The organism is Enterobacter cloacae complex sp. SHL018 (genome assembly GCF_049237905.1).
In the GTDB taxonomy this organism is placed as follows: Bacteria; Pseudomonadota; Gammaproteobacteria; order Enterobacterales; family Enterobacteriaceae; genus Enterobacter; species Enterobacter hormaechei_C.
Map to the genome: position 1 here is coordinate 1,878,121 of NZ_JBMKJE010000001.1, position 115,343 is coordinate 1,993,463.

103 protein-coding genes, 4 tRNA genes, 1 pseudogene and 1 other annotated feature (2 of these 109 only partly in view) are annotated in these 115,343 nt (G+C 54.0%); of the genes and pseudogenes, 52 read left to right on the plus strand and 56 right to left on the minus strand.

All coding sequences use genetic code 11. The features are described 5' to 3' along the window. The 10 genes and pseudogenes from fliJ to rcsA form a co-directional block, all read left to right on the plus strand. Positions 1-100: the final stretch of a flagellar export protein FliJ gene (gene fliJ, locus ACOTY5_RS09120; protein ID WP_017383343.1), read on the plus strand. It extends 344 nt beyond the left edge of the window; only the last 100 of its 444 coding nucleotides appear in the window; its start codon lies beyond the left edge, outside the window; its stop codon occupies positions 98-100. Then, positions 97-1,311: a flagellar hook length control protein FliK gene (gene fliK, locus ACOTY5_RS09125; protein ID WP_045142279.1), complete on the plus strand. Its 1,215-nt coding sequence runs from the start codon at positions 97-99 to the stop codon at positions 1,309-1,311. The genes fliJ and fliK overlap by 4 nt, the downstream gene beginning before the upstream one ends. Positions 1,312-1,417: 106 nt before the next feature. Continuing rightward, positions 1,418-1,888 (plus strand): flagellar basal body-associated protein FliL, encoded by a 471-nt coding sequence (gene fliL / locus ACOTY5_RS09130; RefSeq protein ID WP_003859598.1) that lies wholly within the window; start codon positions 1,418-1,420, stop codon positions 1,886-1,888. A gap of 4 nt (positions 1,889-1,892) precedes the next feature. Beyond that, on the plus strand, positions 1,893-2,897 hold the full coding sequence (gene fliM / locus ACOTY5_RS09135; protein ID WP_003859594.1) for a flagellar motor switch protein FliM: 1,005 nt from the start codon (positions 1,893-1,895) through the stop codon (positions 2,895-2,897). Then, positions 2,894-3,307, plus strand: a complete 414-nt coding sequence (gene fliN, locus ACOTY5_RS09140; protein WP_003859592.1) for a flagellar motor switch protein FliN — start codon at positions 2,894-2,896, stop codon at positions 3,305-3,307. The genes fliM and fliN overlap by 4 nt, the downstream gene beginning before the upstream one ends. Before the next feature lie 2 nt (positions 3,308-3,309). Then, positions 3,310-3,684 (plus strand): flagellar biosynthetic protein FliO, encoded by a 375-nt coding sequence (fliO, locus tag ACOTY5_RS09145; protein ID WP_015572438.1) that lies wholly within the window; start codon positions 3,310-3,312, stop codon positions 3,682-3,684. Continuing rightward, positions 3,684-4,421: a flagellar type III secretion system pore protein FliP gene (gene fliP / locus ACOTY5_RS09150; RefSeq protein ID WP_015572437.1), complete on the plus strand. Its 738-nt coding sequence runs from the start codon at positions 3,684-3,686 to the stop codon at positions 4,419-4,421. The genes fliO and fliP overlap by 1 nt, the downstream gene beginning before the upstream one ends. Before the next feature lie 10 nt (positions 4,422-4,431). Then, on the plus strand, positions 4,432-4,701 hold the full coding sequence (gene fliQ / locus ACOTY5_RS09155) for a flagellar biosynthesis protein FliQ (RefSeq protein WP_003859587.1): 270 nt from the start codon (positions 4,432-4,434) through the stop codon (positions 4,699-4,701). A gap of 6 nt (positions 4,702-4,707) precedes the next feature. After that, a pseudogene (gene fliR / locus ACOTY5_RS09160) lies at positions 4,708-5,500 on the plus strand (flagellar biosynthetic protein FliR); the annotation flags it as partial. 290 nt (positions 5,501-5,790) lie between these two features. Continuing rightward, complete coding sequence (rcsA, locus tag ACOTY5_RS09165; protein WP_017383340.1) at positions 5,791-6,414, plus strand: transcriptional regulator RcsA; 624 nt, start codon at positions 5,791-5,793, stop codon at positions 6,412-6,414. Positions 6,415-6,512: 98 nt separating this feature from the next. Here the strand turns inward: rcsA and dsrB are convergent, their stop codons facing one another. Then, positions 6,513-6,701, minus strand: coding sequence for a protein DsrB (gene dsrB, locus ACOTY5_RS09170; protein WP_003859583.1), 189 nt, complete (start codon positions 6,699-6,701; stop codon positions 6,513-6,515). A gap of 128 nt (positions 6,702-6,829) precedes the next feature. Between dsrB and yodD the strand changes: the two genes are divergently transcribed. Together yodD and ACOTY5_RS09180 are read left to right on the plus strand one after the other, a co-directional pair. After that, complete coding sequence (gene yodD / locus ACOTY5_RS09175) at positions 6,830-7,057, plus strand: YodD family peroxide/acid resistance protein (RefSeq protein WP_017383339.1); 228 nt, start codon at positions 6,830-6,832, stop codon at positions 7,055-7,057. A 294-nt stretch (positions 7,058-7,351) separates the two neighbouring features. After that, positions 7,352-8,152, plus strand: coding sequence for a mannosyl-3-phosphoglycerate phosphatase-related protein (locus tag ACOTY5_RS09180; protein ID WP_062934153.1), 801 nt, complete (start codon positions 7,352-7,354; stop codon positions 8,150-8,152). On the opposite strand, the gene dgcQ is transcribed toward ACOTY5_RS09180, so the two are convergent. The 3 genes from dgcQ to ACOTY5_RS09195 form a co-directional block, all read right to left on the minus strand. After that, complete coding sequence (gene dgcQ / locus ACOTY5_RS09185) at positions 8,137-9,837, minus strand: cellulose biosynthesis regulator diguanylate cyclase DgcQ (RefSeq protein WP_032103818.1); 1,701 nt, start codon at positions 9,835-9,837, stop codon at positions 8,137-8,139. The genes ACOTY5_RS09180 and dgcQ overlap by 16 nt on opposite strands. Before the next feature lie 84 nt (positions 9,838-9,921). After that, positions 9,922-10,104 carry a YodC family protein gene (locus ACOTY5_RS09190; protein WP_003859574.1) on the minus strand — a complete coding sequence of 61 codons (183 nt, stop codon included), beginning with the start codon at positions 10,102-10,104 and terminating at the stop codon, positions 9,922-9,924. Between the two features lie 77 nt (positions 10,105-10,181). Next, positions 10,182-11,093: a DUF808 domain-containing protein gene (locus tag ACOTY5_RS09195; protein WP_017383336.1), complete on the minus strand. Its 912-nt coding sequence runs from the start codon at positions 11,091-11,093 to the stop codon at positions 10,182-10,184. Positions 11,094-11,271: 178 nt separating this feature from the next. On the opposite strand from ACOTY5_RS09195, the gene yedA reads away from it, so the two are divergent. Beyond that, positions 11,272-12,186 carry a drug/metabolite exporter YedA gene (gene yedA / locus ACOTY5_RS09200; protein ID WP_045142276.1) on the plus strand — a complete coding sequence of 305 codons (915 nt, stop codon included), beginning with the start codon at positions 11,272-11,274 and terminating at the stop codon, positions 12,184-12,186. Here the strand turns inward: yedA and ACOTY5_RS09205 are convergent. The 3 genes from ACOTY5_RS09205 to ACOTY5_RS09215 are packed head-to-tail and all read right to left on the minus strand — an operon-like array spanning position 12,158 to position 14,808. After that, entirely contained in the window at positions 12,158-12,649 is a 492-nt protein-coding gene (locus ACOTY5_RS09205; RefSeq protein ID WP_017383335.1) for a very short patch repair endonuclease, read from the minus strand. The genes yedA and ACOTY5_RS09205 overlap by 29 nt on opposite strands. Further along, positions 12,630-14,063: a DNA cytosine methyltransferase gene (locus ACOTY5_RS09210; RefSeq protein WP_108720743.1), complete on the minus strand. Its 1,434-nt coding sequence runs from the start codon at positions 14,061-14,063 to the stop codon at positions 12,630-12,632. Before ACOTY5_RS09210 ends, ACOTY5_RS09205 begins: the two co-directional genes overlap by 20 nt. A 43-nt stretch (positions 14,064-14,106) precedes the next feature. Further along, on the minus strand, positions 14,107-14,808 hold the full coding sequence (locus ACOTY5_RS09215) for a phosphohydrolase (RefSeq protein ID WP_045142274.1): 702 nt from the start codon (positions 14,806-14,808) through the stop codon (positions 14,107-14,109). 284 nt (positions 14,809-15,092) lie between these two features. On the opposite strand from ACOTY5_RS09215, the gene ompC reads away from it, so the two are divergent. Then, positions 15,093-16,256, plus strand: coding sequence for a porin OmpC (ompC, locus tag ACOTY5_RS09220; protein ID WP_023294961.1), 1,164 nt, complete (start codon positions 15,093-15,095; stop codon positions 16,254-16,256). 55 nt (positions 16,257-16,311) lie between these two features. Here the strand turns inward: ompC and ACOTY5_RS09225 are convergent, their stop codons facing one another. Then, positions 16,312-17,175 (minus strand): N-acetylmuramic acid 6-phosphate etherase, encoded by an 864-nt coding sequence (locus ACOTY5_RS09225; RefSeq protein WP_045142637.1) that lies wholly within the window; start codon positions 17,173-17,175, stop codon positions 16,312-16,314. Between the two features lie 153 nt (positions 17,176-17,328). Here ACOTY5_RS09225 and ACOTY5_RS09230 point away from each other — a divergent pair, with 153 nt between their 5' ends. Then, on the plus strand, positions 17,329-18,945 hold the full coding sequence (locus ACOTY5_RS09230) for a sensor histidine kinase (protein ID WP_032619380.1): 1,617 nt from the start codon (positions 17,329-17,331) through the stop codon (positions 18,943-18,945). Beyond that, on the plus strand, positions 18,942-19,661 hold the full coding sequence (dcuR, locus tag ACOTY5_RS09235; RefSeq protein ID WP_003859556.1) for a two-component system response regulator DcuR: 720 nt from the start codon (positions 18,942-18,944) through the stop codon (positions 19,659-19,661). Before ACOTY5_RS09230 ends, dcuR begins: the two co-directional genes overlap by 4 nt. On the opposite strand, the gene ACOTY5_RS09240 is transcribed toward dcuR, so the two are convergent. Next, positions 19,642-20,604 carry an FAD:protein FMN transferase gene (locus tag ACOTY5_RS09240; protein WP_017383329.1) on the minus strand — a complete coding sequence of 321 codons (963 nt, stop codon included), beginning with the start codon at positions 20,602-20,604 and terminating at the stop codon, positions 19,642-19,644. The genes dcuR and ACOTY5_RS09240 overlap by 20 nt on opposite strands. A 58-nt stretch (positions 20,605-20,662) precedes the next feature. Further along, positions 20,663-23,443: a flavocytochrome c gene (locus tag ACOTY5_RS09245; RefSeq protein WP_062934154.1), complete on the minus strand. Its 2,781-nt coding sequence runs from the start codon at positions 23,441-23,443 to the stop codon at positions 20,663-20,665. 608 nt (positions 23,444-24,051) lie between these two features. On the opposite strand from ACOTY5_RS09245, the gene ACOTY5_RS09250 reads away from it, so the two are divergent. Together ACOTY5_RS09250 and fumA are read left to right on the plus strand one after the other, a co-directional pair. Then, positions 24,052-25,560, plus strand: coding sequence for an anion permease (locus ACOTY5_RS09250; RefSeq protein ID WP_074132696.1), 1,509 nt, complete (start codon positions 24,052-24,054; stop codon positions 25,558-25,560). 52 nt (positions 25,561-25,612) lie between these two features. Further along, positions 25,613-27,262, plus strand: a complete 1,650-nt coding sequence (gene fumA / locus ACOTY5_RS09255; protein WP_045142640.1) for a class I fumarate hydratase FumA — start codon at positions 25,613-25,615, stop codon at positions 27,260-27,262. Here fumA and ACOTY5_RS09260 read toward each other — a convergent pair. Beyond that, positions 27,251-28,156 carry a LysR family transcriptional regulator gene (locus ACOTY5_RS09260; RefSeq protein ID WP_039270487.1) on the minus strand — a complete coding sequence of 302 codons (906 nt, stop codon included), beginning with the start codon at positions 28,154-28,156 and terminating at the stop codon, positions 27,251-27,253. The genes fumA and ACOTY5_RS09260 overlap by 12 nt on opposite strands. Positions 28,157-28,250: 94 nt before the next feature. Between ACOTY5_RS09260 and ACOTY5_RS09265 the strand changes: the two genes are divergently transcribed. The 3 genes from ACOTY5_RS09265 to ACOTY5_RS09275 all read left to right on the plus strand — a co-directional run bounded on the left by ACOTY5_RS09265 (position 28,251) and on the right by ACOTY5_RS09275 (position 31,903). After that, positions 28,251-29,546 carry a serine hydrolase domain-containing protein gene (locus ACOTY5_RS09265; protein ID WP_023294968.1) on the plus strand — a complete coding sequence of 432 codons (1,296 nt, stop codon included), beginning with the start codon at positions 28,251-28,253 and terminating at the stop codon, positions 29,544-29,546. Positions 29,547-29,806: 260 nt separating this feature from the next. Continuing rightward, complete coding sequence (locus tag ACOTY5_RS09270; protein ID WP_017693129.1) at positions 29,807-31,108, plus strand: MFS transporter; 1,302 nt, start codon at positions 29,807-29,809, stop codon at positions 31,106-31,108. Positions 31,109-31,114: 6 nt separating this feature from the next. After that, positions 31,115-31,903: a substrate-binding domain-containing protein gene (locus ACOTY5_RS09275; RefSeq protein WP_045142641.1), complete on the plus strand. Its 789-nt coding sequence runs from the start codon at positions 31,115-31,117 to the stop codon at positions 31,901-31,903. Here ACOTY5_RS09275 and ACOTY5_RS09280 read toward each other — a convergent pair. After that, positions 31,875-32,777, minus strand: a complete 903-nt coding sequence (locus ACOTY5_RS09280; protein WP_003859540.1) for a LysR family transcriptional regulator — start codon at positions 32,775-32,777, stop codon at positions 31,875-31,877. The two genes, ACOTY5_RS09275 and ACOTY5_RS09280, sit on opposite strands and share 29 nt — an antisense overlap. 266 nt (positions 32,778-33,043) lie before the next feature. On the opposite strand from ACOTY5_RS09280, the gene mtfA reads away from it, so the two are divergent. Beyond that, complete coding sequence (mtfA, locus tag ACOTY5_RS09285; protein WP_017693127.1) at positions 33,044-33,841, plus strand: DgsA anti-repressor MtfA; 798 nt, start codon at positions 33,044-33,046, stop codon at positions 33,839-33,841. Positions 33,842-33,844: 3 nt separating this feature from the next. Here the strand turns inward: mtfA and ACOTY5_RS09290 are convergent, their stop codons facing one another. Continuing rightward, on the minus strand, positions 33,845-35,044 hold the full coding sequence (locus ACOTY5_RS09290) for an MFS transporter (RefSeq protein ID WP_045142642.1): 1,200 nt from the start codon (positions 35,042-35,044) through the stop codon (positions 33,845-33,847). Between the two features lie 138 nt (positions 35,045-35,182). On the opposite strand from ACOTY5_RS09290, the gene ACOTY5_RS09295 reads away from it, so the two are divergent. The 9 genes from ACOTY5_RS09295 (at position 35,183) to ACOTY5_RS09335 (ending at position 46,198) form a co-directional block, all read left to right on the plus strand. Continuing rightward, entirely contained in the window at positions 35,183-36,925 is a 1,743-nt protein-coding gene (locus ACOTY5_RS09295) for an IucA/IucC family protein (RefSeq protein WP_023303942.1), read from the plus strand. Then, complete coding sequence (locus ACOTY5_RS09300; protein ID WP_023303943.1) at positions 36,925-37,872, plus strand: GNAT family N-acetyltransferase; 948 nt, start codon at positions 36,925-36,927, stop codon at positions 37,870-37,872. Before ACOTY5_RS09295 ends, ACOTY5_RS09300 begins: the two co-directional genes overlap by 1 nt. After that, on the plus strand, positions 37,869-39,611 hold the full coding sequence (iucC, locus tag ACOTY5_RS09305) for an aerobactin synthase IucC (protein WP_421631896.1): 1,743 nt from the start codon (positions 37,869-37,871) through the stop codon (positions 39,609-39,611). The genes ACOTY5_RS09300 and iucC overlap by 4 nt, the downstream gene beginning before the upstream one ends. Then, positions 39,608-40,933, plus strand: a complete 1,326-nt coding sequence (locus ACOTY5_RS09310) for a lysine N(6)-hydroxylase/L-ornithine N(5)-oxygenase family protein (protein WP_062934156.1) — start codon at positions 39,608-39,610, stop codon at positions 40,931-40,933. Before iucC ends, ACOTY5_RS09310 begins: the two co-directional genes overlap by 4 nt. A 26-nt stretch (positions 40,934-40,959) precedes the next feature. Beyond that, positions 40,960-43,149, plus strand: a complete 2,190-nt coding sequence (locus ACOTY5_RS09315; protein WP_032648831.1) for a TonB-dependent siderophore receptor — start codon at positions 40,960-40,962, stop codon at positions 43,147-43,149. Positions 43,150-43,316: 167 nt separating this feature from the next. After that, positions 43,317-43,392 (plus strand) — tRNA-Asn (locus tag ACOTY5_RS09320). A 329-nt stretch (positions 43,393-43,721) separates the two neighbouring features. After that, positions 43,722-44,048: a phage holin family protein gene (locus tag ACOTY5_RS09325; protein WP_421631897.1), complete on the plus strand. Its 327-nt coding sequence runs from the start codon at positions 43,722-43,724 to the stop codon at positions 44,046-44,048. Next, the gene (locus tag ACOTY5_RS09330) at positions 44,035-44,424 is read left to right on the plus strand and encodes a M15 family metallopeptidase (protein ID WP_017693120.1); all 390 of its coding nucleotides are present in this window, start codon (positions 44,035-44,037) and stop codon (positions 44,422-44,424) included. Before ACOTY5_RS09325 ends, ACOTY5_RS09330 begins: the two co-directional genes overlap by 14 nt. Before the next feature lie 247 nt (positions 44,425-44,671). Next, positions 44,672-46,198 (plus strand): aryl-sulfate sulfotransferase, encoded by a 1,527-nt coding sequence (locus tag ACOTY5_RS09335; protein ID WP_023294976.1) that lies wholly within the window; start codon positions 44,672-44,674, stop codon positions 46,196-46,198. 105 nt (positions 46,199-46,303) lie between these two features. On the opposite strand, the gene ACOTY5_RS09340 is transcribed toward ACOTY5_RS09335, so the two are convergent. After that, a complete protein-coding gene (locus ACOTY5_RS09340; protein WP_108720744.1) occupies positions 46,304-47,479 on the minus strand; it encodes a cytoplasmic protein in 1,176 nt (391 codons plus the stop codon). A 132-nt stretch (positions 47,480-47,611) separates the two neighbouring features. Between ACOTY5_RS09340 and ACOTY5_RS09345 the strand changes: the two genes are divergently transcribed. The 3 genes from ACOTY5_RS09345 to ACOTY5_RS09355 all read left to right on the plus strand — a co-directional run bounded on the left by ACOTY5_RS09345 (position 47,612) and on the right by ACOTY5_RS09355 (position 51,823). Continuing rightward, a complete protein-coding gene (locus ACOTY5_RS09345; protein WP_045142646.1) occupies positions 47,612-49,165 on the plus strand; it encodes a bifunctional metallophosphatase/5'-nucleotidase in 1,554 nt (517 codons plus the stop codon). 129 nt (positions 49,166-49,294) lie between these two features. After that, positions 49,295-50,857: a bifunctional metallophosphatase/5'-nucleotidase gene (locus tag ACOTY5_RS09350; RefSeq protein WP_045142647.1), complete on the plus strand. Its 1,563-nt coding sequence runs from the start codon at positions 49,295-49,297 to the stop codon at positions 50,855-50,857. Positions 50,858-50,941: 84 nt separating this feature from the next. After that, positions 50,942-51,823: a nucleoside-specific channel-forming protein Tsx gene (locus ACOTY5_RS09355; RefSeq protein WP_080336138.1), complete on the plus strand. Its 882-nt coding sequence runs from the start codon at positions 50,942-50,944 to the stop codon at positions 51,821-51,823. A 154-nt stretch (positions 51,824-51,977) separates the two neighbouring features. Here ACOTY5_RS09355 and cbl read toward each other — a convergent pair whose 3' ends face one another. Both cbl and nac read right to left on the minus strand, forming a co-directional pair. Then, complete coding sequence (cbl, locus tag ACOTY5_RS09360; protein WP_045142649.1) at positions 51,978-52,928, minus strand: HTH-type transcriptional regulator Cbl; 951 nt, start codon at positions 52,926-52,928, stop codon at positions 51,978-51,980. Positions 52,929-53,024: 96 nt separating this feature from the next. Next, the gene (gene nac, locus ACOTY5_RS09365) at positions 53,025-53,942 is read right to left on the minus strand and encodes a nitrogen assimilation transcriptional regulator NAC (RefSeq protein WP_045142650.1); all 918 of its coding nucleotides are present in this window, start codon (positions 53,940-53,942) and stop codon (positions 53,025-53,027) included. Positions 53,943-54,262: 320 nt separating this feature from the next. On the opposite strand from nac, the gene ACOTY5_RS09370 reads away from it, so the two are divergent. Further along, positions 54,263-54,338, plus strand: a tRNA-Asn gene (locus ACOTY5_RS09370). 84 nt (positions 54,339-54,422) lie between these two features. Here the strand turns inward: ACOTY5_RS09370 and ldtA are convergent. The 3 genes from ldtA to ACOTY5_RS09385 form a co-directional block, all read right to left on the minus strand. Further along, positions 54,423-55,355 (minus strand): L,D-transpeptidase, encoded by a 933-nt coding sequence (ldtA, locus tag ACOTY5_RS09375; RefSeq protein WP_062934157.1) that lies wholly within the window; start codon positions 55,353-55,355, stop codon positions 54,423-54,425. A 62-nt stretch (positions 55,356-55,417) separates the two neighbouring features. Then, the gene (locus tag ACOTY5_RS09380; RefSeq protein WP_421631899.1) at positions 55,418-58,111 is read right to left on the minus strand and encodes a cation-transporting P-type ATPase; all 2,694 of its coding nucleotides are present in this window, start codon (positions 58,109-58,111) and stop codon (positions 55,418-55,420) included. Between the two features lie 47 nt (positions 58,112-58,158). Continuing rightward, a complete protein-coding gene (locus ACOTY5_RS09385) occupies positions 58,159-58,590 on the minus strand; it encodes a universal stress protein (protein WP_003859525.1) in 432 nt (143 codons plus the stop codon). A gap of 474 nt (positions 58,591-59,064) precedes the next feature. Between ACOTY5_RS09385 and ACOTY5_RS09390 the strand changes: the two genes are divergently transcribed. Genes ACOTY5_RS09390 through ACOTY5_RS09400 form a run of 3 tightly spaced genes read left to right on the plus strand, consistent with a single transcriptional unit; the run spans position 59,065 to position 64,174 of the window. After that, positions 59,065-60,150, plus strand: coding sequence for an efflux RND transporter periplasmic adaptor subunit (locus tag ACOTY5_RS09390; RefSeq protein WP_062934159.1), 1,086 nt, complete (start codon positions 59,065-59,067; stop codon positions 60,148-60,150). After that, positions 60,150-63,212: an efflux RND transporter permease subunit gene (locus ACOTY5_RS09395; protein ID WP_045142654.1), complete on the plus strand. Its 3,063-nt coding sequence runs from the start codon at positions 60,150-60,152 to the stop codon at positions 63,210-63,212. The genes ACOTY5_RS09390 and ACOTY5_RS09395 overlap by 1 nt, the downstream gene beginning before the upstream one ends. Before the next feature lie 38 nt (positions 63,213-63,250). Next, complete coding sequence (locus tag ACOTY5_RS09400; protein WP_026080612.1) at positions 63,251-64,174, plus strand: acyltransferase; 924 nt, start codon at positions 63,251-63,253, stop codon at positions 64,172-64,174. Here ACOTY5_RS09400 and pagP read toward each other — a convergent pair. After that, positions 64,171-64,746 (minus strand): lipid IV(A) palmitoyltransferase PagP, encoded by a 576-nt coding sequence (gene pagP / locus ACOTY5_RS09405; RefSeq protein ID WP_003859516.1) that lies wholly within the window; start codon positions 64,744-64,746, stop codon positions 64,171-64,173. The two genes, ACOTY5_RS09400 and pagP, sit on opposite strands and share 4 nt — an antisense overlap. Before the next feature lie 256 nt (positions 64,747-65,002). Between pagP and shiA the strand changes: the two genes are divergently transcribed. Both shiA and ACOTY5_RS09415 read left to right on the plus strand, forming a co-directional pair. Beyond that, positions 65,003-66,319: a shikimate transporter gene (shiA, locus tag ACOTY5_RS09410; RefSeq protein WP_032104790.1), complete on the plus strand. Its 1,317-nt coding sequence runs from the start codon at positions 65,003-65,005 to the stop codon at positions 66,317-66,319. 76 nt (positions 66,320-66,395) lie between these two features. Further along, positions 66,396-67,850, plus strand: a complete 1,455-nt coding sequence (locus ACOTY5_RS09415) for an AMP nucleosidase (protein ID WP_015572404.1) — start codon at positions 66,396-66,398, stop codon at positions 67,848-67,850. Between the two features lie 120 nt (positions 67,851-67,970). Here the strand turns inward: ACOTY5_RS09415 and ACOTY5_RS09420 are convergent. Both ACOTY5_RS09420 and emmdR read right to left on the minus strand, forming a co-directional pair. After that, positions 67,971-68,046, minus strand: a tRNA-Asn gene (locus ACOTY5_RS09420). A 103-nt stretch (positions 68,047-68,149) separates the two neighbouring features. Further along, entirely contained in the window at positions 68,150-69,568 is a 1,419-nt protein-coding gene (emmdR, locus tag ACOTY5_RS09425; RefSeq protein ID WP_023294986.1) for a multidrug efflux MATE transporter EmmdR, read from the minus strand. Positions 69,569-69,794: 226 nt separating this feature from the next. On the opposite strand from emmdR, the gene ACOTY5_RS09430 reads away from it, so the two are divergent. After that, positions 69,795-69,870 (plus strand) — tRNA-Asn (locus ACOTY5_RS09430). Between the two features lie 146 nt (positions 69,871-70,016). Here ACOTY5_RS09430 and ACOTY5_RS09435 read toward each other — a convergent pair. The 4 genes from ACOTY5_RS09435 to dacD all read right to left on the minus strand — a co-directional run bounded on the left by ACOTY5_RS09435 (position 70,017) and on the right by dacD (position 73,414). Continuing rightward, positions 70,017-70,352, minus strand: a complete 336-nt coding sequence (locus tag ACOTY5_RS09435; protein ID WP_000450410.1) for a DUF496 family protein — start codon at positions 70,350-70,352, stop codon at positions 70,017-70,019. Between the two features lie 147 nt (positions 70,353-70,499). Further along, on the minus strand, positions 70,500-71,558 hold the full coding sequence (locus tag ACOTY5_RS09440; protein WP_017693112.1) for an FUSC family protein: 1,059 nt from the start codon (positions 71,556-71,558) through the stop codon (positions 70,500-70,502). 91 nt (positions 71,559-71,649) lie between these two features. Then, positions 71,650-72,123, minus strand: coding sequence for a DNA gyrase inhibitor SbmC (sbmC, locus tag ACOTY5_RS09445; protein WP_032671710.1), 474 nt, complete (start codon positions 72,121-72,123; stop codon positions 71,650-71,652). Between the two features lie 118 nt (positions 72,124-72,241). Then, positions 72,242-73,414 (minus strand): serine-type D-Ala-D-Ala carboxypeptidase DacD, encoded by a 1,173-nt coding sequence (dacD, locus tag ACOTY5_RS09450; RefSeq protein WP_148103489.1) that lies wholly within the window; start codon positions 73,412-73,414, stop codon positions 72,242-72,244. Positions 73,415-73,605: 191 nt separating this feature from the next. Between dacD and sbcB the strand changes: the two genes are divergently transcribed. Next, positions 73,606-75,042 (plus strand): exodeoxyribonuclease I, encoded by a 1,437-nt coding sequence (sbcB, locus tag ACOTY5_RS09455; RefSeq protein ID WP_371286251.1) that lies wholly within the window; start codon positions 73,606-73,608, stop codon positions 75,040-75,042. A 121-nt stretch (positions 75,043-75,163) separates the two neighbouring features. Here sbcB and ACOTY5_RS09460 read toward each other — a convergent pair whose 3' ends face one another. From ACOTY5_RS09460 to ACOTY5_RS09475, 4 genes are all read right to left on the minus strand, one after another. Next, entirely contained in the window at positions 75,164-76,522 is a 1,359-nt protein-coding gene (locus ACOTY5_RS09460) for an APC family permease (protein WP_006811203.1), read from the minus strand. Next, the gene (yoeI, locus tag ACOTY5_RS09465; RefSeq protein WP_099458931.1) at positions 76,512-76,574 is read right to left on the minus strand and encodes a membrane protein YoeI; all 63 of its coding nucleotides are present in this window, start codon (positions 76,572-76,574) and stop codon (positions 76,512-76,514) included. The genes ACOTY5_RS09460 and yoeI overlap by 11 nt, the downstream gene beginning before the upstream one ends. Before the next feature lie 219 nt (positions 76,575-76,793). After that, positions 76,794-77,723: a LysR substrate-binding domain-containing protein gene (locus ACOTY5_RS09470; protein ID WP_015572401.1), complete on the minus strand. Its 930-nt coding sequence runs from the start codon at positions 77,721-77,723 to the stop codon at positions 76,794-76,796. A 41-nt stretch (positions 77,724-77,764) separates the two neighbouring features. Continuing rightward, positions 77,765-78,589: an SDR family oxidoreductase gene (locus tag ACOTY5_RS09475; RefSeq protein WP_017383300.1), complete on the minus strand. Its 825-nt coding sequence runs from the start codon at positions 78,587-78,589 to the stop codon at positions 77,765-77,767. Positions 78,590-78,761: 172 nt separating this feature from the next. On the opposite strand from ACOTY5_RS09475, the gene hisL reads away from it, so the two are divergent. The 9 genes from hisL (at position 78,762) to hisIE (ending at position 85,978) form a co-directional block, all read left to right on the plus strand. Continuing rightward, positions 78,762-78,812, plus strand: coding sequence for a his operon leader peptide (hisL, locus tag ACOTY5_RS09480; RefSeq protein ID WP_099516347.1), 51 nt, complete (start codon positions 78,762-78,764; stop codon positions 78,810-78,812). Further along, positions 78,788-78,911 (plus strand) — a sequence feature (His leader region). (Overlaps the previous gene by 25 nt.) 45 nt (positions 78,912-78,956) lie before the next feature. Next, on the plus strand, positions 78,957-79,856 hold the full coding sequence (hisG, locus tag ACOTY5_RS09485; protein WP_000886595.1) for an ATP phosphoribosyltransferase: 900 nt from the start codon (positions 78,957-78,959) through the stop codon (positions 79,854-79,856). 5 nt (positions 79,857-79,861) lie between these two features. Then, the gene (hisD, locus tag ACOTY5_RS09490) at positions 79,862-81,166 is read left to right on the plus strand and encodes a histidinol dehydrogenase (RefSeq protein WP_017693108.1); all 1,305 of its coding nucleotides are present in this window, start codon (positions 79,862-79,864) and stop codon (positions 81,164-81,166) included. Beyond that, positions 81,163-82,224 (plus strand): histidinol-phosphate transaminase, encoded by a 1,062-nt coding sequence (hisC, locus tag ACOTY5_RS09495; protein ID WP_045142658.1) that lies wholly within the window; start codon positions 81,163-81,165, stop codon positions 82,222-82,224. Before hisD ends, hisC begins: the two co-directional genes overlap by 4 nt. After that, positions 82,221-83,288 (plus strand): bifunctional histidinol-phosphatase/imidazoleglycerol-phosphate dehydratase HisB, encoded by a 1,068-nt coding sequence (gene hisB / locus ACOTY5_RS09500; protein WP_045142659.1) that lies wholly within the window; start codon positions 82,221-82,223, stop codon positions 83,286-83,288. Before hisC ends, hisB begins: the two co-directional genes overlap by 4 nt. Next, positions 83,288-83,878, plus strand: a complete 591-nt coding sequence (gene hisH, locus ACOTY5_RS09505; protein WP_015572396.1) for an imidazole glycerol phosphate synthase subunit HisH — start codon at positions 83,288-83,290, stop codon at positions 83,876-83,878. The genes hisB and hisH overlap by 1 nt, the downstream gene beginning before the upstream one ends. Then, on the plus strand, positions 83,878-84,615 hold the full coding sequence (gene hisA, locus ACOTY5_RS09510) for a 1-(5-phosphoribosyl)-5-[(5-phosphoribosylamino)methylideneamino]imidazole-4-carboxamide isomerase (protein WP_017693105.1): 738 nt from the start codon (positions 83,878-83,880) through the stop codon (positions 84,613-84,615). The genes hisH and hisA overlap by 1 nt, the downstream gene beginning before the upstream one ends. Further along, a complete protein-coding gene (gene hisF, locus ACOTY5_RS09515) occupies positions 84,597-85,373 on the plus strand; it encodes an imidazole glycerol phosphate synthase subunit HisF (protein ID WP_017693104.1) in 777 nt (258 codons plus the stop codon). The genes hisA and hisF overlap by 19 nt, the downstream gene beginning before the upstream one ends. Then, a complete protein-coding gene (gene hisIE, locus ACOTY5_RS09520) occupies positions 85,367-85,978 on the plus strand; it encodes a bifunctional phosphoribosyl-AMP cyclohydrolase/phosphoribosyl-ATP diphosphatase HisIE (RefSeq protein WP_017693103.1) in 612 nt (203 codons plus the stop codon). The genes hisF and hisIE overlap by 7 nt, the downstream gene beginning before the upstream one ends. A 38-nt stretch (positions 85,979-86,016) precedes the next feature. On the opposite strand, the gene wzzB is transcribed toward hisIE, so the two are convergent. After that, on the minus strand, positions 86,017-86,997 hold the full coding sequence (wzzB, locus tag ACOTY5_RS09525; RefSeq protein ID WP_017693102.1) for an LPS O-antigen chain length determinant protein WzzB: 981 nt from the start codon (positions 86,995-86,997) through the stop codon (positions 86,017-86,019). A 191-nt stretch (positions 86,998-87,188) separates the two neighbouring features. On the opposite strand from wzzB, the gene ACOTY5_RS09530 reads away from it, so the two are divergent. Then, complete coding sequence (locus tag ACOTY5_RS09530; protein WP_045142660.1) at positions 87,189-88,193, plus strand: NAD-dependent epimerase; 1,005 nt, start codon at positions 87,189-87,191, stop codon at positions 88,191-88,193. A 48-nt stretch (positions 88,194-88,241) separates the two neighbouring features. Here the strand turns inward: ACOTY5_RS09530 and ugd are convergent, their stop codons facing one another. The 25 genes from ugd to wcaC form a co-directional block, all read right to left on the minus strand. Next, entirely contained in the window at positions 88,242-89,408 is a 1,167-nt protein-coding gene (gene ugd / locus ACOTY5_RS09535; RefSeq protein WP_003859477.1) for a UDP-glucose 6-dehydrogenase, read from the minus strand. Positions 89,409-89,647: 239 nt separating this feature from the next. Then, complete coding sequence (gene rfbA / locus ACOTY5_RS09540; protein WP_017693099.1) at positions 89,648-90,529, minus strand: glucose-1-phosphate thymidylyltransferase RfbA; 882 nt, start codon at positions 90,527-90,529, stop codon at positions 89,648-89,650. Beyond that, on the minus strand, positions 90,530-91,615 hold the full coding sequence (gene rfbB, locus ACOTY5_RS09545; RefSeq protein WP_017693098.1) for a dTDP-glucose 4,6-dehydratase: 1,086 nt from the start codon (positions 91,613-91,615) through the stop codon (positions 90,530-90,532). 89 nt (positions 91,616-91,704) lie between these two features. Next, entirely contained in the window at positions 91,705-93,111 is a 1,407-nt protein-coding gene (gene gndA / locus ACOTY5_RS09550) for an NADP-dependent phosphogluconate dehydrogenase (protein WP_017693097.1), read from the minus strand. 173 nt (positions 93,112-93,284) lie between these two features. Then, positions 93,285-93,752 carry a PssE/Cps14G family polysaccharide biosynthesis glycosyltransferase gene (pssE, locus tag ACOTY5_RS09555; protein WP_017693096.1) on the minus strand — a complete coding sequence of 156 codons (468 nt, stop codon included), beginning with the start codon at positions 93,750-93,752 and terminating at the stop codon, positions 93,285-93,287. Continuing rightward, positions 93,749-94,249, minus strand: a complete 501-nt coding sequence (gene pssD / locus ACOTY5_RS09560) for a PssD/Cps14F family polysaccharide biosynthesis glycosyltransferase (RefSeq protein ID WP_017693095.1) — start codon at positions 94,247-94,249, stop codon at positions 93,749-93,751. The genes pssE and pssD overlap by 4 nt, the downstream gene beginning before the upstream one ends. Continuing rightward, positions 94,233-95,453: a hypothetical protein gene (locus tag ACOTY5_RS09565; RefSeq protein ID WP_421631900.1), complete on the minus strand. Its 1,221-nt coding sequence runs from the start codon at positions 95,451-95,453 to the stop codon at positions 94,233-94,235. Before ACOTY5_RS09565 ends, pssD begins: the two co-directional genes overlap by 17 nt. Then, positions 95,444-96,505: a glycosyltransferase family 4 protein gene (locus ACOTY5_RS09570; RefSeq protein WP_226874335.1), complete on the minus strand. Its 1,062-nt coding sequence runs from the start codon at positions 96,503-96,505 to the stop codon at positions 95,444-95,446. The genes ACOTY5_RS09565 and ACOTY5_RS09570 overlap by 10 nt, the downstream gene beginning before the upstream one ends. Then, positions 96,483-97,757, minus strand: coding sequence for a WzyE family oligosaccharide polymerase (locus ACOTY5_RS09575; protein WP_017693092.1), 1,275 nt, complete (start codon positions 97,755-97,757; stop codon positions 96,483-96,485). Before ACOTY5_RS09575 ends, ACOTY5_RS09570 begins: the two co-directional genes overlap by 23 nt. Positions 97,758-98,091: 334 nt before the next feature. Continuing rightward, on the minus strand, positions 98,092-98,988 hold the full coding sequence (gene galF / locus ACOTY5_RS09580; protein WP_045142424.1) for a GalU regulator GalF: 897 nt from the start codon (positions 98,986-98,988) through the stop codon (positions 98,092-98,094). A 174-nt stretch (positions 98,989-99,162) separates the two neighbouring features. Further along, on the minus strand, positions 99,163-100,554 hold the full coding sequence (gene wcaM, locus ACOTY5_RS09585; protein ID WP_015572381.1) for a colanic acid biosynthesis protein WcaM: 1,392 nt from the start codon (positions 100,552-100,554) through the stop codon (positions 99,163-99,165). Positions 100,555-100,566: 12 nt separating this feature from the next. Next, complete coding sequence (gene wcaL / locus ACOTY5_RS09590) at positions 100,567-101,787, minus strand: colanic acid biosynthesis glycosyltransferase WcaL (protein WP_017383280.1); 1,221 nt, start codon at positions 101,785-101,787, stop codon at positions 100,567-100,569. Beyond that, complete coding sequence (wcaK, locus tag ACOTY5_RS09595; RefSeq protein WP_006811234.1) at positions 101,784-103,064, minus strand: colanic acid biosynthesis pyruvyl transferase WcaK; 1,281 nt, start codon at positions 103,062-103,064, stop codon at positions 101,784-101,786. The genes wcaL and wcaK overlap by 4 nt, the downstream gene beginning before the upstream one ends. 15 nt (positions 103,065-103,079) lie before the next feature. Then, on the minus strand, positions 103,080-104,558 hold the full coding sequence (wzxC, locus tag ACOTY5_RS09600) for a colanic acid undecaprenyl disphosphate flippase WzxC (protein ID WP_015572379.1): 1,479 nt from the start codon (positions 104,556-104,558) through the stop codon (positions 103,080-103,082). 1 nt (position 104,559) lies between these two features. Beyond that, positions 104,560-105,954: an undecaprenyl-phosphate glucose phosphotransferase gene (gene wcaJ, locus ACOTY5_RS09605; protein ID WP_006811236.1), complete on the minus strand. Its 1,395-nt coding sequence runs from the start codon at positions 105,952-105,954 to the stop codon at positions 104,560-104,562. Positions 105,955-106,049: 95 nt separating this feature from the next. After that, positions 106,050-107,420: a colanic acid biosynthesis phosphomannomutase CpsG gene (gene cpsG, locus ACOTY5_RS09610; RefSeq protein ID WP_039270428.1), complete on the minus strand. Its 1,371-nt coding sequence runs from the start codon at positions 107,418-107,420 to the stop codon at positions 106,050-106,052. A 109-nt stretch (positions 107,421-107,529) separates the two neighbouring features. Next, positions 107,530-108,966 carry a mannose-1-phosphate guanyltransferase gene (gene cpsB, locus ACOTY5_RS09615; RefSeq protein WP_017693088.1) on the minus strand — a complete coding sequence of 479 codons (1,437 nt, stop codon included), beginning with the start codon at positions 108,964-108,966 and terminating at the stop codon, positions 107,530-107,532. A 3-nt stretch (positions 108,967-108,969) separates the two neighbouring features. Continuing rightward, positions 108,970-110,193 carry a colanic acid biosynthesis fucosyltransferase WcaI gene (gene wcaI, locus ACOTY5_RS09620; protein WP_022651482.1) on the minus strand — a complete coding sequence of 408 codons (1,224 nt, stop codon included), beginning with the start codon at positions 110,191-110,193 and terminating at the stop codon, positions 108,970-108,972. Next, positions 110,190-110,669: a GDP-mannose mannosyl hydrolase gene (locus ACOTY5_RS09625; protein ID WP_065186924.1), complete on the minus strand. Its 480-nt coding sequence runs from the start codon at positions 110,667-110,669 to the stop codon at positions 110,190-110,192. The genes wcaI and ACOTY5_RS09625 overlap by 4 nt, the downstream gene beginning before the upstream one ends. 2 nt (positions 110,670-110,671) lie before the next feature. Continuing rightward, entirely contained in the window at positions 110,672-111,637 is a 966-nt protein-coding gene (gene fcl, locus ACOTY5_RS09630; RefSeq protein ID WP_023303988.1) for a GDP-L-fucose synthase, read from the minus strand. A 2-nt stretch (positions 111,638-111,639) separates the two neighbouring features. Next, complete coding sequence (gmd, locus tag ACOTY5_RS09635; protein WP_003863514.1) at positions 111,640-112,761, minus strand: GDP-mannose 4,6-dehydratase; 1,122 nt, start codon at positions 112,759-112,761, stop codon at positions 111,640-111,642. Between the two features lie 21 nt (positions 112,762-112,782). Beyond that, entirely contained in the window at positions 112,783-113,337 is a 555-nt protein-coding gene (wcaF, locus tag ACOTY5_RS09640) for a colanic acid biosynthesis acetyltransferase WcaF (RefSeq protein WP_015572376.1), read from the minus strand. Positions 113,338-113,353: 16 nt separating this feature from the next. Continuing rightward, entirely contained in the window at positions 113,354-114,100 is a 747-nt protein-coding gene (wcaE, locus tag ACOTY5_RS09645; protein WP_003863510.1) for a colanic acid biosynthesis glycosyltransferase WcaE, read from the minus strand. A gap of 16 nt (positions 114,101-114,116) precedes the next feature. Next, positions 114,117-115,337: a colanic acid polymerase WcaD gene (gene wcaD / locus ACOTY5_RS09650; RefSeq protein ID WP_015572375.1), complete on the minus strand. Its 1,221-nt coding sequence runs from the start codon at positions 115,335-115,337 to the stop codon at positions 114,117-114,119. Continuing rightward, positions 115,312-115,343 carry the 3' end of a colanic acid biosynthesis glycosyltransferase WcaC gene (gene wcaC / locus ACOTY5_RS09655; protein ID WP_032669515.1) on the minus strand. Its footprint extends 1,186 nt past the window's final position, so the window shows 32 of its 1,218 coding nt (coding positions 1,187-1,218); the start codon falls outside the window, past its right edge — the gene reads right to left on this strand; its stop codon occupies positions 115,312-115,314. Before wcaC ends, wcaD begins: the two co-directional genes overlap by 26 nt.

The following is a 115,343-nucleotide window of genomic DNA, read 5'->3' on the forward strand; positions in this document are numbered from 1 at the left end:
GGACCGGCAGATTGCAGCCTCGACCCTGGCGGAAAACCGTCTGGATCAGAAAAAAATGGATGAGTTTGCCCAGCGCGCATCAATGAGGAAACCAGAATGATCACACTGCAACAAATGCTGATGACCGACAGCGACCCGTCCGGCGGCACGCTGACCGGGAAAGGCGCTGAGGGCGCGCAAGATTTTCTCTCTCTGCTGGCGGGCGCGTTGACCGAAACCACCGGCAAAGGCAAAGATGCCCCGCTGACGCTGGCGGACCTGAAAGCGGCGGGCAGCAAGCTGTCGACAGCGGCAAAGGAAAAAAACGGTGATACCACGCTCCAGGCCAAAATCGCCGAGCTGCTCTCCCGTCAGGAGACCCTGACTGGTGAAGATACCGCCGTCTCCCTGCAAAGCCTCGTCTCCGGCCTGAAACCCGCCGCGAATACGGATGCGCTGAAGGCGCTGACCCAGCCGGAGGCGAAAACAAACAGCGAGACCACGACTGAAGAAGAGGAGCTGGCCGGGTTAAGCGCGCTGATGGCGATGTTACCGCACCAGCAGACCACCATCCCGGTAGCGACGCAGCCTGCGAGCACCGGGGAGATCGCCCCCCGTGCCGCCCTCCCCTCTGCGCTAGCCCAGACGGACAACGGCCAGCATCAGCCGCTTAGCCATGCGTTAACGGGTCAGGAAAAAATGCCGGTTCAGGACAGCGACACATCGTTGCCCGCCACGGCAGCCGTTACGCCAGCCGTCGCCGCCGTCGCAGAGAAGCAGGACGTAGCGAGCGCGGCGTCGTCTGCCGCCAGCCCAACCGCGACGCTGGCGCCGATCGTCAGTCACCTGGCGCCTTCACAGCCTGCCGCTACCGTTGCGACAGCGCCGGTGTTAAGCCAGCCGCTGGGCACGCACGAATGGCAGCAGAATCTGAGCCAGCACATCACCCTGTTCACAAAGCAGGGACAGCAGACCGCAGAGCTGCGTCTGCACCCGGAGGATCTGGGTCAGGTGCAAATTTCGCTTAAGCTGGATGACAACCAGGCGCAGTTGCAGATGGTTTCGCCCCACAGCCACGTCCGCGCGGCGCTGGAAGCGGCCCTGCCGATCCTGCGCACGCAGCTTGCGGAAAACGGCATTCAGCTTTCCCAAAGCAGCGTCAGCAGCGAGGGCTTTGCCGGGCAACAGCAGTCCTCATCCGGGCAGCAACAGCACGCTTCGCGTTCCGGCCAGCATAGCGGGTTTAACGATGAGAGCGAAGAGTTATTGCCTGCCCCTGCCGCCCTGCAATCCGCCGCGCGCGGCAGCCGTGCCGTAGACATCTTTGCCTAAACGCCAGAGGTAACGTGATTATCCCCGTCTTTTCCACGCTTTGACCTAAGCCGGACACGGGATAATCACCGTATTAAGCTGTACCGAAACAGGAAGCTCGTATCAGATGACAGACTCCGCTATCACCAAAAAAAGCAAGCGTTCCATCTGGATCCCGCTGCTGGTGTTGATTACCCTCGCGGCCTGCGCCACCGCAGGCTACAGTTACTGGCGTATGCAGCAGGAACCCTCCAGCGCGGCCGCCAAAGCTGAAGCGCCGCCTCCGCCGGCGCCGGTCTTCTACCCGCTGGATACGTTCACCGTGAACCTGGGCGATGCGGATCGCGTGCTTTACGTGGGTATTACGCTGCGTCTGAAAGATGAAGCGACCCGTGCACGCCTGAACGACTACCTGCCAGAAGTGCGTAGCCGTCTGCTGCTGCTGTTTTCTCGTCAGGATGCCTCCGCGCTCGCCACCGATGTGGGCAAGCAAAAGCTGGTCGATGCCATCAAACAGACGCTGGCGACCCCGCTGGTAAACGGCCAACCTAAGCAGGAAGTCACTGACGTTCTGTATACAGCCTTCATTCTGCGGTAACGACATGGGCGACAGTATTCTTTCTCAGGCAGAAATCGATGCGCTGCTCAACGGCGACAGCGATAAAAGTGACGAACCGAAACCGGGTCTGACCGGCGACGATAATATTCGTCCCTACGATCCCAATACCCAGCGTCGCGTGGTGCGCGAGCGTTTACAGGCGCTGGAGATCATCAACGAACGTTTCGCACGTCAATTCCGTATGGGGTTGTTTAACCTGCTGCGTCGTAGCCCGGATATCACCGTCGGTGCGATCCGCATTCAGCCGTATCATGAGTTTGCCCGCAACCTGCCGGTGCCAACCAACCTTAACCTGATCCATCTGAAACCGCTGCGCGGTACCGGCCTGGTTGTGTTCTCGCCAAGCCTGGTGTTCATCGCGGTGGATAACCTGTTCGGTGGCGATGGCCGTTTCCCGACCAAAGTGGAAGGCCGCGAGTTTACCCATACCGAACAGCGCGTGATTAACCGCATGCTGAAGCTGGCGCTGGAATCCTACAGCGACGCGTGGAAAGCGATTAACCCGCTGGAAGTGGAGTACGTGCGTTCCGAGATGCAGGTGAAGTTTACCAACATCACCACCTCCCCGAATGACATCGTCGTGAACACCCCGTTCCACGTCGAGATCGGCAACCTGACGGGCGAGTTCAACATCTGCCTGCCGTTCAGCATGATTGAACCGCTGCGCGAACTGCTGGTGAACCCGCCGCTGGAGAACTCACGTCACGAAGATCAGAACTGGCGTGAAAACCTGGTGCGTCAGGTGCAGCATTCGCAGCTGGAGCTGGTGGCCAACTTCGCCGACATCTCCATGCGGTTATCGCAGATCCTGAAATTACAACCCGGCGACGTTTTGCCGATAGATAAACCTGACCGCATTATTGCCCATGTGGATGGCGTACCCGTGCTGACAAGCCAGTACGGCACGATTAACGGCCAGTATGCGTTACGCGTTGAGCACTTGATCAACCCGATTTTGAATTCGCTGAATGAGGAACAGCCCAAATGAGTGACATGAACAATCCGTCCGATGAAAACAGCGGAGCACTGGACGATCTGTGGGCTGACGCGTTAAACGAGCAGAAAACGACGCCGACGAAAAGCGCGGCAGACGCGGTCTTTCAGCAGTTAGGCGGCGGCGACGTCAGCGGCACGTTGCAGGACATCGACCTGATTATGGACATTCCGGTCAAGCTGACCGTTGAGCTGGGTCGCACCCGCATGACCATTAAAGAGCTGCTGCGCCTGACGCAGGGTTCCGTGGTGGCGCTTGACGGTTTAGCGGGTGAGCCGCTGGATATTCTGATCAACGGCTACCTGATTGCACAGGGCGAAGTAGTGGTGGTGGCCGATAAATACGGCGTACGTATCACCGACATCATTACCCCTTCCGAACGCATGCGTCGTCTGAGTCGTTAAGTATGAAAACCCAGGCAACACTGTCCGCGCCCTCCGCCGTACCCGGCTCACCGCTGCTCCAGGTGAGCGGCGCGCTGTTCGGTATTATTGCCTTTATCCTTATCGCCGCCTGGCTGGCAAAGCGTTTCGGTCTGGCGGGGAAAACGGCCGGTACCCGCGGGTTGAAGGTCAGCGCCAGCACCCCGCTAGGACCGCGCGAGCGCGTGGTCATTGTGGAGGTGGAAGATGCACGACTGGTGCTGGGCGTGACCGCCTCCAGCATTAACGTCCTTCACACGCTCCCCCCTGCGCCTGTCACGGTGGAGGCTAACGCCCAGGCCCCTGCGGATTTCCAGTCCGTAATGAAGAGTTTGCTCAAGCGTCCCGGGAGATCCTGATGCGCCGTTTGTTATTCCTTACGCTGACAGGCCTGGGCCTGTTCGCGCCCTCTGTGTATGCGCAACTGCCGGGGCTGGTTTCCACGCCGCTGGCGAACGGTGGACAAAGCTGGTCCCTGTCCGTGCAGACGCTGGTATTCATCACCTCGCTGACCTTTATCCCGGCGATCCTGCTAATGATGACCAGCTTCACCCGCATCATCATTGTGTTTGGCCTGCTGCGCAACGCGCTCGGCACGCCGTCCGCGCCGCCCAATCAGGTGCTGCTGGGTTTAGCCCTGTTCCTGACCTTTTTCATTATGTCGCCGGTGATCGACAAGATTTACACCGAGGCCTACCAGCCGTTCAGCGAAGATAAAATTTCCATGCAGGTTGCCCTGGAAAAGGGGGCACAGCCATTACGTGAATTTATGCTTCGCCAGACGCGCGAAGCGGATCTGGCCCTGTTTGCCCGTCTCGCTAACACCGGTGAGTTACAGGGGCCGGAAGCGGTGCCGATGCGCATTCTGCTCCCGGCGTATGTGACCAGTGAGCTGAAAACGGCGTTCCAGATTGGCTTCACCATTTTCATTCCGTTCCTGATTATTGACCTGGTGATCGCCAGCGTCCTGATGGCGCTCGGGATGATGATGGTCCCGCCCGCAACCATTGCCTTGCCCTTTAAGATCATGCTGTTCGTGCTGGTCGACGGCTGGCAGCTGCTGGTCAGCTCGCTGGCGCAGAGTTTCTACAGTTGAGGAGCGCGCAATGACGCCTGAGTCGGTCATGATGATGGGCACGGAGGCGATGAAAGTCGCGATTGCCGTCGCCGCGCCCCTGCTGCTGGTTGCGCTGGTCACCGGTCTGATTATCAGTATTCTCCAGGCCGCCACGCAGATTAACGAAATGACCCTGTCGTTCATCCCGAAGATCATTGCCGTCTTCGTGGCGATTATCGTTGCCGGGCCATGGATGCTCAATTTGCTGCTGGACTATATGCGCAACCTGTTCACCAATCTGCCTTACATCATCGGCTGACGGACGATGCTGCATTTCACCAGCGATCAGTTTGTTCAGTGGCTCGGGATCTATTTCTGGCCGATGCTGCGCATCATGGCGCTGATCTCCACCGCCCCCATACTCAGTGAAAAGTCGGTGCCTAAACGCGTCAAAATTGGGCTGGGCATCGTTATCACGATTATCGTTGCCCCTACCCTGCCAGCGGTGGATATCCCGATCTTTTCCCCGAATGCGATCTGGATTGCCCTGCAACAGGTGATGATTGGCGTGGCGGTCGGGTTTACGATGCAGCTCGCCTTCGCCGCGGTACGAACGGCGGGTGAACTTATCGGTTTGCAGATGGGCCTGTCTTTCGCGACGTTCGTTGACCCGGGCAGCCATCTGAATATGCCCGTGCTGGCGCGTATTATCGACCTGCTGGCGATGCTGTTGTTTCTCTCGTTCAACGGCCACCTGTGGCTCATCTCGATGCTGGTGGACACCTTCCACACGCTGCCGATTGGCGACAACCCGGTAAACAGCAACGCGTTTCTGGCGCTGGTGCGGGCTGCCGGGCTGATCTTCCTCAACGGGCTGATGCTGGCGCTGCCGATCATTACCCTGCTGCTCACCGTTAACCTCGCATTAGGTTTACTCAACCGAATGGCTCCGCAGCTGTCGGTATTCGTCATCGGCTTTCCGGTGACTTTGACGGTTGGCCTTTTATTAATGTCATTATTGATGCCACTTATCGCCCCCTTCTGCGAGCATTTATTCAGCGAGATATTCAATCTGTTAGCGGATATTGTCAGCGAACTTCCACGCAAATAATAACCCGCAGTGTTTGCAATGTCTTTCTGAGGATATTCCTAAAAATAATCTCGAAAAACATCTACCAGGATATATCTGACGCGGTTTAAATGTTTCTAACCACCTCACAATACTTAATATTTACTTTACTTTAAGATGATTCCTGGCAAATTATACGTAACTTTACGGGATAGTGAGTTCGCCTGAAAGTCTTTGTCATGCTCACAGGTTTTATTAGATTTTTTCCATCCCGTATGGCTGTTTATGAGCTCTCAGGCAGGTGGTGAATTATCGTTACGCATTGAGTGAGGGTATGCCATGTCAACGATCATTATGGATTTATGCAGCTACACCCGGCTAGGGTTAACCGGGTACTTAGCAAGCAGAGGGGTAAGAAAGAGAGACATCAACGATGCACACACCGTTGAAGAACTCGCAGCCGCTTGTGACGCCCACAAGCCCGGCGTGGTGTTTATTAATGAGGACTGTTTCATTCACGACCCCGCTAACAGTCAGCACATTAAGCAGATCATTAATCAGCATCCTAAGACCCTGTTTATTGTTTTTATGGCGATCGCCAATATTCATTTCGATGAGTATTTGTTGGTGCGTAAAAACTTATTAATCAGTTCGAAATCGATTAAACCAGAGTCGCTTGATGATATCCTGGGCGATTATTTGAATAAAGAAGTTAAGAATGTAGGGGCGGTTAACTTACCCACCCTATCATTAAGCAGAACTGAATCAAGTATGCTAAGAATGTGGATGGCTGGACAAGGGACAATTCAGATCTCAGACCAGATGAATATCAAGGCAAAAACAGTATCGTCACACAAAGGAAATATTAAAAGGAAAATTAAAACGCATAATAAGCAAGTCATATACCATGTCGTACGCCTGACAGATAATGTGACGAATGGGATTTTCGTTAATATGCGCTAATTTGCACGGCCATGTTGTACCCTACCTTGATCTCTGGCCTGGCCAGAGATTTTGCTTTTCAGTAGCCGGAGCCGGGGAGAAGACACCCCGACGCCGCCCTATTCCGCCGTTTCCACAAAGATCCCATCCGGGTGCCCCAGTTCGTTGAAGAACCAGATGCCGAGCGGGTAATCTTCCAGCGACACCAGATACATTGTGCCTTCATTAAACTCTTCTATAGCCAGCACCACGCCCGGGCGGCGCGGCCCACCGTCCGTTTTGACGGTTACCCGATCGTTGACCTTCATACATTCCTCCTGTGGTTTTGAGCCAGTGTAGAACAAATTGCATTGCCTGGCATCGCCACCTGGCGCGAATGGCGTTTTTGTGTGCGGTCTATACTTAACTGTTGAGACGATTAAATGAGGAACCCGCCATGAAGACCGACAAAGAGTACAGCGACACCATTAAGCGTGAGGTTGAAGTGGATGTCGATGCCCTGCTTGCCGCCATCAATGAAATCAGTGAGTCCGAAGTTCATCGCGCGGAGGATAATTCCGACCGTGTCGTGGTCAATGGTAGGGATTACCATACCTACCGTGAACTGGCTGAAGCATTCGAGCTGGATATCCATGACTTTAGCGTCTCGGAGACGAACCGCTAAGGCGAAAAAAATCCCGGTCATGGGGATGACCGGGATCAAACTTGCTTATGCAAGAAGCACTTGTAAATTCGTTACACCAGGAAATCTGATGCAGGTAAGACATTATCCCCAACGGAATAGTCTTACAAGCATATATTCTCTTAGCGAATATTATATTTTATACATGTGAATTTTGGTTATGAGTATAAACATGCGCCGCGTGTGGGTTTGTCGGGATCGTTTCCACTTCAACGGCGCGTCAATGCCTGTTTTTTTAAGATTTATCTTAGGTGAAATCATCACCCGGGAGACGTTATGCCTTCGTTTGAGGAGACTCTGCTTGTTTTTACCGACCTCGACGGCACGCTGTTGGATTTTCACACACTCGACTGGCAGCCTGCGGCCCCCTGGCTGGAAAAGTTAATGGATGAACAGGTACCGGTCATTCTGTGCAGCAGCAAAACCGCGTCCGAGATGGATGACATCCAGCAGGAGCTGGGGCTTGGCGGGTTGCCCTATATTGCGGAAAACGGCGCGGTGATCCAGCCTGACGTACGGTGGGAAAACGCCGCACGGTTCATCTCAGAAAAGAAGCATGACGATATCCGGCAGTGTATTGCCCGGGTACGCCAGGAGATGCATCTTAAATTCATCACCTTCGATGACGTGGATGAGCGCGTGGTCGCCGAATGGACTGGGCTGAGTCGTCCCCGCTCAGTGCTTGCGCGTAAACACGAGGCTTCCGTGACGCTGATCTGGCGTGACAGTGATGAACAAATGGAACGCTTTGCCGCCGAACTCGCCCGGCAGGGGCTGAAGATCGTCCAGGGAGCACGCTTCTGGCATATCCTGGACACCTGCTGCGGCAAAGACGCGGCGGTTCACTGGCTTGTGGACCAGTATCGCCTGCACGAGGGTTCCGAACCGACGACGCTGGGCCTGGGCGACGGCCCGAATGATGCCCCGCTGCTGGACAGCGTAGGCTTTGCCGTCGTGGTGAAAGGCTTCAACCGGGAGGGCGTCAGCCTTAAGAACAACGATCCCGCCCGGGTTTATCACACTCAGCACACCGGGCCGACCGGCTGGTGCGAGGGGCTTGATTACTTTTTGACGTGATCCTGCCAGATGACCCGGTTACGCCCGCGCTGTTTCGCCTCATACAGACGCGCATCGGCGGTGGATTGCAGATTTTCGAAGTGATAATTGCCCTTCTCCTGCGCGCCAGAGACGCCAAACGACGCACTTACGCGCAGGGTGGTACTTTTCTTAATCAGGATCTCTTTGCTGTCGATACGCTCGCGGATCTGCTCTGCGACTTCCGCCGCCTCTTCAAGCGTCATGCCCGGCAGCACCACACAGAACTCTTCGCCCCCGACGCGTCCGGCAATATCTTTAGTCCGGAGGGTGCTGGCAATCAGACCCGCGGCATGGGACAACACCTTATCACCCGCCTGATGCCCGAACCGATCATTGATGCTCTTGAAGCAATCAAGATCGATCTGAATGACCGAGAAAGGCAGCGACTGCTGTTCACACTGCTTCGCCAGCATTTTCGCCTGCTCGAACAGCGACCCACGATTATTCAGCCGGGTCAGAGGGTCGTGCCAGGCCTGCCATTGCAGCGAGTTCTGCATCGAATACATATTACTGACCATGCGCCGGATCACCAGCCATGAGATGAGCAGCATCGCGGTGAACAGCGCCCAAAGCAATGCCAGCACAATGCTGATGCTGCCGAAATCACCGCGCACCCCTTCATCCAGGGTGTGCACGCGCAGGACGATGCCATCAAAATGGTCGAGACGCTCCCAGCTCACAAAACGACTCCCCAGGCGAATGCCGCCTTCGGAATCCGATTCTATCGCGTGCGCTATCTGCGCTAATTCGCGCGCGTCAAAATGATTAACGTCCGCAGCAGGTGATTCAGACGTTGCAAGCTGAGTAAGCCGACTGTCATACAGTTGGTATTCCCCTTCCGGGTTATCGCCCACGGCTTCCACCAGCAGGCGACGCAGGGTGGCAAAGGTGAAATCCATCGCCACCACGCCATACCAGACGTGATTGTAATAAACCGGCACGCTGGCGGTGATCAGCGGCTTTTTGCCGACAAAGGTGGAAGGCGGCGAGATAAACCAGCGCACGGCACGCGCACGGTTTTCACGCTCGGACTGTTGGGTAAACCAGGGCTGAGTGACCAGATGGTAATAGCGCTGCACGATATCGCTGGAATTTCCCGGCGTGTCCGTTTCCAGAAAGAATCCGGCGCGAGAGACATAAATCACGCGCTCTTCGTTGCGGGAAGGGCTGGATGCCAGACGCAGCAAATACCCCACTTCAAGCGCGGCGGACAGTTCATTATCAAGGTACTCATCATCACGGTTCAGAAGGGTCGTCTTTTCAACGAAGGCATCCGAAACACCGTTGATCGGTAACGTGCGCTGTTTATCAACCGCAATTTGCCAGCTGGGGGACGTGCGCAAATGCGCAAAACGCTTTACCGCATCATGCAGCACGCCAAACGCCAGCGGCGTTTCCAGCGCATCACGCATGCTGTGGCGAAAAAACAATAACTTATCGACGCTGAACTGAAGCTGTCTGTCCAGCGCACTGGCAACCGTTTCCAGATGGTTACGCTGGCTGGAGATATAAGCATCTTCCAGTACCACAACTTCGCGCCAGGTCAGGAGGGTGGAAAAGATCAGGACAACGATAAAACAGAAGTTAACAATCAAACGGGGATTGCTACGCTTATGCAGCCACTGCAAAAAAGATTGTTTTACAACAAAGGTATCGTGCTGCACACACACTCCCTGATTGTCGCTCACCATCCGATATGATAAGTCTTCTGCCAGTAAAAACGCCCGGCAAGGCCGGGCGTTGTGTGATTAAGCCTTGTCGCGTTTTTGCCTTTTATTAGCAGGCTGAAGCTCGTCTTCGCGAAAAGCCTCCCGCTTAATGCCGTATCCATCATGCCACCGACACTCCACCATTCCGCTGGAATACCCGGTGACGATCATGCCTGGACCACCATTTTTGGGCTTAACTTCATCACTGATCAAAAAGACCATACCTGCCTCCTGTATCAGGGTGAAACGTTTTCAATTTAGACGAGGAATGGTCTTTTTGCATCCGGGGTCAGCAATAATTAATGCGATTTCCCGCGTACTTTTTCAACCAGCTTAACAACGGCTACCACAATCAGACCGACGATAAAGCCCAGTACGAGGTTAAGCAGTGTGGGCAGAATTGCAGCAACTACCGCTCCCTGGCCTGACGCAAAATGTTCAATCATGTGATGCAGCGAAGCAACACCGTGCACGATAATTCCGCCGCCGACCAGGAACATCGCCAGGGTTCCCACCACCGACAAGGTTTTCATCAGCCACGGCGCCAGCACCAGCAGGCTTTTCCCAATGCCGCGCGCAATTGCGCTGGATTTTTTTTCCAGCCAGAAGCCGATATCGTCCAGCTTGACGATCAGCCCGACCAGGCCATAAACCCCTATCGTCACGAGGATCGCAATGCCGGACAGGATCAGCACCTGGTTCATCAGAGGGGCATCTGAGACGATCCCCAGCGTAATCGCCACAATCTCGGCCGAGAGGATAAAGTCCGTGCGGATCGCGCCTTTGACCTTATCGCGTTCAAACGTTTTTGGATCCTGTGCGGCCAGCGCTTCCAGACGCTGCTGGCGCATTTCCGGGGTGTCTTTCTCTTTGCGTGCAGCGAACATATGCAACACTTTTTCGGCACCCTCGAAGCACAGGAACGCCCCGCCAATCATCAGCAGGGGCGTAATGGCCCAGGGTATAAAGGCGCTAATCAGCAGCGCCAGCGGAACGAGGATCACCTTGTTAATAAAGGACCCTTTCGCAACGCCCCACACCACCGGCAACTCACGGTTCGCCCGCACGCCGCTGACCTGCTGCGCGTTAAGCGACAAATCATCTCCCAGTACCCCGGCGGTCTTTTTCGCCGCCAGTTTTCCCATAACCGAAATGTCATCCAGCAAGGTGGCGATGTCGTCCAGTAATGTTAATAAGCTACTTCCTGCCAAAATCTCTTTCCTTCTTTTTTTGCTAATTAAGTGAATAGTATGGAACAAAACTCACCGCCCGGAAACTGGCACCTCGCGTCAACAAAAATTTCACATCAACAACACAATTAAAGCACTCGCCAGGCTGATAGTTTTGGCGTTAACTATGAGCGAACTTTTTATTTCGTCGTGAGGGACTATGCGTTTCCGGCATTTATTACCGCTCATTGGAGCACTCTTTTCCCTGTATATCATCTGGGGGTCCACCTATTTTGTCATTCGTGTAGGCGTGGAAAGCTGGCCCCCGCTGATGATGGCCGGTATTCGTTTCCTTACGGCCGGCGTGCTGCTGATGGCGTTTTTATTGCTGCGCGGCCACAGACTACCGCCGCGGCGTCCCCTGCTTAACGCCGCCCTGATTGGCCTGCTGCTGCTGGCGGTGGGCAATGGCGCGGTAACCGTCGCCGAACACCAGAACGTGCCGTCGGGCATCGCCGCAGTGGTCGTCGCAACCGTGCCGCTGTTTACGCTCTGCTTTAGTCGCCTCTTCGGGATCCGCACCCGTAAGCTCGAATGGCTGGGCATCGCGATTGGGCTTGTGGGTATCATCCTGCTGAACAGCGGCGGTAACCTGAGCGGGAACCCCTGGGCTGCCGTTCTGATCATGATCGGCTCCATGAGCTGGGCCTTCGGCTCGGTCTACGGTTCACGCATCGAGCTGCCCTCCGGGATGATGGCAGGTGCGATTGAGATGCTCGCGGCGGGCATTGTGCTGCTGATGGCCTCCGCGTTGACGGGTGAAAAACTGACGGCGATGCCAGACCTTTCAGGTTTCCTGGCCGTCGGGTATCTGGCGCTGTTTGGCTCGATTATCGCCATCAACGCCTATATGTACCTGATTCGCAACGTCTCACCGGCGGTTGCCACCAGCTACGCCTACGTTAACCCGGTCGTTGCCGTGCTGCTGGGTACCGGTTTTGCGGGCGAAGTGCTGTCGACGATTGAATGGCTGGCGCTGGGTGTGATTGTCTTTGCCGTGGTACTGGTCACGCTGGGTAAACATTTGCTGCCCGCGAAACCGATTGTCACGAGGTGTGAGGTGGAGAAACCGTGATCGGGTGAATGCCCTGGGTATCGATCTGCGCGGCCTGACCGCCGCCGCAGATCCACTCTTCCAGCCGCTCCGTCAGTTCCACGTCATTCAGCTTCATTCTTCCACGCAGCGCGCACTCCCAGACAATCAGCACCCGCCAGCCCTGAGCGTAAAGCTGAGAAACATCGCGTTTATCACGCTCGACGTTTCTGCCAATCTTCTCCAGCCAGAAGTCGGTGCGTGTCGCCGGGACTTTAAACAGATAGCAGTCGTGATGATGCCAGAAACAGCCGTGGGTAAAGATGATGCACTGGTACGCGTCGATGACGAAATCAGGACGCCCGGCAAGCGTGGCATCCTGAACCCTGAATTCAAACCCGGCGGCGGTCAGAAGGCCCGCGATCCGTTTTTCAATCGCGGTATCACGCGTGCCGATGGCACGCATGTTTTTACTGCGCGTGGCCTTATTGTGAACGTCCGCCATCGACGGCCTCGCTCTGACGAAGCTGAACGGCCTTGCTGATGCGTGAGGCCAGCAGTTTAGCTACCGCGGCAAAGGCTGGCACCACCACCGAGTTGCCAAACTGACGATAGGCCTGGGTATCCGACACCGGGATGCGAAAACTGTAGCCCTGCGGCGTCTCAAAGCCCATTAAGCGGGCGCACTCGCGCGGCGTTAAGCGCCGCGGTCGGTGCTGTTGGTTCTGAGGATCGTCAAAATCTTTTTCGCCCAGCGCCTTATCCCAGCCGCGATCGATAAGAATTTCCGCACCATCTTTGTAATAGCGCGCCGACAGCGTACGCGTCACGCTGTCAGGATTAAGCGGATTGACCATGCCAAACCCAAAGCCATTGCCTTTGGCCTGATGCTTTTTGGCATAGCGATAGAGGTATTTCCACAGCACCGGGGTCAGAATGAATTTCGCATCGACGGCGGGCTCCAGCAGATCGGCCACCGTCGGGCGGCGCGCCGGATACAGCGAGGGCAAATCACGCAGCGTAAAATCGCCTTTCAGATTGAGATCGCGGCGGAAGCCCACCAGCACGATGCGTTCGCGGTGCTGCGGCAGGAAGTGTTTGCCGTCGATAATTTTCGGATCGTCCGGCCCCATGTCCTCTGCATCCGCCACGTCATAACCCAGTTCATCCAGCGTTTGCATGATAATGCGGAAGGTTTTGCCGCCGTCATGACTCTTTAAATTCTTGACGTTCTCCAGGACAAAAATTGCCGGGCGGCGGGCATCAATGATCCGGGCAACATCAAAGAACAGTGTGCCCTGCGTATCGCAGGCAAAGCCGTGTGCGCGTCCCAGCGCGTTCTTCTTCGACACGCCAGCCAGCGAGAACGGCTGACACGGAAAGCCCGCCAGCAGCACATCGTGCGCCGGAATGGTATTGCGAATGTGTTCGGCGGCCTCTTCATCGCTGACGCCGGTTTTGTGGCTCAGCGTGACATCCCGAATATCCGCGTTGAACTGGTGCGCGTCGGGATCGCAATACCAGTTGGCTTTATAGGTACGGACGGCATGTTTGTTCCATTCACTGGTGAATACACACTGCCCGCCAATAGCTTCAAAGCCATGGCGAATGCCGCCGATACCGGCAAAGAGATCGATAAAGCGAAAGGCATAATTTGGATGCGCAGCAGGCGGACGCGGCAGCAAATTTTGCAGATAGCGGAACTCACCATCGCTCAGGCGGTGACCTGCCCTGTCGCTTATCAGCAGCCGCTTGAGTATCGCCGGGCTCCAGTGGCTCTCGCCATGGGCCACCAGCTGGTTTGCCAGCGTTCTAGCATCATACATTTCCAGCAGCTGACGCAGGAGTGCCTGCACGGCTGCCGTTGATTTCTCAACCCGCTCAGGCGCGGGCACAGTCACTGATCGATTTTCCTGCATTCTCTTAACCGGACAATAAAGACAGAAAACAGAGTACCACAGTTCAGGATCGCACACTGCGACGGAAATGGGTCAATATCTGGCTGTCGGTTCCGAGGTAATCGCCCTGTAATTCGGCACTCAGCTTCGCCATAAACTGGATCAGAAAATCGGCATTGTGACGCGCAAGTTCGCGCCCCCGCGCGGTTTGCATGGTGTCAGGCAGGCGCAGGAATTTGGTCTGAAAGTGGTCGAGCGCGAAGGCTTTATCATCCAGCGCTCGTGTTCCGGCGAACGGGTCGTCGGCATCAAACAGCGCGGCGCCCAGCGCACCGGAGACGGCAAAGACGCGCGCCAGGCCGATAGCGCCTAACGCCTCCAGCCGGTCGGCATCCTGCACAATTTTGGCCTCCAGGCTTTGCGGCGCGATACCGGCACTGAAGCTGTGCGCTTCAATAGCATGCTCAACGGCTGCATAACGATCCGGCGGAAAATCAGGAAAGTCGCGACTGAGGATCTCGCGCGTTTTTCGCGCTGCCAGCCGCGAGGAGTGGCTACGTTCCGGGTGATTTTTCGGCAGGCTGACAATGTCATGGAAGTAGCATGCGGTCAGCACAACCAGCGGATCGCTATCCTCGTCAGCCATAATACCCTGCGCCGTCATCCAGACGCGGTGAAAATGGGCGATATCGTGCGCCGCATCATCAGTAAAATGATTTTCGTCGAGCCAGCGCTCAAAACGGTGTTGCCACTGCGCAAGTTCCATCATCCTGTCCTGTTGCTCAAAAGTGAGTGAATTATAATACACCCGAATTAAAATCCTTTATAAATAGAATTACGAAATACTTAATAATAATTACCCGCTATATTTTCAATGAATTAATTCATGTGAAAAATAAAGATATAAAAAGAAATATTTTGTAATATTTTTACCACTTTAATTACATTTATTTTTGAACCTAAATAATAATCCATAGAATAGTATCAGCCATGTAGTTACGGAGGGTAATTACATATATTCAGACAATTTATATTTAAAGGGAATATATAATGAAAAGAAAAGTTCTGGCAATTCTCGTACCCGCGTTATTAATGGCTGGCGCAGTAAATGCGGCGGAAATGTATAACAAGAATGGCAACAAAGTTGACCTGTACGGTAAGGTTGATGCGCGTCATACCTTCTCCGACAACCCTGGCGACGACGGCGATGAAACCTATGTACAGGTGGGTTTCAAAGGCGAAACGCAGATCACGAACGACCTGACAGGCTATGGCCAGTGGGAATATAAAACCTACGCTAACGACACCGAAGGCGCAGGTGATAAATCTTTCAACCGTCTGGCATTCGCTGGCCTGAAATATGGCGACTACGGCTCATTTGATTACGGCCGTAATTACGGCGTCGTGTATGACGTTGAAGCCTGGACCGATATGCTGCCGGTATTTGGTGGAGATTCTTACACCTGGACCGATAACTTCATGAACGGTCGTGCTAACGGTCTGGCGACCTATCGTAATAACGATTTCTTCGGTCTGGTCGACGGCCTGAACTTTGCGCTGCAATACCAGGGTAATAATGAAGGTGGCAACGCAAACGAAAATCAGGAAGGCACCAAAAACGGCCATGATGATGTTCGTTTCCAGAACGGCGACGGCTTCGGTATGTCCACCTCTTATGACTTCTCTGGCGATCTGTCTGGTCTGAGCCTGGGTGCTGCATACTCTTCTTCTGACCGTACTAACGAACAAGTCGGTGCGGGTAGAAATAACGCCCACTTTGCTGGCGGTGAAACAGCCGAAGCATGGACCATTGGCGCGAAATACGATGCCAATAACGTCTATCTGGCAATGATGTACGCTGAAACCCGCAACATGACCCCATACGGCGATGATGGTATTGCGGATAAGACTCAGAACTTCGAAGCAGTGGCACAATATCAGTTCGACTTCGGTCTGCGTCCATCCCTGGCATGGGTTTACTCTAAAGGTAAGGACATGACTTATCCAGGCTACGCCGGCAACCCGCAGGGTCAGAAAGGCGATATGGATCTGGTTAACTACATCGACGTGGGCATGACGTACAGCTTCAACAAGAACTTCTCTACCTATGTTGACTACAAAATCAACATGCTGGACAACGATGAACGCTTCTACGAAGCAAACGGTATTTCTACCGATGACATCGTTGGCGTAGGCATGACCTACCAGTTCTAATTCCCATCAATATTAAAGCCCGCGATGCGGGCTTTTTTTATTTGACGCTGAAATCTTACGGCGCTTCCTGCAAGGCCAGGCGAACAAACCCGTTATTCTGCGCCAGCAATTCGTGCGCTTTCCAGGCATCCAGCCCCGTCAGCACCATCAGTACCGCCGTTTTGCACTGGTGGTTACAGCTTTCCAGCGCGGCCTTCGCCTGAGCCCGGCTACATCCCCCCGCTTCCATCACAATGGCAATTTGTCGTTCGGCCCATCTGGTGTTGCTTGCCTCCAGATCAACGCGCAGGTTGCTGTACACCCGTCCGGAACGTACCGCCAGACCGGTGGTGATCATATGCAGGCTCATGCTTTGCGCAATGCCTGCTTTAGCGTTGGTATACCCGGCCACCACATCCGCGCCCAGTTCGGGGGCAATGACCATGCTCGCCAGCTGCGCCGCTTCACTTTGCGCATCCTCCGTAATGATCGCAACCGTTGAGCCCAGAGACCACGCATGACGCATCGCGCCCCATACCCATGGGGTTTTGCCGCTGACGGACAGCGCCAGCATCATGTCATGCTCGCCAAATTCTATCGTCTGAAGGTCGGCAACGCCGCGCGCGTAGCTACCGGCGTGATCGCCTGCTGTCATCGCAATGACGGGATGTTTTCCCGGGGCAAACGCTTCTGCCGCCTGTTCAGCCACGCGTCCGGACGCGCCCGCGCCGGTCAGTACCAGACGTCCGCCGTGGCTAAGCGTCGCCGCCGCGTTATCCACCACGCGTGCCAGCATACTTAAGTGAGGGGTAAGTGCAGATGAGATTTGCGCGTCATGCTGGTGTATGACGTTAAGCATATCCAGCGTCGATAATCTGTCGATGTTCGTGGTGCTGGCGTGCCGTCTTTCCCTGGCCGTACCGGTAAGCATAATGCTCATAAACTGCCTCCTTATTATGAGTACCCTCACACTATAAAGTGTTTTATATAGGTCACCTGAGAGGAGGCTCACGAAACGCCTCTCTTTACATGGCTTTATGAAACGCCCGTCATCAGCGATAATTAGCCCTTTCTTATTCATCGCGGAGTGTTAATGAGCGATTTGCAGCCCTTCCCCCCGACGCGCAAGCGCCCTATGAAGCTGAATACGCTGGTTACGCTGATGGTGTGCGCGATTATCGGCTCGGTGCTGCTGGTGGTCTTCGCGCTGTACTCTGTGCAGATCACCCGCGCCACGCGCGATGACGTGAAAGATACCGCGCTGGGTATCGCCAGGACGCTGGCCGACAGCCCGGAGATCAAGCGTGGCCTGATGGAATCGCCGCAGGCTGGCATCATCCAGCCGATTGCCGAGGCGGTGACGAAGCGCAACGACCTGCTGTTTACCGTGGTCACCGACCTGCGTGGGATCCGCTATTCCCATCCAAACGAAGCGCTGTTAGGTTTGCATTTTATTGGCGACGATCTGACGCCCGCCCTGGAAGGGAAAGAGAATGTCTCCGTTAACCGCGGCGCGCTCGCGGAAGCGCTGCGCGTCTTTACGCCCGTGTATGACGACCAGCACGACCAGATCGGCGTGGTGGTGGTGGGTATTTCGCTGAATAAAGTTGAAGATCAGATTGCCCGCGGGCGGCTCAACGCCGTGTGGACCATCTTATTCAGCGTTCTGATGAGCTCAGTGGCGATATGGGGTCTGGTCCGGGTTCTGAAACGTATCCTCTTTGGGCTGGAGCCTTACGAAATCTCAGCCCTCTTTGAGCAGCGCCAGGCCATGTTGCAGTCCCTGCGCGAAGGCGTGATGGCCGTGGATATGCACGGGCGCGTGACGATGATTAACCACACCGCCAGAGAAATATTACTCCTGACCTCGGGCCAGCACTCCGAAAGCAGCAGTGAACCGCTGCTGGCCAGCCTGCGCGAAGTATCCAGGACCGGCATTGCCCGCCAGGATCAGGAGATCGGCTGTAACGGGCGGCTGCTGCTGTGCAACATGGTCCCCGTGAAAAGCCAGAATCAGGTGATCGGGGCGATCAGCACGTTCCGCGACAAAACCGAAATCAGCCAGTTAATGCAGCGTATTGATGGCATGGTCAGCTACGTTGATGCCCTGCGCTCCCATACGCATGAGTTTATGAATAAGCTGCACGTGATCCTCGGCCTGCTGCACATGAAGCGCTACGATAAGCTGGAGGAGTACATCATCCAGACCGCGCAGAATTATCAGACGGATATCGGCGCAATACAGCGCAAAGTTAAATCGCCGGTCATTGCGGGCTTCCTGCTGGGTAAAATTAACCGCGCTAAAGAGGCCGGAGTGACCCTGACGCTGGCGGAGGAGAGTCAGCTTCCCGACACCGCCAATGAAGAGCAGGTTGCGGTGCTGATCACCGTGCTGGGCAATTTAATCGAAAATGCCCTGGATGCGATGGAAGGCCAGCCGGAAGGCGAGATCGGCCTGCTGCTGCATTATCAGAACGGCTGGCTGAGCGGTGAGGTCAGCGATGACGGTCCCGGCATTGATCCCGAGCGGCTGGAGGCTATTTTTACAAAGGGCTACTCAACAAAAGGTGAAAACCGCGGCGTTGGGCTGTTCCTTGCGCGTCAGCAGATCCAGAATCTGGGCGGAGATATTACCGTCGAGTCGGAGCCTGGCGTATTTACCCAATTTTTTGTTCAGATCCCCTGGGATAGCGAGAGGAATATCGCGTGATAAATGTGTTAATTGTCGATGATGACGCCATGGTAGCCGACCTCAACCGTCTGTATGTTAACCGCGTTGAGGGTTTTAGCTGCTGCGGCGTCGCTTCCACGCTCAACCAGGCCGAGGCGTTGATCGCCAACCCAGGCCAGCCGATCGATCTGGTGCTGCTGGATGTCTATATGCAGCAGGATAACGGGCTGGATCTGCTGCCCATCATCCGCGCTTCGGGCCGCCCGATTGATGTCATCATGATCTCGTCGGCCTCCGACGCCGCAACGATCCAGACCTCAATGCACTATGGCGTGGTGGATTACCTGATTAAACCGTTCCAGTTCCCGCGTTTTGAAGAGGCGCTGAACGGCTGGAAGGCAAAGCGCAGCCTGATGGGATCGCATCAGTATTATGAACAGGCCGACGTCGACAGGCTGATCCACGGCGGCGCGCCGGAGCTGGCCGACAGCAAAAAATTACCGAAAGGCCTGACGCCGCAGACGCTGCGCACCATTTGCCAGTGGATCGACAGCCATCCGGAGATAGAATTTTCCACCGACGATCTGGCGAATGCGGTCAACATTTCCCGCGTCTCCTGCCGCAAATACCTGATCTGGCTGGCGCAAATTAATATCCTGTTCACCAGCATTCACTACGGCGCTACCGGCCGGCCGGTTTATCGCTACCGTTTGCAGCCGGAACAGGTCGGCCTACTCAAACAGTACTGCCAGTAATTCGGTAGCTGTCGTCCAGAAGGGTAAAACGGAAGTGGTGCATCGAGGAGATCACCACTTCTTTTGTTTTGGTGACAAAGATGGCTTCAATATCGGGGCGCGAACGCAGCGCGGCGCAGCCCTTTTCCACGCCCATGCCGTAGATCAGCGTGGTCCAGATATCGCCGTCGAGGGAGTCTGGCGAAATAATCGTCACGCTGTCCAGTTCGTTATCCAGCGGGTAGCCGGTGCGTGGGTCAAGTATGTGGTGATAACGTTTGCCGTTCAGCTCGAAGTAGCGCTCATAGGTGCCTGACGTCACCACCGACCGGTTTTCGACCGTCATGGCGCCAATCAGCGCGTCACCGGCGAACGGTTTTTTCAGGCCGACGCGCCAGCCGCCCTCCGGCGAGCCTAACGTCTGGACGTTGCCGCCAAGGTTGATCAGCCCAAGTTCAACGCCCTCTTTATGCAGGTAATCCCGCACCCTGTCGGCGATATAGCCTTTAGCAATGGCCCCCAGATCGATCTCCATTCCCTGGCGAGTAAGGAACACGCTGCTGTTGGCTTCATCCAGCACCACGTCCGCAGGATGCGTGATGCCCAGCAAGGCGGCGATCTCGTCCGCGGGCGGTACAGCGTCCCCCTTAAAGCCAATTTTCCAGCGCTTCACCAGCGGGCCGATCGCCAGGTTAAAGGCGCTGTCTTTAAGCAGGCTGGCCGCTTTCGCGCAGCGGATCAGCTCGAACACCGGGCGACTGACGGCAACCGGATGCTGACCGGCCGCATGGTTGATGTCCATTACCTGGGAGTGCGCTCGGTTAACGGTGAGCAGATCTTCGTACTGTTTGATCAGGCGAAACACGCGAGAGGCAAGCGCTTCGTCATGGGAAAAGAGTTTCAGGAGGATGGGCGATCCCATCAGAACGGCGGAGTAGCTGTAAACGCGATGGCTATCAGGCATTTCATGAGTCCTCAGATGTAGCCCCGGCAGGCACCGCGCCGCCGGGGAAACAGGAGCCTTACCGTGTTTTCGAACGCATAGCCGCCTGATGTCCTGCAAGCGTACCAAAAATAATGATATCTGCCACCGCGTTACCGCCGATGCGGTTACCGCCATGGATGCCCCCGACAACCTCACCCGCAGCAAACGCTCCCGGCAATACGTTGTGGTTGCTGTCCAGCACGCAGGTTTCTGTGTTAATGGTCACGCCGCCCATGGTGTGGTGAACGCCCGGTGCAATCTGAATGGCGTAGAACGGCCCTTCGTTGATTGGCGCACGCAGCGCGGTGGTGCGGCCGAAATCATCGTCGTGCTGTTTCTCCACAAAGCCGTTGTAGCGTTCCAGCGTTGCCAGGAACTGGTGGTGATCCATCCCCAGCGCTTCCGCCAGGGCTTTTGGCGAGCTGGCGCTGGTAACAAACCCTTTTGCGATGTACTCATCCGCGGCTTTGTTTTTGGCGCGAACATGCTCGTCAAAGACGATGTAAGCGTATTTCTCCGGCAGCGCGATGATCTGCGCCGAGACTTTGTCGCGGGTCGACATTTCGTTATAGAAGCGGTTGCCCTGCTGGTTTACCAGAATCGCCCCGCCGCCGCGGATGGATTCGGAAATCAGATACGACGTTTTCTGCTCAACGGTTGGGTGGATCTGAATTTCGCCCATATCCACGGTGCCCGCACCGATACGCTCCAGCAGCGCGATACCGCCTCCGGTCGCCCCTTTGTGGTTGGTGGTAACGAACCCTGCCAGATCCGGACGGTATTTCACCACCATCTGGCTGTTGGCGCTGAAGCCGCCCGTTGCCACAATCACGCTTTTGGTTGCCACGGTGAGGGTTTCGTTCTCTTCGGTGGTCAGACGCACGCCGGTCACTTCGCCATTTTCGAAAATGATGTCGCTCACGGAGGTATCCAGCATCACCTCGATATTGCGCTTGTTGACGTTACGCACCAGGCCGCTGATCAGATACCCGCCCACTGCGGAACCGTCTTTCGGACGGTGCGTACGGTCGATGCTCATCCCGCCGGTGGTGGTAATGTCGTTCAGCATAATGCCGCGCGTGGCCAGCCATTCGATAGCCTGCGGCGCGATCTCGACAAAGCGACGCAGCAGTTCAGGGTTGTTCTTGTTGCCACCGCCTTTCAGACTTTCCTGGTAGAACAGCTCTTTGCTGTCCTGAATACCTTTCACGCGCTGGAAGCGGGTCTCCGCCGCGTTCATCCCGGCCGAGGCTTTAATGGTGTTCCCGCCGATGGTTGGCATTTTCTCGACGATCAGCACGCTCGCGCCTTCGTCATGAGCCTGAATCGCCGCCGCCAGACCGGCGCCGCCGCTGCCGACCACTACCACATCCACGCTTTTAGTCTCATTCGGGTCAGCGCCCTCTTCTGCCGCCAGCGCTTTGCTGGATTTCAGCATCGCCTTCGAGACCGCTTTTTTCACCGCCTCGCTCTGGCTGGTCGCGCCGGTGATAGCATCCACGTGCGGGGTGTTGGCGTCCAGAATACGGGTACGGATCTCTTCGAAGCTGGTGACAAACTCCACGTCTTCACTCGGGCCGGAGGCCAGTTCGATATCGGCGATGCGGTCGGTTTCGAGGCTGACGTTAATCACCAGTTCGTTAGCATCGTCCTGCACTTTTTCAATAAAGGTGCCCGGTTTGAATTTAGATTCGCCCATGCTCATGTCGCGGATCATCGCTTCCACCAGCGAGAAGCGCCACAGCGGTTCCGGGATGCTCAGTTCTTCGCGTCGGGTGCTGTCCATAAACAGCTCCAGGCTTTCGCCCGCCGCGATGCGATCGGTCCAGTCCGGATAGGCGATGGTGGCGCGGCCAACGGCAATCAGGTCGTAACCGTGATCCAGTGCTTCATTCACATCCGTGGCATTCACCACGCCGCCAACGCCCATCACCGGTACCTGCGCCAGCGTGTCAGAGCGCATGGCGCAGTATTTTTCGATAAGTGGCGTCGGGTCCTGAGTATCGACGATAGAAGGACGCAGGGCGGCGCCAACGGAGAAGTGGAGATAATCTACCCCGCGCGCGGCCAGTTTTTCCAGCAGATACAGGGTGTCTTCGAAGCGAATGCCCGGGACTTCAAGCTCTTCCGGAGAGAAACGGTAGCCAATGATAAACGCGTCGTCCGCGTACTGGCGCACCATCTTGTGGGTAATGTCCAGCACCGCCAGCGGGAATTTCGCGCGGTTTTCGCGGCTGCCGCCCCACTCGTCGTCGCGCTGGTTAGAGTTCGGGGAGAAGAACTGCTGGATCAGATAGGTATTCGCCCCGTGGATTTCGACGCCGTCGAACCCGGCCTGAATTGCGCGGCGCACGGCTTCGCCGAACTTGCCGATCATGCCTTCCACCTCTTCCGCGGTCAGGGCAACCGGCGTGGCGGCACCGTCACGCGGCGCGGCAACGGCGCTTGGGCCAACCGGCGTGCGGCCCCCAATCAGTTTTGGGTCGACCATGCGGCCGCCGTGGTAGATTTGCAGCAGGGCTTTGGAGCCTTCGGACTTGATAGCGTCAGCGATTTTTGCCAGCCCGGCGATTTTCTCGTCGTTATCAATACCAATTGCGCCCGGGAACGCCAGGCCGAGATCGTCAACAAAACAGCACTCAACGATGATGGTGCCGATGCTGCCCGCGCGGGCGCGGTAGTACTCCACCAGCTCGCTGGTCACGGTGCCATCGTAATAACCGGTACAGGTTGTCATCGGGGCCATTAACAAACGGTTTTTCAGTTCAGTACCATTCGGTAATGTGAAGGGGCTTAAAATACGTTCGTTAGTGCTCATAATAGAAACTCCAAACTTTAAAAATTAAGAATTCGTTATCGGGATGATTTTTTATTTCGTGTTTTTTGCCGATGTCATGATAGTAATATAAAGCTTTTTTTAGTTTCTAAAGTCATTACGTTAGTTAATAAACTATTTAATCCCTTCGATAACATTAATAACACATTGGTGTTAGCGGGAATGTTTCACTCGTTCACAAGAATTTAAAAAAAGTTAAATTATAAAAGGTCAAACCAATACACCAAACCCATCAAAAAACCTTACAAAACAATGATAAACAAAAGCACCAGAATTAAAATGTTATAGTTTTGATACATAAGATGCGTAAAATTAGCGAATAACCACACTACTCAGAGTGGTTATTATAAAAAATATAAAAATAGCCATTCAGTTCCGTTTTTTTGATCGCGATCAATAGTTATGGCATTCAAAAGAGCAATATAAAAACATCATCATTTTTTATTTAGCGCAAACCAAAATGCGTTAAATCGCTATTAGTGAAAACACAAATCCGCACCTTAAATAACTAAAAAAAGCAAAAAGGATATTTCAATCGAATTTGTGTTTTCGCCGGGCGACGAATTTTTGACAACTTAAGACGTGAAACTATGAATACAAAAACTGCTGTAACGCCTCCTGCGGCGAATCTGGCATCAAATGGAACAGCAAAACGACTGCTGATGATGGCTTTGCCCTTCATTGTTGCCGTCCTGCTGTTGTTTGTCCCCGTTCCGGAAGGGCTGCCGCCTTATGCGTGGCACTACTTCGCCATCTTTGTCGGCGTCATCGTCGGCTTAATTTTCGAACCGCTGCCGGGCGCCGTGATCGGTCTTACCGGCGTCGTGGCGATTGCGCTGTGCAGCCAGTGGGTACTCTTTAGCCCGGAACAGCTGGCTGACCCAAAATTCAAGCTGGCGGGCGCCTCCTTTAAATGGGCGGTCAGCGGGTTTGGTAACTCCACCGTCTGGCTGATTTTCGGTGCCTTTATGTTCGCCGCAGGCTACGACAAAACCCGCTTCGGCCGCCGTCTGGCGCTGATTCTGGTGAAGTACCTGGGCCGTCGCAGCCTGACGCTCGGTTACGCCATTACGTTTGCGGACCTGCTGCTGGCCCCGTTCACCCCATCCAACACCGCGCGCAGCGGCGGGACCATCTACCCGATCATCGCCAACCTGCCGCCGCTGTACGGTTCAAAACCCAATGACCCAAGCGCGCGCAAAATCGGTTCGTATCTGATGTGGGTAGCCATCACCGCGGCCTGTATCACCAGCTCGATGTTCCTTTCCGCTCTGGCACCTAACCTGCTGGCGCTGGCGCTGGTAAAAAGCACGGTTGGAATTGATATCTCCTGGGGGACCTGGTTCCTCGCCTTCCTGCCGCTGGGCATCCTGCTGATCCTGACCATGCCGCTGCTGGCTTACTGGTTCTACCCGCCGGAAGTGAAGGTAAACAACGAAGTACCGCTGTGGGCGACCCGTGAACTGGAAAAACTGGGCAAACTGTCGCGCAATGAGATCCTGCTGCTGGTGTTCGTGTGCTGTGCGCTGCTGATGTGGATCTTCGCCGCGGCGTGGATTGAACCGGCCATGGCTGCCCTGCTGATCGTTGGCCTGATGCTGTGGACCGGCGTGCTGGAGTGGAACGATATCACCGGCAACAAAGCCGCGTGGAACACCTTCGTCTGGTTCGCTACCCTGGTGGCGCTGGCGGATGGCCTCTCCTCCACCGGCTTTATCAGCTGGCTGGGTAAAGAAGGCGGCCTGCTGATGAGCGGTATCTCTCCGGGTGTCGCCACCATCGTACTGCTGCTGGCGTTCTATCTGCTGCACTACCTGTTCGCCAGCACCACCGCGCACACCACGGCGCTGCTGCCGGCGATGCTGACCATCGCCTCCACCATTCCGGGCATGAATATGGAAGTGTTCGTCTTGCTGATGGTGACCTCGCTGGGCGTGATGGGGATCATCACCCCTTACGGTACCGGTCCAAGCCCGATTTACTACGGTAGCGGCTACCTGCCAACCAAAGACTACTGGCGCCTCGGCACCATCTTCGGCGCCATCTTCCTGGCAGCTCTGCTGCTGATTGGCTACCCGTGGATGTCCATGATGTTCTGATTCCTGACCGCCGGACATTTCCTCCGGCGGTTAAATTTTTGTGGAGCAAGCTATGTCAAACAAACCCTTTATCTACCAGACCCCCTTCCCCCTCGCGCATGACGATACCGAATATTATCTGCTGACCAAAGAGCACGTTTCCGTTGCCGAGTTCGACGGTCAGGAAGTGCTGAAAGTCGAGCCAGAGGCGCTGACCCTGCTGGCACAGCAGGCCTTCCACGACGCGGCATTTATGCTGCGCACCTCTCACCAGAAGCAGGTTGCGGCTATTCTGAGCGACCCGGAAGCCAGCGAGAACGATAAGTACGTTGCCCTGCAATTCCTGCGCAACTCCGAGATTGCGGCGAAAGGCGTGCTGCCCACCTGTCAGGATACCGGCACGGCAATCATTATGGGTAAGAAAGGCCAGCGCGTCTGGACCGGCGGCGGCGACGAAGCGGCGCTGAGTCAGGGCGTGTATAACACCTATATTGAAGACAACCTGCGCTACTCGCAGAATGCGGCGCTGGATATGTATAAAGAGGTGAACACCGGCACCAACCTGCCCGCGCAGATCGACCTCTACAGCGTTGATGGTGACGAGTATAAATTCCTGTGCATGGCGAAAGGCGGCGGCTCTGCCAACAAAACTTATCTGTATCAGGAAACCAAAGCGCTGATCACCCCGGCGAAGCTGAAAAATTATCTGGTTGAGAAGATGCGGACCTTGGGCACCGCGGCCTGCCCGCCTTACCATATCGCCTTCGTTATCGGCGGCACCTCAGCGGAAGCCACGCTGAAAACTGTCAAGCTCGCCTCTGCGCGCTACTACGATGGCCTGCCAACCGAAGGCAACGCGCACGGCCAGGCGTTCCGCGACGTCCAGCTTGAGCAGGAACTGCTTCAGGAAGCGCAAAACCTCGGCCTTGGCGCGCAGTTTGGCGGCAAATACTTTGCCCACGACATTCGCGTAATCCGCCTGCCGCGCCACGGCGCCTCCTGCCCGATCGGCATGGGGGTCTCCTGCTCCGCTGACCGCAACATCAAGGCGAAGATTAACCGCGAGGGGATCTGGATTGAGAAGCTGGAGCACAATCCGGGCCAGTATATTCCTGAATCCCTGCGCCAGCAGGGAGAAGGCGACGTGGTAAGCATTGATCTGAACAAGCCGATGCCCGACATTCTGGCGCAGCTTTCCGCGCACCCGGTCTCCACCCGCCTGTCGCTGAGCGGCACCATCATCGTGGCGCGTGACATCGCCCATGCGAAGCTGAAAGAGCTGCTCGACAACGGGGAAGAACTGCCGCAGTACGTTAAAGATCACCCGATTTACTACGCAGGCCCGGCGAAAACGCCAGAAGGTTACGCGTCTGGCTCCTTAGGCCCAACCACCGCCGGGCGTATGGACTCCTACGTGGACCTACTGCAATCCCACGGTGCGAGCATGATCATGCTGGCCAAAGGTAACCGCAGCCAGCAGGTCACCGACGCCTGCCATAAGCACGGCGGCTTCTACCTCGGCAGCATCGGCGGCCCGGCGGCGGTGCTGGCGCAAAACAGCATCAAGAGTCTGGAGTGCGTGGCGTATCCTGAACTGGGAATGGAAGCCATCTGGAAAATTGAAGTGGAGAACTTCCCGGCGTTTATCCTGGTAGATGACAAAGGCCACGACTTCTTCCAGCAGATCCAGAATAAACAGTGCAAAGGGTGCTCACAGCGCTGAACGTTTCCATAACGCCGGAAGCAGCGACAGCGTATCGTTGATCAACCCGCGCTTGTCGCTGCCCGGCTTCCAGATAGTGACCATCGTCTGGCTTATCCCCTGGCTGCCCACTTCGGTGGGCAGCCTTTTTACATTTTTCCACTGCGTTGCCTGAAGATGGGTCGGTAAAAACCCCCAGCCGCAGCCCTGTTCCAGCAGGCCGCGCAGCATTTCCAGTTCGTTAGTGAAAAGCGTGTGCCCTGAAATTTGCAGGCGACGGGCAACCGGCTCGTCTGACGCGGGATGCATAATCACCTGTGGCACCAGAGAGAGATCGAGCAGCGACACCGGCGACGCAACCTCCGCAAAAAGCGCCGTTGCGGCGTAAAAATCCATTTCGATCGCCCCCAGCGCCCGCCACTCCATCTCATTGCCCACGCTGCGGTTGCGCGCCTGGCAGATCCCCAGATCGGCCTGACCGTTTGCCAGCATCGCTTCCGCCTCATCGCGCGATGCGCTGGTCAGGCTCAGGCGGATCTTTTTCGTCGCCAGTGTGGCAATCAGCGCCTGTAAAAAAGCTCTGGGGGTGAACGGATCGTAAGCGAGGGCGATGTCCTGCGTCGCGCTGTCCGGTACCGATCTGGCAAACGCCTCAAACGCTTTGACCTGGCGCATCAGCAGGTGCGCCTGCCGCTGAAGCTGCTCCCCCTCCGGCGTCAGGCGCAGGCTGCGCCCCTCCCGCAGGAACAGAGCATAGCCCAGCCCATCCTCAAGGAAATCGATCAGATCCCGCAGGGTAGTACGATCTTTGCCGAGTTTACTGGCCGCCTTCATCAGGCTGCCGTGTTCAGCGACGGCAGTGAACGCTTCAAGCTGGGCAAAGGAATAGATCAGTGATGCCACGTCATTCTCCATGCGATTTTCCGGGGGATTTTCCCCCATAACGCGTTTTTTATTATAGGCCGCAGGTTCTTAAACTGAAGTCCTTCCTGAGCCAAACGAGATAAATATGAAAATCAAAACAAACCGCACGCTGCTCGCGGCGCTGGTTGTCAGCAGCCTGCTCTCGCCCGCCGTTATGGCGGCCTGCAACGGTACCGACCTCACCACCTGTCCGGCGCCTTTCGATGCCAGACTCCCGGACGCGCATACCATGCTCACCTGGAACCAGACCGATCGCGTGGTGGGCTTTCGCAATGACTACCGCAACTACGCAGGGGATGTGTTCCGCCACGGCAACGCTACGCCGCTGCTGCCCGCAGAAAAACCGCTCACCGATGCCCGCTATCAGGTGAAGGGTAAGAGTTACACTCTTCAGGATTACCTGAAACGCCAGAACGTCAGCGGCATGCTGGTGCTGAAAAACGGCAAAGTGGCCTATAAATACCTGGGTGAAGGCAATACCGACTCAACGCTCTGGACGTCGCGTTCCGTGGGCAAATCGGTGGTCTCCGCGCTGGTGGGTGCTGCAATTAAAGAAGGGAAAATCCACTCCCTGGACGACCTTGTCACCCAATACGAACCTGACTTAAAAGGCACCGCCTGGGAGGGCGTAACGCTAAAACAGCTCATCACCCACACCTCTGGCGTGGCGTGGAACGAAGATTACACCAACCCGCAATCTGACTTCGCCCGGCTTACCGAATGCGAAGCGAAGCCGGGCACCTACAACTGCGTGCGCACCCTGGTGAAGGGGTTACACCGTGAACACCCGGCGGGCGAAAACTGGTCCTATTCCTCGGGTGGCGCCTGGCTGTTAGGCGATGTGCTTGAGCGCGCCACCGGCATGACGCTCGCGGCGTATCTGGAGAAGACCATCTGGCAGCCGTACGGCATGGCGAGCGACGGCGTGTGGCATGCCTACAGCAAAGGCCAGCACGACGTGGGTGCGCATGGGTTCAACGCCACGCTGGAAGACTGGGGGCGTTTCGGGGAGTTTATCCTGCATAACGGTACGCTGCCGGACGGGAAGCAGATCCTCCCCGAGGGCTGGGTGAAACAGTCCTCAGCCTGGACACAGGCCAAAGGATCGGTGTCCGACGCGCATCCGAAGGGGTTATACGGCTACCAGTGGTGGAACAACGAAGTACCAGCCACCGCCACACACGTGGAGCCGAAAGTCGAAAATTCGCTGAAGGATTCCCTGTGGGCGCTGGGTATATTTGGTCAGATGATCATGGTTAATCAGAAAGAAAATCTGGTTATCGTCCAGTGGTCCACCTGGCCGCAGGCAGAGCCGTCATTCAGCGCCCAGCCGCTGGAAGCGTCGCTGATGTTTAGCGCGATTGCGAACGCGCTGCGCTGATAATCCCAAGCCAGGCCCCGCCTGGCTTCTCACCTGCGCGATGTCACAAAACTGATATATCAGCAACTTAGCGAAATCGAGTAAATAAAAGATCATCGAAATGTTAAGTTATTGTTGAGTATGTAAATACTGGTCAATGCATTGTCATTAATGCACCACACGCATCAGTCCATGCGCTATTTGCGCTTATTAATTTCCACTTCCTGATCCAGTTTTCAGAAACAGACGAGCATAACGTCACTATAAAACTGGAGATAATCATGGTTTCCTCAACCTCACCTGCAACGCTTCGTGCCAAAGCGGGCGCGATTTTCCGCGTCACGTCGGGCAACTTTCTTGAGCAATTCGACTTCTTTCTGTTCGGCTTTTATGCCACCTACATCGCCCATACTTTTTTTCCGGCAAGCAGTGAATTTGCGTCCCTGATGATGACCTTCGCCGTCTTTGGCGCGGGCTTCCTGATGCGTCCGATCGGGGCCATTGTGCTGGGGGCTTACATTGATAAAGTGGGTCGCCGTAAAGGGCTGATCGTCACCCTGTCAATTATGGCCGCCGGAACCTTCCTGATCGTGCTGATCCCTTCTTACCAGAGCATTGGCCTGTGGGCGCCGCTGCTGGTGCTGACCGGCCGCCTGTTGCAGGGTTTTTCGGCAGGCGCCGAGCTGGGCGGGGTTTCGGTTTATCTGGCGGAGATCGCCACGCCGGGCCGCAAGGGTTTCTACACCAGCTGGCAGTCGGGTAGCCAGCAGGTCGCCATTATGATCGCGGCGGCGATGGGCTTCGCCCTGAATGTGGTGCTGGAAGAGAGTGCCATTCGCGAATGGGGGTGGCGTATTCCGTTCCTGTTTGGCTGTCTGATTGTGCCGTTTATCTTTTTCCTGCGCCGCAAGCTCGAAGAGACCGAGGAATTCAGCGCCCGTCGCCACCATCTGGCAATGCGTCAGGTCTTCACAACGCTGCTCGCCAACTGGCCGGTAGTCGTCGCGGGCATGCTGATGGTGGCGATGACCACCACCGCGTTTTACCTGATTACCGTTTACGCGCCGACCTTCGGTAAAAAAGTCCTGATGCTTAGCGCGTCGGACAGTCTTCTGGTCACGCTGCTGGTAGCGGTGTCCAACTTCATCTGGCTGCCGGTGGGCGGCGCGCTGTCGGATCGCTTCGGGCGTAAACCGGTGCTGATCGCCATGACGCTGCTGGCGCTGGCGACCAGCTATCCGGCACTGACGATGCTGGCCGCAGCCCCGAGCTTCTCAATGATGCTGACCGTGCTGCTGTGGCTCTCTTTCCTCTACGGCCTGTATAACGGCGCGATGATCCCGGCCCTGACGGAGATCATGCCAGCAGAGGTGCGCGTGGCGGGCTTCTCACTGGCTTACAGCCTGGCAACGGCGGTCTTTGGCGGTTTCACGCCGGTGATTTCGACTGCCTTAATTGAGTACACCGGCGACAAAGCCTCTCCGGGCTACTGGATGAGCTTTGCCGCCGTTTGCGCCCTGCTGGCAACGCTTTATCTCTATCGTCGTCGCACGTTAATCCTGCAAACTGCCGTTAAGGAGTGATCCCTCATGCTTACATTCAGAACGGTGATTGCCGCCCTGACCTTCGCCTCCCTCAGCGCGGGCGCGCTTGCGCAGGATGTGACGGTGATGATTTCTGGCGGCTTCAAAGCGGCGCTGGAGAAGCTGACGCCGCAGTACGAAGCGCAAAGCGGCGACAGGCTCATTGTGATCTCCGGCCCGTCGATGGGCAAAACGCCGCAGGCCATTCCGGCCCGGCTCGCCCGGGGCGAAAAAGCGGACGTGGTGATTATGGTGGGCGATGCGCTGGCGAAACTGGAACAGGATCGCAGGACGGCGGCGGGCTCCCGCGTGGAGCTGGCGGATTCGCCCGTCGGGATGGTCGTCAAAGCGGGCGCGCCGGTGCCGGATATCAGTACGGTGCCTGCCCTGCGGCAAACGCTGCTGAAGGCGCATTCCATAGCTTATTCCGACAGCGCCAGCGGCCGGTATGTAGAGAGTCAGCTGTTCCGTAAGCTGGGCATCGACGGCCAGGTTCACGATAAAGCGCACCGGGTTGAGCGCATCCCGGTGGCGTCTGAAGTGGCAAAAGGGAAATACGATCTCGGCTTTCAGCAGGTGAGCGAGCTTCTGCCGGTCCCGGGGGTGATGTTTGTGGGTAAGTTGCCTGACGACATGCAGTACATTACCCGTTTCGCCGGAGCCGTAACGCAGAAGGCTGACCATCCCGAACAGGGAAAAGCGCTGCTGGCCTTTCTCTCTTCGCCACAGGCCGCCAGCGTCATTACGGCAACGGGCTTAACGCCCGTCAGTGCACCTCGCGATACTGCTCGGTAATTAGCGTTTCGAGTTCGGCAGCAATATAGGACTGGATCCGCCCGCGGCGGCGGATCAGCCCCACGGTTCGCCTGACTTCAGGCTCGGTTAAAGGTACCGACGTCAGCAGCGAATGCTCTGCGCGGGGCATTGACATGGCGGGAACGGCCGCAATGCCGATCCCGGCTTCAACCATCCCCAGCATGGTCGTCACGTGCCGCGTTTCGCAGATGCTGGGGCGTTCAGGCCGAATATGCCCGACCCGCTGGTCGAGAAGATTGCGGTTGCCGGAGGTCTTATCCAGACCGATATAATCCTGCTGATAAAAAGCCTGCCACGTCAGGCTTTTTCTTTTTGCAAGCGGGCTGTCGCGCCGGCAGGCGGCCACGTAGACATCCTCCACCAGCGGGACAAACTCGATGTCGGGCTGCAAACTCCGGGCAAAGCAGATACCAAAATCCGCCTGTCCGCGGGTGACGGCCTCGATAACATTTCCGGCGCTGCTGTCGATCAGTTTTATGCGCACGCGGGGGTAACGGGACTGAAAGCGGCGGATAACATCCGGCATAAAGTAACAGGCGGCGGACGGCACCGTCGCCACGGTGATTAGCCCCGTACGCTCCTCGCTGGCCTTATCGATATCCGAAAGCATGGACTCCACATCAGCAAGCAGCTGTCCGCACCGGTCGGCAAAGGTCTGTCCATACAGGGTCAGCGTGACGCGCCGGGTGGTTCTGTCGAACAGTTTTGTCCCCAGTGCCGCCTCGAGCTTTTCAATTCTGCGACTCAACGCCGACTGGGAAAGGCAGATAGACTCCGCCGCAAGACGGAAATTGCCATATTCCAGTAAAGCGCGGAAGGCATAGAGATCGTTGAGGTCAAAATTGACGGGCATACTGACGGGATCCTTAAGCACGGTAGGGTAAGAAGAGATTTATCATAGTCGCGCACGACATACTTCACAAAATGAAGGGGATACCCCTAAAGCGCTATCAACCTGACGGCACATAGTGATAGTTTATGCGGGCTGGATTCCTCTTAAACAGGCTGCCAGTCTGCATGCAGCCGAAGAGGAGTGTCATACTGCTTAACAGAGTATGTTGGCATGCTAACAGCCCCTGACCTTTCCATTTTGTTCACGTGCGAGTAACGAGCAAAGCGATGATTAAGTGGCCCTGGAAAACGAACGACGCTGGTCGAAATATGGCGCTGCCCTGGGATGAGGCTCTGGCGATCCCCGTGCTGGCGAATCTCTTGCCTGAAGAGCAATCAAAGCTGATTCAGCTGGCCGAGCGTTTTTTACAGCAAAAACGGCTGGTGCCGCTACAGGGCTTCGAACTGGATCCGCTTAAAAATTCCCGCATCGCCCTGCTCTTCTGCTTGCCGGTGCTGGAGCTGGGTATCGAATGGCTGGATGGCTTCCACGAAGTGCTGATCTACCCGGCGCCGTTTATCGTCGATGATGAGTGGGAGGATGACATCGGGCTGGTGCACAACCAGCGTATGGTGCAGTCCGGGCAAAGCTGGCAGCAAGGGCCAATCATCCTCAACTGGCTGGATATTCAGGACTCGTTCGATGCCTCGGGCTTCAACCTGATCATTCACGAAGTGGCGCATAAGCTGGATACCCGCAACGGCGATCGCGCCAGCGGCGTGCCGCTGATCCCGCTGCGTGAAGTCGCGGGATGGGAGCACGACCTGCACGCGGCGATGGAAAACATTCAGGATGAGATAGACCTGGTGGGTGAAAGCGCGGCCAGCATTGATGCCTATGCCGCGACCGATCCCGCCGAGTGTTTTGCGGTATTGTCCGAGTATTTCTTTAGCGCACCTGAGCTTTTCGCTCCGCGCTTCCCGGCGCTGTGGCAGCGTTTTTGCCAGTTTTATCAGCAGGATCCGCTCCAGCGTCTGCGGCAAAGTGAGGACGCAGCCAGCACCTCCCCTCATCCGTTCCACTAATGTTTAAGGGGTACGATCGGTCGATCGTACCCACACGCTCACCGCGAGAAACAGCAGCGCCATTCCCCATGCGGCAGTAATCAAAAACTGCTCACCGTAAAAGCGCGTCACCACGGGTACCAGCAGCGCGCTGGCCCCGTATCCCAGCGTATGGCTGGTGGCGATCACCCCTGCGCCTTTGCCCGTCGTCAGCCGATCGTTGAGCAAAAGCTGGTATCCCGGCGTTGCCATGGCGGCCCCCAGCGAAGTGATGACAATTCCCACGTAGAACAGGGCTAAACTGGCGAGACACATCAGCCCAAGACCCGCCACCATCAAGACCGCGGCAATTAAGAGTAAAAATCTCGGGGTAAAATGCTGCGGGCGTACCACCAGAAACTGCGCCGCCAGGGTCGCCAGCGCGGCCAGGCTCAGCAGCAGCGCGACATGATGGCTGATTTGCACGGCATCGCCATTAAATAACGGGTGAAGATGCGGCGATAAACCAAGCTGCATCAGGCTGACCAGCGCCGCCAGCAGCAGTGCCAGCACCAGGAAAGGCAGCATGGAGGCCTGTAACCGCGTCGACTGGTGCGCCACCGGCGGCAGCGGGGGATCGGCGGCTTCGCGCAGCACCAGCAGCAGCGCGATAAACGGCGCCACCGCCATCAGCCAGAGCGGTGCGACCGGGCTGACGCTGAGCATCAGCGCGGCCAGAGGCGGTCCCAGCAGACGCCCGCAGCTAAGGCCAGAGCTTATCGTCGCCAGCGCCGCCATCCTTTTATCCAGCCCCGCGCGTTGAATGGCCCACGTCTGGGCCGCAGGCACCAGCCCTGATACCGTCAGGCCGTACAGCATGCGCGACAGCACCAGGCCTGCCATTCCCCAGAGAGCATTCAGCGCGCCGTTCGCCATCGCCCACACCACCAGCGCCATCACGACAAAGCTCGCCAGATAGCCTCCCAGCGAGGCCAGCATAACGATCTTACAGCCGTGCCGCTCGCTCTGGCGTCCCCACCAGGGCGATGCGGGTAAAAAGAGCATCGAGCCGAACATCAGCAGCCCGGCCCAGACGGAGAGCGACAGTCCGGTCAGGGAGACCAGCTGCGGCAGCATAACCAGCAAACCGTTTTGCCCAATACCTAATAAACCGGCGCCCAGTGCCAGGGGCCAGTTAGCTTTAGGGGTCACAACGTCAGTGAGATTCTCAGTACGGGTGCGCATAAAATTGTGAAGATAATGTCAATAAATGTGTGGAAATTATGAAGTTTATGAAAACAAATATTGCAAAAATAGTTGCCACTGTAAACAGAATGAATATCATAACGAGAATTATTATCAGTCATGGAATGAGGTACAACTATGCGTACTCTGCCCCGCTCCGCCGGTACAGATGTTGCGGCCCAGTGTTTTTTGAACGCGCTGCTGCGCGAAACGAAGGACTGGCATTATCTTCCCGCAACCCGTGCGGATGAGTTATCACAGATTCATATCCCGCTCTCCCCAACCCAGGCCATTCGGGTTCCGGTACGCTATTTCTCCCCCACGCAGCATCACCAGTATCGTTTTCCGGCAACGCTGATTCAGGCCGACAGCGACGGCGGTGACACGGTCACATTTCATCAACTGATTGATTTCATTCTTCAAAAAGAGACGGTAAAAGGCGAGCTGGATGCCGATACGCTGGCTCGCTTTAAGCAGCGCGTCCTGGAAAGCCATACGCACACCTGGCAGGCCATTGATTTACGCCACAACTGGGCAAACCTGCGCGATAAGCCGCTGACGTTTGCCGAAGCGGAACAGGCGCTGCTGGTCGGCCATGCTTTTCATCCTGCCCCAAAGTCGCACGAGCCGTTCAACGAGGCCGAGGCGCGTCGCTATCTGCCGGATTTCGCCTCCCGCTTCCCGCTGCGCTGGTTTGCGGTTGAGCATGAGCTGATTACCGGCGACAGCCTGAATGTCTCCCTGCGGGAACGTCTGCTGCGCTTTGCAGCGCAGAGCGCGCCGGCCCTTCTCGGTCACTTCACCGACACCTGCTGGATGCTGCCGATGCACCCGTGGCAGGCCGACTATCTGCTGGAGCAGGACTGGTGCCAGCGTCTGGTAGAAAAAGGCGCCCTGCGCGATCTGGGCGAAGCCGGTGCGCAATGGCTGCCCACCAGCTCTTCCCGCTCGCTGTACAGTGAAACCAACAGCGACATGATTAAGTTTTCCCTGAGCGTGCGGCTGACCAACTCCGTGCGCACGCTGTCGGTGAAAGAGGTTAAGCGCGGCATGCGCCTGGCGCGACTGGCGAAAACGGCACGCTGGCAGGAACTTCAGGCGCGCTACCCGACCATGCGCGTGATGCAGGAGGACGGCTGGGCGGGGCTGTGCGATGAGCACGGCGTCGTCCAGGAAGAGAGCCTGATGGCCCTGCGCGTCAACCTGCTGTTCGATACCCCTGAAACGCAAACCAACGTGCTGGTGAGCCTGACCCAGGCCGCGCCGGACGGCGGCGACAGCCTGCTCGCCGCGGCGGTGCGTCGTCTGAGCCAGCGTCTGGATCTCCCGCTCGCCCAGGCCGCGCGCTGCTGGCTGGACGCTTACTGCGACCGGGTATTGCTTCCGCTGTTCAGCGCCGAGGCGGACTACGGTCTGGTCCTGCTGGCGCACCAGCAAAATATCCTCGTTGAGATGCAGCAGGATTTCCCCGTTGGGCTGATCTACCGCGACTGCCAGGGCAGCGCCTGGACCGAAGGGGCCGACGCGTGGCTGAAAGAGGCAGGTGAAACCGAGGTGGAAAACCGCTTCGGTGAGAGCCAGCTGCTGCGCTACTTCCCTTATTACCTGCTGCTGAACTCTACCCTTGCCGTCACCGCCGCGCTCGCCGCCGCCGGCTTCGACAGCGAAGAGAACCTGATGTCCCGCGTGCGTGACGCGCTGGCCGAACTGCGCACGACGGCGAAGCAGACCCGCTGCCTCGATTACGTGCTCGACAGCCCGACCTGGAACTGCAAAGGCAACTTCTTCTGCTATCTGCACGATCGCAACGAAAACACCATCGTCGATCCGGCGGTGATCTATTTCGACTTTAGCAACCCGTTTTATAAGGAGAAGGCGTGATGGCAAACGCGAATATCGTCCATTCCGGCTACGGCTTTCGCTGCACGGTCACGGAACAAAACCTGCCGCTGACGCTGGGTCTCGACGGCAGCGCGGTGCTGGAGCGGCTGACCGGGCTCCCGGACGGCTGGCTGGTGGACGCCCTCGACCAGCTGTTTGTTGCCGCGCCCGCCCTGACCGGCATTACCCTGCCGTGGGCAGCCTGGCAGGATGAACCTCAGGCGCAGGCGCTGTTTAGCCTCGTTCACGGGGATTATCTGGCGCGTGAAATTTTCTGGCAGCTGCCGCTGTGGCTGAAAGGCGAACGTCCGCAGGCGAGCGGCGGAATGCAGTTTGACGAAAGCCGTCAGCTGTACTTCCCGCTGCGCCCTCACCGCCCGCAGGGTGAGGTGTATCGCCGTTACGATCCGCAAATTAAACGCACCCTGAGCTTCCGCGTGGCCGATGTGGCCCAGGACGGCGAGCGCTTTACCCGCTGGATGAATAACCCGCGCGTGAACGCTTTCTGGGAGATGGCGGGACCGCAGGCCGAGCAGGAGAACTACCTGCGCCGCCAGCTTGATTCGACGTACTGCTACCCGGTTATCGGCTGCTTCGATGACCAGCCGTTCGGCTATTTTGAACTCTACTGGGCGGCAGAAGATCGCATTGGCCGCCACTATCGCTGGCAGCCGTTTGACCGCGGGCTGCACATGCTGGTGGGTGAAGAAAACTGGCGCGGCGCGCAATACATCCGCAGCTGGCTGCGCGGCCTCAGCCACTATCTGTATCTCGATGAACCGCGCACGGCGCGCATTGTCGCCGAGCCGCGCTTCGACAACCAGCGTCTGTTCCGCCATCTGGCGTCCGCCGGTTTCGACACGGTGAAAGAGTTCGACTTCCCGCACAAACGCTCCCGTCTGATCATGAGCGAGCGTCATCACTTCTTCCACGAGGTGGAACTGTGAACGCACTTTGGCAGAAAGTGAACCGCGAGATGGTGGCGAAGATCCTCGCCGAACTGGAATATGAACGCACCCTGCGCGCCGAGCCGGTTTCGGCGGACAACTGGCGCATCAGTATGGGCAACGCGTGCTGGCAGTTTCGCGCCACGCGTGGGATATGGGGCTGGCTGCATATTGACCCTGATACCCTGACCACCACCAGCGGCGCGGCGGTCGAAGCGGAAAACGCGCTGCTGCAACTGGCCACCGTGCTGGAGATGAGCGACGCGCAAACGGCGGAGCACATGGAAGATCTCTACGCCACGCTGCGGGGTGACATGCAGCTGTTGCAGGCGCGTGAAACGCTGGATGCCGATGCGCTGATCCACCTCGACCCGGACGAACTACAGTGCCTGATGCGCGGTCACCCGAAGTTTATTTTCAACAAGGGACGCCGCGGCTGGGGGCTGGATGCCCTGCGCCTGTACGCGCCGGAATATCGCGGGCGTTTCCGCCTGCACTGGGTCGCCGTGCAGCGCGAGCGTCTGGTCTGGAGCAGCGACGCCGATTGCGATATTAACGCCCTGCTCTCCAGCGCCATGGACGATGCCGAGCGCGAGCGGTTCGACGCCCGCTGGCAGGAGCTGGATCTGGACGACAGCTGGCTGCCGGTGCCGCTGCACCCGTGGCAGTGGCAGCAAAAAATTGCCATTCATTTCCTGGCGCAGCTCGCGCGCGGTGAGATGGTAGAGCTGGGTGAGTTCGGCGATGAGTATCTGGCGCAGCAGTCCCTGCGCACGCTGACCAACGCCAGCCGTCGCGCGCCGTATGACATCAAGCTGCCGCTGACTATCTACAACACCTCCTGCTATCGCGGTATTCCGGGCAAGTATATCGCCGCCGGTCCGCTGGCCTCGCGCTGGCTACAGCAGCAGTTCGCCAGCGATGCCACGCTGATTCACTCCGGGGCGCAGGTGCTTGGCGAACCCGCAGCCGGATATCTGTCGCATCCGGGTTATACCGCATTGCCTGAGGCGCCGTACCGCTATCAGGAGATGCTGGGGGTGATCTGGCGCGAGAACCCATCCTGCTATTTACAGGATGGCGAACAGGCGGTGCTGATGGCGGCTCTGATGGAAACCGATAACCAGGGGCGCCCGCTGATTGACGCGTGGATCAAACGCTCGGGGTTAACCGCTGACGCATGGCTGGAAAAGCTGTTTGAGGCGACGGTGATCCCCTTCTATCACCTGCTCTGTCGCTACGGGGTGGCGCTCATCGCCCACGGCCAGAACGTCACGCTGGTGATGAAAGATTACGTTCCGCAGCGCATTTTCCTGAAGGATTTTCAGGGCGATATGCGCCTGGTGGATGAAGATTTCCCGCAGGCGCAGAGCCTGCCGGAGCATGTAAAAGCGGTGACGGCGCGCCTCAGCGCGGATTACATCATCCACGACCTGCAAACCGGCAACTTTGTCACGGTGCTGCGCTTTATATCCCGCCTCACCCTGCAATGCGGCGTGAGCGAAACCCGCTTCTATCAGATCCTGGCGCTGGTGTTACGTCGCTATATGGCCGCCCATCCGGATCTTGCGGCGCGCTTCGCCAAATTCGACCTGTTTAAGCCGCAGATTATTCGCGTGATCCTCAACCCAGTCAAACTTACCTTCTCTGAACACGACGGCGGCAGCCGCATGCTGCCGAACTACCTCTGCGATCTTGATAACCCTCTTTTTCTGGTCTCCCAGGAGTCAGCGCAATGAAAACCTATGATTTCATCGGCATTGGTATCGGTCCGTTCAACCTCAGTATTGCCGCGCTGGCAGAGGGGCTGGACGGTTTTAGCTCGCTGTTTCTTGAACGCAAGCCGCACTTCTCCTGGCACCCGGGGATGATGGTGCCGGACTGCCATATGCAGACCAGCTTCCTGAAGGATCTGGTCAGCGCCGTGGAGCCTACCAACCGCCACAGCTTCCTGAACTATCTGGTACAGCGCAAAAAGTTCTACCGTTTCCTCACCACCGAGCAGCGCACCGTCTCGCGCGAGGAGTTTGCCGACTACCTGTGCTGGGCGGCGGATAACCTCACGAACCTGGCCTTCAGCCAGCAGGTACAGCAGGTCCGCTTTGATGAGCAAAACGGTCTGTTTGAGGTGGTGACCCAGCGCGACCGCTTCCTGGCGCGCCACGTCTGCGTGGGGATTGGCAAACAGATCAACCTGCCGGACTGCGTCACGGCGCAGGACGATACCTGCTTCCACGCCAGCGAAATGATGCTGCGCACGCCGGATTTAGCGGGCAAGCGCGTCACCGTCGTTGGCGGCGGCCAGAGCGGTGCGGATCTGTTTTTAAATATCTTCCGTGGGGAATGGGGCCAGCCGCTGAGCCTCAACTGGGTGTCGCGCCGCAACAACTACAACGCGCTGGATGAAGCCGCGTTTGCTAATGAGTATTTCACGCCGGAGTATGTGGATAGCTTTTCCACCCTTGGTGACGACGCCCGACGTCAGATGTTGCAGGAGCAGAAGATGACCTCCGACGGGATAACCACGGAGTCGCTGCTGGCCATCTATCGCGCCATGTATCACCGCTTCGAAGTGCTGCGCGAAAAACCCTGGGCGCATCTGATGCCGTCCCGCTCGGTGACGGCGCTGACGCGCCAGGAAACCGGACATCGCCTCAGCATCCAGCATCACCTGGACGGCGGGCGCGAACAGCTGGAGAGCGACGTGGTGATTTTCGCCACCGGCTACCGCGCCGTGCAGCCCGCGTTTCTCGCCCCGCTCTCTTCCCGACTGCGTCTGGATGAGAATGAAGCCTTCTGCATCAACAACGATTTCACCCTTGAATGGGACGGCCCGCAGAGCAACCGCCTGTTTGCCGTCAATGCCGGGATGCACCGTCTCGGTATTGCCGAACCCCAGCTCAGCCTGATGGCCTGGCGCGCGGCGCGAATTTTGAATCGCGCTCACGATGACGAGCCGTTTGAGCTGGCAACCACCCCCGGCGTGATCCACTGGCGGAGCACCACCAGCCCGGAGAGCAGCCAGGTTTTTAAATCATTAATAAAGACCACCGAGTACTGACACACACATTCAGGATCAACATAACAATGAAACGTTCTCATCTTTGGGTTTTAAATCCGTGCTTGCTTGCCATGCTTTCTACCTCTGCGTGGGCGGAAGAACAAAAGGAAGAAGATATTGTGGTCTCTGCCAGCCGGGCACATCGCAGCGTGGCAGAGATGGCGCAAACCACCTGGGTTATTGAGCGGGCGGAAATTGAGCAGCAGGTTCAGGGCGGGAAAGAGATTAAAGACGTGCTGGCCCAGCTGATCCCCGGCATGGACGTCAGCAGCCAGGGACGTACCAACTACGGCATGAACCTGCGCGGTCGCTCCATGATGGTGATGGTGGACGGCGTACGTCTGAACTCTTCCCGCAGCGACAGCCGCCAGCTCGACTCTATCGATCCGTTCAACATTGACCGCATCGAAGTGATCTCCGGCGCCACCTCGCTGTACGGCGGCGGCAGTACCGGCGGTCTGGTGAACATCGTCACCAAAAAAGGCCAGCCGGAGACCGAAGTGGAGTTCCAGACCGGGGCAAAAAGCGGGTTTAACAGCCATAACGACCATGATGAGAACGTCTCCGCAGCCGTGAGCGGCGGCAATGACAACGCCTCTGGCCGTCTGTCGGTCTCCTATCAGCGCTACGGCGGCTGGTATGACGGCAACGGCGACGAGGTGATTATCGATAACACCCAGACCGGCTTGCAGTATTCCGACCGTATCGACGTGATGGGGACAGGCACCATCAACATCGACGATCATCAGCAGCTCCAGTTAACCACGCAGTACTACAAGAGCGAATCCGACGGCAAGCACGGCCTGTTCCTTGGGGAGAATTTCGCTGCGGTCACGGGCGATGCCAAAGCCTATAATAAAGATAACCTGAACTCTGACCGTATCCCGGGCACAGAGCGTCACCTAATCAACCTGCAATACTCGAACACCGATTTCTGGGGTCAGGATCTGGTTGCGCAGATTTACTACCGTGACGAGAGCTTGACCTACTACCCGTTCCCGACGCTGAGCAAAGGCGCGGTGACCAGCATTGGCGCGTCCCAGCAGAAAACCGATTTTTACGGCGGCAAGCTGACGCTGAACAGCAAGCCGATGGACGACCTGACCCTCACCTGGGGTGTGGACGCCGATCATGAAACGTTCGATGCCAACCAGCAGTTCTTTGACTTGAGCAAAGCGGCGGCGAGCGGTGGCATGGAGCTGGACAATGCCTACAACGTGGGCCGTTATCCGGGTTACAGCATTACCAACCTCGCGCCGTTCCTGCAAGCTAGCTATGACATTGACGCCATCACCCTGAGCGGCGGCGTGCGTTACCAGTACACCGAAAACAAGGTGGACGATTTTGTCGGCTACGCCCAGCAGCAGGCAATCGCCACGGGCAAAGCGACCTCCGCTGACGCGGTGCCGGGCGGGAAAACCGACTACAACAACTTCCTGTTTAACGCCGGGATCCTTGGACGTCTGACCGAACAGCAGCAGCTGTGGTTTAACTTCTCCCAGGGCTTCGAGATCCCGGACCTGGCGAAGTACTACGGCTCCGGCACCTATCAGCTGGTCGATGGTCACTATCGCCTGCAAAACAGCGTCAACGTGAACGACTCAACGCTGGACGGTATTAAGGTCAATGCTTACGAGCTGGGCTGGCGCTTCACCGGCGATAACCTGCGTACCCAGGTGGCGGCCTACTACTCGCTCTCGGATAAAACCATCACCATCAACAAGAGCGACATGACCATCAACCTGGAGGACGACAAACGTCGTATCTACGGGGTTGAAGGCCAGGTGGACTATTTCTTCACCGACAGCGACTGGAGCACCGGGGCGAACTTTAACGCCATCAAGTCCGAAACGCGTGAAAACGGGAAATGGGAGAAGCTGACGGTCGACAGCGCCAGCCCGTCTAAAGCCAGCGCATGGGTTAACTGGGCGCCGGGCGACTGGGCCCTGCGCGTGCAGAGCACACAAACCTTCGACGTGTCTGACGCCGACGGTAAGAAGATTGATGGCTATAACACCGTTGATTTCCTGGGCAGCTACGCCCTGCCGGTGGGCAAAGTCAGCTTCAGCGTGGAAAACCTGCTGGACAAAGACTACACCACCGCCTGGGGCCAGCGCGCACCGGGGCTGTATAGCCCAACCTACGGCGCACCGGGTCTTTATACTTATAAAGGCCGTGGACGTACCTTTGGCCTGAACTACTCCGTACTGTTCTGATCCTGCGCGCCGCCTGCCTGCGGGCGGCGCGATTTGCTGTGCAATTTGAAAGCAAATTTGCTATTAAATCATCGGTTTGCTGAAATTGTCGGCAAACGAACAAAAACGGTGTTTTCCCCTTTGACAAGGCGCACGCAGGTCGATAATATGCGCCTCGTTCACACGATTCCTCTGTAGTTCAGTCGGTAGAACGGCGGACTGTTAATCCGTATGTCACTGGTTCGAGTCCAGTCAGAGGAGCCAAATTTGAAAAGCCTGCTTTTAAAGCAGGCTTTTTGCTTTTCAGCGCATGAGAAATGCAGGACGGCGCCCGTTGCCGTTTTAGTGTTTACCCCCACCTCCTCACCTGTCCCTGTTATATATTCCACTAATAAATAGAATCATTAATATTAATAACACATAACTATCATTCATCAAATATCGATCGGCAAAAACTATTAATTACATTCCGTGTGATATTCATCACAAAACGGGATTGCTCAACGTTTATTATTTACCGCATAGCAAAAGCAAATCGTTAGACCAGGAAAAATAATCTCATCAAGAGTTAAAGTTTTTTACTTATATACCCTATGGAGGTAATTGCTTTGCCATGGAAAGACCCATCATCAAATGCATTTTTTAGCTGGCTTTACATAATATTATTTGGCGCGTGGGGAGGACTTGTCAGATATCTCCTTGACGTTAAGTCAGGCCAGTCGGGAAGAAGTTTATTTTCTGCGTTAGCACAAATTATTGTATCAGGATTTACCGGTGTACTTGCTGGGTTCATGTCACAAAGCCTTGGTTCAGTATTTCATACTTCACTTGCAGTCAGCGGTATATCAGGTGCAATGGGTGTTGTTGCTCTTAATTATTACTGGAAGAAAATCTCTGGAGATAGTAATGATAAATCATGAATTTAGTAGAAAGACTGAAAAGAACCTTAAAGGAGTACATAAAGATCTTTCGGAGGTGATGAGAAAAGCATTGAAATTATCGCCTGTTGACTTCGGTATTTCTGAAGGGGTAAGAAACCAAAAACGACAGCTTGAGCTATTAGCATTAGGAAAATCATTAACGTCTAAAAGCAGGCATTTAACGGGGCACGCCGTCGATGTATTCGCGGTCATCAACGGTACCGTTTCATGGGATTTTAAACATTATCAGACAATTGCAACGGCTGTTTTTCAGGCCGCTAAGGAGCTATCTGTTGATGTTGAGTGGGGCGGCAACTGGACGGAAATAAAGGATGGCGTTCATTTTCAGCTATCACGAAAGATGTATCCTGAATAGAACCTAACACATTTGACATGTATATTTCCGCAGAGAATACAGCTCATCGTTATTTTCCGGATGATTAACCATGTTCTTTTTACATAAATTTTATAATAGGAGAATGAGAATACAAAATCGCTTTTAATTATCAAAGCTCAAAATTATCCGTCAGGCGTTTATTTACTCGTTATTTATACAGGCGATGCTTAATTGCGTTGACAAAAAAACCATATATCTTATTGAATGAAATAAAAGGAATACCATCATGACAATTACTTATATTAAAACTGAACTTGCACCAGCCGACAACCAGCTCGCTGCATACCTTTATTTTACCTCAGATACCCCGGTAAGTTATTCTTACACTGTTACAAAAAGGACGACCAGTCCAACCAGCGTAGATTTTACCTATACATCGGATCTCATTTATGGTGTTACGCAAACCATTAAAATCCCTGTTATTGGTCTTTATGCGCAATATGCAAACAGTGTGCAGGTCGTATTTAAGGATGACACGGGTACTGAAGTTTTCAATCAGCCATTTATCATCAGTACAGAAGATCAGGAATACGATACATCTGTCATCTTCCACCTCGATATTGAGCAAACCGATCCTGCACTATTTACCTCTGTATGGGGAAACAGTTGGTTAATGGAATCCACTGGCCGAGGTTATGACCAAAATGGTGACCTGCGTTTTAACTTCTTATCGGTTTATCATCTCCAGCCGCTGCGGATCCACAATGGCTACCTCTATACTGGCAGCGACGAAGATATGGCGTGGTACGGCCGTCGCTTTTTCAAAATTGATATCATGGGCAATGTCGTCCTTGAATTCGACATGCGTGATGCTGATGGCAATCACTATGCAAATACTCATGATGTAGTCTGGGACTCCGCGGGCGACATTTATATGTTTGGCACCGATAGCCCTAACCGACTAACCAACACGATGGCGCAAGATGCGCTGGTTCTGAAATTTAACGATCAGACAGGGAAAATGATTTGGGCGAAAAACTATACCAGCGAATATAGTGGTTCTCAAATTCTGAATAACAATACGCCTAATGATGTCCATTTTAACTCTCTTACATGGATTGCAAGCAGCCCAAATAACGAAGAAGCCATTATTGTCCATTCTCGCACAACGAGTACAACTTTTGGTATCTCTATCGTTGATGGCAGTATCTTGTGGGCAATCGACACAGGTAATTTCAACCCTCAGTTCCCGGCAAAACAAGCGACTATTCATATTGATAATTCGGGTATTACTCATTTTGAAAATGGTGCCCATACGGTGTGCATCACGAATAATAGTGCTTTTTCTGCCAGTATCGATCCTACCGCAGGAAAATTTGTCTTATCAGTGTTCGATAACCGATCTTGCGTAGATGAAAATGGCAACCCCGTTATTCGTCCGATAAATGACGCAGCGACGTCGGACCCCTATCAAACAGATCCAGCCCGCATTCTGTTCTATGCGGTCGACTTAGCAGCAGGCACCGCTGTTGAGATTCATGCGCCTGTTGAACTCCCAACGACGCCTATCCTCCAATGGACCGACTTTATGGGAGGCGTGTTTGATCATGGTGATTATTTCACTATTTTTACCTGCCATGCGCGCTCATTCTTTATCAGTGACGTAGACGGTAATATGGTTGCCTCTATCTATGATGTGATTTCTTTATCTGATGGCGCTCCTCAATACCCTGGGGAGGCCTACCGTGCAAGATTATTTAATGAAACGGAGCTTACTGACGTCATCACTGCGGCATCTATTTATGCAAATTAATCAAATGATGTAACAATCTGGAACAGATGCAATTGATCACTGCATATGTTAATAGGGGGTCATGTCGAGCCATGACCCCTTGATGCTATATACGAAGCGCACAGGTCATGACTTCATCGCCGAAAAGATTGAGCCATTATTCATACCTGAAGGCGCTAATGTAAATTTATCGTTATAGTCTTGCGCCAGGGAAAGTAGTATTTGCGTCACCCGCCCTGCGGATAGTTGCGCGCTGCGACTAAAATGCGTTTGTTTATATAGCCAGTTGATAAAGCACCTGCTGGCCGTTAAAGAGAGCCTTTTAGCGTTATTGCTATCCCCCCCTGTTAATGGGCAAACCATCTTACGGTTTCTTCCCTGCTCCCAAAGCTGCCACTGACTTTGCCACCAGCCATGCTGTGACGTTCTCTGAAAATTCCAGGGTATATCACTATCATTATCGTTGATTTCTTCTTCTATAAACCACATTTCACCTTGCCCCAGGCGAAACAAATTTGCCCAGGCGGTAATGACTGCTCCCCGAAGAAAGCATTCGTGTGAAATAACATGCATCTTTACCTCAGGAAAGAGGAGATTCAGTATTCGAAAATGCCCGTGAGCCGCTATCACCGGGCGCACAATCGAACCTCTGGCGTTACATTTCAGAGCCGCGCTTCCATACTGTATTTCATCGAACTGGCTCCGACGCAGAAACTGTGTCTCTCGCATATCAACGCGTTTTACAATATCAGCGTGATGCAAATCAGGCTCGATATTTCCCTTCCAGTGATAACGTAATGTTTCCCCACTTTGATGCTCAGTAAAATTAGTAGAGAGATGAATAATATTACCGCGGATGGCATCAAAACTGATCAGGACATACAATTTCTGTTCTGCAATTCTCCCCTGGAACGGTACAACCATTGACACAGTTTCAATACGTTCTGGATACACTATTTTTCTTTGCTTTTGCTGTTTGGGTGTCCAGACTTTTTTGCAGGCGCGGCACTGAACGCGCTGTGTCCCCCGTGGGTTATAACCATAACAAATAGTTTTCGGGCAATAACATTCAGGGCAAAAATAACCGTTTTCTAAGGCATAGGCGCTTAAGCAAGAAAAAAGCCATTCATTAAATTGTTGTTCATTAAACAGAGGGGGATAACTCCCACATGCCCGGCAGTGCAATGCTGGATATCCCAGCCTGTAGTCTGGCCAACTGTAATCTTCAGATGCTGAGACTGGCAGCCCTAAATTACGGCAACCAAACGATTTACAGGTATTAATCGTAAACAGAATCAATATTAATCACCAACGATTTGAATGGGTCGGTGATTTTGCCGCATAACTCTTGCATAAGTGTGTGAGCAGGTTCGCATAAAAAATCCTTTCAGAACGTAAAGTAGCGAATCTTTATATGACTGAAAGGAACGACTTATGAAGATAAAGTTAATCGCTGCGGGTATTCTGACGACGCTACCATTTTGGGCCTGCGCTAAGGATGTCACCATCCTTTATACCAATGATCTCCATGCTCATGTAGAACCTTATAAAGTGCCATGGATTGCTGACGGCAAACGGGATATTGGTGGCTGGGCGAATATCACTACTCTGGTAAAAGAGGAAAAATCAAAAAGTAAAGCGACATGGTTTTTTGATGCAGGTGACTATTTCACTGGCCCTTATATTAGTAGCTTAACGAAGGGAAAAGCAATTATTGATATTATGAATACCATGTCGTTTGATGTTGTAACGATAGGTAATCATGAATTGGATCATGGCTGGGATAATACATTATTACAGCTAAGCCAGGCGAAATTCCCTGTCGTACAGGGCAACATATTCTATGAGAACAGCAGCAAATTATTCTGGGATAAACCTTATACCATCGTCGAAAAAGATGGCGTGAAAATTGGCGTCATTGGTTTGCACGGCGTGTTTGCCTTCAATGATACCGTCTCCGCGGCAACGCGCGTAGGCATTGAAGCGCGGGATGAAATTAAGTGGTTACAGCGCTATCTGGATGAACTGAAAGGCAAAGTCGACCTGACCGTATTGCTGGTCCATGAAGGTACACCGGCGCGTCAGTCCAGTATGGGAGGGACCGACGTACGACGTGCACTGGATAAAGATATTCAAACTGCAAGCCAGGTGAAAGGTCTGGATATTCTGATTACGGGACATGCGCATGTCGGTACGCCGGAACCGATTAAAGTTGGCAATACGCTGATCCTCTCGACCGACAGCGGCGGCATTGATGTGGGGAAACTGGTACTGGACTACACGAAGCCGCATCAGTTTACGATGAAAAATTTTGAGCTTAAAACCATTTACGCCGATGAGTGGAAGCCCGATCCGCAAACGAAACAGGTTATAGACGGCTGGAATAAGAAACTGGATAAAGTAGTTCAACAAACGGTGGCGCAGTCGCCGGTTGAGTTGACGCGCGCGTATGGTGAATCAGCCCCGCTGGGTAATCTGGCTGCGGACGCTCTACTCGTGGCTGCGGGTAAAAATACTCAGCTAGCCTTGACCAACTCGGGCGGCATTCGCAATGAGATCCCGTCGGGCGCAATTACGATGGGTGACGTCATCAGTACGTTCCCCTTCCCTAACGAGCTGGCCACGATGGATCTTACGGGTAAACAATTACGCACGTTGATGGAACATGCCGCAAGTTTAAGTAATGGCGTCTTGCAGGTTTCAAAAGGCCTGGAGGTGAAGTATGACAGCAGTAAACCAATCGGTCAGCGGGTCTTCGTATTTACCCTTAATGGCAAGCCGATTGAGGATGCGACAGTCTACCACATTGCCACTCAGAGCTTCCTTGCTGACGGCGGCGATGGTTTTACCACCTTTACCGAGGGTAAAGCGCGTAATACAACAGGCGGTTACTACGTTTCTAATGCCGTGATCGATTACTTCAAAGCGGGCAACACTATTACGGATGAGCAGCTCAAAGGCATGCGCGTTGCTGATGTGAAAAAGTAAAGGTTCTTACCATACAGGCTTTTGGCGCCGCATTGGTGATGAATGCATTGAAATAAAATAAACGTTTAAGGGTTCATACCTCTACATGGACCCTTTTCAAGCTATTGTTTTTTTTCAAGGGAATTGATTATGAAGAAAAATATAAAGCTGAGCCTGATTACGTTATGTTGGTTCGCAACGTTAACCGCCTCAGTTCATGCAAAAGATGTAACAATTTACTATACCAACGATCTACATGCTCATGTCTCTCCTGGGAAACTATCCACCGTTGACAAAGAACGTCTGGTAGGAGGTTTTGCGAATATAGCGACCATCGTCAATGATGCTAAGAAAATAAGTAAAGATGTTTTTTTCTTTGATGCAGGTGATTACTTTACCGGGCCCTATATAAGTACCCTGACCAAAGGCGAAGCCATTATTGATATCATGAACACCATGCCCTTTGATGCTGTGTCAGTGGGAAACCACGAATTTGACTATGGCGTTGATAACATGGTTAAGCAGTTATCAAGAGCACACTTCCCCATTTTGTTAGGTAATGTTTTTTATACCAACAGTGAAAAGCCCGTCTGGAATACCCCCTGGACGGTTGTCGAAAAAGATGGCATCAAAATTGGCGTAATCGGGGTACATCAGAAATTTGCATTTTATGACACGATTGCAGCTAAGGCTTACGCTGGTTCAGAGGCGCGTGATGAAGAGCCTTATATTCAAAAAGGGCTTGATGCCTTAAAAGGTAAAGTGGATATCATCGTGCTGCTTATTCATGAAGGTACGCCAGCGCGCCAGTCAAGCTATGGAAACAAAGACGTAGCCAGAATGCTACAAGCTGATATCGATACCGCGAAGAAATTTAAGGATATTGATGTATTAATCACAGGCCATGCCCATGTAGGGACGCCAGAACCGATTAAAGTTAATGACACTCTCATTGTTTCAACGGATGCCTATGGTACTGACATTGGTAAATTAGTATTGGATTTTAACCCTCAGACGAAGAAAATTGAGCGTTACAAAGGTGAATTAATCACTGTATTTTCTGACGAATATAAACCTGATCCAAAAGTACAGCTTAAAATTGATGAGTGGAATGCCAGTCTGAAAAAAATCACTGGCCAGGTTATTGGTTCGACAACGGCGCACTTTACGCGTTCATATGGGGAATCATCACCCGTCGGTAATTTGATAATTGATGCCATGATGGCAAAAGTGCCGGATGCCGTCGTTGGATTACAAAACAGCGGAGGGATACGTGCTGATTTCCCACAGGGAAATTTAACCTACGGCGATGTTATTACCACCTTCCCGTTTAATAATGACCTGGTTGAAATGGATCTTACCGGAAAAGATCTCACCGATTTAATGATCCATGCGACTAATCTCACCAATGGTATTTTGCAAGTATCAAAAAGCGTTCATGTTGTCTATGACAGTACAAAACCGCTGGGCAAACGTCTCATTAAATTCACTGTCAATAATCAACCCATAGATCCGACCAGGATATATCGGGTTGCTACACACTCATTTTGTGCGACAGGTGGCGATGGATTTGAAGCATTTTTAAAAGGGAAAAATATTAAAACTATTAACAGCACTACCTCTGCCGATTCAATTATTGATTATGTGAAGGCGCATAGCCCAGTTAAACCCGATCATGAAATGAGGGTGACTGATGTAAGCGCAGCAAAATGAATTAAACAAGAAGTGATTAAATACTGACATGTATTTTAAATACCACTCGCTTTTCACCATACTCCCATTAAAGGAAATACACGCATAAAAAAAATGAAATATCTTTTACCAGGCGCATTGATAATGCTCCCCTTCATTGCGTTTGCGGACTCTGGTAATAATGAATATCTATCAGACTGGTGGCATCAAAGCATTAATATAGTCGGCAGCAACTCTACTCGCTTTGGGCCACAAAAAAGGTCCGATCTCTATCCAGAATACCGTGCGTGGGCACATGTGGATTGGTTTGATTTTTACGGCTATGCGGATTTACCTAAATTTTTTGGTTTGGGAAATGACAACGACATTGGTATTTGGGACAATGGCTCGCCATTCTTTACAGAAATAGAGCCACGTTTTAGCATCGACAAATTAACGGGACTTGATTTGAGCGTTGGTCCATTTAAAGAATGGTATTTTGCTCACAACTATATTTATGATGCGGGTACTAACGAAGGACAGCGTCAAAGTACCTGGTATATGGGAATTGGGACGGATATTGATACGGGATTACCGATGACGTTATCTGCAAACATCTACGCTAAATACCAGGGGAATAATTATAACGCCGCCAACGAAAACGAATGGGATGGATATCGCTTTAAATTAAAATATGCTATTCCTTTAACTACACTGCTTGGCGGCAAGCTAAATTACATCGGTTTCACCAATTTTGATTTTGGCTCAGACTTAAAAGACGAATCAGGTGGCGAGCAATCCTTTTACTCCCGTACTAATGACTCAATAGTTTCTACCCATATCCTCAGCTTAGTTTACTCTCACTGGAGCTATGGCGCCACCCTTCGTTATTTCTATCATGGTGGGCAATTTGAAGAAGGCAGTAAAGCATATAATAGCAAAGGGCAGATCACCCGTATAGACTCTACGGGGTGGGCCTACTATTTAACTGCCGGATACACTTTTTAAATATGTCTAAAAGGAATTAGCCATTAAGAAATAAAATAATAATGCCATTCATTTATGGATGGCATTATTTTATTTAACCCGGTACACGTATGACCCAGGAAGACTTAGAGCCACTCTTACCGTTCCCGGCAGACAATGCGCCGCCGGGCAAAAACTAAATCTGATAATCAATCGCCACTTCTTCCGGCTCCATCACCTGGCGTTTGATCTCATCCACGGAGAGCCCCGCATTGCACAGCTCGATAAAACGCCACACATAGTTACGCTGAAGCTGCCCGCGCTTCAGCCCCAGCCAGACGGTGTTCGCATCGAACAGATGACGCGTATCCAGACGCACCAGATTACCGTCCTCATATTCTCCGCCAGACTGCTCGGCCACCAGGCCAATCCCCAGCCCTAACTCGACGTAGGTTTTGATCACGTCGGAATCCTGCGCGCTCAGCACCACGTCCGGCGTGAGCCCTTTACGCTTGAACGCTTCATCTATGCGCGAACGCCCGGTAATGCCCTGCCGGTAGGTGATAAGCGGCCATTTGACGATCTCTTCCAGCGTCAACGGTGAAACCTGGTTCAGCGGGTGTTCGGCGGGTAATAGCAGGCTGTGGTGCCAGCGGAACCACGGGAACGCCACCAGCAGCGGGTCATTGCTCAGCCGTTCACTGGCGATACCGATATCGGCCCCACCGTTATGCAGCAGCACTTCAATTTCCTGCGGCGTGCCCTGGATCAGTTCGAGACGTACGTCCGGGAAGATCTCACGAAATGCTTTGATAACCGTCGGAAGGCTGTAACGCGCCTGTGTATGGGTGGTGGCGATAGTCAGCACACCGGAAGCGTCGTTGGTAAAGAGATCCGCCAGCCGACGAACGTTGCTGGCCTCGTTGAGAATGCGCTCAGCGATGGTCAGCAATGCCTTGCCTGGCTCGGTCATACCCAGCAGGCGCTTGCCGCGACGGATAAAAATCTCAATGCCTAACTCCTCCTCCAGCTCGCGGATATGTCGGCTGACGCCCGACTGAGAGGTGTAAAGCATATTGGCGACTTCGGTCAGGTTGTAATCCCGCCTGGCCGCCTCACGAATAATTTTAAGTTGCTGGAAATTCACAATTCACTCCGGCGCATCTGACATAAGGCTATTGTTAGAGTCAGGCGGGCTGGAGAACAAATAATAAAAACCAGCATCTTATGCTTATTTGGAATATCAGCTGACGAGTTGCAGCTCGCGATTTTCCAGCGACGGCTTACTGACCAGAGACATCAGGATCTCTTTCACCGCCTGCGCCTGCGGTGACAGGGAGCCGCGCGCGGACATATTCAACGACAGCGGTAAGCTCATGGATGGCGTGGTGATGCGGGCCATCCAGCCGTTCGCCGCGCTGCACAGTGAACGTGCGGCAGACTCAGGCAGAACCGTTACACCCATGCCGCTGGCAATGGCGGCAGTCAGCGTGGAGATGGAATCAATCTCGCCGATAATTTTGGCCGTCAGACGGCGCAGCGAGAACGCTTCATCAACGCGCACGCGCACGGCACTGTAGTCACGCGGCAGGAACAGGTTCATCTCTGCCACAGCGGTTAAATCAATGCTCTGACCGGGACAATCACGGGTACCGACCAGGTAAAGATCTTCCTTCAGCAGCGGCTGGCTGGTGATCCCGGCAACCGGGGAGCGATCGTACAACACCGCCATATCCAGCTGACCACTGAGCAGTTTGTCATTGAGCACGGAACCACTGTTCTCATGCAAATAAACCAGCACTTCCGGTAGCTCCGCGCGCACCGCCTGTAGCAGCGGCATGGTTACCGACGATGCAGCCGTTCCCGGCGCCAGGCCAATGGAGACATGGCCACTCAGGGTCTGACCCACATTGTGCACAGCCAGCTGCGCCTGTTCACACTGACGCAGGATCGTGCGGGCATGGGTATATAAAATTTTTCCCGCTTCGGTAGGCGTTACGCCGCGCTTGGTGCGGATCAACAGTTGCTGGTCCATTTCGCCTTCCAGAGTCGCGACCTGCTGGCTCAGCGCAGGCTGCGCGATATGCAGCACTTCAGCCGCCTGGGTCAGGCTGCCGATATCGACGATTTTTACGAAGTATTTCAGTCGTCTTAAGTTCATGTTGCCCCCTGTTCGAAAATAGCGTGCCGGTAACGGCTGTGTTGTTAAACAGGTTTTGCAATATGGATGCCAGTTTTTTGCAGCGGGTGTATGTCGCTGCTAAGCGGCTGAAAATAAGGAAAGCCAATCACTGGTGCCTGTTTTGAGACGGGGACAACGGTTTCCGATCTGCCCCATTCGGGGTATATCTGCACAATAATGGTGCATTCCGTTGGCAAAAACGTCACTTTGCTGGTTTTGTCAGCAAACAGTTCAAAGTCGGCGATCCATCCTTTGACAAGGCGTACGCAGGTCGATAATATGCGCCCCGTTCACACGATTCCTCTGTAGTTCAGTCGGTAGAACGGCGGACTGTTAATCCGTATGTCACTGGTTCGAGTCCAGTCAGAGGAGCCAAATTTGAAAAGCCTGCTTTTAAAGCAGGCTTTTTGCTTTTCTGCGTTCGTGAAATTGTCGGGTGGCGGCTTCGCCTTACCCGACCTACGGTCCTGTAGGCCCGGTAAGCGCAGCGCCACCGGGCATAGCAAGCTTCACCGGCATCCCCGACCGCCGTTCCAGTTCAGCGCCCGCCCCTTCATTTATCAGCTGCGTCCTTTGCGTGGCCGAAATGGGTAGCGGCACCTTATTTGTCGATTCAAATTCCGCGCGATTGCGTGAAAGCGGCTCGTGAACCTCTACCCAACGGCTACCGTCCGGCTCGGTAGTCACTTTTACGGGCTGATCGATAAGCTGTACCCGCGTCCCCACCGAAACGTTATCGAACAGGTATTTGATATCGTTATTACGCAGGCGAATGCAGCCCTGGCTGACGCGCAGACCAATGCCGAACTTTGAGTTGGTACCGTGGATCGCGTACAGCCTGCCGATATAGAGGGCATACAGCCCCATCGGATTATCCGGCCCGGCGGGAACGAACGCAGGCAACGTTTTCCCCTCTTTCGCGTAAGCGCGTCGCGTATTTGGCGTGGGTGACCAGGTTGGGCCTTCCTGTTTGCGCTCAACGGCGGTTACCCAGTTACGCGGCGTTTCGCGCCCGGCCTGGCCGATGCCAATAGGCAGCACCTCAACCGTGTTGCTGCCGGGTGGATAATAGTAAAGTCGCATTTCCGCGACGTTCACCACAATCCCCTCGCGCACCGTTGGCGGCAGAATAAGCTGCTGCGGCACCACCAGCTGTGTTCCGGCTCGCGGTAAAAACGGATCTACCCCCGGGTTGGCTTCCAGCATATTGCTCAACCCCTGCCCGTGCTGCGCTGCAAACGCTTCGAGCGGCAGGGTATTGCCCTCAGGCACGGTGATGGTGACTGGCGCCCCCACCAGGCGGCTGCCCTCGGGAGGGAGGAGGTAGGTTACAGCAGATGCAGCGGGAACCAGAATACCAAGCGTAAAAACGAACGAGGCAAATCGAATCATAGTGTTCTGTACTCAGTCAAAGAGAAAGCCTGCCGGTGGGCAGGCTTAGCCTGCTCATTCAGTCATCTTTTCGTCGTGCGCCATCTCCGGGTAAGGACTTTTTCTGCTTCAACAATCATGAACATCGCAAACCCAATCAGGAAGGTGATGATCCAGTAGCGGAACGGTAGCGCTTCGGTACCGAACAGCATTTGCATGAACGGCGCATAGATGATCAGAAGCTGAAGGGCGAGAAGTACGCCGCTCACGATCCATATTCCCTTGTTAGCCAGCAGACCTTTACCCAGGGAGAAGCCGTCGGTGACGCGGCAGTTGAGCATGTAAAACCACTGGGCGGTGACCAGCGTTTGCAGCAACACGGTGCGGATGAACTCCGGCGAGTAGCCGCGAGGTTGCAGCCAGGCCTCCAGCACAAAGGCGCTGATGGCAATCATCAGGCCGACAAACACCACTCGCCAGATGGCATACCCGTCCATCACATGCAGGTTAGACTTACGCGGCGGCCGGTTCATGATGTCCTTCTCACCCGCTTCAAACGCCAGGCCAAACGACAGCGTTGCCGAGGTTGCCATGTTCATCCACAGGATCAGTACCGGTGTTAATGGGATCAGGTTTCCCGCCAGCAGGGCAATAATGATCAGCAGGGCCTGGGCGATGTTGCTCGGGATAACGAACAAAATGGTCTTTTTCAGGTTGTCGTAGACCCGACGCCCTTCATGGACCGCCCGGGCAATGGTGGCAAAGTTATCATCCGTTAACACCATATCGGCGGCTTCTTTGGTGACTTCAGTACCTTTGATCCCCATCGCGATGCCGACATCCGCCCGCTTCAGCGCCGGCGCATCGTTCACCCCGTCCCCGGTCATCCCGACCACTTCCTGCTTACTTTGCAGCGCCTGCACCAGGCGGAATTTATCTTCCGGGCTGGTTCGGGCAAAGATATCGTATTTTTGCGCCGCCTCGCTCAGCTGATGGTCGTCCATCGCCTCCAGCTCGCGCCCGGTAATGGCGCTCGCCGCGTTGCCAATACCCAGCATCTGTCCAATGCTCATCGCCGTTTGTGGATGATCCCCGGTAATCATTTTCACGCGAATGCCCGCCTGCAAGCAGTCGGCAATGGCCGAAATGGCTTCCGGGCGCGGGGGATCCATCATGCCCGCAATGCCGAGCAGTATGACCTCTTCTTGCAGATCCGCATGCGTCAGCTCGCGCTGCCCGCTGGCGGCCGGTTTCCAGGCCGCAGCCACCATGCGCAATCCTTCGCGCGCATACTCTTCAATCTTCTCTTCCCAGTAGTGCAGGTTGAACGGCTCCAGCCCGTTTTGGGTCTGCTGGTGCTGGCAAAGACGGAAAAGGACGTCCGGCGCACCGGTGATTAACATCACCTCTTCGTCGCCCAGGCGATAGAGGGTGGACATGTATTTATATTGCGAATCGAATGGGATTTTACTGCGCAGTTCGGCGTCGATTGCCGGAAGCGGGATTTTGGCCGCCAGCACCTTCAACGCGCCTTCGGTTGGACCGCCGGTGATTTTCCACAGCCCCTGCTCATCTTTGATCAGCTGGCTGTCATTACAGAGATCGACTGTGCGCAGATAGCGCTCAAGCACAGATCCCGGGGTCACGGTGACCGGTGTCGGATCGTCAACGGGGTGAATATTACCCACCGGCTCGTAGCTGTCTCCCTCCACGCGGTAGGTGGTGTCCGCGGTAATCACCGCTTTTACCGTCATCTCATTCATGGTCAGGGTGCCGGTTTTGTCCGAGCAGATAACCGTCATCGCCCCCAGCGTTTCCACGGTAGGCAGCTTGCGAATAATCGCCTTGCGACGCGCCATCGCCTGCACGCCCAGCGAGAGGATGATCGAGATAATGGCCGGTAATCCTTCCGGCACCGCCGCCACCGCAAGGCTAATCAACGACAGCACCAGCTCTGATACGGGCATATCACGGAAGATAAGACTGAAAACGAACAGCGCCAGCATCATCACCAGAATGGTGATAAAAATGGTCTTGCCGAGCTTGTCCATTTGCACCATCAACGGGGTACGGTGTTTTTCAATGTCTGACATCATCTGGTTGATATGGCCGAGTTCAGTCTCCCCACCGGTCGCCACCACCAGCCCTTTTCCCCCGCCGGAGCTGACGGTGGTGCCAGAATAAAGCAGGTTGTAACGGTCGCCTAACGGCAACTCCCCGTGGAGCGCATCGCTGCTTTTCTCCACTACCGTGGATTCGCCGGTGAGAATAGCTTCTTCCACCCGCAGGTTGTGCGCCTCTGTCACGCGAAGATCGGCAGGAATGCGATCCCCGGCGCGTATCACGACGATATCTCCGGGCACCAGCGCTGTCGTCGGGATGGTTTCATGGTTGCCCTGCCGGATGACCACAGCCTCGTTGGAGAGCATATTGCGAATACTTTGCAGCGATTTCTCCGCATTGCTCTCCTGAATATGGCCAATCAGGGCGTTAATGATGGCTACCCCAAGAATGACAAACATATCCACCCAGTGTCCCATTATCAGCTTCAGCAGCGCCGCCGCCAGAAGGACGTAAATAAGGACATCGTTGAAATGGGCCAGAAAGCGCAGCCAGCCAGGTTTACCCGGTTTTTGCGGTAAGGCATTTTCACCGTATTTTTCCAGCCTGGCGGTGGCTTCTGTACTGCTAAGTCCGTCGAGGCTGGATTGGATATTTGTCAGGGTTTCATCAACGGTTTGTTGATAATACGGACGGTGAGGCTTTTCTGTTATCATCGTTCCTTCCTCGGGTTCTTTTCAGAAATCACCTTGCTTTCATGACATTAACGAATAACGAAAACAGGAACATGCGCGTAACGAACGATACTCGCCGCCTCTGACCCTAATAAATGAGTTTGAATATTTGGATTACGCGATCCCACAATAATCGCACCGACGTTAAGCTCATCCGCCAGTTTGATTACCTCATCACGTATATTCCCGCTGCGAACATGTAGATGGACATTTGCTTCCGGCAGGTTGATTTTTTTTACCAGCGCAGCCAGTTTTTCTTTAGCATTATTAATCATATATTCATCCATCTTTCTCGCGTCTGCAATAAAACCGCGGGTCAGTTCCGCCGAGAACTTTGGCATAACGTACAGCAGATGGACATTACCCGATGCGCTTTGCGCCAGGAATTGGGCATGCTGTAGCGCTTTATCAGACAATGCTGTTTCGTATACATCCACCGGCACCAGAATCGTTTTATACATATCAAGCATCCTTTTTTATAACCAACACAACAGTGAGTTAATCAGGAGAGATCGCATCAAACCCATGGGTACAGGCGTGAATGCCTTTTACGGAAAAAAACGAATGGATGCTATTAAACGTAGCACAGGAATATCAGGATGTTATTCAAAGGGGATACACCATCGTAACGCTTGTTTCGCCTGAGTATGTCACGCCACTAATAATGGTTATTTAACATTTATTTATTCACCGACTATGCTCATAGTCAGGCATGCAACACGTTCATTCTCTTTATCCCGCGCCACCTTCAACCTCATGGAGGAATGCATGTACGGTTTAAGCCTGATTCGCCTTGGTTTGTTTATTGCGCTCGCCATTATCGCCAGCACAGCAATCGGTCTATTTACCTATGTGGTCGTCTCGGCCCTGGCAGAATAGCGCCACCCCAGCATTGATGACGAAATAAATAAAACAATTATTATCAGGGGAATACTGTGAAGCGCTACCTCTCTCTTCTGCCTGCTGTTTTATTGCTGCTGACGGCGTGCGATCCGAAACCCGACCGCGCCGCGCCCCTGCCGAAAATGGTAAAAGTCGCAGAGGTGATCAAGGCCGGCAACGCGCAGCAGCGCGTGTTTCCCGCACGTATTGAATCCGGCGATGCCACGGATCTCGCGTTCAAACGAGCCGGGCAGATTGAGACCCTGGACATTCGCCAGGGTGCCGTTGTCAAACAGGGGCAACGGCTCGCCAGCCTCAACGCCCGTGAAGCCCGGCAGCGCCTGAACGACAGGCAAACGGCGGCGACCCTGGCTCAGCGGCAATTCGACCGCTTCCAGACCCTGGCGGGCCGCCAGGCCGTGTCGAAAGCCGAGATGGATGTCCAGCGCGCCAACCGCGATTCAGCAAACGCCGCGCTACAGATTGCGCGCGAAGAATTAAGCCAGATGACGCTCGTCGCCCCCTTTAGCGGGACAGCGGCCAGCGTCCATGTGCGAAATCATCAGGTCGTCTCCGCCGGCCAGCCCGTCGTCACTTTGACCCGTACCGATCTGCTGGACGTGGTGTTCAGCCTTCCAGAGAACCTGTTTAACACCTTCGATATTCGCAATGCGCAGTACAAACCGGTAGTGAGGATCAACGCCCTGCCCGGTCGCGAGTTTACCGCTGTGTACAAAGAGCACTCAGGCAGTAGCGACAGCAACACATTGACCTGGCAGGTGATTTTAACCATGCCCCGCCCGGATGATTTTCCCGTCGTGGGCGGCGTCAGCGGAACGGTCACCATCAATTTAACCAACCTTCCGGCTGGTGTGGGCAGTGAGGCGCTGGTAGTGCCGGTTGAAGCGATCTTTAACCCGGATAACCGCCCGCGCAATGAGCCACATGTCTGGGTGGTGACGGGCGAAGGCGATACGTTGCACCTTGAAGATCGTAAGGTCAGCGTGGGGCAAGTCAGCGCTGAGGGGGTCGTCATCGTCGGTGGGCTTAAGGCCGGTGAACGCGTGGTGGCCGCAGGCGTTGGGGAGCTACATCCCAACCAGCCGGTACGTATCTGGACGCGTGAACGGGGACTGTAATGGATATCTCTCGTCAGTTTATCAGCAACCCGGTTCGCGTCTGGCTGACTATTTTGCTGCTGGGCGTAGGCGGCATTATTGCCCTGTTGAACATTGGCAGACTGGAAGATCCGGCGTTTACCATCAAAACGGCGGTGGTGATCACCCATTATCCGGGCGCGTCGGCGCAGCAGGTTGAGGAAGAGGTCACCCTGCCGCTGGAAAATGCGCTTCAGCAGTTACCTTATCTGGATAACGTCAGCTCCATCTCCTCCAGCGGCCTGTCGCAGATCACGGTCAATATAGCCTCGCGCTACCACTCAAATGCACTGCCGCAAATCTGGGATGAACTGCGTCGCCGGGTGGGAGATGCCGCCAGACAGTTTCCACCCGGCGTAGTGACCCCGTTTGTGAATGACGATTTTGGCGATGTGTTCGGCTTTTTCTTTGCCATTTCCGGAGATGAATTCAGCAATCCGGAACTGGTCCGGTATGCCGAGCTGCTGCGCCGGGAGTTGGTCCTCGTGCCAGGCGTGGGCAAAGTGGCCATCGGCGGAGCCCTCACCCAGCAGATTAACGTGGACATTTCTCTGAGCAAAATGGCCGCACGCGGGATAACGCTGAACCAGCTTTCTGCCCAGCTCAGCAGGCTGAACGTGGTCTCCAGCGCGGGAGAGATCCCCTCCGGTACTGAGTCAATTCGTCTGCATCCTACCGGTGAATTCGAAAGTATTGACGAGCTGGCCGATCTCATCGTGACCCCGCCGGGCGTTGGGGCGGCTACCCGCTTACGGGATATTGCCACCCTGTCACGCGGGCTGGATGCCTCCCCTGCCAGCATCTACCATGCCAACGGCAGAAAAGCCGTCACCATGGGCGTCTCCTTTATCCCCGGCGTTAACGTGATCGACGTGGGACATGCCCTGGAGGCGAAGCTAGAGCAGATGTCAGCCGAGAAACCGGCAGGTATCCATATCGACCTGTTTTACGATCAGGCGGCGGAGGTCGGGCATTCCGTTAACGGATTTATCATTAACTTCCTGATGGCGCTGGCGATTGTCATCGGCGTGTTGTTGATCTTTATGGGCTTACGCAGCGGGATCATTATTGCCTTTTCCCTCGCCCTCAACGTGCTGGGCACGCTGCTGATCATGTATCTCTGGGGTATTGAACTACAGCGCATTTCACTGGGCGCGCTGATCATCGCCCTCAGCATGCTGGTCGACAATGCCATTGTTATTGTCGAAGGGGTACTGGTAGCCCGGCAGCAGGGCTCGTCCCTGATGAACGCCATTAGCGACATTATTCGCCGTTCTGCGCTGCCGCTGCTGGGTGCAACGGTCATCGCCATCCTGGCCTTTGCGCCCGTCGGGCTGTCACAGGATTCCACCGGCGAATACTGTAAGTCGCTGTTTCAGGTCCTGCTGATTTCGCTCATGCTGAGTTGGTTCTCAGCCCTCACCATAACGCCAGTGCTGATTAAGTGGTGGCTGTTTAAACGAGATGCTGCACCGCCAAAGGCCGACGAAACGGATCCCTATGACAAACGCATCTATCGGATCTATCAGGGTGTGCTCAACGCGCTGTTACGGCGTAAAGCGCCAACGCTGGTAGTGATGGCCGCACTGCTGGCCGCCGCCATCTGGGGCTTTGGCTCGGTGCGGCAGAACTTCTTCCCCTCCTCCAGTACGCCAATTTTCTTTGTCGACCTCTGGCTCCCTTACGGTACCGACATTAACTGGACCGAGAAAATGACCGGTGATATCGAGAAAACCATTAACGGCCAGCCAGGCGTGGAAACTACGGTCTCGACGATTGGTCAGGGAAGTATGCGATTTATTTTGACCTACAGCGGACAGCGGCAGTACAGCAACTATGCGCAAATTATGGTGAGAATGGACGACCAGCGTAACATCCCCGCCCTGACCCGCCACGTTGATGAGTACATCGCACGAAACTATCCGCAGGTTAACGCCAGCACGAAGCGGGTGATGTTTGGCCCCTCCGGCGACAGCGCCATTGAAATACGTATTAAAGGCCCCGATCCGGACAGGCTGCGTCTGATCGCCAGCCAGGTAGACAACATCCTTACGCGCGATCCGGCGACGGACAGCGTCAGGAACGACTGGCAAAATCGCAGCAAAGTGATCCGCCCGCAGTACGTCACCGCGCTGGGACGTGAGCTTGGCGTGGATAAGCAGGACGTCGATAACGCACTGGAGATGAATTTCTCCGGCAGTCGGGCAGGACTGTACAGAGAAGGCAGCGACCTGTTGCCCGTGGTGGTGCGCCCGCCGGAAAGCGAGCGGCTGGACGCCAATCACCTGAATAACGTTCTGGTCTGGAGCCAGACCCGGCAGCAGTATATTCCGCTGAGCAACGTCATCAGCGGCTTCGCGCTGGAGTGGGAAGATCCGCTGATCCTTCGCCGTGACCGCTCCCGCGTGCTGACCGTGCAGACCGACCCTGACCCGCTAAGCCAGCAAACCTCCGGCGATATTCTCGCCCGCGTGAAGCCACAAATTGATGCCCTGCCCCTGCCCCACGGCTACAGCATTGAGTGGGGCGGTGACGCGGAGAACTCCAGCGAAGCGCAGCAGGGGCTATTTACCACGCTGCCGCTCGGCTATCTGGTGATGTTTGTGATCACGGTGCTGATGTTCAGTTCGGTGAAAAACGCCGTCGCCATCTGGCTGACCGTGCCGCTGGCGCTGATCGGCGTGACGCCGGGGTTTTTAATTACCGGCATCCCTTTTGGCTTTATGGCGTTGATTGGCCTGCTGAGCCTGAGCGGGATGCTGATCCGCAACGGCATTGTGCTGGTGGAAGAGATAGAACAGCAGAAAGTGCAGCAGGATCAGCACAGTGCGATCGTTTACGCCGCCACGTCGCGCCTGCGTCCCATCCTCCTCACCGCCTTTACGACCGTACTCGGCCTCGCCCCTCTGCTGCTGGATGTGTTCTTCCAGAGCATGGCCGTTGTGATTATGTTTGGGCTTGGGTTTGCTACAATCCTGACGCTGCTGGTACTCCCCGTAATTTACGCGTGTTTCCATCGTAAGGACAAAGCTGAACAACAATGAATGCGACAGGGCTGAATATCATCAAGACGCTGGGGTGTATGACGGCGGTTACCTTTTTCACCATCTACAACACCTGGGATCATTACGATTATGACTATCACTGGATCCTCGGTTTTTTAACCTTCATTTCGACCATCGCCACGCCGTTATTTTTTGTGGTTGCAGGGTATCTGGACGGGCAATCCCGACACGGCACGCGCTGGCAGCTGGATAAGATCAAAAGCCTGGTGATCGTCTTTCTGTTCTGGGTAACGATTTACTACCTGTGGGAGCCCTATCAGCGTGGATATCTGATCCAGCCCTGGTTCGTGTTCGCGTTTATCGTGATTTACACGTTTCACCCGGTGGTGGAGTGGCTCAGCCAGCGACGAACGCTCTTTTGCGGGGTGATTGCCGCCCTGCTGCTTTTCTCATACGGGTACGATTTGCTGTCAGCCCTCTATCCTGATGCCCACGTCCTTTCATTGTCGCCGCAGTATCGCCTGTGGACGTGGCTGCTGTTTTATCTGACGGGGCAGCTCTTTTGCGATCCGCAGATCGCGGCGTGGATCGGCCGCAAAAATGTGGTCAGGGCAGCGGTCATCGCCATACCGTTTATTTATCTCTTCACGTGGTTTTACGAACGGCACTTCTTTTTTGCGCTATTTAAAGCAGACAGAAACGCCTTTATTCTCACCGGATCGCAAATCTACATTCTGATTATTGCCCTGGTGATTGCGGCCAACGGCGTGCGTTTTCGCCGCAATGCGGAGTTTAAAGAGTCCGTGCTGGCCGCCATTAGCAAAACCATGACCGGGGTCTATATTATGCACTACTCGGTGTTTCACCTGCTGACCGCGCTCATTCCGGTGACGTCCCTGAGCACCAAACTTGCTCTGATTGTGCTTACGTTTGTTACGTCGGTCCTGTTTTCGCTGCTGATCCTGTCCAACGCAGTGGCCAAAAAAGTGATCACCCTCTAAAAGCCCAGGCGCAGCCAGGCAAACAGCACGTTGCCGTTGTTGTAGGTCCCGGGAATATAGGTGAACTGGACGGTGACGCGCTTATATCCGGCAGAGAAAAGCGGGAAGATAAACGGCAGCGGGACATAGTTGGCAAAGTCGTCGCGTGCCGTGATCCCCGCAGCGGCCCCCAGCCCCAGACGGAAATCTTTTGCGTTATCCAGATACCAGCCTTTCTCCCAGCCGTAGCCCATCGCAGGCTGCCATTCGTTATGTGAATCTTTGAACATCATGGCAAAGAGCGCGCTCCAGTTGCCCTCGTCGTTGTAGCGGGACACGCCCAGCCCCCCGCCCCACGGCATTTCGTTGTAGTTGTCGGTTTTCTCTTTGTCATACATGAATCGAGCATGCCAGCTCAGAAACGGAAGGTAGAGATCGTAACGATCCGGCTGTTCCCAGGTTTGCGCAATATCGTCCGTTACTGCATCCCACCAGCGGTGAATACGCTGTTCGCCATAGACTTTCGGCTCCGCATGCAGCGGAGATACGACTAAAAACAGGACTACCCACAGTGCAGGAAAGAGGCGTTGCATCGTTATACCCTCAGCTTACGTCACGCAGCGATCGTTATTACTGTAAACCATTCAGCCCTAACCGGAGCCAAACAGGCTGATTTATGTTGTCGCCCGATAAGATGAAATTTATTTATTCTGCGCTTTCAGGAAAGATAAAAACGTTTTCTCAGGCCGCCTGTCACGGTAGTCTCATACATTCCGTCAATATGACGGCCGTGATGTGAGTGACCTTTTCTTATACCAATAATTAAAAATCAGTACAGACAGGACAACTATGGACTCCACCCTTATCTCCGCTCGCCGCAACGAGGAGACACCTTCGCTTAACCGCGCCCGCCGCGCCGCTTTAGGTAGCTTCGCAGGCGCCGTCGTCGACTGGTATGACTTTCTGCTCTACGGTATTACCGCTGCGCTGGTCTTTAACCGTGAATTCTTTCCCCAGATCAGCCCCGCCATGGGCACGCTTGCTGCATTTGCCACCTTCGGCGTCGGTTTTCTGTTTCGTCCTCTGGGCGGGATAATTTTCGGCCACTTCGGTGACCGCCTTGGCCGGAAACGTATGCTGATGCTCACCGTCTGGATGATGGGCATTGCCACCGCGCTGATCGGTATTTTGCCCTCCTTTGCCTCGATTGGCTGGTGGGCCCCGGTGTTGCTGGTGACGCTGCGCGCCATTCAGGGCTTTGCCGTCGGCGGCGAATGGGGCGGCGCGGCATTGCTGTCCGTGGAAAGCGCGCCGAAGAATAAGAAAGCGTTTTACAGCAGCGGCGTGCAGGTGGGTTATGGCGTGGGTCTGCTGCTCTCCACGGGCCTGGTGTCGCTAATAAGCCAGCTCACGACAGACGAGCAGTTCCTGAGCTGGGGCTGGCGTATTCCGTTTATCTTCAGCATTGTGCTGGTCGTGGTGGCCCTGTGGATCCGTAACGGCATGGAAGAGTCGGCTGAGTTTGAGCGGCAGCAGCGCGAAAAACCGGTCGCGAAAAAACGGCTGCCGGTGATGGAAGCGCTGGTGCAGCACCCTGGCGCTTTTCTGAAAATCATTGCCCTGCGCCTGTGCGAACTGCTAACGATGTATATCGTCACCGCCTTTGCCCTGAACTACTCCACGCAAAACCTCGGCCTGCCGCGGGAATTGTTCCTGAATATTGGCCTGGTGGTGGGCGGGATCAGCTGCCTGACCATCCCCTGCTTCGCCTGGCTGGCGGATCGCTTTGGCCGTCGACGGGTGTATATCACCGGGGCGCTCATCGGCACACTCAGCGCCTGGCCGTTCTTTATGGCGCTGGAGGCACAGTCGGTCTTCTGGATTGTCTTCTTCGCGATCATGCTTGCGAACATCGCTCACGATATGGTGGTCTGCGTGCAGCAGCCAATGTTCACCGAGCTGTTTGGCGCAAGCTACCGTTACAGCGGCGCGGGCGTGGGATATCAGGTGGCGAGCGTGGTCGGCGGCGGGTTTACGCCGTTTATCGCCGCCGCGCTGGTGACGTTCTCAGGCGGTAACTGGCATAGCGTGGCGATTTATCTGCTGGCGGGTTGCCTGCTTTCTGCCGCCACCGCCCTGTTGATGAAGGAAACCACGCACAGCTGATCTCCTCACTTTTGTTTCACAGGCGTGTGACATACTATCGGGTAAAGCCGCACACCTGTGGAACAAGGAGACAGACATGAATAATAAGGGCTCCAGCCTGACCCCGGCTCAGGCGCTGGAAAAACTCGACGCGCTGTATGAACAGTCCGTCAATGCACTGCGCAGCGCCATCAGTGACTATATCGAAACAGGGAAGCTTCCCGATGAAAAGGCCAGAACCCAGGGCCTTTTTGTTTATCCATCGCTCTCTGTCACCTGGGACGGCAGCGCCAGCAGCAATCCGAAAACCCGCGCCTATGCGCGTTTCACCCACTCCGGCTGTTACAGCACGACCATCACGCGACCTGCGCTGTTCCGCCCCTACCTGGAAGAGCAGCTTACTTTGCTGTATCAGGATTACGGCGCGCATATCAGCGTTGAACCGTCCCTGCACGAGATCCCTTACCCGTACGTGATAGACGGTTCAGCGCTGACGCTGGATCGCTCCATGAGCGCGGGGCTGACCCGCCACTTCCCGACCACTGAGCTGTCGCAGATTGGCGATGAGACGGCGGACGGGATCTATCACCCGGCAGAGTTTTCACCGCTGTCGCACTTTGATGCCCGCCGTGTCGATTTCTCGCTGGCACGCCTGCGTCACTACACCGGCACCCCAGCCGAACATTTCCAGCCGTTCGTGCTGTTTACCAACTACACCCGCTACGTAGACGAATTTGTCCGCTGGGGCTGTAGCCAGATCCTCGATCCGGACAGCCCTTACATCGCCCTCTCCTGCGCGGGCGGGATCTGGATCACCGCCGAAACCGAAGCACCGGAAGAGGCCATCTCCGACCTGGCGTGGAAAAAGCACCAGATGCCAGCCTGGCACCTGATCACCGCCGACGGTCAGGGCATTACGCTGATTAACATCGGCGTTGGCCCGTCGAATGCGAAAACCATCTGCGACCATCTGGCGGTACTGCGCCCGGACGTCTGGCTGATGATCGGCCACTGCGGCGGCCTGCGTGAAAGTCAGCTGATTGGCGATTACGTCCTCGCCCACGCTTATTTGCGTGACGACCATGTCCTTGACGCGGTTCTGCCGCCGGATATTCCTATCCCGAGTATCGCGGAAGTGCAGCGCGCCCTGTACGACGCCACCAAAGAGGTGAGCGGCATGCCGGGTGAAGAGGTGAAGCAGCGCCTGCGTACCGGTACGGTCGTCACCACCGACGATCGTAACTGGGAGCTGCGCTATTCCGCCTCCGCCCTGCGTTTCAATCTCAGCCGTGCGGTCGCAATCGATATGGAAAGCGCCACCATTGCCGCGCAGGGCTATCGCTTCCGCGTCCCTTACGGCACGCTGCTGTGCGTGTCCGATAAACCGCTGCACGGCGAGATCAAACTGCCGGGCCAGGCGAACCGTTTTTACGAAGGGGCGATCTCAGAGCATCTTCAGATTGGTATTCGCGCCATCGATTTACTGCGTGCAGAGGGCGACAAACTGCATTCCCGCAAGCTGCGCACCTTCAATGAGCCACCGTTCCGCTGATAACAAGGACCCACTCACCCGGCCTGGGATTCCGTAGGTCGGGTAAGCGGAGCGCCACCCGACAAACTGACCGAACGCAGAAAAGCAAAAAGCCTGCTTTAAAAGCAGGCTTTTCAAATTTGGCTCCTCTGACTGGACTCGAACCAGTGACATACGGATTAACAGTCCGCCGTTCTACCGACTGAACTACAGAGGAATCGTGTGAACGGGGCGCATATTATCGATGCGCCCTGAGGATGTCAAAGGGTGAATGCAGATTTTCAATCGTTTGCCGATTTATTCTCCACTTCGCACATTTGTCAGGCACTTGCCGTTTCCGAAACCTCCTGCTCCGGTTTTTTTCGCGGATATTTCCACAGCCAGCGCCCGCTCACCATGCGCCAGTAGAACAGCGCCCCGCGCACGGCCCAGTCAAGGAACATCCCCAGCCAGACGCCGACAACGCCCATACCCAACATTACCCCCAGCGTGTAGCCCGCCACAACGCGACAGCCCCACATGCCGAGCATGGAGACCCACATCGCAAACCGGGCATCGCGCGCCCCTTTCAGCCCGGCAGGAAGTACCCAGGACGCGGCCCAAATTGGCATAAACGCCGCGTTGAGCCAAATGAGCACCTTCACGACCTCTTTCACGTCATTTTCATGCGTATAGAACGAGGCCATCAGCCCGGCAAAAGGCGCAGTTCCCCACGCAATCGCCGTCAGTCCAATAGTTGAAAGCCAGAAGACGTGCCGAAGTTGCCGTTCCGCCTGCCCTATCTGCCCCTTTCCGAGGCGTCTGCCGGTGATGATCGTCGACGCCGACCCCAGCGCGTTTCCCGGCAGGTTAATGAGCGAGGCGATGGAGAAGGCAATAAAGTTGCCGGCGATGACGTCTGTTCCCATCCCGGCAACAAACATCTGCGTCAGCAGTTTCCCACCGTTAAACAACACGGATTCGATGCTGGCCGGAATCCCGATCCCCATCACTTCCCAGATAATGGCGAAGTTAAGCGGACGGAAATAGCTTTTCAGCGTCAGGCGCAGCGATGGCGTAATTCCCGCCATCAGTACGCCAATTATCGCCGCCGCACCAATATAGCGGGAAATGGTTAGCCCCAAACCCGCGCCGACAAAGCCCAGCCCCTCCCAGGAAAAGACGCCGTAAATCAAAACGCTGCTGATAATGATATTCAGGATGTTCATGCCGCCGTTGATCAGCAGCGGAATTTTGGTATTTCCTGCTCCACGAAGCGCACCGCTACCAATCAGCGCGATGGCAGCCGCCGGATAACTCAGCACCGTCATTTCCAGGTAGGTGAGAGCCAGATCCTTCACCTCGCTGGTCGCTTCTCCCGCGACAATGTCGATAATTTCTTTGCCGTAATAATGGATAACCGCCGCAAGGATGATCGAAAAGAGGGTCATGATCATTAGCGACTGTCTGGCCGCTTCGCGGGCACGCTTCGGATCAAGCTTGCCCAGGCTAAACGCCACCACCACCGTCGTACCGAGATCGATAGCGGCAAAGAAGGACATCACAACCATGTTGAAACTGTCCGCCAGCCCTACCCCGGCCATGGCTTCTTTACCGAGCCAGCTCACCAGAAAGGTGCTCAGCACCCCCATTAGCAGGACGCAGGTATTCTCCAGGAAAATAGGCACGGCAAGGGGGGTGATTTCACGCCAGAACAGAACTCGATAACTCTTACGTTTTGCATACCAGGGCGTGCGCATAATCGCCTGGCGCAGGGGTGCGGTGACGTTCAAAATGGACCTTAGCGAGAAAGTTGAAACTCCATTTCAAATGATGGGGCAGAAATGCGTATCCTGCAAAGTATTTTCCATAAAATTATGTTTGGATTTACAACAAAATGACGACAGAATCATCAAACAAACGCTTTTGCCTGAGATCAGGTTTGACAAAAGTTTTTTCGCCGCTAAGATAAGCCTCCACAACGATTCCTCTGTAGTTCAGTCGGTAGAACGGCGGACTGTTAATCCGTATGTCACTGGTTCGAGTCCAGTCAGAGGAGCCAAATTTAAAAAGCCTGCTTTTAGAGCAGGCTTTTTGCTTTTCTGCGTTCGTGAAATTGTCGGGTGGCGGCTTCACCTTACCCGACCTACGTGATAACAGTCCTGTAGGCCCGGTAAGCGCAGCGCCACCGGGCAACAGAGTGTGCGATTACTCGCCTTTAGCGTCGACGTTTTTGATTTCGCCCATCACTTTCAGCTTCTTGGAGATGTCGCGACGCTCTTTGGACAGCTCAGCGTTTTTGATGATGTAGTCATCAACGCGATCTTCATAATCGCTCTTCATGCTGGCGATGATGCCCTGAATAGCTTCAACGCTCATGCCAGGCTTGATGTAGTCGCTCAGGTTGTCCAGCAGCAGGACACGTTTCTGGTTGTCACGGATCTTCTTCTCTACGTCCTGGATTTCGCGCTGTAGCTTGTTTTTGCGGCGGAACAGGCGGACGAACTCCAGAACATCCTGGAACGAAGGCTTGGTAGTTTCCATTTTTACACCCCTGATAATGTGAGATTCGGATTCGTTAAAGCAACCGTTTTAACAGACAGCGGCTGCGAATGACAATGAGTATATCGTTTAAAACCATCATAACCCTAATTGTTGCTGAATCGAAGCAGCAGGCATCACATACGCTTTTTATTTGCGCAGTGCCCGGCAAATCAGCTGCGATAACAACTCCAGCTGTCGCGCCAGCTCCATACTCAGCCAGACATAACCATGGATGGGCGTTTCCGCCACATTGTCGCCCTGGCGCTCATTCATCAGCTGTTTAAGCTCGGCGACGATTTCGTTCAGCCGCTCGCTGTTCGCCCGTATCGGCTGTGGGTTACCTTCGTAGAGCGCATGGGCGATGGTCAGCAGGGTTTGTTGCGTCATCTGCTGCGTCTCTTTCAGCGTATGCGCGTTGAGCATCAGAAGATGGCTGGGGCGTGAGGCCCAGTGGGCATTGATTTGCAGTTCAAGCATACAGACCAGATTACGGCTGACCGTCTGAATAGCTTCAAAAATGGCTTTCTGGATATGGGTTTCTTTGCTTGCCGGGGTAATCAACCCGCGCATTTTGACCACATCATTGAGGATTTTTTGCAGGTGCTTTTCCAGACGCGGGCGCTCAATCAGATTCGGCGAAAACCCGGCCTGGTAGACCCGGTTAAATGCCGTGACGTAGTTTGCCATCTGAATGCGCCAGTGCAGGAAGGCGCGCTGCGGCCAGATGCCGGTAAACAGCATGGCGAGCAACGAGCCGAGGATCACGTCCCCGCTTCGCCACAATGCGGTGGTCATATCGCCCGCCGGTGCGCCGACCACAACTGCGAGCGTAATGCCAATCAGCAGCGCCTGATACGGTTTCTTGCCGAGGGCCAGCCATCCACAAAGAAACATCGCCACCGCGCACCACAGCAACATGACCGGAAACGAAATCAGCTCCAGCTTCAGGGCGATAAGCCCAAGCGCTGAGCCTAAAACGGTGCCGCCTATGCGTTCGAAAGCGCGCGGGACCACGTTCCCCCAGAATGAGATCGGCCCCATCACCACCACCAGCGTGATCAGCGGCCACGTCCCTTCCGGGATATCCAGCAGACGAACCAGTACGAAGGTCAACACAAACGCCAGCGCAATGCGGCAACCGTGCACCACGCGATAATGTTTGTATAACCGAATTTCAAAAGGGGTTAATGACTTGTCGGGGCGCACACCCGTCTCCAGCTCTACGGCAAACCACAATTGTACTGTGTTTTCAGCCGGGTGGATCGCGCCCGGCTGAAAAACCCTGCATTACGCAGGATTATCCCACTTTGTGCTCTACCGGTACAAACATCTCAATATCCCAGTAGCCGTCAGCATTGCCATCGTTCAGATAGCGTTCGAAGCAGGGTTTTGCCGCGATCTGGAATTTGTTGTCTTCCAGCAGGGAGTTGAAGAATTGATACCACGGAGTGGCGAAATCATGATTTTCGACGCGCGCGGCGGCAATAGCATACTCTCCGGCAGCAATTTCGGTCATCATCACCCCTTCGCTGTTTTCAGGAATAGTGAAATCGTCCGCTACCGTTACGGCGGTAACGCAGCGGAGCTTTTCTGCCGGCACGTCATCCGGATTGTCATAATAAACGGCCACCCACTCCTGCGGCTGAATATGACGCCCGTCTACCCACATGACCAGCTGTTCAAATCCCTGCTTGACCGTCTTTTCCCACGGCCCCACGAGATGAAAGCCAGCGATCGTACGTTTCTGTTGCTGCCTGATGCTGTAGTCCATGCTGCCTCCGTTTATTACTGTATATATATACACTGTAAAGCAGAATCGAGATTATCGGCAAACCAGGAGTGTTTATTATGTGAGCAGACTCGCAACACTGCCAGTCTGCCCAAAAAGGTCAGAGTTTATGATGCAGATAATCGCCGAGGCGGGAGAAAAGGCCGCCCTTTTCAACGCTTTCCAGCGTAACCAATGGCCAGTGCGCGACCACCTTGTCACGATCGTACAGCTGGATCTCCCCTACCCGCTGATGCGCGGCGATCGGCGCTTCCAGCTCTTTTTTATCCATCACGTATTTCGCCTTGATGTTCGGCACTTCCGATTTGGGTAATGCCAGCCAGAAGTCCTGATCCGTGCCCAGCGCGACCTGCTCTTTATCGCCGTACCAGATGCGCTCGCTTCCCACTTTTTTACCGTTATGCAGGATCTGCACCGTATCAAAATTTTGCTGTCCCCAGTGCAGCAGCTTGCGCGCCTGATCTTCACGTCCTTTCGGGCTGTCTGCCCCCATCACCACCGCAATCAGTCGACGCTGACCGTCCACCGCAGAGGCAATCAGGTTAAAGCCCGCGCCCGAGGTGTGACCCGTTTTCAGGCCATCCACGTTCATGGTCTTATCCCACAGCAGGCCGTTGCGGTTCTGCTGGGTGATGCCGTTCCAGGTCAGGCTCTTTTCGCTGTACATGTGGTAGAACTCAGGTTCGCCGTGAATGATGGCCCGGGAAAGCACGGCGAGATCGTAAGCGGAGCTGTGCTGACCCGGTGCATCCAGCCCGTGTACAGTTTCGAAGTGGGTATCGCGCAGGTTCAGCTTTTCAACGTAGTCATTCATCATCCTGACGAACTGCGGCTGACCGCCCGCCACGTGATCCGCCAGCGCCACGCAGGCGTCATTGCCGGAATCAACAATCAGGCCGCGGCTGAGATCGCGCACGGAAACCCGATCGCCCTCCTTCAGAAACATCAGCGACGAACCGTCAAAGACCGGATTGCCTTTTGCCCAGGCGTCACGTCCGACCGTCACAATGTCATCGGGGCTGATGCGGTGGCTATCAATGGCACGATCGACAACGTACCCCGTCATCAGTTTGGTCAGGCTCGCCGGATTACGCTGCTGATGTTCGTTGCCCGCCGTTAAGATTTGACCCGTGGTGTAATCCATCAATACCCAGGAGCCAGCCTGGATGGCAGGCGGCTGAGGTGAAAAATCCAGCGGCTCGGCAGCCAGCGCGGATGAAATACTCGAAGCGAGTAAAGAAACAGCAATAAACAGACGGCGTTTCAACGGTATATCCTCAGGTCAGTAAAAATCGATGACCTTTTTACGGGAGTTCTGATGTCGTTACCTGCCTTAATTGCAAAAAAATGTGACAGCACGCAGATTTTTTCGGAACAAATCTCGCAAATTTCTTGCCTGACGGTGCTTTTTATTCGGACTGCTCACCCCAATCGTTTACCATAGAGACGTCAATTTTTAACAGGATGAGATTACTGGTGTCTGACTCTGCCGCGCGCCCGACTTTTTTGTTCCACGATTACGAAACCTTTGGCACCCATCCGGCGCTGGACCGACCGGCGCAGTTTGCGGCTATCCGTACCGATGACGAATTTAACGTCATCGGCGAACCCGAGGTGTTTTACTGTAAGCCCGCCGATGACTATCTGCCGCAGCCGGGCGCGGTAATGGTGACGGGCATCACGCCTCAGGAAGCGCGGGATAAAGGCGTTAGCGAAGCAGAATTTGCCCGTCGCATCCACGACCTGTTCACGGTGCCCAATACCTGCGTGGTGGGTTACAACAATATCCGTTTTGACGATGAAGTGACGCGCAATATCTTCTACCGCAACTTCTACGATCCGTATGCCTGGAGCTGGCAGAACCGTAATTCACGCTGGGATTTGCTGGATATCATGCGCGCCTGCTATGCGCTGCGCCCGGAGGGGATTAACTGGCCGGAGAACGACGACGGCTTGCCGAGCTTCAGGCTCGAGCACCTGACGCGGGCCAACGGCATTGAGCACAGCAACGCCCACGACGCGATGGCAGACGTTTACGCGACCATCGCTATGGCGAAACTTGTAAAAACCGCGCAGCCGCGCCTGTTTGAGTATCTGTTGGGCCATCGCAGCAAGCAAAAGCTGATGACGCTAATTGACGTGCCGCAGATGAAACCGCTGGTGCATATTTCAGGGATGTTCGGTGCGTGGCGCGGGAATACAAGCTGGGTGGCGCCGCTTGCCTGGCATCCGGACAACCGTAACGCCGTCATCATGGTGGATCTCGCCGGAGATATCTCCCCGCTGCTTGAGCTCGACAGCGACACCTTACGTGAACGGCTCTATACCCCGAAAGAGGCGCTGGGTGACCTGCCAGCCGTACCGGTAAAACTGGTGCACATTAATAAGTGCCCGGTGCTGGCGCAGGCCAACACGCTGCGCCCGGAAGACGCCGACCGGCTGGGGATTAACCGTCAGCACTGCCTCGACAACCTGAAAGTGCTGCGCGACAACCCGCAGGTGCGCGAGAAAGTTGTCGCCATTTTTGCCGAAGCAGAGCCGTTCGTGCCGTCTGAGAATGTGGATGCGCAGCTTTATAACGGCTTCTTCAGCGATGCCGATCGCGCGGCGATGAACATCGTGCTGCAAACCGACCCGCGTAACCTGCCCGCGCTGGATATCACCTTCGCAGATAAGCGCATTGAGAAGTTGATGTTTAATTATCGCGCGCGCAACTATCCCGGCACGCTGGATGAAGCAGAGCAGGAACGCTGGTTACAGCATCGGCGCAACGTGTTTACGCCGGAGTTTCTTAATAGCTACGCCCAGGAGCTGGAGATGCTTTACGGTCAGTATGAAGGGAATGCTGAAAAGCAGGCGCTGCTGAAAGCGCTGTTCCAGTATGCGCAAGAAATTGTCTGAGTAGCGGGTACAAAAAAGCCGGAGGCGATGTCTCCGGCTTTTTTTTGCCGGGTGGCGCTAACGCTTACCCGGCCTACGAAACTGTAGGTCGGGTTGAGCATAGCCGTCACCCGACACAGTCTTACGCGACGTCTTCGTACTGAGGAACCGGGTTGCGGAAGCTTCTGGTCACGCAAGCCAGGTAAATCAGACCGATTGCACCCCAGATCAGACCCAGAACCATTGAGCTCTCTTCCAGGTTGATCCACAGGGCGCCCACCGTCAGGGCACCACACACTGGCAGCACCAGATAGTTGATGTGGTCCTTCAGCGTCTTGTTGCGCTTCTCACGGATCCAGAACTGCGAAATCACGGAGAGGTTAACGAAGGTGAACGCCACCAGCGCACCAAAGTTAATCAGCGCCGTGGCCGTTACCAGGTCGAATTTAATCGCCAGCAGGGCAATAGCGCCCACCAGCAGCACGTTCCACGCCGGGGTACGCCATTTAGGATGCACGTAACCGAAGAAGCGGGTTGGGAACACACCGTCACGGCCCATCACGTACATCAGACGAGAAACGCCCGCGTGCGCAGCCATACCGGAAGCCAGTACGGTGACGCTGGAGAAGATCAGCACGCCCCACTGGAAGGTTTTACCCGCCACGTACAGCATAATTTCAGGCTGTGATGCATCCGGATCTTTAAAGCGAGAGATATCCGGGAAGTACAGCTGTAAGAAGTAAGACGCACCGATGAAGATCAGGCCGCCAATCAGCGCGGTCAGGAAAATCGCTTTCGGGATCACGCGCTCAGCGTCTTTGGTCTCTTCAGACAGAGAAGAGATACCGTCGAAGCCCAGGAACGAGAAGCACAGGATAGTCGCACCGGTGATCATCGGCACTACGTGAGCGCCTTCAGACCAGAACGGACGGGTGCTGGTCAGCGTACCTGCGCCTTCACCGTGGGAAACGCCGTAGATGATCAGCCCAACGATAACCGCAACAATCCCCATCTGAAGGATCACAATCAGGGTGTTGAAGTTAGCCACGGTCTTGATACTGCGCAGGTTAGAGATGGTCATAAAGGCCACCAGCGCCACAACGAAGATCCACGACGGCACGGAAGGCACCAGCGCTTCGAAGTAAATTTTTGCCAGCAGAATGTTGATCATCGGCATGAACAGGTAGTCCAGCAGTGATGACCAGCCCACCATAAAGCCAACCGCCGGGCTAATGGATTTCTGAGCATAGGTGTACGCAGAGCCTGCGGACGGGAAACGGCGAACCAGTTTACCGTAGCTCAGCGCTGTAAAGAGGATGGCGACCAGCGCAAAGGCGTACGCCGTTGCAACGTGACCGTCAGTAAGGCCTGATACGATACCGAATGTATCGAACAGCGTCATCGGTTGCATATAGGCAAGGCCCATCATAACAACCGGAATCAACGTAAGCGTTTTACGTAATTCCACGCGAGAGGTGTTTGGAGTTGCGTTATGCGACATAGTTATTCTCCTTTACGGTGATAACCGCCACGTAAGCGAAAAATTGCCCCATTTCTTTCTTCCTCAGCGACAACAACTGTCGGATTTTAGTAAATATCTATCCGGTACGAAGCCCGGCCTCTTGGTTTTTAGTTTCGTTTCGTACATGCAAAAAAAAATAACCGACGCCTTTTATATCGTCGATTATTCATTTGTTTGCAGCGGCGGCATTTTGCCCTATTCCAGATACAAAAGGCAATACATTGAGAAACCTGCCCATAAATTAATTTTACTAACTGATTGATTTCCCATCATCTGCCTGAGCGTAAACTGTGGCGATAGCACTATTTGCTAAAATTTCGTCTCGCCACCAGGCGCTGGCAAGCCCGGCGGTCTGTTCATTCCAGCCCACCCATACCGATTCGTTACTGCTCTGCGCTAAAACCTGTTTTTCCACCAGCGCTCCGCTGTCAATAAACCGCTGCGCTAAATAACGGGGAAGGTAACCGCACCCCAGGCCGCTTATTTGCAGCTCCAGCTTGGTTTTAAAATCAAAAACGGTGATGGCCTCCTGCTCATCCAGCAGCTGCGATGAAATGCCGCATTCGGGGCGAGAACTGTCTCCAACCACAATGGCGCGATAGTTTTTAATGACGCGTCGGGTAACAGGCTCCGGTTCATTCGCCAGCGGGTGATGAGGCGCAACGGCAAAAACCTGCTCCAGAACACCGAGCCGCGCAAAACCAAATTCGCTCAACTGGGGAGGCTCATGCAGCGCCCCAACGATGATATCCGCCCTGCCCTGCGTCAGGGCCTCCCAGGAACCGCCCAGCACGCCATTGATAAAAACCAGCCGGGTGACGCTGTGGCGCTGATAGAACGCCTCAATAAGCGGGGTAAGCAGGGAGAAAGGGAATGTATCATCAACCCCAATCACCAGCTCATTTTCCCAGCCCTGGTGAAGTTTGACGGCCTGCTTTTCCAGCTCGCGAACCGTATGCAGCACGTCACGCCCTTTTTCCAGCAGCATCTGCCCTGTACGGGTGAAACGCGCGCGATGCCCGGTGCGGTCAAGGATTTGGATATTAAGATCGCTCTCGAGCTTTTGCACGGTGTAGCTCAGAGCCGAAGGGGTTTTATAGAGCTTCGCCGAGGCGGCGGCAAAGCTCCCCTCTTTTTCCAGCGCATCCAGAATAACAAGAACATCCAGCAGCGGTTTCATCTTCGCCCCCTTGCGGTGTGCGATTGTCTCCGCCGGCGCAATTATTCCATGGGCATAACCAGCGGATCGGGATACTGATATTCAAATCCCAGTTCATGGCAAATACGATTGCCATCAATAATTTTGCCTTTGCGTTCCCCCTGCGCCTCGCTGAATACCGGCGGCGCCAGACCCAGCTGGCGCGCCATCAGCGGATAAAAGGTACTGCGCGGCGGATGCGAAGGCGCACATATATTATAGATGTGCCCCCCTTTCGGAGCCTGCAAAAGCAGTTCTATTGCGCCGATAACATCCTCAAGATGCACAAGATTAACCCCGTGCTGGCCATCCGGCGCGGATTTACCGGCAAAGAAGCGCCCCGGATGACGCCCCGGCCCCACCAGTCCGGCCAGGCGTAAGATATCCACCTGCGTGCCAGGCAGATTGTGCAGCCAGTCTTCCAGCTCTTTCAGTACCCGGCCGCTGGCGGTCACCGGACGGCGCTCGGTGTTTTCTTTCGCCGTACCGTCGATATCGCCATAGACGGAGGTGGAGCTGGTGAAAATGATACGCGGGATATGGTGCGCCAGGGCGCTGTCGACAATCTCCTGCACCGCCTGCAAGTAAAAAGACTCACCCGGGCCGCTGCGCCGCGCCGGTAAGGTAATGACCAGCGCGTCCACATTCATCAGTTCATCCAGCTCGTCGGTATCGCAGATAAGCTCGGGTTCGAGACGCAGCTCGACACCATCAATGCCGCACATGCGTGCCGCTTCAACCCCATCTCGGGTGGTCTTACTCCCTGTCACCTGCCAGCCTTTCGCGGCTAATGACATCGCCAGTGGCATTCCTAACCATCCTAACCCGACAATCGCGACCTTTTTCATTACATTCTCCGCTTAACGATGCCTGTTATAAGGCTACGCCAGCCTGGTGGAACGCACAATTCATACCATCAATATGAAATGAATTAATGATCAAAAAAAGCCCTTGCTTTATGGCGTACAACTGGTTTAGGTTAAAAGACATCAAATGCATAAGCATTCAACGAGAATTTATATGACACGCGTTCCTTTTAAAAACCACCATCATCACCATCATCCTGACTAGTCTTTCAGGCGATGTGTGCTGGAAGACGTTTGGATCTTCCAGTGGTGCATGAACGCATGAAAAAGCCCCCGGAAGATCTTCTTCCGGGGGCTTTTTTTTGGACCGCATTCAGACAGGTTAAAACAGGTTAACGAGGAACACAGAATGTTAGATAACTCACGTTTACGCATAGCTATTCAAAAATCAGGCCGTTTAAGCGACGATTCACGCGAACTGCTGGCCCGTTGCGGGATTAAAATCAACCTGCACACCCAGCGCCTGATCGCCCTGGCTGAAAATATGCCGATCGACATTCTGCGCGTACGTGATGACGATATCCCGGGCCTGGTGATGGATGGCGTCGTTGATCTCGGCATCATCGGCGAAAACGTACTGGAAGAAGAGTTATTAACCCGCCGCGCGCAGGGCGAAGATCCGCGCTACTTTACCCTGCGTCGTCTGGACTTTGGCGGCTGCCGCCTGTCGCTGGCTACGCCGGTCGATGAAGCCTGGGACGGCCCGGCCGCGCTGAACGGCAAACGTATCGCCACCTCTTACCCTCACCTGCTGAAGCGTTACCTCGATCAAAAAGGCGTGCAGTTTAAATCCTGTCTGCTGAATGGCTCTGTTGAAGTGGCGCCGCGTGCGGGCCTGGCCGATGCCATCTGTGACCTCGTGTCCACCGGCGCCACGCTCGAAGCGAACGGCCTGCGCGAAGTGGAGGTGATCTACCGCTCCAAAGCGTGCCTTATCCAGCGCGACGGCGAGATGGCCGACGCCAAACAGCAGCTCATCGACAAACTGCTGACCCGCATTCAGGGCGTGATTCAGGCGCGTGAATCCAAATACATCATGATGCATGCGCCGACCGAGCGCCTGGACGAAGTGATTGCCCTGTTGCCGGGCGCTGAGCGTCCAACCATTCTGCCGCTGGCGGGCGACCAGCAGCGCGTGGCGATGCACATGGTCAGCAGCGAAACCCTGTTCTGGGAAACTATGGAAAAACTGAAGGCGCTGGGCGCAAGCTCCATTCTGGTGCTGCCAATTGAGAAGATGATGGAGTAACGACCATGAGCTTTAACACAATCATCGACTGGAATACCTGTAGCGACGCGCAACAGCGCGAGCTGCTGATGCGCCCGGCAATTTCCGCCTCGGAGAGCATCACCCGCACCGTGGCGGAGATCCTCGATAACGTCAAAGCCCGCGGGGACGACGCGCTGCGCGAGTACAGCGCGAAGTTTGATAAAACTGAGGTCGACGCGTTACAGGTTACCGAGCAGGAAATCATTGATGCCAGCAATCGTCTGGGTGATGACATCAAACAGGCGATGGCCGTCGCGGTGAAAAATATTGATACCTTCCACACCGCGCAGAAATTGCAGGCGGTGGATGTGGAAACCCTGCCCGGCGTACGCTGCCAGCAGGTGACACGCCCGGTGGCGTCCGTCGGCCTCTATATTCCTGGCGGCTCTGCCCCGCTGTTTTCGACCGTCCTGATGCTGGCCACCCCGGCACGTATTGCCGGTTGTCAGAAGGTGGTGCTCTGCTCTCCGCCACCGATCGCCGACGAGATCCTGTACGCGGCGAAGCTGTGCGGCGTGCAGGCGATCTATAAAGTGGGCGGTGCGCAGGCGATTTCCGCCCTGGCGTTCGGGACGGGATCCATTCCGAAGGTCGACAAAATCTTTGGCCCGGGTAATGCCTACGTGACCGAGGCGAAACGCCAGGTCAGCCAGCGTCTGGACGGCGCGGCGATTGATATGCCTGCCGGTCCGTCTGAGGTGCTGGTGATTGCCGACAGCGGCGCTACACCGGATTTCGTGGCCTCTGACCTGCTCTCGCAGGCCGAGCACGGCCCTGACTCGCAGGTAATTTTACTGACGCCAGATGCCGACATGGCAAAACGCGTGGGCGACGCCGTTGAGCGTCAGCTGGCTGACCTGCCGCGGGCGGAAACGGCGCGTCAGGCGCTATCCGCCAGCCGCCTGATTGTGGCCCGCGATCTTGACCAGTGCATCGCCATCTCCAACCAGTACGGTCCTGAGCACCTGATTATTCAGACCCGCAACGCGCGCGAACTGGTCGACAGCATAACCAGCGCAGGCTCGGTGTTCCTCGGCGACTGGTCACCGGAATCCGCCGGGGATTACGCCTCCGGCACCAACCACGTGCTGCCGACGTATGGCTATACCTCAACCTGCTCCAGCCTGGGGCTGGCGGATTTCCAGAAGCGCATGACCGTGCAGGAACTCTCCCGCGAGGGATTTGCCTCGCTGGCGTCGACCATTGAAACCCTGGCCGCCGCCGAGCGCCTGACTGCCCACAAAAATGCCGTGACGCTGCGCGTTGCCGCCCTGAAGGAGCAAGCATGAACATCGAAGAATTAGCCCGCGAAAATGTCCGTCGCCTGACGCCCTATCAGTCTGCGCGTCGTCTGGGCGGGAACGGCGACGTCTGGCTGAATGCCAATGAATATCCCACGGCGGTGGCCTTTGAGCTCTCGCAGCAGACGCTGAACCGCTACCCGGAGTGTCAGCCGAAAGCGGTGATCGAGAACTATGCGCAGTATGCAGGCGTGAAGCCTGAGCAGGTGCTGGCCAGCCGTGGGGCTGATGAAGGGATTGAGCTGCTGATCCGCGCCTTCTGTGAGCCGGGTAAAGACGCGGTGATGTACTGCCAGCCTACCTACGGGATGTACAGCGTCAGCGCCGAAACCTTTGGCGTGTCCTGCCGCAACGTGCAGGCGCTCGACAACTGGCAGCTGGATTTGCAGGGCATCGCCGATAACCTCGACGGCGTGAAGGTGGTGTTTGTCTGTAGCCCGAACAACCCCACCGGGCAGATTATTCATCCGCAGGATATCCGCACCCTGCTGGAGATGACGCGCGGCAAGGCCCTGGTCGTCGCTGATGAAGCCTATATTGAGTTCTGCCCGCAGGCGACGCTGGCAGGCTGGCTTGAGGAGTATCCGCATCTCGTTGTGCTGCGTACCCTTTCCAAAGCCTTCGCCCTCGCCGGCCTTCGCTGTGGATTTACGCTGGCGAATAAAGCGGTTATCGACCTGCTGTTGAAAGTGATTGCCCCGTATCCGCTCTCAACGCCGGTTGCCGATATTGCGGCACAGGCGCTGGCCCCGCAGGGCATCAGCGCGATGCGCGAGCGTGTGGCGCAGATCCTGGAAGAGCGTCAGTATCTTGTCGATGCCCTGAAAACGATTCCGTGCGTGGAGCAGGTGTTCGACTCGGAAACCAACTACATCCTGGTGCGCTTCACCGCCTCAAGCGCGATATTTAAATCGTTGTGGGATCAGGGCATTATCTTACGAGACCAGAATAAACAACCTACCCTGAGCGGCTGCCTGCGTATTACCGTCGGCACCCGTGCAGAGAGCCAGCGCGTGATTGACGCCCTGAAAGCGGAGAAAGTATGAGTCAGAAGTATCTCTTTATCGATCGTGACGGCACCATCATCTCGGAGCCACCCAGCGATTTTCAGGTCGATCGTTTCGACAAGCTGGCCTTTGAACCCGATGTGATCCCGGTGCTGCTGAAGCTTCAGAAAGCAGGCTATAAGCTGGTGATGATCACCAACCAGGACGGTCTGGGCACCGACAGCTTCTCGCAGGTAGACTTTGACGGCCCGCACAACCTGATGATGCAGGTGCTGACCTCGCAGGGCATCGCCTTCGACGAAGTGCTGATCTGCCCGCATATGCCTGCCGACGAGTGCGACTGCCGCAAGCCAAAAGTGAAGCTTGTTGAACGTTATCTGGCGGAAGAGGCGCTGGATAAAAGCAACAGCTATGTGATCGGCGATCGCGTCACGGATATCACGCTGGCGGACAACATGGGCATTGCGGGCCTGCGCTATAACCGCGACACGCTAAACTGGGCGATGATTGGCGAGCAGCTCACCCGACGCGACCGCTATTCCCACGTTGAACGCAACACCAAAGAGACGCAGATCGACGTGAAGGTCTGGCTCGACCGCGAAGGCGGCAGCAAGATCCACACCGGCGTCGGTTTCTTTGACCACATGCTGGATCAAATCGCCACGCACGGCGGCTTCCGTATGGAGATCACCGTTAAGGGCGACCTGTATATCGACGATCACCACACCGTGGAAGATACCGGCCTGGCGCTGGGCGAAGCCCTGAAGCTGGCGCTCGGCGACAAGCGCGGCATCAACCGCTTCGGCTTTGTTCTGCCGATGGACGAGTGCCTGGCGCGCTGCGCGATGGATATCTCCGGGCGTCCGCACCTGGAATACAAAGCCGACTTTACCTATCAGCGCGTGGGCGATCTCAGCACCGAGATGGTGGAACACTTCTTCCGCTCGCTTTCTTACACCATGGGCCTGACGCTGCACCTGAAAACCAAAGGCAAAAACGATCACCACCGCGTAGAGAGCCTGTTCAAAGCCTTTGGCCGTACCCTGCGCCAGGCGATCCGCGTGGAAGGTGACGCCCTGCCCTCGTCGAAAGGAGTGCTGTAATGAACGTGGTGATTCTGGACACCGGATGCGCCAATCTGAACTCCGTACAGTCGGCGATTATGCGCCACGGCTACGAGCCGGTGGTGAGCCGCGACCCGGACGTGGTGCTGCGTGCGGATAAACTCTTTCTGCCGGGCGTTGGCACCGCCCAGGCGGCGATGGATCAGATCCATGAGCGCGAGCTGGTGGATCTCATCAAAGCCTGTACTCAACCGGTGCTGGGCATTTGCCTCGGCATGCAGCTGCTTGGCCGCCGCAGCGAAGAGAGCAACGGCGTTGATCTGCTGGGCATTATTGAAGAAGACGTGCCGAAAATGACCGACCACGGCCTGCCGCTGCCGCACATGGGCTGGAACCGCGTTTATCCGAAGGCGGGCAACAGGCTGTTCCAGGGTATTGAAGACGGCGCGTACTTCTATTTCGTCCACAGCTACGCCATGCCCGTGAATGCCTACACCATCGCTCAGTGCAATTACGGCGAGGCGTTCACCGCCGCCGTGCAGAAAGATAACTTTTACGGCGTGCAGTTTCACCCGGAACGCTCCGGCGCCGCCGGTGCGCAACTGCTGAAAAATTTCCTGGAGATGTGATGATAATTCCCGCTTTAGATTTAATTGACGGCACGGTAGTTCGTCTCCACCAGGGCGATTACGGGCAGCAGCGCGACTACGGCAACGACCCGCTGCCGCGGTTACAGGCTTACGCCGCGGAGGGCGCTGAGGTGTTGCACCTGGTCGATCTGACCGGCGCGAAAGATCCGGCCAAACGCCAGATCCCGCTGCTTAAAACACTGGTGGCTGGCGTGGACGTCCCCGTGCAGGTGGGCGGCGGCGTGCGTACGGAAGCCGATGTTGCCGCCTTACTGAACGCGGGCGTGGCGCGCGTGGTAGTGGGTTCGACCGCTGTGAAAGATCCTGAGACGGTCAAGGGCTGGTTCCGCCGCTTCGGTGCGGATGCGCTGGTGCTGGCGCTGGATGTGCGCATTGACGCGCAGGGTAACAAACAGGTCGCGGTCAGCGGCTGGCAGGAAAACTCCGGCGTAACGCTGGAAGAGCTGGTCGGGATGTATCTTCCGGTAGGGCTGAAGCACGTCCTGTGCACGGATATTTCACGCGATGGTACGCTCGCAGGCTCTAACGTCTCGCTGTATGAAGAGGTTTGCGCGCGTTATCCGCAGGTGGCGTTTCAGTCCTCTGGCGGTATCGGCGACCTGGCGGATATCGCCGCTCTGCGCGGAACCGGTGTACGTGGCGTGATCGTGGGTCGCGCGCTGCTGGAAGGCAAATTTACGGTGAAGGAGGCGATTCAATGCTGGCAAAACGGATAATTCCCTGCCTGGACGTGCGTGATGGTCAGGTTGTAAAAGGCGTGCAGTTCCGCAACCACGAGATCATTGGCGACATCGTTCCGCTGGCAAAACGCTATGCCGAAGAAGGCGCAGACGAACTGGTATTTTACGATATCACCGCCTCCAGCGATGGCCGCGTGGTGGACAAAAGCTGGGTGGCGCGCGTGGCAGAGGTGATTGATATTCCCTTCTGCGTGGCGGGCGGGATTAAATCTGCTGACGATGCGGCGAAAATTCTCTCTTTCGGTGCGGACAAAATTTCGATTAACTCCCCTGCGCTTGCAGATCCGGAGCTGATTACGCGTCTGGCGGACCGCTTTGGCGTGCAGTGCATTGTCGTGGGGATCGACACCTGGTTTGATACCGCGACGGGCAAATATCACGTCAACCAGTACACCGGCGATGAAAGCCGCACGCGCGTCACACAATGGGAGACGCTGGACTGGGTGCAGGAAGTACAAAAACGCGGTGCGGGTGAAATCGTGCTGAACATGATGAACCAGGACGGCGTACGCAACGGTTACGACCTCGAGCAGCTGAAAAAAGTGCGCACGGTCTGCCACGTTCCGCTGATTGCCTCCGGCGGCGCGGGCACCATGGAACACTTCCTTGAAGCCTTCCGCGATGCGAACGTAGACGGCGCGCTGGCCGCTTCCGTGTTCCACAGACAGATTATCAATATTGGTGAGTTAAAAACGTACCTGGCCGACCAGGGCGTGGAGATCAGGGTATGTTAACAGAGCAACAACAGGCGCAGCTGGACTGGGAAAAAACTGACGGATTACTGCCGGTGGTTGTACAGCATGCCGTTTCAGGCGAAGTGCTGATGCTGGGATACATGAACCAGGAGGCACTGGCAAAAACGATCGACAGCGGCAAGGTGACGTTTTTCTCGCGCACCAAACAGCGCCTGTGGACGAAAGGGGAAACCTCGGGCCACTTCCTGAACGTGGTCAGCATTACGCCAGACTGCGACAATGACACCCTGCTGGTGCTGGTCAACCCGATTGGCCCGACCTGTCACAAAGGCACCAGCAGCTGCTTTGGCGAGGCGAGCCACCAGTGGCTGTTCCTCTATCAGCTGGAACAGCTGCTGGCAGAGCGTAAATCAGCGGATCCCGAGAGCTCGTACACGGCGAAGCTGTACGCCAGCGGCACCAAACGTATTGCGCAGAAAGTGGGTGAGGAAGGCGTTGAAACGGCGCTGGCGGCCACCGTGCATGACCGTGAGGAGCTGACGAACGAAGCGTCGGATTTGATGTATCACCTGCTGGTGCTGCTTCAGGATCAGGAACTGGATTTAACGACGGTGATTGAGAATTTGCGGAAACGACATAAATAAAAAAAGACCGGGGAGACCCGGTCTTTTTTGTGTGTAAATCAGGCTCTTGGCTTGTAGTTTCTCAGCGCGTTACGGCCGAGGACGACAGCAGAACCGATAATTCCGCCGAGCAGTACGGCAAGGATGAGGGTAATAGCAATTTTCGGGCTGTCGCGTCGGATAGGCAGGTTCGGCTTCATGACGTAACGATAGACGTGAATAGTGTCTGGGTTAACGTTGAGGTTCTGAATATCCAGTAAATTTTGTTTGGTTTGGTAGTAAGCGCCTGAGAAGACCAGCGGGCGAGACGCTTCGTTATCAACCATTGACTTGAGCGCTACGGTACCCAACAGGAACATGGTTTCCTGAGTAACATCCTGAGTCTGTTGAAGCTGCGGAGTGGTGATCTTAGCGGCTTCTGCGTTCTTCAGCGCCTCAGTAATCTGCTTGATGCGTAGATCTTTCTGCTCCTGAGCAACTTTCTCCTGATTCTGGAGGGAGTCGTTCAGGGTTGTGATCTGCTGCTTGAGGTTATCTCTGAGATCAAGCGTCAGTTCTTTTGCCGTCTGCTCGTCAACCTGCTGAATGTACTGAGCTAATTGCTTTTGAGCTGCTTCAGCGGATTCGCCCTGATAGCTTACGGTTAAAGGCAAACTTTGTCCTTTAACGGTAGGCTCAATAGTCAGTTTTTCCGGATCTTCCTGATTCTCCAGCGCCTGAGCTAATGCCGAGAAGGAGGAATTGAAACGTCCAATAGCACGATTCTGAATGTCTAACATGGAGGGAGCTGCCCCGCCATAGAGGATATTCAATGCATTGGAATAGGTGGCGATTTGTGCCGCATCAGGCTGGGCTATGATGGCTGATGACGTCCATTTCTCTTTGGCTACAGTGATGTAAACGCCAGCAAGAACGATAAAAGCAGCAATAAAAGCCCCTATTACCCACTTACCACGCCACAGCTGTAGCATTACATCAAGTAAATCAATTTGCTCCGGGTCATTGTTACGTGCGACCAGGTTATTGTTGTTTTGCGTCATACAATCCCTAACAGATGAAAAAGGGCAAAAATAATCTTGTTTCCATAGTGTATCTGTTGCTGGGGATTTTTCTATAAGAATCCGATGAGTTATATCGGAAAGATGGGTTATGTAAGTTAAAGGCGACGCGCTATCATAGTTGGATTCTGATGTCTGGGGCATCAATAAGAACACTGTAAATGAGGGAAGCTATGAAATTTCTGGTAACGGGCGCGGCGGGCTTTATCGGTTCTCATGTCAGCAAGCGCCTGCTTGATGCAGGGCATGAAGTTGTTGGGCTTGATAATCTGAATGATTACTATGACCCTAACCTCAAACTCGCTCGCCTTGAACTGCTTAAATCCGAGAGTTTCACCTTCCACAAGCTGGACTTAGCGGACTGCGAGGGCATGGCTGCGCTCTTCGCCAATGAGAAATTTGACCGCGTAATCCATCTTGCCGCACAGGCGGGTGTCCGTTACTCGCTGGAAAACCCGCATGCCTACGCTGATGCAAACCTGGTAGGTCACCTGAACGTGCTGGAAGGCTGTCGCCACAATAAGGTTCAGCATCTTCTGTATGCGTCATCCAGTTCTGTTTACGGCCTCAACCGTAAGATGCCGTTTTCTACTGACGACTCCGTAGACCATCCGGTTTCCCTGTATGCGGCAACCAAAAAAGCCAATGAGTTGATGTCGCATACCTATTCGCATCTGTACAATCTGCCGACCACTGGCCTGCGCTTCTTTACCGTCTATGGCCCATGGGGGCGCCCGGACATGGCGCTGTTTAAATTCACCAAAGCCATGATTGAAGGCAACAGCATCGACGTATACAACTACGGCAAGATGAAGCGCGACTTCACCTATATCGATGATATTGCGGAGGCGATTATTCGCCTACAGGACGTCATTCCTCAGGCCGATGCCGACTGGACGGTCGAAACCGGTTCGCCAGCAACCAGTTCTGCCCCGTATCGCGTGTATAACATCGGTAACAGTTCACCTGTCGAACTGATGGATTACATCACCGCGCTTGAAGAGGCGCTGGGCAAGGAAGCGATGAAAAATATGATGCCGATCCAGCCGGGGGACGTGCTGGAGACCAGTGCGGACACCAAAGCGCTGTATGACGTTATTGGGTTTAAACCACAAACCTCAGTCAAAGAAGGCGTGAAAAACTTCGTCGACTGGTACCGCAACTTCTATAACGTTTAAAAACAAAAAACCCGGCAATCTGCCGGGTTTTTTATATCACGATTTTAATCAGTCGCTGCCGAACAAATCGCGGGTATAGACTTTATCTTTCACGTCCGCCAGCTCTTCCGCCATACGGTTGGAGATAATTACATCCGCTTCTTTCTTGAATGCATCCAGATCGCGAATGACGCGAGAGTGGAAGAACTCGTCTTCCTGCATGGCCGGTTCATAAATAATGACCTGCACGCCCTTCGCCTTAATACGCTTCATGATCCCCTGAATGGAAGAAGCGCGGAAGTTATCGGAACCGCTCTTCATGATCAGGCGATAAACACCCACCACTTTCGGCTGACGCGCGAGAATGGAATCCGAGATGAAGTCTTTACGCGTGCGGTTGGCATCCACAATGGCAGAAATCAGGTTGTTCGGCACCGCCTGATAGTTTGCCAGCAGCTGCTTGGTATCTTTTGGCAGGCAGTAGCCACCGTAACCGAAGGACGGGTTGTTGTAATGGTTACCGATACGCGGATCAAGACACACGCCCTCGATGATCTGACGGGTGTTGAGACCTAAGCTCTCGGCATAGCTGTCAAGTTCGTTGAAGTAAGCCACACGCATCGCCAGATAGGTATTGGCGAAAAGCTTAATGGCCTCTGCCTCGGTGGAATCGGTGAACAGCACCGGAATATCTTTTTTGATTGCGCCTTCCTGAAGCAACGCAGCAAAACGCTCCGCACGCTCGGAACGCTCGCCAATCACGATACGGGATGGGTGCAGGTTATCGTATAACGCCCTGCCCTCGCGGAGAAATTCCGGCGAGAAGAAGACATTATCAATACCCAACTCTTCTTTAATCGATTTGGTGAAACCCACTGGAATTGTCGACTTGATGATCATCACTGCGTTCGGGTTGATTGCCGTAACGTCTTTAATCACCGCTTCAACGGTAGAGGTATTGAAGTAGTTGGTTTTAGGATCATAGTCGGTTGGCGTGGCGATGATGACGAAATCCGCATCGCGGTAAGCATCTTCTTTGTCCGTGGTAGCGCGGAAGTTCAGCGGTTTGGTCGCGAGGTATTCTTCAATCTCTTTATCGACGATCGGGGACTTCTTCTGGTTAAGCATGTCCACTTTTGCCTGCACGATATCCAGCGCAACCACTTCGTGGTTTTGTGCAATCAGAATACCGTTTGAGAGACCAACATAGCCTGTTCCGGAGATAGTTATTTTCATTTGTTTGACTTCTACACGTTTGAGTTTTTGATGACCATAACACAGTCACCACAATGATTAACTAAGCGTTTTTTATCGCTAACCTTCATTCGCTGTCAAGGTTTCAGGTTTTTTGAAAAATGTTTTTGCTGAACAAAAAGACCTGTCGTTACACTAAGCAAAGTACCTGTTTTACAGCGACAATAAGACGTTAAAGGGCAGTCGAGAGTAAGCAGAGGAAAACTGCTTACTTCGTCAAATCAGACTAATCCCTTGGTCAGATTCAGCAGATACTGACCATACCCGGTCTTTTTCAATGGTTCAGCGAGTACCCGAAGTTGTTCGGCATCAATAAAACCTCGTCGGAACGCAATCTCTTCAGGACATGAAACTTTTAGCCCCTGTCGCTCTTCAATTGTGGCGATAAAATTGCTTGCCTCGATCATACTCTGATGCGTTCCGGTATCCAGCCAGGCATAGCCGCGTCTCATCATCGCGACAGACAATCGTCCCTGCTGCATATAGATGCGGTTGATGTCGGTAATTTCGAGTTCACCTCGCTCGGACGGCGTTAAGCTTTTGGCCATCTCAATCACATCGTTGTCGTAAAAATAAAGACCGGTTATTGCGTAATTACTCTTGGGTTGCTGAGGCTTCTCCTCAAGGCCAATTGCAGTACCGTCTTTATCAAACTCAACGACGCCATAGCGTTCCGGGTCGCTGACATGATAGGCGAATACGGTCGCACCCTCTTGCTGGCTTGCTGCGCCTTCAAGCAATCTGGGGAGATCGTGTCCGTAGAAAATATTATCGCCTAATACCAGCGCACAATTATCCTCACCGATAAACTCTTCACCCAGAATAAAAGCTTGTGCCAGTCCATCAGGACTTGGTTGCACTTTGTACTGGATATGCAATCCCCACTGGCTACCGTTCCCGAGCAGTTGTTCAAAACGCGGAGTGTCCTGAGGCGTGCTGATAATCAGAATATCCCGTATACCTGCCAGCATAAGCGTAGAGAGCGGATAATAGATCATTGGCTTATCGTAAATTGGCAACAATTGCTTGCTTACGGCCATAGTCACGGGATAAAGACGTGTACCCGATCCGCCAGCTAATATAATCCCTTTACGTTTCGTCATTTACTTACGCTCCCCATAATTTTGCTCAATCCAGCTCTTATAGGCGCCGCTTTTTACATTCGATACCCACTCCTGGTTATTCAAATACCATTCAACCGTTTTACGGATGCCACTTTCAAACGTTTCCACAGGAGTCCATCCAAGCTCGTCGCTAATTTTATGAGCATCAATTGCATAACGTCTGTCGTGACCTGGTCGGTCCGCGACATAAGTAATTTGTGCGCGATAGGATGTTTCTTTCGGTACCATTTCATCGAGCAGATCACAAATGGTCTGAACAACTTCAATATTTTTCTTCTCGTTATGACCGCCAATATTATAGGTTTCTCCCGGCTTACCCGTGGTCAGAACCGTATACAGTGCACGAGCATGGTCTTCAACGTATAACCAGTCACGGATTTGATCGCCCTTACCGTAAATCGGCAATGGTTTATTATCCAGCGCATTAAGGATAACAAGAGGAATCAGCTTTTCAGGAAAGTGGTATGGGCCATAATTATTCGAACAATTTGTCACAATCCCGGGTAAACCATAGGTGCGTATCCAGGCTCGAACTAAATGGTCGCTGGACGCTTTTGACGCTGAGTAAGGGCTGCTTGGCTGGTACGCTGTTTTCTCAGTAAACAGCGGTAACGGGGTGGAGTCATAATGTTCATCGGGATGAGGCAGATCGCCGTAAACCTCATCAGTTGAAATGTGATGGAAACGGAAAGTAGATTTTGCTGCCTCATCCAGTGAAGACCAGTAAGCACGGCTTGTTTCTAACAGGATATAGGTGCCAACAATATTGGTTTCAATAAACGCAGCGGGACCGGTAATAGAACGGTCGACATGGCTCTCGGCAGCCAGGTGCATTATCGCATCAGGCTGATGGGTAGCAAAAATACGCGCCATTGCCTCTTTATCACATATATCGGCATGCTCAAAAACATAGCGTTCGCTATCGCTTACTTCACGCAAGGATTCCAGATTACCGGCATAGGTCAATTTATCAACGTTAACAACGCTATCCCGAGTATTGCTAATAATATGTCGGATAACCGCGGAACCGATAAAACCGGCACCGCCAGTAACTAGAATTTTCACGCAATCTATTCCATTAAACAGTAGGTGGATCGGGCAAGATAAAAAAGCCCGGTATCTCTACCGGGCTTGATGGCATGGCTAACCGTATATTAATCCAGCCATTCGGTGTGGAACACACCTTCTTTATCCGTACGCTTATAGGTATGCGCACCGAAGTAGTCACGCTGTGCCTGAATCAGGTTCGCTGGCAGAACGGCAGCGCGATAGCTGTCGTAATATGCCACCGCAGCGGAGAAGGTCGGAACCGGGATACCATTCTGCACCGCGTACGCAACAACATCACGCAGCGCCTGCTGATATTCGTCAGCAATTTGTTTGAAGTAAGGCGCCAGCAGAAGGTTTGCGATACCCGCATTCTCAGCGTAGGCATCGGTGATTTTTTGCAGGAACTGAGCGCGAATGATACAGCCGGCACGGAAGATCTTCGCAATCTCGCCGTAGTTCAGATCCCAGTTATTCTCGTCAGATGCCGCGCGCAGCTGAGAGAAGCCCTGCGCGTAAGAGACGATTTTACCCAGATACAGCGCGCGACGGACTTTCTCAACGAACTCTGCTTTATCACCAGCGGGTTTGGCCTTCGGGCCAGACAGCACTTTAGATGCTGCAACGCGCTGCTCTTTCAGAGAAGAGATATAACGTGCGAAGACGGATTCGGTGATCAGGGACAACGGCTCACCCAGATCCAGAGAGCTCTGGCTGGTCCATTTACCGGTACCTTTGTTAGCGGCTTCATCCAGAATCACATCAACCAGGTATTTACCCTCTTCATCTTTCTTGGTGAAGATATCTTTGGTGATGTCGATCAGGTAGCTGTTCAGCTCGCCTTTATTCCACTCGGTGAAGGTCTCTGCGAGCTCCTCGTTGGAGAGGTTCAGGCCGCCTTTCAGCAGAGAGTAAGCTTCAGCAATCAGCTGCATGTCGCCATATTCAATGCCGTTGTGAACCATTTTCACATAATGACCAGCGCCATCAGGACCGATATAGGTCACGCACGGCTCGCCATCTTCAGCTACGGCTGCGATTTTGGTCAGGATTGGCGCAACCAGTTCGTAAGCTTCTTTCTGTCCACCAGGCATGATAGATGGACCTTTCAGAGCGCCCTCTTCACCGCCGGATACGCCGGTACCAATGAAGTTGAAGCCTTCAGCAGACAGTTCACGGTTACGACGAATGGTGTCCTGGAAGAAGGTGTTGCCGCCATCGATAATGATGTCGCCTTTATCCAGATACGGTTTCAGTGAATCGATAGCTGCATCGGTACCTGCGCCCGCTTTCACCATTAACAGGATACGACGAGGTGTTTCCAGAGACTCAACGAACTCTTTAACCGTATAGAAAGGAACCAGTTTTTTGCCTGGATTCTCAGCGATGACTTCTTCGGTCTTATCACGGGAGCGGTTGAAAACGGAGACGGTATAACCACGGCTTTCGATGTTGAGCGCCAGGTTGCGCCCCATCACTGCCATACCGACAACGCCGATCTGTTGCTTGGACATTACATACTCCTGTCAGGTGTGGTCGCCGCGAATGATAGCGGCTTGGGAATCACTTCTCATAACTCTAAACAATACTAAAGTCGTTATCAAATAATTTCACAAAGCATTAACTATTTTTTATGATCAAAAGTTACCTGCAAATATTATTAAATGGCTTTAGCGATCGAGTACTATCACGCGTTATTTATATGGTCAATAAACTCATCATTCTTGAAAAATCGCACTAATTCAAATTTCTTGGGCTGGAATGAACTTGCATTAATGATTAGATTTTCGAGATCTTCGATATCCCAACAAATCATTGCAAATTCCTTTTCCCCCATATATTTAGCAATGTCAGACTGATGTTTATCCAAACGATCTAAATTTGGGGCAATGATGATTTTTTTCTCGTGATCTAAAAGAGAAAATATTGATCCAGCGCCTGCATGACTGATTACAAGATCATAATGAGAATATTCGTTCTCAATAGATTGAATAAATTCAACTTCCTTGTAATTTTCTGTTTCAGGGTTTGACAGGCCATTCGCCTTTTGGCACATAAAAAAATTGTTGGCCATATGTGGAAGCGCTGAAATTGATGCAATCTGCTTGATAAGTTTATCAAACCGAGTGGTGCCTACGGTCACTAAAATTTTCATAGCACTCCGGAAAATTTGGCTTTTTTATACTGTTTTAAAAGCGTCTTGTGCTGCACATAAAACTCATCCGCAATTAAAGACATGATTCTACCAGTGAAGGACTTCGTTTCGAATCTGGACCATGTTTCGAGATGAATTATTTTTGCACCAACAATATATTTAAAATAAAAAGCGGGAATAAGAGCTACACCGGGTCCCGTTGAAACGACTACTTTTATTCGATGAGTTTTATGAATCTGTAAACAGACCTTGATCTGATGTAACTGATTGAAGCGAAGCACACTAGTGAACGTTGAATATTTATTTCTAAATTCACGAGTGACATAATGCTTATCAGACCATTCTTCCTTAATTTTATAATCTGAGAGACTGATTTTATTTTTATTTATTTCTCCACCAATTCTTTTCATCAATCTGTTCATCTGGGCTCGGTGTCCTCCCTCGCCGTAAATGAATAAAGCACTATCCTCTATGTTCATGTTAAACTGCTTCTCCATTCTTAAAAGCCGTCCTGATCAGGATTCTAAAATAAGCGTATCTGATTAAATATAAAACCATCAGGAATAAAGACATTAATGGGATAAGATATATCACCGAAATACTAATGAAGTATTGCCATACCAAAAACAATGACAGAACCACAATAAATACAAAAAAGTTGAATATCAGTGAGATTTTTTCTTTACCAAGGAATAATATTATATTTGACTGAACTAGTGATAGTTGCGAAGAGAGAGTAAAAAGCATTACAGGCACGACGATTGCCAGTATTTCATTAAAGGTTACATAGGAAAGCGATAATTTAACATAAAAGATTAGTGGCAGGATACTACCAAAGCATACAAGCGCTGATATGATGATAACTTTTTTATTTATCGCAAGATAAACTTTTTCTTCTTTTGATTTAGTACACTCCACTAACTCTCGATAAAAGTAGTTCATGTATGCACGTGAGAAGACAGATATAATTCCAATTATGCTAATTGTGAGACCCAGTACCGACATTGATTCATCGGGAAGTAACTCACGGGAAAAGTAAGGTAATAGAAAAACGATCCCTGTAGAAATGAGCCCCACGAAGCCAACATTTAGGGAGAATTTCCAATCTAGCCCATTGAAAGCCTTGCTATCAGATACGGTTATCCACGCTCGCTTAACATATATGTAGTAAATAATTTGGTTAATTATTGTCGCGATAAAGTAAGCAAGGAAGAAAATATCAAGAGGTTTTAAAGAGACAAGATGCAGTTTGCACAGCAGCATTCCTGCCGCAAAAAGAACCAGCGCTAGCAAATCATAAATTAAGCCAGGTAGTGCCTTTTTATAATAAATATAATAATAACGATAGATTTGGTTGATAGCCAGGCATGCAAGAGAGCCAGCGAATATTAAGGTGTCAATTAAATTTAAGTCTAGTGTTGGAGTCGCCAGTGCTAAGGTAATAACCGAGGCTGCTGCAATACTAAGGAGTAAAACGTAATTAAAGTATTTCATGCTCACTTCAGAGCCATCTTTAATGAGCGTTGTACCAAGTCCCTGACCGAGGAATATCACTGCAACAGTTAAGAATGAATAATAAACAGCAAAGAGCGCAATGTCTTTTTGGACAAACACAAGAGTCAATAAAAAGAAGATTATAACCCTTGCTGCTCCAGAAGATACAGTATATCCAAGCCAAATTAATTTATTAATTACAAACATTTAAACGCCTCAAGCAGCTTCGTTTGCGCTATTTCTTTCGTATAGCTGTTTAAGACCGTTTGCTTAGCCTGGTGAGACATCGCTTGAAGCGTTTGTGGTGACATCTTGAGCATTTGCTCAATTTTAATTTTATAGTGTCCGTCCTCGTAAACAATAAAACCATTTTGGTTATTATCGATGAACTCGTTGAAAGAGGGGATATTACTTAGAAGTGGAATCATCCCCGTAGCCATCGCCTCCAAAGGAACCAGTCCAAGGCTTTCACTTTCTGAAGGATAGATTAGTACATCATGTTCCTGAAAAATTTCAGCCAAGCGAACGTGCCCTACAGCAGGCGAAAATTCAATATTTGGTAAATGAGCTGCACTTTTCACTAACGAACCCAGCTCTGGACCATCCCCAACAATAGTTAAGTGAATTTTACTTTTATCATCGTCGGACAGGTTTTCAATTGCCTGTATTGCCAGATCCACACGTTTACTCTTGATGAGTCGTCCAGCAAAAAGGAGTTTAAGCGGAGCACCGAATTCACGGTTTTTAAACGCAAAGAGTTGGGTATCAACGCCGCCAGAAGGGCTTATTGCACATTTAACTTCATCGAGTTGATATTCATTTTTGGTAAATTCCAGATAAGACTTTGAAGGAAACACTATTTTTACCGCATTTTTCAACGCATTAGAAACAATTGCCTTCTTAACACGAAAGAACATTCCACTGGTTCCGTTGAGCCGCTTAACGTCACCGCCGTGTACGTGCACCACAATTTTTTTTCTTCTGACGCAATTGCCCATTTTTACCGGCAGATAGCAATGAGACGCATAATGCAAATAAAGACAATCACTTTTGGTCAAAAGAACTTTAACCAAAATAGAGATATAAAAAACAAGATAGTTATAAATTTTAGTAACTTTGCTTTTTGAGATTTTATTAAGAACACATAATTCAATATCATGTCCATTATTACGGAGCGAATCAGCTGCGTTTTTAACGAACCCGCCCAGATGTGGCGTATCCGAACCTGGATACATATTACTTATGAGCAAAATTTTCATTCGAAGGCCTTTTCAATAGACTACCAACTATCGTGCTAATCGCTTTAATGATCATTACACATAAAAAGAATTTAAATGAGATATACATAAACACTTCTAAACCGTCACGCACCCAGAAGAAGCAGTAGCCAATGCAGGTTATAAATGTAATCTTTATCGTAATCATCCTGGTTTTTTTGGTTACTGCGTCAATGATTTTTAATGTGCTTCCAGTAATAAGTCCCCAAAGCCAAAACCAGGTTGTGCCAAACATAATAATAAAGCTACCTACTATCGTTGGTGATATGGTCAACTGCGTATCCATATTCAGGATATAGGTTGTATAAAAATAGCCGTTATTCAAAAAGTTAATCGGTTTTGACTCCCATAAAAAACGAGGAACAATAATCGCAAACTCATTGAAGAAGGTTGAAAAATACTGAATATTACCTGTTTTATCAATATATTCAATAATATCTTTGATTGCATAAATCGGAGAGAAAGAATCTAAAGCGAATGAAATCATGACTGATGAGCCAGACAGAAGCATACTGATCACATCATCAAGACTGGATCCATAACGCAGAGCACCCAATACAATTAAAGCTACACAGCAACATGCTGATAGTATAGCTATTTCATTTATACGGAGTACTTTTTTCTCATAGGCAAAATAAGTTATAGCAAGAACTGCCGCGCCCATTACATTTCTTGAGCCGCCTATAACGTAGTAATAAACAGAACCACAGAAAATAGCCAATGCGGTTGCCAATATAAAACGTAATTTAGTAGGTTTACGAAGAAAGAACACAATCGAGGAAGGAACAAATGCGTACATTAAAATAATTGACAGGCCGCCACCCGAATTCTGTTCAAGACGAGCTTCGTAACCACCACCAAATGCGACCCCATTATTTTTCACATAAATCATCAAAGCAAAAATGTATAAAACCAGACCGCAAACGACAAATATTTTTGAGTTAATACTTCTGAACCATGAATTAGACAAATCATCTGAATGATTATACCGAGAGGACACTTTTATTGGTGTTATAAAATATGACAAATGGATTGCGAATAAACTTAAGAATGAGAACCAAAATACCTGAGTATATCCCTCCTCTAGCGGAATACCCTGTATCCAGACAGATAGATAATATACAAAATTCACCACGAAGTAAAAAATAGTAAAAACGCGAATATATACGCCTTTTATAAAGTATATGGTGCAAATAATATATAAAAGAGGAAGTAAAAAATACAGAGATGCCATCAATCTGCCTTTAGGTAAAATATTAGCATTACTAATAAAGGGAATGAGCCACAACGCTCAATATGGTCGGGCCACGCTACCGCCCTTGGCTCCTAAGCTACCAACATGCTTATATTCTATAACAAATTTTTGAACGCCGAATACGCAGGTCCGGTTCATAAAAATATGCGGATAATTGTCTGACGTATCTCACTTAGAAACAAGCAAAAAGTTATAGACTATCGTACTAAGACTCGCTCTTATCTGTGTCAGAAACATTAAAAGGTGGTAGCGTTCTATCCATTCCGAACGCTTACCACCTTAGATCAATACTTTGCGGGAGTATACCGAAGGTTTAGTGCTCTTTAAGCAGCTTCTCAATCCGGCTTCTGAACTTCGCCCCTTCCTTCAGGTTACGCAGGCCATAGTTCACAAACGCCTGCATATACCCCATTTTCTTACCGCAGTCATAGCTATCGCCGGTCATCAGCATCGCATCAACCGACTGCTTCTTCGCCAGCTCAGCAATCGCATCGGTCAGCTGGATACGATCCCAGGCGCCCGGCTCAGTTTTTTCCAGCTCAGCCCAGATATCCGCATTCAGCACATAACGGCCTACCGCCATCAGGTCGGAGTCTAGCGTCTGCGGCTGATCGGGTTTTTCGATAAACTCAACGATCCGGCTCACCTGCCCTTCTGTCTCCAGTGGCTCTTTAGTCTGAATAACAGAATACTCGGAGAGATCGCCCTTCATACGTTTCGCCAGCACCTGGCTACGGCCCGTTTCATTGAAACGTGCCACCATTGCCGCCAGGTTGTAACGCAGCGGATCGGCGGAAGCGGTATCAATAATGATGTCCGGCAGAACCACGATGAACGGGTTATCACCCACCACCGGGCGCGCGCAGAGGATTGAGTGGCCCAGACCCAGCGGCTGCGCCTGACGCACGTTCATGATGGTCACGCCAGGAGGACAGATAGACTGAACTTCTGCCAGAAGCTGACGCTTAACGCGCTGCTCAAGCAGCGCTTCGAGTTCATAAGAGGTGTCGAAGTGGTTCTCAACGGCATTCTTCGAAGAGTGCGTCACCAGAACGATTTCTTTGATCCCCGCAGCAACAATCTCGTCGACGATGTACTGAATCATCGGCTTGTCAACGATCGGCAGCATCTCTTTAGGAATGGCCTTTGTGGCGGGCAACATATGCATGCCCAAACCCGCTACCGGTATGACTGCTTTCAAATTAATCATTATTTCTTCCACCTTAAAATGGTTGACGAATTATAGCTTTTAAACCTGTTTTCGCCAGCATGTTTTGCCGTAAATATGAAGTAATCCTATGTCACCCCACCACAAATTACAGTAGTTGTAATCTGAATAGATCGCGATTCCGTACCAGGAATAGTCGCAAAATAGGCTGTAGGATTACCTGTGCGGCAGCGCAAAATTCAACCGTTCCGTATTCACCACGTGTTGATCGACCCGATCAATATCTACCGAACTCTGCCCCTTTTCATTTACCGCTTTTATGTTCGCGAGCGACAACAGCGTCTCGTTTTTGGCCATAAACTTCCCGCGCACGTCTTTGCGCAAGTCGAAGTTCATCTTAAGCGCTGGTCCCGTCGCTGACTCCTGCATCACGTTGATATTGCGTAAGAAAAGATGCTGTGGCTTGTTGTGCAGCTCAAGCGTTGCTCGCTGCATGTTGACGTTGGTGATGGCAACAAACGAGGTGGCATTGCCGGAGGAAATCTGTATCCCGCGCAGCTTATAAGCAAGCTGTCGGTTATCCAGGCGAATATCGTTAAGTTTGAAGTTTTGCGGTATCGACAGATAATCGCCCTTGATCACGCCATACCCGATTAACATTCCGGCGCTGTTCACCATATCGATATTATCAATAACGAAATTATCACAGCCATAAATAGCTACCGTTGCGTTATCAATTCCGGCCTTTTTACTGAAGTCGGGAGTAATATTGCTGGCCTTGATATTACGGATCACAAAGTGTTTACCGTTTTCAACATGGACCAACTGCCGACAGTTGCTGCCGGTGATATTTGCCACCACGAAGTTTTTAACGGTCTGCTGTTCCGGATAGTCATTGTCGTACGTGCTGCCAGCCAGCCCAATGCCTATCCCCCAGTTGATCTTGCCGTTTGTGCAGTTGATGTTATCGATCACGTGGTCAGAGATCAGGATATTGCGGTCGTTAATCGCCACGTTCCACTCAATCGCGTCCCCCTGCAAGTGGCTGAATTTACTGTTGGTAATGCGCGCACCGTCCACCTGATTATGAAAACCCTGGCGCAGAATGGCGTAGTTGGCCTGGCTCACGGCAATGCGATCGATAAGCAGGTTACGCATCACTCTCGGCTTTTTACCGCCGATGTAGATCTGGGTGACGGGGCCGAAGCCGCTCATCGCCAGCCCTTTAATGACACAGTCGGAGCCACGCACGTCCAGCGTAATGTTATGCGTGCGCCCCTCTCCTTCCCCAATGACCTTACAGCCTTCCTGGAGCACAAACCGCCCGCGGCCGTTGCCCTTCAGCGCACCGCGGATCAGCAGGGTTTTGCCATCAGGAATGAAAATGCCGGTATTGATGTTTTCACAGGTTAACCCGGCGGGAACAACAACGGTATCGCCCTCGGTAAATGCCTGCTTAAAGGCGGCGTTCCAGTCGTGATTGTTGTAGCGATCGACAGAAACCGTCTTCCCGGTTGCCGCCCGCACAGCGCGGGGCGACAGCAGCGGCATGGCAGCCAGGACGGATAAAGAAGAGACAAATCGGCGTCGGGTAATCTTTTTCAGCATACAACCTCAGCGTTACAGCGTTTGCAGCAGGCTCGCTAGCTGGCGATTAATCACCTGCTGATTGAATTCTGCTTCAACTTTTTGCCGCGCATTTTGCAGCACCGGGATCAGCGTCTGCTGATCGATATCACTGAACGCGGCCAGACGGTCCGCCAGCGCCAGCGCATTGTTTTCAGGGACAAGCCAGCCGGAGTGTTCAGAGGTGATCAGCTCCGGGATCCCGCTGTGCAGGGTCGAGACCACCGGAATGCCGACCGCCATCGCCTCCATCAGCGCCACGGGAATGCCTTCCATATCGCCGTCGGCGCCGGTTACGGAAGGCAGCAGGAACACATCCGCGTCATCAAGCATGGCTTTCACTTCGTGGCTCGGCTTGAAGCCCGGCATCTCGACCACGTCTTCCAGCTGATACTGTTCAATCAGCGTGCGCAGGCGACGCTCCCACGGCCCGATACCCAGGATGCGGTAGTGGAAGTCCACGCCGCGCGCCTTCAGCTGGCGACAGGCTTCGATGGCTACGTGCAGCCCTTTCTTTTCGGTCAGGCGGGCAACAGAGATAATTTGCAGCGGCTTGCCCGGCACCTTAACCGGTCGCTGAGTGAAACGTTCCATATCCACGCCCATGCGTGAAACGGTGATTTTCTCGCTCGGGCACCCCATGGTTTTCAGGCGTCCGGCCCACAGGTTGCTTATCGGCAGCATCATGTCGCCGCGGCGAAACAGCTGCTGATATTCCGGCGTGTAGTGGTTCAGTACTTCCCGGCTGGAGATGTCGATACCGTGGAAAATGGTTGCGATTTTGCCGTCAATCACCCCCAGCTCACGCAGTTTTGCCGCAGTGACGCCCGCCGGGCCAAAGTGGGCGATAAAGACATCGGCCCGGTACGGCTGGGCCGTTTGCCCGCAAATGGCGGAAAGGATCAGGTTGCGGGCCTCCGCCCCATAGCGCGACATATTCAGCGCCCGCCACGTCGAGGCGCGATGCAGGCCGCGCAGCGTCTGGCTGGCGCGATGGCGCAGTTTGTTCATTCGTCCGGTGGGTTCATCCTGCAACCAGCGGGTTTTCGCCTCCAGCCCATACCGGGTATACGCCGCATGGGTGTTTTGCGTATCGCCCTTTTGCAGGGCGATAATCTCCACGTCATACCCCATATCGATAAACGCGGTGATTTGGTTCAGCACAAAGGTTTCAGACGACAGCGGAAATTTCAGTAAGAAGAAACCAACCTTCATTTCCCCTCCCGGACGCGGTCGAGTACGGATTTCACCATGCCAATACCTTTTTCGCGTTCGGCTTTTACCGCCACCGCCAGACGTTCGTTGATCGCAGGCAGCTGGCCGAGCGTGTCGCCCACCATCGCCCCCAGAGATCCGTCCAGCAGATGACGAATATCAACGGCCATTTCCGGCATACCGAGCTGCTGCATAATGCCCGCGGACTTGTGTTCGTAGTTAATGGCGATGGCTGGCGTGCCGAAGTTCATCGAGATAATGGCCGAGTGCAGACGCGTGCCCACGGTCAGGTCGCAGGCGGAGAGCAGCTTGCCCATCTCAAGGTCGTTCAGCTCGTCCATCACCACGTGATAGCGGGACGGGTCGTTCACCAGGTTGCGCAGGTTGAGCGCCACCATACGGTCATCTTTGTTGTAGCTGTCGATACCGGTACAGGTGGAAAGCGCCAGCACCTGGTAACCGCTGTCCAGCACGCGGTTCACCACATCGGCAAAGGCTTTCTCGTACGCCGCCTGGGTCGTGCCGAGGCGTTTATCGAACGGCGCAAGTTCACGCAGGGTAATGGCGACGGTTTTCTGCTTTGCCGCCACGTCCAGCCAGTGCTGTACCGCGTAGCTGGCCTGGAAACTGTCATCCTGATGATCCACCAGCCAGGCGGTGTCCACACCGTGCTCCACTTTGGTGGTGTCGATTTCACTGCGCTTCATCATGTCGAGGCTGACCGATTCACGCAGGATCAGCGCGTCGCAGTGGCCGAAGACATAGTTCGCCAGCTGGTTAAACTGCGGATCCTGGAATGGCCCGACGCTGTGGCCGATCATAAACAGCGGCTTTTTCGCCATGAACGTACAAAGCGCATGCTCAAACTGCGGCACGCCGTAGAGATCGACGAAGAACGAACCGCCCACCTGAATAATGGCGTCATAGCCGGACAGCAGACGAACAAAATCGGTAAAGCCCTGCGCGATGGCAATGTTGCGCAGCTTGCCGGTGTCGGTCACGCGAGAAAGCAGCACCTGATGCTGGTAGCGGCGACGCAGCACTTTCTTCACGCGCCCCATCACGCCCGCAGCGTTGTTGTGCTGTTTCATCTGACTGTAGAGCGGGTCGCCCATCACCGGGCGGTTCAGTAACCAGGATGAGCTGACCGGATAACGGCTCATCACATCCACTTCAGTCTCAGGCTTAAGGGTGTTAATTGCATCCAGTAAACCGCGCAGGATGGCGCTGTCGCCACGGTTGCCGCAGGTATGGTTGCCAAGAATAAGTAATTTCATAATGGCCTCGTAAAATTAGCCTGCGCGAAGCAGCGTTTTCATTTTTTCGTTACGGCAAAACTGGCGCTTCATCTCGACCACCAGCGCATTGCGTGACAGCACAATCATCACGGCGAACGCCAGTGCGCCTGCCGCGACCTGCACCGCAAGCAGCGCCGCCAGCGGCAGATGCCCGTTGAGCACCACGCCCAGGCCGTAGCTCACCGCAAGCGTCGGTAAGGAGAGATAGAACGGCAGCCACAGGCTGAGGATGTACTGACGGTAGCTGGAGCCCAGCACCGGTTTGATCATCACGAAGTAGCTCAGCACGGTATTGACGATTTGCACCAGCAGGAAGCCGAGCGTCACGCCAATGGCGCCCGCCATGTGGCCGCCCACAATAATTGCCGGAATAAAAAGGAAGGTTTTAAACACGTTGAACTTGAAGCTGATATCCACGCGCGCCTTCGCCATTAGCAGAGAACCAATCGGGTTCCCCACCGAGCGCAGCAGCCCCACGACGCACAGCAGTTGCAGGATCGGGATGATGCTGTTCCACTTCTCGCCAAACACCAGCGGCACGAAATTGCTGGCGACCACCATCAGTCCCAGCAGCACCGGGAAATTGATGATCCCCACCACGGAAAGCAGCTTGTAAAAGTTCACGCGCAGCTTTTCGGTATCGTCCTGAATCTTGGCAAACGCCGGGAACAGCACGCGGGTAATGATAGGGTTGAGCTTCATCGGCGGGACAACCGCGACGTTGTACGCCAGGTTATAACCGCCCGCGACGCTTGCGCCCAGAATGCGCGCCAGCACCAGCGTGGAGAGGTTAGTATTCACGTAGTTGATGATGCTGTCTGCCGTCAGCCATGCGCCAAAGCGCAGGTTGGACGAAACAGACGCCAGCGAGAAGTGCAGCCCCGGGCGATAAATCTTGCGGCCAAAGAAGCCAAACAGCAGCGTGCGCACGGCAGAGTTAACGAGGTAGCCAAGAATGGCGGTCATCGCCAGCGGCCAGAAATGGGCGCTGACCACGGTGAAGGTAAAGCCCGCCAGCACGGCGCTGGTCTCAATCATGCCGATTTTGTTGAACTCCAGCTCTTTCTGCATCAGCGCGCGGAACTGCTGCCCGTGCGGGATCACCACGAAAGCGAACGACAGGGTGCGCATCAGCGGCGCCAGGTCCGGGTTATGCAGCACGCCGGCAATCACATCACTCAGCAGAAACACCAGCACAAAGACGAAGATACCCAGCCCGACGTTCAGCCAGTAGAGGGTGGTCAGCTCCAGATGGCTGATCTCTTTGCGCTGGATAATGGAGTTGGCGATACCAAAGTCCGACAGCGTATCGGCCAGGGCGATAATCACCAGCGAGACGGTCAGCAGACCAAACTGGTGATTATCGATAATGCGCGCCAGCACCGTCATCTGCACCAGGCCGAGGCCAATGATGACGATGGTGGCCATGGCTGACCATTTCGCGCCGCTGATGGTTTTTTCTCGTAAGCTCATCTTAGTACGCCGCTTTGTTCACGAAGCCTTTGAAAATGGTCAGAAAAACAATCTTGATATCGAACCAGAGGCTCCACTCGCGGATGTATTCCAGATCGAACTCGATACGTTTTTCCATTTTTTCCAGCGTGTCGGTCTCGCCGCGCCAGCCGTTGATCTGCGCCCAGCCGGTGATGCCTGGCTTCACCTTATGGCGCAGCATGTAGCCTTCAATCAGGGTGCGGTACTGCTCGTTATGGGCCACGGCGTGAGGACGAGGCCCGACGATGGACATCCCGCCGGTGAACACGTTGATGAACTGCGGCAGCTCATCGAGCGAGGTACGGCGCAGGAAGTTGCCCACGCGGGTGACGCGCGGATCGTTCTGCGTCGCCTGGGTCACCACCTTGTCGTTCTCCATCACCTTCATAGAGCGGAATTTCCACACCATGATCGGCTTACCGTCCATGCCGTAGCGGGTCTGACGGAAGATGATCGGCCCCGGCGAGCTGAGCTTCACCGCCAGCGCAATGCAGCACAGCACCGGGGAGATGAGCAGCAGGATCAGGGACGAAAGCACGATATCTTCCACGCGCTTCAGCACGCGGTTAATCCCCGACAGCGGCGTGTCGTACAGTGGAACAACCGGTACCCCGTTCACCTCTTCAATACGGGAGTGGAGAATATTGAAGGTGAAGACATCCGGGATGAGGATCACCGAGCAGGTGGTATCCGCCAGCTCGCGCATCAGTTTCTTGATGCGGGATTCATCTTTCATCTGCATGGCGATGTAGACGTTATGAATTTTGCCGGCTTTCGCATCGTCAATAAGCTGTTCGTAGTTACCTGCCCAGTCGGACGGCACGCCGCCGGGCTTCGCGTCGTGATAAATCCCGACCACTTCAAAACCTAACCACGGCTCTTTGCGGAAGCTGTCGAGCAACACCTGTCCCACCGGCAGGTCGCCCGCCACGGCAACGAAGCGACGGTTATACCCGCGGTTGCGCAGCCAGCCCGCGCCAAAGCGGATCAGCGAGCGGCAGACCACCATGCCAATGCTGGTTAACAGATACCAGCAGAGATAGGTCACAAGACGGTTATCAAAATCATGGCTGAACGCCACCAGCCCTGCGCTGAAAACCAGGCTTAAGGTCCAGTTCTGGAGCAGCAGCATCAGTTCGGTGGTCATTTTGACGCCGCGCCATGAACGATAGAAATCGGTCATGCCGCCGATCATCTGAAACACCACCAGCGCAATCAACGCCATCAGCAAGTGCATGTATAAGAACGACTGCCCGCTGACCCAACACACCGCCCACAGTCCGCCGACCATGATGGTGATATCAGAAAAACGCTGCACCATAGAGATTAACGATGCATTCGTTCTCGCTCGTTCGCGCTTTTTTAGATTTGTCATCGTTGTTCCTTTAGTTCTAAACCTTACCCCTCGCCCCTCACCCCGGCCCTCTCCCCTTTGGGGAGAGGGTTAGGGTGAGGGGTAAGGTTTTCTTTTTACTGATTCAACAGCGCCAGAATGTCCTTCGTTCGGGCTTCCATCAGCGCGGTATCGGCGCGGGACTCCACGTTCAGGCGCACCACCGGCTCGGTATTGGAGGAGCGCAGGTTGAAGCGCCACTGCGGGAACGCCATGCTGATACCGTCGGTACGGTCAATCTCCAGCGCATGAATGGCAAAGTGGTGCTCTACGCGGGCAATGGCCTCAGCGGGCTGCGCCAGTTTGCTGTTGATCTCCCCGCTCGCCGGGAACGCCGCCATGCGGTCACGCACCAGTTCACCCAGGCTCTTCCCTTTCAGGCACAGCAGCTCGGTCACCAGCAGCCACGGGATCATCCCGCTGTCGCAGTAGGCAAAATCACGAAAATAGTGGTGGGCGCTCATCTCGCCGCCGTAGATGGCGTCTTCCTCACGCATACGCTCTTTGATAAACGCGTGGCCGGTTTTGGACATCACCGGCTCGCCGCCCGCGGCCTTCACCACGTCGACGGTGTTCCAGGAAAGACGCGGATCGTGAATGATCTTCGCCCCCGGGTTTTTCTCGAGGAACGCTTCCGCCAGCAGGCCAACGATGTAGTAGCCTTCGATAAACTGCCCTTTCTCGTCGAACAGGAAGCAGCGGTCGAAATCGCCGTCAAAGGCGATACCCATATCGGCGCCGTGCTCGATCACCGCGTTGCGGGTGTCGTCGCGGCACTCCGGCAGCAGCGGGTTAGGAATACCGTTCGGGAAGTTGCCGTCTGGCGTGTTGTGCACTTTGACGAAGGTCACCGGCACGTTCAGCGCCTTAAAGCGGGCTTCAAGTGCATCGACAACCGGGCCTGCCGCGCCGTTGCCGGAGTTAATCACCAGCTTCAGCGGTTTGAGGTTCGCCACGTTGATGTAGCCCAGCAGGTGGTCGATGTACTCTTTTTGCAGGTTAATCTGCTTATAGCTGCCGCGTCTGGCTTCATTTACCGGCGGGAAGTCGTTGGCCTCGGCCAGACGCTGCACGTCACGCAGGCCGGTGTCGCCGCTGATAGGACGCGCGCCCTTGCGCACCAGCTTCATGCCGTTGTAGTCCATCGGGTTATGGCTGGCCGTCACTTCGATACCGCCGTCCACGCCCAGGTGGAAGGTGGCAAAATAGATCTCTTCGGTACCGGAAAGGCCAATGTCCAGCACATCGACGCCCGCGTCCTGTAGCCCTTTCGCCAGCGCCAGCTTCAGGGATTTGCTGGTCAGACGCACGTCGCCGCCCAGCACGATAGTTTGTGGTTTCAGGTATTCGCCGTACGCGCGGCCGATGCGCCACGCAATGTCTTCGTTCAGCTCTTCGCCCAGCTTGCCGCGAATATCGTAGGCTTTAAAACAGGTTAATTTTTCCATGATGACCCCTTTTTCAGGCAACAGTTGGCCCTGACCATGTAATGGCCAAATTTATTTTTGTCATTCGTAGGCCCGGAAAGCGCAGCGCCACCGGGCATGATGCGGAGTGCTACACGCGCCCGTAGCGATCCTGGAAGCGGATGATGTCGTCCTCTTCCAGATAGGAGCCGGAACGCACCTCAATTAAGTCGAGCGGAATTTTCCCCGGGTTCTCCAGACAGTGCGTCGCCCCCAGCGGAATATAAATGGACTCGTTTTCACCGAGCAGCTTCACTTCACCGTCGATGGTCACTTTGGCGGTCCCCGCCACCACCACCCAGTGTTCGGCGCGGTGATGGTGCATCTGCACCGACAGCCCTTCTCCCGGCTTCACGGTGATGCGTTTCACCTGGTAACGCTCGCCGGCGTCGATGGAGTCATATTTGCCCCACGGGCGGTAGACTTCGCGGTGAATATGGTGTTCGTGGCGGCCATCGGCCTTGATCTGCTCCACCACTTTTTTAACGTCCTGCACGGCATTACGGTCGGCAATCAGCACCGCGTCTTTGGTCTGCACGACCACCAGATCCTTCACCCCTACCGTGGTGACGAGGCCAGATTCGGCGTAGACGTAGCTGTTTTCCGTTTTGTGGCTGATCACATCCCCGTGATGGACGTTACCCTCCGGGGTATGCGCGCTGATCTCCCACAGTGACGACCAGGAGCCGACGTCGCTCCAGCCCGCATCCATCGGTACCACTACCGCATCTGCCGTACGTTCCATTACCGCATAGTCAATGGACTCTTCCGGACAGGCGAGGAAGGCTTCTTCGTCCACACGGATAAAATCGAGATCCGGATCCACCACCGCCATCGCTTTTTCGCAGGCGCGCAAGATATCCGGGCGATATTTTTCCAGCTCTTCCAGGTAGCGACCGGCGCGGAACAGGAACATACCGCTGTTCCAGTAGTATTCCCCGCTGGCCACGTACGCCTGCGCGGTTTCCAGATTCGGTTTTTCGACAAACTGCGCCACGTCAAAGGCCACGCTGTCGCCTTCACCAGGCGTAACGCTGCCGCGGCGAATGTAGCCATAGCCGGTTTCCGGGAGATCCGGCACGATGCCGAAGGTCACCAGCTTGCCGTTCTCAGCGTAAGGAATCGCGGCGCGTACCGCATCGCGGAAGGCCTCTTCCTGCTGGATGACGTGGTCAGCCGCCAGCACCAGCATCAGCGGGTCGCAGTCCGGGCTGCTGCGTTTTGCCGCCAGCGCCGCAAGGGCAATGGCAGGCGCCGTGTTGCGTCCGGCAGGTTCCAGAATGATATTTTCGGTCAGTTTGTTCAGCTGGCGCAGCTGCTCGGCAACGATAAAGCGGTGCTGTTCGTTACAGATCACCACCGGGCTTTCACACTCCACGCCGTGCAGACGGTTAACCGTCGTTTGCAGCATGGTGAGGTCGCCTTTCAGGCACAGAAATTGTTTTGGATAAAGCACGCGGGACAGTGGCCACAACCGGCTCCCGGATCCACCCGCCATTACGACCGGATACAAAGTGGTTTGACTCATGATTTATCCCCGTATATCTGCAATAAATTGGCTCAGCACGTTCTCTTTCTCGAGCGTGCGTTCGGCATATTCACGTGCCACCGTGTTCTCTTTTGGCATGGCGAGTGCCTGCTCAATTCCGGTCACCAGCGCAGGAACCGATTCCGGCTCCACGCAAACGGCAATGCCCGGGTAGCTGTTGCACAGCTGGCCTAATTCTGTTGCGGCTTCTGCCGTAATCACCGCGTTTCCGCCCACTGCCAGAATGTTGGTCAGCTTGGACGGCAGCACCGCATCCGCCGCGCCGCGTTTTTGCACCACCAGATGGCAATCCGCCATTTTCAGCAGCGCGGGCAGCGCGTCATAAGACTGAAGCGGGAAGAAGCGGATGTTGGTCAGTCCGCGCTCGCTGGCCATTTTTTCCAGCCGCGCTTTACCGCCGCCCTGCCCGACTATCACGAACATCCACGGGTGTTCGCTCAGCTGAAGCGCGGCGTCAATCACGCTCTCCAGCCCCTGTTTTTCGCCGATGTTGCCTGAGTAAAGAATGATTTTTTGCTCAGCAGGCAACCCGAGCTGCGCGCGTAACGCCTGCGCATCCTGGTCTGTCACATCGCGGAAGCGCGCCACTTCGGACCAGTTCGGAAAGAAGATCACTTTTTCCGCCGGGACGCCCTTCTCCTGCGCCTTGTTCATCATCGAGCGCGAAATGGTCGAGACGTAATCCACGTTGTGCAGGCCGCTGCGCTCAAAGGCGCTGGCGAGCTTCGCCACCTTGCCGCCCTTGCCTTTCCCGGCCATCCCCAGCCCGAGCATGGCGTCCACTTCATAATCCTGAATGTGCAGCAGGGTGCGCGCGCCGGAGAGTTTGCCCAGCAGGCGCATGCCTGGCGTACAGAACAGCGTCGGCACCACGCCGATGATGCGATCCGGCTTCCAGCGACGCTGCGCCATCAGCGGGAAGAAACTGCTCAAGGCAAAGCTGCCCAGATGAATTAAACGTTTCAGCGTCGAGGGCTGTTTCGGCACGTAGAGCGGGCAGCGCCAGACGGTCGCGGCGCCCTCTTCGCGGCGGTAGCGCCAGCTGGAATAGCGTTCGCCTACCTTCCACTCCGGGTAATACGGCGGGGCAGTAATCACCCGCACGTCATGTCCCTGGCTCGCCATCCACTCGACCATCTCGCCGGTGTATTTCCCGATACCGGTAAGCTCCGGCGAGTAGTTAATTCCGTAGACGAGGATTTTCATAGACCTGGCACCTCGGCCTGACGTTCCGCAAGGAAGTACGCCCGACTGTTGTCATGGACGTTGTCGCTTGCCAGCAGCGCCTCTGGCGTTAACCAGCGGTAATCGTCATGCTGAGAATCAGGCAGACGCAGGTCTGCCTCACTCACCTTCAGGCGGAACCCCAGCACGATGTAGTGCGTGGTGAACCCGGTGCCTGAAAAGTTATCGTCATAGAAGTGCTGCCAGACCCCGTAAAACTGGCCCGCTGCCATCGGCAGTTGCAGGCCCAGTTCCGCCAGAGTGAGACGCTCAAACGCATCGGTAAGCGTCTCATCCTTCTGCACGCGCCCGCCGGGCACGAACCAGAAGCCCTGTGCAGGACGATTGGTTCGTTTCCCCAGCAAGAACTCGCCGCGTTCGTTCTCCACGATCAAATCGATTGAGATCAGCGGAGTGGAACGCACTACCGTGGCAAAATCTTCCTGACTTAAAAACATCATTACCCCCGGAAGCGGTGCTGGTTTTCCAGGAACCACTGGTAGGTGCTGGCCAGCCCCTGCTCCAGTGAGACCTCGTGATACCAGCCCAGCTGATGCAGACGGGTCACGTCCAGCAGCTTGCGCGGCGTGCCGTCCGGTTTGGTGGCGTCAAACACCACGCGTCCTTTGTAGCCCACCACCTGCGCGATGGTCTGCGCCAGCTCGCGAATGGTGCAGTCCACGCCGGTCCCGACGTTAATGTGCGACAGCATCGGCTCGGTGTTTTCCTGCCACACCTCGCGATCCAGCTCCATGACGTGAATGCTGGCCGCCGCCATGTCGTCCACGTGCAGGAACTCACGCATTGGCGTACCGCTGCCCCACACCACCACGTCCGGGGCGTTTTCGGCAGTCGCCTCGTGGAAACGACGCAGCAGCGCCGGGATCACGTGCGAATTGCTCGGGTGGAAGTTGTCGTGCGGTCCGTACAGGTTGGTCGGCATCACCGAGCGATAGTCGCGGTTATACTGACGGTTGTAGGATTCACACAGCTTGATCCCAGCAATTTTGGCAATCGCATACGGCTCGTTAGTGGCTTCAAGCGTGCCCTGCAACAGTTCGCTCTCGGCGATCGGCTGCTTCGCCATTTTCGGGTAGATACAGGATGAGCCGAGGAACAGCAGCTTATTCACGTTGTACAGATGCGCCGCGTGAATGATGTTGCTCTCAATCATCATGTTCTCGTAGATGAAATCCGCCGGGTAGGTGTTGTTAGCGACAATGCCGCCCACCTTCGCCGCCGCCAGATACACCTGGTCGATACGTTCGCTGGCGAAGAAGTCCTGCACCGCTTTGCTGTCAAGCAGGTTCAGCTCGTCGCGGGTGCGGACAATCACCTCAACGTCGCCGCGCTGTTCCAGCTGGCGAACAATCGCGGAACCCACCATTCCGCGATGACCGGCGACAAAAATACGTTGTTTTGTCATTCTCAGGACTCCAGCGCGATGGCAACCTCGTAGCCATGAGACTTGAGCAGGGAGTGTTTTTTCGCTGCTTCAAGATCTTTGGCCACCATCTCGGATACCATTTCTTGCAGGGTGGTTTCTGGTTTCCAGCCCAGTTTCTCGTGCGCTTTGGTTGGGTCGCCCAGCAGGGTTTCCACTTCAGCAGGACGGAAGTAACGCGGATCAACCTGGACAATCACGTCGCCTGGCTTCACGCCCGGTGCGTCGTGGCCGGTCACGGAAACAACGATACCCTTCTCTTCCACGCCGGTGCCTTCGAAGCGCAGCTTGATGCCCAGCTGTGCCGCAGCCATCTCAACGAACTGACGCACGGAGTACTGCACGCCGGTCGCGATCACGAAGTCTTCTGGCTGTTCCTGCTGCAACATCATCCACTGCATTTTCACGTAGTCTTTCGCATGGCCCCAGTCACGCAGGGAATCCATGTTGCCGAGGTGCAGGCAAGACTCCAGGCCCTGAGCGATGTTGGCGATCGCGCGGGTGATTTTGCGGGTCACGAAGGTTTCGCCGCGACGCGGAGATTCGTGGTTGAACAGAATGCCGTTACAGGCGTACATGCCGTAGGATTCACGGTAGTTCACGGTGATCCAGTAAGCGTACAGTTTCGCCACAGCGTACGGAGAACGTGGGTAGAACGGCGTGGTCTCTTTCTGCGGAATTTCCTGCACCAGACCGTACAGCTCAGAGGTAGATGCCTGGTAGAAGCGGGTTTTCTTCTCAAGACCAAGGAAGCGAATCGCTTCCAGCAGACGCAGCGTACCCATCGCATCCACGTCAGCGGTGTACTCCGGGGACTCGAAGGAAACCGCAACGTGGCTCATTGCCCCCAGGTTGTACACTTCATCCGGCTGTACTTCTTGCAGGATGCGGGTCAGGTTGGAGGTATCGGTCAGGTCGCCGTAATGCAGATGGAATTTCGGGTTTGCCGCATGCGGATCCTGGTAAATGTGATCGACACGCTCGGTGTTGAATGAAGAGGCACGACGCTTAATACCGTGAACTTCATACCCTTTTTCCAGCAGCAATTCTGCCAGGTAAGAACCATCTTGTCCGGTAACGCCGGTGATGAGAGCGACTTTAGACATGTTTATATTCCTCTGTACTTATCAAAGTTTTTCAGTTTCAACGCGTTCGCGTATCACCACTGCGGGGTTGCCACGGCAAATTTTATTTGCCGGAAGCGATTTAAAAACGCTGCTGCGGGCACCGACTACCGTGCCATCGCCAACAGAAACACCGGGTGCAACAAAGACGTCTGTTGCCAGCCAGCATTTTTCACCGATCACAACAGGCGAAGCGGTAATATCAAAATGCGGGCTCATAAAATCGTGGCTGCCGGTGCACAAATAACACTTCTGTGAAACCACCGAATTTGCGCCAATCGTAATCTCGCCAAGGGTATATAACACCGCGTCATCCCCAACCCAGGCGTAATCCCCAAGCGTTAATTTCCAGGGATAAGTAATTTTCACCGAAGGTCGAATGACTACGTTTTTTCCTATTTTTGCGCCAAACAGACGCAGTAAAAATGCGCGCCAGCGGTACAGTATTTGCGGCGACCAGGCAAATAACGTTGCCTGTACAGCCCACCACAGTTGAACTTTAATACCGCTCCCGCCCCGAAAACCTTTCGGCACGGAGAATCCATTTAATTCCTGCATTGCGTTTCCTTATATCTCAGGCTTTGTTATATAAGGCTTTCGCTTTACCCGTCGTTTTCAGACGTAAGAAATAAGATAATTCCGCCCAGAACCCCGGCACGCGTAATATTTTACGCTGCACGTTTTTGGCATCCTGGCACAGTTCCAGATTATTCGAGGTTGACACGCCACCCATTGAAAATTCAGATACCAGTCCTTTAATTCGACGGAACGGGTAGCCAGATTTGTACAGGCTGGCGGCCAGGGCATAATCTGATGACACTTTATAGCGCAAATCGTAAGGCTGTTTTTTCAGGCCGCTCATTGGGAAGAAAATAGCCTGATGGCTGGCCGGCAGGCTGTGGTAGATATACCAGCCTGGTTTCGCGCCGCGCAGCACTTTTTTCCCCTCGCCGAAATCAAGCAGCGCATCACCGATAAACATGGCATCTTCTTTCTGGCGCGCCAGCTGACGGGCAAACAGCGCCACATCTTCATGGAACACATCGCCGGAATTGAGGAAGATCGCGTAACGCCCCTGCGCCATGTTGATGCCTTTATTCATGGCATCGTAAATACCTTTATCTTTCTCGCTGATGTAACGTAAGTTGAACTCACCGTTGAGTTTTTCCAGGAACTCCGCCGTGCCGTCGTTCGAGCCGCCATCGACCACGATCCACTCAAAAGTGAGGCTCGGATCGCGCGCCAGGTTGCGCAGCGAGCGCCAGGTTTTTACCACCCCTTCGTAGTTACGAAAGGCGACAGTAATGACGCTAAGAAACATAAATCACCTCATTTCGTCATACGCTCGTAATATTCAGCGCTTTGCGCAAAATAAACGGACATACAATTAAGAATGCATATTCCGGGCTAAATATTGACCCGGTAAAAAACAACGACACCGGTGTGAACAGATAAAGTTGCACGCGAAAGTTCTGGTTATCACCAAACGCGTTAATCATCATTTTGAAAACTTTAAACAGATACCACAGTGTCAACAGTACGGCGAACCAGGAAAAATAGATAATTAACAGATACAGACCATTGTCTATGGTTTTACCGACATCCGCACCGTTAAAGATTCCGAATGATGCAACATATTCGTAAAGTGAGCCGAATCTTACTACGCCATCAATATGGGTTAAGGAATAACCCACCATCACCAGTGGACCAATGATGCGATAATAGGACGACGAGCCTTCCGTTCCCAAATCACCCAGACGTTCAGAAATGTACGGAAACGCAAATATTACGCCCACTAAAAATACCGTCAGAGAGATTATCGCCAGCGGCAGTTTTTTCTTAATCGCCTCTTTGTTCAGGTACTGGAACGCCCACTCCAGCAGGTAAAACAGAATAAACGTCATTACCCCGGAGAACGACCCTGACAGAACGATTCCTGCAAGAATCATAGCATCGGTCTTGGGGGTTTTGATACCGAACTGTTTGATGCTGAGCCAAATTGAGATTAATGCCAGAGCAAAAAACGCCGGTTCAAAATAGAGCGCGGTTGTACGCTTGCCACCAAACTTAATGAAGTTCAGTACATAGCTGTTACTGTATATAAGATATTTCGAAATTATTTCCATCAGGCTACTGCCGCCTGTGAGAATAATTTGCGCCATCTCCATTGCCGCAAGCACAACAATCAGCCCGACGACAATATAAAAGAACCTGAGGATTTTCCTATAATTGTGCGGAGAAATAGTTTTAAAGCGAATACTCCACACCATGCCAATAATGATAACGATATAAACAAACAGCATGGTGGAGGTGACATATTTGCTGGCGTCCAGCGACTGACCAAAGATGTAGTTAAACGCCGTCAGACCAAACCCGATGCCCAATGAAATCATCAGCTTTTTGAGGTTAAGCTTGTCAACGTAAAGCAACAGCAGAACCGGCAGGAAGGTGACGATAGTGATCGGGAAGCTTTCACCGAGCTGGGCAATCTTAACGTTGACCAGCAGGTAGATCAGCGGCAGCAGCAGATAACTACAGATTCTGATAGAACGAGACATACTCCT

What these genes read in the sequence shown, in the direction of transcription:
- ugd (WP_003859477.1), bottom strand. Translation starts at nt 89,408, where the DNA reads ATGAAAATAACTATCTCCGGAACAGGCTATGTTGGTCTCTCAAACGGT.
- fliP (WP_015572437.1), top strand. Translation starts at nt 3,684, where the DNA reads ATGCGCCGTTTGTTATTCCTTACGCTGACAGGCCTGGGCCTGTTCGCG.
- ACOTY5_RS09335 (WP_023294976.1), top strand. Translation starts at nt 44,672, where the DNA reads ATGACAATTACTTATATTAAAACTGAACTTGCACCAGCCGACAACCAG.
- ACOTY5_RS09350 (WP_045142647.1), top strand. Translation starts at nt 49,295, where the DNA reads ATGAAGAAAAATATAAAGCTGAGCCTGATTACGTTATGTTGGTTCGCA.
- hisG (WP_000886595.1), top strand. Translation starts at nt 78,957, where the DNA reads ATGTTAGATAACTCACGTTTACGCATAGCTATTCAAAAATCAGGCCGT.
- ACOTY5_RS09280 (WP_003859540.1), bottom strand. Translation starts at nt 32,777, where the DNA reads ATGCCCGTCAATTTTGACCTCAACGATCTCTATGCCTTCCGCGCTTTA.
- ACOTY5_RS09625 (WP_065186924.1), bottom strand. Translation starts at nt 110,669, where the DNA reads ATGTTTTTAAGTCAGGAAGATTTTGCCACGGTAGTGCGTTCCACTCCG.
- pssE (WP_017693096.1), bottom strand. Translation starts at nt 93,752, where the DNA reads ATGAAAATTTTAGTGACCGTAGGCACCACTCGGTTTGATAAACTTATC.
- ACOTY5_RS09330 (WP_017693120.1), top strand. Translation starts at nt 44,035, where the DNA reads ATGATAAATCATGAATTTAGTAGAAAGACTGAAAAGAACCTTAAAGGA.
- ldtA (WP_062934157.1), bottom strand. Translation starts at nt 55,355, where the DNA reads ATGATTCGATTTGCCTCGTTCGTTTTTACGCTTGGTATTCTGGTTCCC.
- ACOTY5_RS09275 (WP_045142641.1), top strand. Translation starts at nt 31,115, where the DNA reads ATGCTTACATTCAGAACGGTGATTGCCGCCCTGACCTTCGCCTCCCTC.
- ACOTY5_RS09435 (WP_000450410.1), bottom strand. Translation starts at nt 70,352, where the DNA reads ATGGAAACTACCAAGCCTTCGTTCCAGGATGTTCTGGAGTTCGTCCGC.
- hisH (WP_015572396.1), top strand. Translation starts at nt 83,288, where the DNA reads ATGAACGTGGTGATTCTGGACACCGGATGCGCCAATCTGAACTCCGTA.
- ACOTY5_RS09460 (WP_006811203.1), bottom strand. Translation starts at nt 76,522, where the DNA reads ATGTCGCATAACGCAACTCCAAACACCTCTCGCGTGGAATTACGTAAA.
- hisC (WP_045142658.1), top strand. Translation starts at nt 81,163, where the DNA reads ATGAACATCGAAGAATTAGCCCGCGAAAATGTCCGTCGCCTGACGCCC.
- fliM (WP_003859594.1), top strand. Translation starts at nt 1,893, where the DNA reads ATGGGCGACAGTATTCTTTCTCAGGCAGAAATCGATGCGCTGCTCAAC.
- fliO (WP_015572438.1), top strand. Translation starts at nt 3,310, where the DNA reads ATGAAAACCCAGGCAACACTGTCCGCGCCCTCCGCCGTACCCGGCTCA.
- ACOTY5_RS09570 (WP_226874335.1), bottom strand. Translation starts at nt 96,505, where the DNA reads ATGAAAATTTTGCTCATAAGTAATATGTATCCAGGTTCGGATACGCCA.
- wcaL (WP_017383280.1), bottom strand. Translation starts at nt 101,787, where the DNA reads ATGAAGGTTGGTTTCTTCTTACTGAAATTTCCGCTGTCGTCTGAAACC.
- ACOTY5_RS09475 (WP_017383300.1), bottom strand. Translation starts at nt 78,589, where the DNA reads ATGAAAAAGGTCGCGATTGTCGGGTTAGGATGGTTAGGAATGCCACTG.
- ACOTY5_RS09225 (WP_045142637.1), bottom strand. Translation starts at nt 17,175, where the DNA reads ATGAGCATTATGCTTACCGGTACGGCCAGGGAAAGACGGCACGCCAGC.
- ACOTY5_RS09385 (WP_003859525.1), bottom strand. Translation starts at nt 58,590, where the DNA reads ATGTATAAAACGATTCTGGTGCCGGTGGATGTATACGAAACAGCATTG.
- sbcB (WP_371286251.1), top strand. Translation starts at nt 73,606, where the DNA reads ATGAGATTACTGGTGTCTGACTCTGCCGCGCGCCCGACTTTTTTGTTC.
- fliQ (WP_003859587.1), top strand. Translation starts at nt 4,432, where the DNA reads ATGACGCCTGAGTCGGTCATGATGATGGGCACGGAGGCGATGAAAGTC.
- rfbA (WP_017693099.1), bottom strand. Translation starts at nt 90,529, where the DNA reads ATGACGAAACGTAAAGGGATTATATTAGCTGGCGGATCGGGTACACGT.
- ACOTY5_RS09290 (WP_045142642.1), bottom strand. Translation starts at nt 35,044, where the DNA reads ATGCGCACCCGTACTGAGAATCTCACTGACGTTGTGACCCCTAAAGCT.
- ACOTY5_RS09300 (WP_023303943.1), top strand. Translation starts at nt 36,925, where the DNA reads ATGGCAAACGCGAATATCGTCCATTCCGGCTACGGCTTTCGCTGCACG.
- fliN (WP_003859592.1), top strand. Translation starts at nt 2,894, where the DNA reads ATGAGTGACATGAACAATCCGTCCGATGAAAACAGCGGAGCACTGGAC.
- nac (WP_045142650.1), bottom strand. Translation starts at nt 53,942, where the DNA reads ATGAACTTAAGACGACTGAAATACTTCGTAAAAATCGTCGATATCGGC.
- fcl (WP_023303988.1), bottom strand. Translation starts at nt 111,637, where the DNA reads ATGACAAAACAACGTATTTTTGTCGCCGGTCATCGCGGAATGGTGGGT.
- ACOTY5_RS09310 (WP_062934156.1), top strand. Translation starts at nt 39,608, where the DNA reads ATGAAAACCTATGATTTCATCGGCATTGGTATCGGTCCGTTCAACCTC.
- gndA (WP_017693097.1), bottom strand. Translation starts at nt 93,111, where the DNA reads ATGTCCAAGCAACAGATCGGCGTTGTCGGTATGGCAGTGATGGGGCGC.
- ACOTY5_RS09530 (WP_045142660.1), top strand. Translation starts at nt 87,189, where the DNA reads ATGAAATTTCTGGTAACGGGCGCGGCGGGCTTTATCGGTTCTCATGTC.
- hisA (WP_017693105.1), top strand. Translation starts at nt 83,878, where the DNA reads ATGATAATTCCCGCTTTAGATTTAATTGACGGCACGGTAGTTCGTCTC.
- ACOTY5_RS09215 (WP_045142274.1), bottom strand. Translation starts at nt 14,808, where the DNA reads ATGGAACTTGCGCAGTGGCAACACCGTTTTGAGCGCTGGCTCGACGAA.
- ompC (WP_023294961.1), top strand. Translation starts at nt 15,093, where the DNA reads ATGAAAAGAAAAGTTCTGGCAATTCTCGTACCCGCGTTATTAATGGCT.
- ACOTY5_RS09325 (WP_421631897.1), top strand. Translation starts at nt 43,722, where the DNA reads ATGGAGGTAATTGCTTTGCCATGGAAAGACCCATCATCAAATGCATTT.
- fliL (WP_003859598.1), top strand. Translation starts at nt 1,418, where the DNA reads ATGACAGACTCCGCTATCACCAAAAAAAGCAAGCGTTCCATCTGGATC.
- wcaF (WP_015572376.1), bottom strand. Translation starts at nt 113,337, where the DNA reads ATGCAGGAATTAAATGGATTCTCCGTGCCGAAAGGTTTTCGGGGCGGG.
- ACOTY5_RS09395 (WP_045142654.1), top strand. Translation starts at nt 60,150, where the DNA reads ATGGATATCTCTCGTCAGTTTATCAGCAACCCGGTTCGCGTCTGGCTG.
- hisF (WP_017693104.1), top strand. Translation starts at nt 84,597, where the DNA reads ATGCTGGCAAAACGGATAATTCCCTGCCTGGACGTGCGTGATGGTCAG.
- cpsG (WP_039270428.1), bottom strand. Translation starts at nt 107,420, where the DNA reads ATGGAAAAATTAACCTGTTTTAAAGCCTACGATATTCGCGGCAAGCTG.
- ACOTY5_RS09270 (WP_017693129.1), top strand. Translation starts at nt 29,807, where the DNA reads ATGGTTTCCTCAACCTCACCTGCAACGCTTCGTGCCAAAGCGGGCGCG.
- hisB (WP_045142659.1), top strand. Translation starts at nt 82,221, where the DNA reads ATGAGTCAGAAGTATCTCTTTATCGATCGTGACGGCACCATCATCTCG.
- fumA (WP_045142640.1), top strand. Translation starts at nt 25,613, where the DNA reads ATGTCAAACAAACCCTTTATCTACCAGACCCCCTTCCCCCTCGCGCAT.
- rcsA (WP_017383340.1), top strand. Translation starts at nt 5,791, where the DNA reads ATGTCAACGATCATTATGGATTTATGCAGCTACACCCGGCTAGGGTTA.
- dsrB (WP_003859583.1), bottom strand. Translation starts at nt 6,701, where the DNA reads ATGAAGGTCAACGATCGGGTAACCGTCAAAACGGACGGTGGGCCGCGC.
- ACOTY5_RS09315 (WP_032648831.1), top strand. Translation starts at nt 40,960, where the DNA reads ATGAAACGTTCTCATCTTTGGGTTTTAAATCCGTGCTTGCTTGCCATG.
- yedA (WP_045142276.1), top strand. Translation starts at nt 11,272, where the DNA reads ATGCGTTTCCGGCATTTATTACCGCTCATTGGAGCACTCTTTTCCCTG.
- ACOTY5_RS09240 (WP_017383329.1), bottom strand. Translation starts at nt 20,604, where the DNA reads ATGCCTGATAGCCATCGCGTTTACAGCTACTCCGCCGTTCTGATGGGA.
- fliK (WP_045142279.1), top strand. Translation starts at nt 97, where the DNA reads ATGATCACACTGCAACAAATGCTGATGACCGACAGCGACCCGTCCGGC.
- emmdR (WP_023294986.1), bottom strand. Translation starts at nt 69,568, where the DNA reads ATGCGCACGCCCTGGTATGCAAAACGTAAGAGTTATCGAGTTCTGTTC.
- pssD (WP_017693095.1), bottom strand. Translation starts at nt 94,249, where the DNA reads ATGGAGAAGCAGTTTAACATGAACATAGAGGATAGTGCTTTATTCATT.
- shiA (WP_032104790.1), top strand. Translation starts at nt 65,003, where the DNA reads ATGGACTCCACCCTTATCTCCGCTCGCCGCAACGAGGAGACACCTTCG.
- sbmC (WP_032671710.1), bottom strand. Translation starts at nt 72,123, where the DNA reads ATGGACTACAGCATCAGGCAGCAACAGAAACGTACGATCGCTGGCTTT.
- ACOTY5_RS09260 (WP_039270487.1), bottom strand. Translation starts at nt 28,156, where the DNA reads ATGGAGAATGACGTGGCATCACTGATCTATTCCTTTGCCCAGCTTGAA.
- ACOTY5_RS09295 (WP_023303942.1), top strand. Translation starts at nt 35,183, where the DNA reads ATGCGTACTCTGCCCCGCTCCGCCGGTACAGATGTTGCGGCCCAGTGT.
- ACOTY5_RS09380 (WP_421631899.1), bottom strand. Translation starts at nt 58,111, where the DNA reads ATGATAACAGAAAAGCCTCACCGTCCGTATTATCAACAAACCGTTGAT.
- ACOTY5_RS09400 (WP_026080612.1), top strand. Translation starts at nt 63,251, where the DNA reads ATGACGGCGGTTACCTTTTTCACCATCTACAACACCTGGGATCATTAC.
- ACOTY5_RS09230 (WP_032619380.1), top strand. Translation starts at nt 17,329, where the DNA reads ATGAGCGATTTGCAGCCCTTCCCCCCGACGCGCAAGCGCCCTATGAAG.
- hisD (WP_017693108.1), top strand. Translation starts at nt 79,862, where the DNA reads ATGAGCTTTAACACAATCATCGACTGGAATACCTGTAGCGACGCGCAA.
- ACOTY5_RS09210 (WP_108720743.1), bottom strand. Translation starts at nt 14,063, where the DNA reads ATGCAGGAAAATCGATCAGTGACTGTGCCCGCGCCTGAGCGGGTTGAG.
- ACOTY5_RS09245 (WP_062934154.1), bottom strand. Translation starts at nt 23,443, where the DNA reads ATGAGCACTAACGAACGTATTTTAAGCCCCTTCACATTACCGAATGGT.
- galF (WP_045142424.1), bottom strand. Translation starts at nt 98,988, where the DNA reads ATGATTAATTTGAAAGCAGTCATACCGGTAGCGGGTTTGGGCATGCAT.
- ACOTY5_RS09345 (WP_045142646.1), top strand. Translation starts at nt 47,612, where the DNA reads ATGAAGATAAAGTTAATCGCTGCGGGTATTCTGACGACGCTACCATTT.
- wcaD (WP_015572375.1), bottom strand. Translation starts at nt 115,337, where the DNA reads ATGTCTCGTTCTATCAGAATCTGTAGTTATCTGCTGCTGCCGCTGATC.
- wzzB (WP_017693102.1), bottom strand. Translation starts at nt 86,997, where the DNA reads ATGACGCAAAACAACAATAACCTGGTCGCACGTAACAATGACCCGGAG.
- wcaK (WP_006811234.1), bottom strand. Translation starts at nt 103,064, where the DNA reads ATGAAATTACTTATTCTTGGCAACCATACCTGCGGCAACCGTGGCGAC.
- wzxC (WP_015572379.1), bottom strand. Translation starts at nt 104,558, where the DNA reads ATGAGCTTACGAGAAAAAACCATCAGCGGCGCGAAATGGTCAGCCATG.
- yodD (WP_017383339.1), top strand. Translation starts at nt 6,830, where the DNA reads ATGAAGACCGACAAAGAGTACAGCGACACCATTAAGCGTGAGGTTGAA.
- ACOTY5_RS09565 (WP_421631900.1), bottom strand. Translation starts at nt 95,453, where the DNA reads ATGTTTGTAATTAATAAATTAATTTGGCTTGGATATACTGTATCTTCT.
- ACOTY5_RS09190 (WP_003859574.1), bottom strand. Translation starts at nt 10,104, where the DNA reads ATGGTCTTTTTGATCAGTGATGAAGTTAAGCCCAAAAATGGTGGTCCA.
- hisIE (WP_017693103.1), top strand. Translation starts at nt 85,367, where the DNA reads ATGTTAACAGAGCAACAACAGGCGCAGCTGGACTGGGAAAAAACTGAC.
- ACOTY5_RS09470 (WP_015572401.1), bottom strand. Translation starts at nt 77,723, where the DNA reads ATGAAACCGCTGCTGGATGTTCTTGTTATTCTGGATGCGCTGGAAAAA.
- ACOTY5_RS09205 (WP_017383335.1), bottom strand. Translation starts at nt 12,649, where the DNA reads ATGGCGGACGTTCACAATAAGGCCACGCGCAGTAAAAACATGCGTGCC.
- wcaJ (WP_006811236.1), bottom strand. Translation starts at nt 105,954, where the DNA reads ATGACAAATCTAAAAAAGCGCGAACGAGCGAGAACGAATGCATCGTTA.
- mtfA (WP_017693127.1), top strand. Translation starts at nt 33,044, where the DNA reads ATGATTAAGTGGCCCTGGAAAACGAACGACGCTGGTCGAAATATGGCG.
- ACOTY5_RS09575 (WP_017693092.1), bottom strand. Translation starts at nt 97,757, where the DNA reads ATGGCATCTCTGTATTTTTTACTTCCTCTTTTATATATTATTTGCACC.
- ACOTY5_RS09265 (WP_023294968.1), top strand. Translation starts at nt 28,251, where the DNA reads ATGAAAATCAAAACAAACCGCACGCTGCTCGCGGCGCTGGTTGTCAGC.
- ACOTY5_RS09415 (WP_015572404.1), top strand. Translation starts at nt 66,396, where the DNA reads ATGAATAATAAGGGCTCCAGCCTGACCCCGGCTCAGGCGCTGGAAAAA.
- pagP (WP_003859516.1), bottom strand. Translation starts at nt 64,746, where the DNA reads ATGCAACGCCTCTTTCCTGCACTGTGGGTAGTCCTGTTTTTAGTCGTA.
- wcaI (WP_022651482.1), bottom strand. Translation starts at nt 110,193, where the DNA reads ATGAAAATCCTCGTCTACGGAATTAACTACTCGCCGGAGCTTACCGGT.
- wcaE (WP_003863510.1), bottom strand. Translation starts at nt 114,100, where the DNA reads ATGTTTCTTAGCGTCATTACTGTCGCCTTTCGTAACTACGAAGGGGTG.
- wcaM (WP_015572381.1), bottom strand. Translation starts at nt 100,554, where the DNA reads ATGCTGAAAAAGATTACCCGACGCCGATTTGTCTCTTCTTTATCCGTC.
- cpsB (WP_017693088.1), bottom strand. Translation starts at nt 108,966, where the DNA reads ATGAGTCAAACCACTTTGTATCCGGTCGTAATGGCGGGTGGATCCGGG.
- ACOTY5_RS09180 (WP_062934153.1), top strand. Translation starts at nt 7,352, where the DNA reads ATGCCTTCGTTTGAGGAGACTCTGCTTGTTTTTACCGACCTCGACGGC.
- ACOTY5_RS09250 (WP_074132696.1), top strand. Translation starts at nt 24,052, where the DNA reads ATGAATACAAAAACTGCTGTAACGCCTCCTGCGGCGAATCTGGCATCA.
- gmd (WP_003863514.1), bottom strand. Translation starts at nt 112,761, where the DNA reads ATGTCTAAAGTCGCTCTCATCACCGGCGTTACCGGACAAGATGGTTCT.